Here is a 113,163-nt window from a genome sequence, read left to right as displayed (position 1 = left end):
ACCTGCGGGTGCCACTGGTGCTGGCCTACTACGAGGGCCTGACGTACGAGGAGGTCGCCCGCGCCCTGAGCAAGCCGACCGGGACCGTGAAGACGCGGATGCGGACCGGGCTGCACCGGCTGCGGGAGTGTCTGGAGGCCGGCGAATGAACTCGGGACCCGGCGACCACGACGCTGTCGGCGCCTATGTACTCGATGCCCTGCCCCCCGGTGAGCGGGCGGCCTTCGAGAACCACCTCGCGGCTTGCGCGGCCTGCCGGGAGGAGGCCGCGCAGCTCATGGACGCGGTCGTCGGGCTCGCCGAGGCCACCGCGCTGCCCCCGGACGACGCGGCCCGCGCGCGCGTGCTGGCAGGCATCCGGAACACCCGGCAGGAGACCCCGCCCGCCCGGCCAGGCCACGGCCGACGGCTGCTCCCCTGGGCGCTCGCCGCCTGTCTCGCGGCAGCCGTCGCGGGCGGCTCGGTCGCCTGGTGGCAGCACGAGGAGGCGCGGGACGCCCGGCGCACGGCGCAGGAGCAGGAGCGGCGCACCGCCTCGCTCGCCGACGTGGTCACCGCCCCGGACGCCACCGTGCGCACCGGCGAGCTGAGCAACGGCGCCCGGGCGAGCGTGATCATGTCGCGACAGCAGCGCAAGGCGGCCTTCGTCGCCGCCGGGCTGCCCGCGCTCGGCGGGGGGAAGGTGTACCAGCTCTGGTACGCCGACAACGGCACCTTCCGCTCCGGTGGCCTGCTCTCCGGCGCGGGCGGCCGGCAGGGCCGGGTACTGCTGGGCCCCCTCGGCCGGGCGACGGCCGTCGGGATCACGGTGGAGCCCGCGGGAGGGTCGAAGCAGCCGACGGCCGCGCCGCTGGGGGTGGTTCAGTTCTGAGGCGCGCCGTCGCACCGAGCCGTACGGAGCCCGGAGATCCTGCCGAACAGGCGCCGCCTCAGGCCGACTTGGCGTGTGACGGCGATCCGGCGCAGGACGTCGTCACGCGAGGCCGGGTGGGGCGCCGACGGCGCGGCGCGGGGGCCCGTCGGGTCGTTCTCGTCGTTCGTGGTCATACGGTCCCCCTGTCGGTCCGTCGGTCTGTCGGTCCCGGTGAAGCGAACCCCGCCCAGGCCGTCGGCAGCCTGGGCGGGAGCATGTCCGTCCAGGTCAGCTCTTCGGCATCAGGACGGTGTCGACGATGTACACGTTGGCGTTGGCGGTCTTCACATTGCCGCAGACGACCTTCGAGGAGCCGTTCACGGTGTACGACTCGCCCATGCCGGAGGTCATGACCTTCGACTTCTCCAGCGTGTCGAAGGAGCCCTTCTCCAGGTCCTTCGGCGCGAGCTTCTGGCCGACGACGTGGTAGGTCAGGATCTTCGTCAGCTGGGCCTTGTCGGCCAGGACCTTGTCCAGGGTGGCCTTCGGGATCTTGTTGAAGGCGTCGTTGGTCGGCGCGAACACCGTGATGTTCTGGGCGTTGTTCAGGGTGTCGACCAGACCGGCCTTCTTCACCGCCGTGACCAGGGTGGACAGCGCCGGGTTGTTGGAGGCGGCGGTGGCGACCGGGTCCTTGGCCATGCCGTCGAAGGAACCGGCACCGTCCTTCGGCACCGAGGAACAGGCCGGGCCGAAGGGCTGGTCCATGGAGGTCATGCCCTCGCTGGCCGCCGGGGCCGACGCGGATGCCGACGGCTTGGAGTCGGACTTCGCGGAGTCGCTGTCGCTGTCGCTGCCGGAGCAGGCGCTGAGCGCGAGGGGCAGCATGACGGCGGCCGAGACGAGACCGGCGGTGCGACGAATGCGAGTGTTCATTGGTTTTTCTCCTGTTATGGAAGGCAGCAACGGGCTGCGTCTTGTGGGGTGTTGGTCAGGGGGCGGGGAGCCGGTCCGGGCTCACTCCGCGGTCACCACGACGGAGTGCCAGCCGCTGGCGCCGTCGGGGATGGTCCGGGCGCGCTTCTCCGTCTGCATGCTTCCGGTGCGGTCGGTGGCGCGCACGGTGAGGGTGTGGGACCCCTTGGTCGCCTGCCAGGGGAACGACCACTGGCGCCAGGTGTCACGGGTGTCCTCGGCGGCGAGGTGGGCCTCCTGCCAGGGGCCGTCGTCCACCCGGATCTCGACCTTGTCGATGCCCCGATGCTGGGCCCACGCGACACCCGCCACCATCACGGTCCCGGTCTTCGGCCGGGCGAACGGCTTGGGCGTGTCGATCCGGGACTGGGTCTTGATCGGCGCCTTCCTCGCCCAGCCGCGCTTGACCCAGTAGGGGTCGTAGGAGTCGAACGTGGTGAGTTCGATGTCCTTGATCCACTTGCAGGCGGAGACGTAGCCGTACAGGCCGGGGACGAGCATGCGCACCGGGAAGCCGTGCTCGAAGGGCAGCGGTTCGCCGTTCATGCCGACGGCGAGCATCGCGTCGCGGCCATCCATGATGTCCTCGACGGGGGTGCCGATGGTCATGCCGTCCACCGAGCGGGCGACCAACTGGTCGGCCGGTCCGCCGCGCGAGGGAGGCTTGACCCCGCATTCGGCGAGCAGGTCGGCCAGACGGACGCCTGTCCAGCGGGCGTTGCCGACGTACGGGCCGCCGACCTCGTTGGAGACGCACGTCAGGGTGATGTCGCGTTCGATCAGCCGTCGGCGCAGCAGGTCGTCGAAGGTGAACGTGGTCGGCCGGGTCACGCCCTTGCCGTGGACACGGAGTTGCCAGGTGGTGGCGTTCACCTTGGGTACCACCAGGGCGGTGTCGACGCGGTAGAAGTTCGTGTTGGGCGTGACGTAGGGGCTGATTCCGTCGATCCGCAGGGCGGTTCGCGCCGGTACCGGCCGCGCGGGCGAGCCCGGGCTGGGCAGGACGACCTGTTTGCGGGAGGCCACGGCGTCCCCCGCCCGGTTGCCGCTCAGCGTCCGGCCGACCCCGCCCACGACGGCGGACGCGGCGGCCGCGGAGGTGGCCGCGATGACGAAGCCACGCCGGTCCCAGGTGCCGGGTCCGCTGTCGGGGACCGGTACGGGGGTGATGAGGCGTCCGGCGAGGAAGTACAGGAGCAGCGCCCCGGCGATGGCCCCGACCAGGGACGGCAACGCGTCGGTGAAGCCACGGAAGTCCGGGCGGGTGAAGGCGGCCACCGCTCCGATGACCCCGAACAGCAGGACCCCGGCCGCTCCCACGACCCGGCGGCGTACCGCCAGCGCGCCCAGGCCCAGCGCGAGGAGCGCGAGGACCAGGAGGATGCCGAGCTGGAGCACCAGCTTGTCGTTGGTGCCGAAGTGACGGATCGCCCAGTCCTTGACGGCCGCCGGGGTCTGGTCGATGGAGGCTCCGCCGACCACGACCACCGGACTGGCCTGCGGACGGACGCCCGCCGCCACCAGCTCGGCCACCGCCAGGGCGGCGAACCCGGCCAGCGCGCCGCTCAGGGCCCCCAGCGCCGTCCGCACCGGGCCCGGTGATGTCCTGGGGTCCCTCTGTTCCTCGCTCACGGGGGGAATCCGGGGCCGGGAGGGGGGCCGGATTGGTGACTTCCTCAGATGGGATGAAGACGCATCTCACACCAATCCGGGGGCTGTTCGGCAACGGATCACCTGGTTAAGCGGTGCTCGCCCCTCCCCCCACGACCTGCCCGAACATCTCCTCCATCGACGCCTGCGCCGGGCGGTACCGCACACCCAGCTCCCGACGGCTCTTCGTGGTGTCCACGCGGAGGTCGTAGCCGATGTTCCGCCGCAGGAACCCGCGTTCGAGTCCCGCCGCCGGGGCGAGGGCCACCGCCACGGGCTTGGGGAGCTCACCGCGCGGCAGTGGGTACGTGCCGTAGACCGGCAGCAGGCGCCGGGCGAGGTCGACGATGTCGGTCGACTCCGCCACGAGGAGGTGGCGTCCCTCCGCCTCGGGCCGGAACGCGGCGGCCAGGTGGGCGTAGGCGACTTCGCGTACGTCCACGACGGTCAGCGCGACGCGCGGTGCGCCCAGCCGCATCCGGCCGCTCGCCATCTGCCGGGCGATGCTGAAACTCTCGCTGGTCGGCGCGGAGTTGAGGGCGGGGCCGATGACCAGACCCGGATTGACGGTGACCAGGCGCCAGCGGTCCTGCTCCTGCGCGATCCGCCATGCCTCCAGCTCCGCCAGGGTCTTGGAGTAGCTGTAGGGCTCGCGGGTCAGCGAGGAGGTCGTGTTCCAGCACTCCTCGGTCACGGTCCGGCCGGGGAGCGTGAGGATGTCCTTCGCGTCCCCGATCATCGCGGCGACCGAACTGGTCAGCACCACCCGCTCGACCCCGCCCACCTCGCCCGCGGTGCGGAGCACGTTCCGGGTGCCCTGGACGGCCGGGTCGACCAGGTCCCGCTGGGGGTCCCGTACGGACCGGACGAACGGGGAGGCGGTGTGCAGCACGGTCCGGCATCCGCGCATGGCCTCCGCGTACGAGCCCTCGCGCAGCAGGTCGGAGGCGAACAGGCGCAGCGTTCCGGGTGAGGCGTCGGCGGCGGCCAGCAGGTGGCCGACCTTCTTCGCGCTGCCCGGATCGCGGACGGCGGCGTGCACGGTGACCCCGGCGTCGAGCAGGGCCCGTACGATCCAGCCCGCGACGTAGCCCGTGGCACCGGTGACCAGGACCGGGGTGCTCGTGTCGACGGGCAGGTCACCTAGATCGACGTGGGTGTCCATGGGGTGCTCCCTCGCGCTGTTCGTTCACTGCTCGTCGGCTCTCGCTGACTACTCGTTGACCAGGAGGATCTTGCCGACGTGGCCGCCCGCCTCCATCAGCCGGTGGGCCTCGGCGGCCTCGGACATGGGCAGGCGCTGGTCGATCACGAGCCGCACGGCGCCGTTCTCGATCATCGGCCAGACCGCGTCCCGCACCTGGGCGATGATCTCGGCCTTCTGCTCCTTGGACCGCGTGCGCAGGGTCGTGCCGTGCACGGACAGGCGCTTGAAGACCAGCTCCGCCAGGTTGAGATTGGCCTCCAGGCCGTCCTGGAGGCCGATGAGCACCAGGCGTCCGTCGGGGGCGAGGGAGTGCACGTTGCGTTCGAGGTAGCTGCCGCCGACGACGTCCAGGATCACGTCGTAGGGGCCGTGTGCGGCGAAGTCCTCGGTGCGGTAGTCGATCGTGACGTCGGCGCCCAGCTCCCGTGCGCGGGCGGCCTTCTCGGGGCCGCCCGCCGTGGTGACGACGCGGGCTCCCAGCGCCTTGGCGATCTGGATGGCGAAGGTGCCGACGCCGCCCGCGCCACCGTGCACGAGGAGGGTCTCGCCCTTCTCGAGGTGGGCGGTCATGACGATGTTGGACCAGACGGTGGCCACCGCTTCGGGCAGACCCGCCGCCTCGACCAGGCCGATGCCCGCGGGCACGGGGAGCAGCTGCCCCTCCGGGACGGCGACCTTCTGCGCGTAGCCGCCTCCGGTGAGCAGCGCGCAGACCTCGTCGCCCACCTGCCAGCCGGTCACGCCCTCGCCGAGGGCACTGATCCGGCCCGAGACCTCGAGACCGGGGTACGGCGAGGTGCCCGGCTGGAGGGGGTACAGGCCGTAACGCTGCATGACGTCCGCGCGGTTGAGGGCGCTGGCGACGACGTCGACGACGACCTCACCGGGGGCGGGGGTCGGGTCCTCGACGTCCACCCACTCCAGGACCTCGGGACCGCCGGGCTCCTTGATCGACACTGCCTTCATGACGCTCCGTTCAGAGAAGTGCGGGCTGCCACACCCGTATGTTTACAGCACATACATTAGGCAGTAGGTGTGTGCACTGTCAACATGGCCCGGCGTGCGGCGGCTCCTACCGCGCCGCCGACGCGCTGAACAGCGCCTGCACCGACGCGCGGACCTGGGCGTCCACCACTTCCGGCGTCGCGGAGTCGAGCTTGCCGTCCAGGTGCAGGAAGGCCAGGCCGTGGACGAGTGCCCACACCGTGGTCGACAACGCGTCCGGGTCGACGCCGGGGAAGACGGCGCGCACGATGCCCCGGACGTACTCGGAGATGGCGGCGGTCGCCGCGACCCGCTCCTCGCTGTTCGGATCGCACGGCTCGGCGAACATCACCCGGAACATCGCGGGCCGGTCCAGCGCGAACCGCACGTACGCGACGGCGACGGAGGCCAGTTCGTCCGGGGTCCGGGGCTCGGAGTGGGCGGCGGCCAGGTGTTCGGCGAGTTCGCGGTACCCCTCGGCGGCCACGGCGGAGACCAGGGCGTCGCGGTCCGCGTAGTGGCGGTAGGGGGCCGTGGCCGAGACGCCCGCCCGGCGCGCCACCGCGCGCAGCGACAGCCCGGCGCTGCCGTCCTCCTCCAGCAGCTCCCGCGCGGCACGCAGGCAGGCCGCGCGCAGATCGCCGTGGTGATACGAGCTGCTCGCTTGCGGCATAGGTCACACTCCTTGAAGTTTACGGCGCTTACATAACTGCCCTAATGTGAACGCTGCACACATTGTAAGCGATGGAGATCGAGAGGGGAAAGCAGGATGACCAGCGAACTGTTCTCGCCGTTGTCCCTGCGCTCCGGGCAGGTACTGCGCAACCGGATCGCCAAGGCGGCCATGGAGGAGAACATGGCGGCCGACGGCCAGTTGCCCGGAGCCGAGTTGTACGGGCTGTACCGGCGCTGGGCCGAGGGCGGTGCCGGACTGCTCATCACGGGCAACGTCATGGTCCACGCCGAGGCGCTGACCGGTCCGGCCGGTGTCGTCCTCGACGAGGCCGCGCCGCTGGAGCCGTTCAGCGCGTGGGCGAAGGCCGGAAAGGCGGGCGGCGGGGCGATCTGGATGCAGATCAACCACCCCGGCCGCCAGATCGGCTCCGACATGCCCGGCGTCGTATGGGGCCCGTCCGCGGTCGGCGTCGACCTGGGCAAGCACAGCAGCCGCTTCGGCCGCCCGGTCGCCATGACCGCCCGGCAGATCGAGGAGACGGTCACCCGGTACGCGGTGACCGCCCAGCGCGCCGAGCGGGCGGGCTTCGACGGGGTCGAGGTGCACGCGGCGCACGGCTACCTGCTCTCGCAGTTCCTCTCCCCCCTGGTCAACAAGCGCACCGACCGGTGGGGCGGCTCGCTGGAGAACCGGGCCCGGATGCTGCTGGACGTGGTCCGCGCCGTACGGGCCGCCGTGTCGCCCTCCTTCGCGGTCGCGGTCAAGCTCAACTCCGCCGACTTCCAGCGTGGCGGCTTCGACGCGAACGACGCCCGCCAGGTGATCGAGATGCTCGCGCCGCTCGGGGTCGACCTGGTCGAGCTGTCCGGCGGCAGCTACGAGAGCCCCGCGATGTCCGGCCGCGCCGCCGACGCGCGTACGCAGGCCCGCGAGGCGTACTTCCTCGACCTGGCGAAGGACCTCGTCGGGTCCAGCCCGGTGCCGCTGATGCTGACCGGTGGCATCACCCGGCGCGAGACCGCCGAGCGCGTCCTCGACAGCGGGGTGGCGGTCATCGGCATGGGCACCGCCCTCGCCGTCACCCCGGACCTGCCGGAGCGCTGGCGCACCGGGGGTGAGGCCGAGCGGCAGCTCCGGCCGGTGACCTGGTCGGACAAGGCGCTCGCCTCGGCGGCGAGCATGGCGCAGGTCCGCCACCAGATGCGCCGGATAGCGCGCGGCAGCCGCCCGACGCCCGGCACCCATCCCGCCGTCGCCCTCCTCGCCGAACGCGGCAAGCAGCGTAAGGCGCTGCGCCGTTATCGCGCGTGGCTGGGCACGACGCGGGGCGCCGCGTAGCGCACACGGACAAGGCGGGGCGGCTCCGGTCGGAGCCGCCCCGCCTTGTCGTCGGTTCAGCGGGAACCGAACGCCTTCAGCACCTTCAGCGCGCCGGTCAGCAGGGCCGCCCAGGTCTCGGGCGGGATGCTCTTCGGCGGGGTGAACCCCTGGACGCGCTGGTGGGCGACGTTCTGGGCCTCGGTGTACTTGAGGATGCCCTCGGCGCCGTGGCGTCGGCCGAGGCCGGAGTCGCCCATGCCGCCCATCGGCGCGTCGACACTGCCCCACGCGGCGGCGAACGCCTCGTTGACGTTGACGGTGCCCGAGTGCAGCCGGGCCGCCACGGCCCGGCCCCGCGACGAACTCCGGGACCAGACGCTGGCGTTGAGGCCGTACGGCGTGGCGTTGGCCCGCGCGACCGCCTCGTCGTCGTCGCGTACGGGGTAGACCGCGACCACGGGACCGAACGTCTCGTGCTCGCACAGCGTCATGTCCGGGGTGACGTCGGCGAGGATCGTCGGCTCGTAGAACAGCGGCCCGAGATCCGGACGCGCCTTTCCGCCCGCGAGGACGCGCGCCCCCTTGGCCACGGCGTCGTCGACGTGCTCGGTGACGGTCTTGAGCTGGGCCTCGGTGGTGAGGCTGCCGACGTCCACGCTGAAGTCGTACGCGGCGCCCATCTCGAGGTTCCTGGTCCGTGCGACGAACGCGGCCACGAACTCGTCGTGGACCGACTCGGCCACGTACAGCCGCTCGATGGAGACGCAGAGCTGGCCCGCCGAGGGGAAGCACGCGGCGACGGCGCCGTCCGCGGCCTTCTCGATGTCGGCGTCGTCCAGGACCAGCATGGCGTTCTTGCCGCCGAGTTCGAGGGAGGCGCCGATGAGCCGCTCCCCCGCGTCCCGCGCGATCTTCCGGCCACTGGCGGTGGAGCCGGTGAACATCATGTAGTCGGCATTGTCCATCAGCGCGCCGCCGATGGAGCTGCCCCGCCCGACCACCATCTGCCAGACACCGGACGGCAGTCCGGCCTCCCGCATCAGCTCCAGCGACCACAGCGCGGTGAGCGCGGTCTGGGTGTCGGGCTTCTGGACGACGGCGTTGCCCGCCATCAGCGCCGCGATCGCGTCGCTGGCGGCCATGCTCAGCGGGTAGTTCCAGGGCGAGATGATCGACACCACGCCCTTGGGGTGGCGCAGTTCGGTGGTGTGGGTGAGCAACGGGATCGCACCCCGGCGGCGCTTGGGCGCGAGGTACCGGGCGCCGTTGCGGGCGTAGTAGCGGGACACGATGGCGATGTCCACGACTTCGAGGAAGGCGTCCCGGCGGGTCTTGCCGTTCTCGGCCTGCATCAGGTCCAGCGCCTCGTCCTGGCGGGCGAGGACCAGGTCGTGGAAGCGCAGCAGGATCTTCTTCCGCTCGCTCAGCGGCGTGGCGGCCCAGCCCCGCTGGGCGATACGGGCCCGTGCGAAGGCGTCCTCGACGTCGGCGGGCGTGGAGACCGGGAGGTCGGCCAGGGGTACGCCGGTGTAGGGGGCGTGGGTGGTCACGCGCGCCGCGTCGGGCGACGCGCTGACCAGGGTGGCGAGCCGTTCGGTCCGGGCGGGCGTCAGGGACGCGGGCAGTCCGGAGGAGCGGTTGGCGACGGCGGGGGTGGCGTGGTCGACGGTCATGGCGGTGCTCCTCTCCTACCGGCTGCGGACCGAGGTCGGGACCGGCATGTGCAGGGCGAGCTGGCCCTCGGTCACGACGTCGAACTGGAGGGGCCGGATCGGCTTGAGGGAGCGCAGATCGTCGGCCATCCGGCCCTGCCCCACCTCGAGTTCGACATCACGCGGCACGAGCGCGGTGCCGGACGCCAGCACGTTGGTCTGGCTCAGGGTGGAGTGCCACGCGTCGCCGATCGTGGTGTACGAGGTGAGGGACGCGACGCGCTTGCCGCTCGGGTAGTTCGTCTGGGCCGGGGTGAGCGCCGAGAGCGCGAGGTCCGTGCCGCCGGAGTCGTTGGCCACGCGCGCGGTGGTGCGGCGCGCGTCGATGTCGACCTCCAGCCCGGTCACCCACTTGGGGAAGCCGTAGCCGTCGTGGCCGCGCACCTGGGCGATCTCGGTGCTGACCGGCAGGGAGAGCACGTAGGTGTCGAGGTGCTCGTTCTTGAGGGCGGCGACGAGGTCGAAGAAGCCGAGCCTGCCGTGCCGAGCGGGCTTCACCGCGATGCCGATGGCGGCCTCGGTGTAGAAGTCGATGTCGCACACGTCGTACCGGAAGAACATCGCGGAGACCAGGCCGAGTCCGGGCGCGACCTCCAGCGGGGCCAGCTCGCGGGGCAGCCGGGAGCGGATGGCACGGGTGGGCGCGAGCATCGTGAGCCGGGCGGTGGAGACGCGGTAGTAGAAGTTCGGGGTCAGCGTGGGGCCGATCGGGGAGTCGACCTTGCTCTTCGGCAGCTTCCGGAAGAAGTCCACGCCGCTGACGCGGGGGTCGCGGGCGACCTCGTCAAGGTCGGTCTCCATCCGGTAGCGGTCGTACAGACCCCCCTTGGGGACCGTGACCGAGCGGCCGCCGAGGTCGACCTCGACGGTGTCGTGCTGGGGCTGGGACGCGGGCATGACGCGGCTCCTGAGTCGCATGTTGACGGTGATTACATCAGCGTAGCCACCGATGTAAGCACCGTCAACACATAGCCGCGCGGGCTGCCTCAGTCGTCCTGGTGCAGCGCCGATCCGAGGAAGTCGATGGCGATCTTGCGGGCGATGTTGGCCGCCCTGGTGTCGCGGAGGCTGTCCAGGAGCAGGAAGTCGTGGACCATGCCCGCGACCCGGACCGAGGTGACGTCGTTGCCCGCCTCGCGGAGCTTGTTGGCGTACTCCTCGCCCTCGTCGCGCAGCACGTCCGCCTCGTCGGTGATGACCAGCGTCGGCGGCAGGCCCTTCAGCTCCTCCAGCGACGCCTGGAGCGGGGCGGCGTACTTCTCGGAGCGCTGGGACGGGTCGGAGGTGTAGGCGTCCCAGAACCACTTCATGCCGTCGCGGGTGAGGTAGTAGCCCTCGGCGAACTGCTCGTAGGACGGCGTGTCGAAGCCCGCGTCGGCCACCGGGTACAGCAGGCACTGGGCCTTGAGGTCGATCCCGCCGCGGTCCTTGTTCATCAGCGCGAACACCGCCGACATGCAGCCGCCGACGGACTCGCCGGTCACCGCGATGTTCGAGGTGTCGAGGCCGTGCTCCGCGCCGTGCTCGAGGACCCACTGGCCCACGGCGTAGTTCTGCTCCACCTGGGTGGGGTACTTCGCCTCCGGCGCGCGGTCGTAGACCGGGAAGACGCCCGCCGCGCCCGCGCCGACGGTGAGTTCGCGGAAGAGGCGGTCGTGGGTCTTGTCGTCGCCGAAGACCCAGCCCGCGCCGTGGATGTAGATCAGCACCGGCAGCGGGCCCTCGACGCCCTTCGGGCGGATGACGCGGGTGCGGACCGTGCCCCACTCACCGGCGTCCACGTCGACCCACTCCTCGTCGACCTCGGGACGCGGCACGCTGGTGTCGCTCTGCAGGTCGGCGAGGATCGCCCGGCCCTGCTCCGGCGGCACCTCGTAGATCCGGGGGTGCGGATCGGTAGCCTCGGTCAGCTCCTTGGCGGCGGGTTCGAGGTACGGGGTGACGGGCGGCGGGATTTCGGTCATGGCCACTCCTTGGGCTGTTCCGTGGGCCGGGCACGCGAGTGCCCGTCGCGCGGCCGGTCCGGCCGCTGATGGTGACGGCTACCCCGAGTAGAGGATCACCCACGCACGCGTCCGCGCCGCAGGTCCCCTCGTCCATGTTTGGGCGCCCGGCCGAGGAGCGCAACCGGCCACCACGGGCCCCGCCCGCCTCAGGCGTGCGGGATGCGCACGAAGCCGAACACCTCTCCGACGAGGGTGGCGAGCGACCGGCCCTCGTCGTCCTCGGCCCAGTTCTCCAAGGCCACGTCGAAGCAGGCGAGGGCGGCGTTGACCATGGTCTGCGCCTTCAGCCGGGCGACCGCGCCGCCGGGCTCCGTCCGGGCGGCGATCTCCGGCACGAGCACCCCGGTCCACGCGAGGTGCTTCTCCAGGTACCGGGCCCGCAGGGCCGGGGTGTGGCAGATGACGCGGGTCGCCCGCTTCCAGCGCCCCGCCTCGCCGTCCATCACCTCGGCCGCGACGACGAAGGTGTCACGCAGCGCGTCCCAGGGCGTGTTCCCGTCGAGATGGCGGCACAGCTCGTCGCGGACCTCCTCGGCGGTGGGGACGCGGTCGCCGAAGACCACGTCCTCCTTGTTGCCGAAGTAGCGGAAGAAGCTGCGCGGGGAGATGCCGGCCGTCCGCGCGATGTCGGCGACGGTCACCTGGTCGAAGCCGGACGCGTCGAACAGCTCCAGGGCCGTGTCGGCCAGCGCCTCCGTGACGAGCCGACGGGTCCTCAGTCGCAGCCCCGGCGTGGTGGTCTCCTTCATACCGAGAGGCTAGCAGTGCCACAGCTGTCACACTGTGCCAGAAATGGCGTACGGTGTTACGCGTGGGCGAGAAAGGTTGGCGATGAAGGGAGCAACAGCCATGACCAAGGTCCTCTTCGTCGTGTCGGCGGCCGATCACTGGACGCTGAACGACGGAACCGAGCACCCCTCGGGCTACTGGGGTGAGGAGCTGGCGATGCCGCACAAGATCTTCAGCGAGGCGGGCTGGGAGATCACGATCGCCACTCCGGGCGGCAAGCCCCCGACGCTGGACCGGCTGAGCATGTCCCGCACGGCGGGCCTGCCCGGCAAGCTCCGCGAGGTCGGCCGCTACCTGGACTCGATCCAGCCCGAGCTGGACAGCCCACGGCCGCTGGACGGCGTCGACCCGGCCGACCACGACCTGGTCTTCTACCCCGGCGGGCACGGCCCGATGGAGGACCTGGCCCACGACGAGGTCTCGGGCGCGCTGCTCACCCGCGTGCTCCACTCCGGCAGGCCGCTGGCCCTGCTGTGCCACGCCCCGGCCGCGACGCTGGCCGCCCGGAACGCGGACGGCTCGTGGCCGTTCACCGGATACCGGATGACGGGCCTGTCCAACACCGAGGAGAAGCTCAACAGCTTCGGCCGCAAGGCACCTTGGCTGCTGGAGGACCGGCTGCGCGAGCTGGGCGCGGACTACGGCAAGGCCCGGCTGCCGCTGCTGCCGTACGTGGTCGTCGACCGCAATCTGTACACCGGCCAGAACCCCGTCTCCTCCGAACGGCTGGCCAAGCGGCTGGTGTCCGACCTGAGCGGGAGCTGAGCCATGGCTCCTGAGCGGAACAGCCGCATCCTCCTTCTGGGTGCCACCGGCTACACGGGCGGTCTCGTCCTCGCCGCCCTCCTGCGCCGAGGCGCCCGTCCGGTCCTGGCCGGCCGCAACGCGGCCGCGTTGACCGCCCTCGCCGAGCGGCACGGCGGCCTCGACCACGTGGTGGTGGACGCCACCCAACCCACTTCACTCCAGAAGCACTTGGAGCGCGGCGACGTGCTCGTCACCACCGTCGGCCCCTTCGAGCGCCTCGGGTACCCCGTGGCCGAGGCCGCCGCCGAGGTGGGCGCCCACTACATCGACTCCACCGGCGAGGTCGGCTTCGTCCGCACCGTGCGCGACCGGTACGACGAGCGCGCCCGCAAGACGGGCGCCGTCATGCTCCCGGCCTTCGGCTACGACTACGTCCCCGGCATCCTCGCCGGCACCCTCGCAGCCCGCCGCGCCGGTGACGCCGTACGCGCCCTGGACATCGGCTACTTCGCCACCGGCCCGCTCTGGCGCGGCATCAGCCACGGCACCCGTACGACCATGCGGGACGGCCTCACCCTGCCGTCCCCCACCTGGCGCGGGCACCGCCTGGTGGACGAACGCACCGCGTCCCGCGTGCGCGGCTTCGACCTGCGCGGCCACCGGAAGTCCGCCTTCCTGGTCTCCGGCACCGAAGCCCTCTTCCTCCCCTCGGACTTCCCGTCCCTGACCGAACTCACCGTGTACAACGGCTGGTTCCCCGCCCTGAGCCGACCCCTCTCCCTGATCTCGGCGGTGGCGAACACCCTGGTACGCCTCCCCGGCGGCCGCCCCCTGACCGACGCCCTCACCCTCCCCCTGACCTGGGGCCCGCCGGGCGGCCCGGACACCACGGAACGGTCCCGCACCCGCTCCTACGTCGTGGCCGTGGCGTCGACCGGCACTCCGGGCCACCCGCCCCTGGCCGAGGTCCACTTGGAGGGACCCAGCGCGTACACCCTGACCGGGGAGCTGATGGCCTGGGCCGCGGAGTCGCTCGTCGGGCGGTCCGGTGGGGCGGCGGGGGTGGTGGGGCCGGTGGAGGCTTTCGGACTGGAGAGGCTCGAAGAGGCTTGCGCGGGGATGGGGTTGACGGCTGTGTGACGCGCCATCGCGGTTCCATGACGTCTCGTGGCGCGACTTGGCAGGGCTGTTGGTGACGCACAGGGCCTCCTAGTGGGCCCAGGCCGGACCGTTCGCCTCTGTTTGCAGAACCGCCGCCTCGTCGTACCGCCGCAGCACCAGTTCCGCGACCGACGGATGCGTCCCCAGAGGGGCCGAGGTCCAGCGGGCGGGGGTTTGGGTCAGGGTGTGGGCGAAGTGGCCGGGGGCCAGGAGGTGGGTGGCGAGGGAGACGTTCGGGTGGCCCGACCTGTGCCAGGCGGCAATCGCTTCGGCGGGGGTCGGGCCTTCGCCGGAGGCGAAGGACACCGTGACCGGGGCGTTCAGGTGGGCGGACAGGAGGCGGGCGGACTCCGCCGTGTCCGCTCGCGCGCGGGGGTCGGAGGAGCCGGTGGCGGCGAGGACGACGGGGGACGCGCCCGGTGGGCGGCCCGCTTCCGCCAGGCGGGCCGCCAGGGCGTCGGCGAGCAGGGGGGACGGGCCGAGGGCCGGGGTCACCCGTACCGTGCCGGGGTCCGCGTCCGCGAGCAGGGCCGGGAGGTCGGACCGTACGTGGTAGCCGCTGGCCAGGAGGAGCGGGACGGCCACGACCGGGCCGGACAGCGACGCCAGTAGCTGTGGCACCGAGGGTTCCACCAGGCCCAGCCAGGCGAGCCGCACCCGTAGGCCGGGGCGCAGGCGGCGGACCTCGTCCAGCAGGGCGCGTACCGTGCGGACGCCCTCCGGGTCGCGGGTGCCGTGGGCGACGGCGAGCAGCGTGGCGGTCATCGGGTGCCTCCGTCCGGTTCCGTGGCCAGGCGGTAGCCGCGTTTGGGGACCGTGCGGACCAGGTTCGCGTAGGGGCCGAGGGCCGCCCGCAGGCGGGTCACCGCCGCCTCCACCGCGTGTTCGTCCGCGCCCCGGCCCGGCCATACCCGGCGCAGCAGTTCGGGTCGGCCGACCACCCAGCCGGGGCGTTCGGCGAGGGCCCGGAGCACGCGTGCCGAGCCCGGCGTGAGCCAGACCGCCTCCGCCCGGGGGTCGTCGCCCAGGAGCAGCGCGTTGCCCTGGAGGATCAGCGTGCGGTCGCCTGCCGGGACCGGGTGCCGGTCGCGGCCGGGGAGCGTGGCGGTGAGCAGGTGGACCATCGCTCCCAGTCTGCCTCGCCCGGGCCAGACCGGCTCCGCGCCCACCTCCAGCAGCGGCCGGGCGCACACCGGGCCGACGCACAGGGCCAGCACGTCCGTCCGCAGCCGCTCCAGGACGGTGTCGTACCGGCCCGCGGCCTCCGCGTGCTCCAGGAAGGAGGTGATGGCGGGCGCCGAGGTGAACAGCAGGGCGTGCACGTCGCCGCGCGCGGTGGCCTCCGCGAGCCGTCGTACCGGCTCGGGGTCCTGGGGCGGCGCCCAGCGGTACACCGGGACCTCCACCACCTCCGCGCCCCGCTCCCGCAGCGCCGCCGCGAGCCCCGGCAGCGGCGCCCCGTGTTCCTGGACCGCGACCCGCCGCCCCCGGAGATCCCGGGCGAGCAGCCAGGTGCGCAGTTCGTCCACCGCCTCCGAGGCGGGCGAGTACGTCTCGGTCGTGCCGCAGGCCCGTACCGCGCCCGTGGCCTTCGGGCCCCGCGAGAGCACCTCGGCGTCGCGGCAGGCGGCGGTGAGGGCGGCGCCGTACCCCCAGCCCTCGGCGGCGCTCATCCAGCCCCGCCAGCCGACGCCGGTGGTCGCCACCACGTAGTCCAGCGGGGCGGCGAGGCACCGTTCGGTGGCCGCGCGTAGTGCCGCGTCGTCCTCCAGCGGCACGATGCGCAGCGCGGGCGCCTCCATCACCCGTGCTCCGCGTCGGCGCAGCAGCGCCGTCAGTTCCTCACGCCTGCGTGCCGCCGTGACGCCCACCGTGAAACCGGTGAGTTCGGCGGCCGTCTCCCTGGTACCGGCCTTCATGCACCGAGGCTCCGGGGGCGCGATGTCGCGGCCGTTGCCCGCCGGTCACGTCGTGGTTACCTCAATGGGCCTGCGTGTTACGGAAGATGTCCTCTCCCGCACACCGCTCCGGCGGGGCTGTGCGCGTCCCGTTCCGCATGGGCAACGCGGCGGTGCGCGGACGGAAACGGGGGCGGGCCAGCCTCGTCGCCATGACCGACACTCACTGCCCGTACTGCTCCCTCCAGTGCGGCATGCGGCTCCGTCCGACCCCCGCCGGAGGGGTGCCCGAGGTCTCCGGGCGCGACGACTTCCCGGTGAACCGGGGCGCGTTGTGCGGGAAGGGGCAGACCTCGGCCGCGCTGCTGGCGCCCGGTGTCCGGCTGACCGCGCCGCTGGTGCGCGACGCGGACGGACTGCGGGAGGCGTCGTGGGCGGAGGCGCTGGACCGGGTCGCCACGGCGCTGCTCGCCACCGCCGACGCCCACGGGCCGGACGCGAACGGGGTGTTCGGCGGGGGTGGGCTCACCAACGAAAAGGCTTACCTGCTCGGCAAGTTCGCCCGGGTGGCGCTGCGTACCCGGTCGATCGACTACAACGGCCGTTTCTGCATGTCGTCCGCGGCAGCCGCCTCGCGCGCCGCGTTCGGTCTCGACCGGGGTCTGCCCTTCCCGCTCGGTGACGTGGCCCGCACCGGCTGCGTGATCCTGGTCGGCGCCAACCCGGCCGAGACGATGCCGCCCGCCGTGCGATACCTACGCGAACTGCGGGAGAACGGCGGCTCCTTGGTGGTCGTCGACCCGCGCCGGACCCGGACCGCCGAACTGGCCGACCTCCACCTCCAGCCCCTCCCCGGCACCGACCTGGCCCTGGCGCTCGGGCTGCTCCATCTCGCCCTCGCCGAAGGCCATGTGGACGAGGAGTTCATCGCGGCCCGCACCACCGGCTGGGCCGACGCCCGTGCCGCCGCCATGGCCCACTGGCCGGAGCGGGTGGAGGCGCTGACCGGCGTTCCCGTGCCCCAACTGCGGCAAGCCGTGGCCCTGTTCACGCGCACCCCGCACTCCATGGTGCTCACCGCGCGCGGTCCTGAGCAACAGAGCAAGGGCACGGCGACCGTCGGCGCCTGGATCGACCTGTGTCTGGCCACCGGCCGGGCGGGGCGGCCGCTGAGCGGCTACGGCTGCCTCACCGGGCAGGGCAACGGGCAGGGCGGCCGCGAACACGGGCAGAAGGCTGACCAACTCCCCGGCTACCGCTCGCTGGAGGACCCTGAGGCGCGGGCGCGGGTCGCCGCCGTCTGGGGCGTCGACCCGGACTCCCTGCCGCGCTCGGGGCCGTCGGCGTACGAACTGCTGGACTCCCTCGGCCGCCCCGGCGGGGTCCGCTCGCTGCTCGTCATGGGGTCCAACCCGGTCGTCTCCGCCCCGGACGCCGCCCGCGTCACCCGGCGGCTGGCCGCGCTGGACCACCTCGCGGTGTGTGACGTGGTGCTGTCCGAGACGGCGCTGCTGGCGGATGTCGTGCTGCCGGTGACCCAGTGGGCCGAGGAGACCGGCACCCTCACCAACCTGGAGGGCCGGGTCCTGCTGCGCCGGGCAGCCGTCACCCCGCCGCCCGGCGTCCGCGGCGACCTGGCCGTGCTGCACGGTCTCGCCCGACGCCTCGGTCACACGACGGGGTTCCCCGACGCCCCCGAGGAGGTCTTCGCCGAACTGCGCCGGGCCACCGCCGGGGCGCCCGCCGACTACTCCGGCATCACCTACGACCGCATCACGGCCGAGGACGGCGTCTTCTGGCCGTGTCCGGCTCCGGGCCACCCCGGCACCCCGCGTCTCTTCCTCGACCGCTTCGCCCACCCCGACGGCCGGGCCCGCTTCGCCGCGCCCTCGCACCGGCCCGCCGCCGAGGAACCCGACGACGCGTATCCGCTGTACCTGACCACCGGGCGCACCGTCACCCACTACCAGAGCGGCGCCCAGACCCGCCGGGTACCGGAACTCGCGGCCGCCGCGCCGGGACCGTACGTCGAGCTGCACCCCGATCTCGCCACCGGTCTGGGCGCGCGGGACGGGGACCTGCTCACCGTCACCAGCCGCCGGGGCACCGTCACCGCTCCGGCCCGGCTCACCCCGGCCATCCGGTCCGACACGGTCTTCATGCCGTTCCACTGGCCCGGCGAGGGACGCGCCAACCTGCTGACCAACCCGGCGCTCGATCCCGTGTCGCGGATGCCGGAGTTCAAGGTGTGCGCGGTGCGGGTCGAGAAGGCCGTCCTCCCCCGGGTCGGCGGACCCGTCACGCCGGTGGCGGTCAGCGCGTGACGTCCCGCCGGATCGCCGTGGTCGGCGCCGGGATGGCCGCCGCGCGCCTCGCCCAGCAGCTCGGTGCCCACGCCGGGCCCACGGAGACGACCCTCTACGGCGCCGAACCCCACGCCCCTTACAACCGCGCCCTGTTGGCCGATGCCCTCGCCGGGCGCTTCCGGGCCGACGCCCTCGCCCTGCCCACCGGGGACGCGCAGGTCCGCACCGGGACCGAGGTGGTCGCCGTCGACATCCGGGGCCGCGCCCTCACCCTCGCCGACGGCAGCCGCGAGACGTACGACGACCTGGTCCTCGCCACGGGCGCCGAGCCGGTGCTGCCGCCGCTGCCCGGCCTGGCGAACGGGAAGCACGCGGAGGGCGATAGGGGCGTGCACACGCTGCGCTCCCTCGCCGACTGCACCAGCCTGTCGCGCCACGCGGACACCGCCACCCGTGCCGTGGTGATCGGCGGCGGCGTGCTCGGCGTCGGCACCGCCTGGGCCCTCGCCGCGCGGGGTCTGCCGGTGGACCTCGTCCACCGGGGCCCGCACCTGGTGGAACGGCAGCTCGACAGCCTGGCCGGTGCCGCCCTGCGCACCACGCTGGCCGGTCTCGGCGTCACGGTCCACCTCGGCGAGCACGCCCCGACCCTGGACGGCGGCTCCGCCGTCACCCTGACGAGCGGACACCGCCTCGACGCCGACCTCGTGGTCCTCACCTGCGGGGTGCGCCCCCGCACCGGCCTCGCCCGCGCCGCCGGACTGCCCGTACGGCGTGGCGTCCTCGTCGACGACACTCTGGCCTGCGCCCCGCACACCTACGCCCTCGGGGACTGCGCCGAACACCGCGCCGCGCCGTACGCCCTCGCCACGACCGCCTGGGAGCAGGCCGACGTGCTCGCGGCCCGCCTCTCCGGCGCCGACCCCGAGGCCCGCTACACCGGTTCCCGGCCGATGACCCGGCTCACCGCCGGCCCGGTGGGGTACGCCGCGTTCGGCGCGTGCGGCGATGCCGCCGAGGAGGGCGCCGACGTGCTGCGCATCGGGGACGCCACGCGCGGCGCGTACAAAAAGCTCGTGCTGCGCCGCGACCGGATCGTCGGCGCCGTCCTCGTCGGCGACCTCGCCACCGCGGGCACCCTCACCCGCGCCTGTCTCTCCGGCCGGCCCGTCGGCCCGGACCCCCTGTCCCTGCTCACCGTCCCGCCGTCCGCCCGAGTCCGCGAGGAGTCACGCCCATGACCGACCCCACCCCCCGGCCCCCGAGGGAGCTGGTGCTCATCGGCCACGGCATGGTCGGCCAGCGCTTCCTGGAGGCGCTGTACGAGCAGCCCGGCGCCGCCGCCTGGCACGTCACCGTCCTCGCCGAGGAGCCCCGGCCCGCCTACGACCGCGTCCATCTGACCAGCTGGTTCTCCGGCACCACCGCCGAGGAACTGAGCCTGGTGCCCGACGGGTTCATGGACCGGCACGGCATCACCCTGCACCTGGGGGACCCCGCGACCGCCGTCGACCGGGCCGCCCGCACCGTCACCAGCGCCTCCGGCCGCGTCCTGCGCTACGACGCGCTGGTGCTGGCCACCGGCTCGTACCCGTTCGTGCCGCCCGTGCCCGGCCACGACACCCCCGGCTGCCATGTGTACCGCACCCTCGACGACGTCGGCGCGATCCGCGAGGACGCCGGGCGGGCCCGTACCGGGGTCGTCGTCGGCGGCGGGCTGCTCGGGCTGGAGGCGGCCGGTGCCCTGCGCGCCCTCGGGCTGGAGACACACGTGGTGGAGTTCGCCCCGAGGCTGATGGCGCTCCAGGTCGACGAGGGCGGCGGCGCGGTGCTGCGCCGCAAGATCGAGGAGCTGGGTGTGCACGTGCACACCGGCGCCGGTACCTCCGCCGTCGACGCGGGCGCCGACGGCCGGGTCCGCGCGGCCCGGCTGTCCGACGGCACCGAACTCCCTGCCGAACTGGTGGTGTTCTCGGCCGGTGTCCGGGCCCGCGACCAGCTGGCCCGTGACTGCGGCCTGCCGGTGGGCGAGCGCGGCGGCATCACCGTCGACGCCTCCTGCCGCACCGCCGACCCGCGTGTCTGGGCGATCGGCGAGTGCGCCCAGGCGGCCGACGGCCGGGTGTACGGCCTGGTCGCGCCCGGCTACGCGATGGCCGAGACGGCCGCCCGCCGACTGTGTGGCGGGCACGGCGAGTTCATCGGCGCCGACCTCTCCACCAAGCTGAAGCTGCTGGGCGTGGACGTGGCCAGTTTCGGTGACCCGCACGGCACCGCCGACGGCTCCCTGGACGTCACCTTCACCGACAGCCGCTCCGGCGTCTACAAGAAGCTCGTCATCGGCGCCGACGACACCCTGCTCGGCGGCGTCCTGGTGGGCGACACCGAGGCGTACGGCCTGCTGCGGCCCCTCGCGCTCGCCGGGAAACCGCTCACCGTGCCACCGGAACAGCTGGTGCTGCCCGCCACCCAAGGTGGCTCCGTCACACCGGAGTTGCCGGACGACGCGGTGCTCTGCTCCTGCCACCACGTCACCGGGGGCGCCGTCCGGACCGCCGTGCGGGAGCAGGGGCTCACCGATGTCGCCGAGGTCAAGAAGTGCACCCGGGCCGGTACCGGCTGCGGCAGCTGCCTGAAGGCGCTCACCACCGTGGTACGGGATGAACTCGCTTCCTCTGGCGCTGAGTTGTCCCGCGATCTGTGCGAGCACTTCACGCATACCCGCGCCGAGCTGTACGAGATCGTCCGGGTCAGGGGAATCACCGACTTCAGCACGCTCCTGGACCACCACGGCACCGGCGAGGGCTGCGAGGTCTGCAAGCCGGTGGTCGCCTCGATCCTGGCGAGCCTGGGCAACGGCCATGTCCTGGACGGCGAACAGGCCGCCCTCCAGGACACCAACGACCACCATCTCGCCAACATCCAGCGCAACGGCTCCTATTCGGTCGTGCCGCGGGTGCCGGGCGGCGAGATCACCCCGGAGAAGCTCATCGTCATCGGTGAGGTGGCCCGCGACTTCGGCCTTTACACCAAGATCACGGGCGGCCAGCGGATCGATCTGTTCGGCGCCCGCGTCGACCAGCTCCCGGCCGTCTGGCGCCGCCTGGTCGACGCCGGTTTCGAGTCCGGCCACGCCTACGGCAAGTCGCTGCGCACCGTGAAGTCCTGTGTCGGGCAGACCTGGTGCCGCTACGGCGTGCAGGACTCCACCTCGCTCGCCATCGAACTGGAGCTGCGATACCGGGGGTTGCGTGCTCCGCACAAGCTGAAGTCCGCCGTCTCCGGCTGTGCCCGCGAGTGCGCGGAGGCCCAGTCCAAGGACTTCGGGATCATCGCCACCTCCACCGGCTGGAACCTCTACGTCGGCGGCAACGGCGGCACCGCCCCGCGCCACGCGGACCTGCTCGCCACCGACCTGGACAAGGCGACACTCGTCCGCACCATCGACCGGTTCCTCATGTTCTACATCCGCACCGCCGACCGCCTGGAACGCACCGCGCCCTGGCTGGAACGGCTGGAGGGCGGCCTGGACCATCTGCGGGCCGTGGTGCTGGACGACTCGCTGGGCATCGCGGCCGACCTGGACGCCCAGATGGCCCGCCACGTCTCCGGCTACACGGACGAGTGGGCCGCCGTCCTGGACGACCCCGACCGGCTACGCCGCTTCACCTCCTTCGCCAACGCCCCGGACGTGCCCGACCCCACGGTCACCTTCGTCGCCGAACGCGACCAGATACGCCCCGCCCGGCCCGGCGAACCGGGGCGCCCGCTGCGGGACCTCGTCCTCGTCTCCGCCCAGGAGGCCGGCCGATGACGGACGTCCTGGTCGAGGTCTGGCACGGTGCCCGCTGGGTCCCCGTCCTGCGGTACGCCGATCTCGTCCCCGGCCGGGGCGTGGCCGTCCTCCTCGGCGACGATCAGGTCGCCCTCTTCCGCGGCCGGGACGGACACCTCCACGCGGTGGGCAACCGCGATCCGTTCAGCGGCGCCCACGTCATGTCCCGTGGTCTGCTCGGCAGTCGCGGGGCCACGCGGATCGTCTCGTCCCCCATGTACAAGCAGGTCTTCGACCTCGGCACCGGCACCTGTCTCGACGAGCCCACCGCGCCCGACGGCACGCCCGCCCGGCTGCCCGTGTGGCAGGTGCGCACCACTGACCCCGAAGGCGGCCCCGCATGCCCGTGACCCACCCCACCAGCTCCCCCGACCTCCGGGAGACCGCGCCCGCCCTGCGCAGGCTGCTCCCCGGCCGACGCCGCGAACTCACCGACTGGCGCCCCGAGGACCCCGCGTTCTGGCAGGCGGGCGGCGCCAAAATCGCCCGCCGCAACCTGCTGTGGTCCGTCGTCGCCGAACACGTCGGCTTCTCGGTCTGGAGCCTTTGGTCCGTCCTCGTCCTCTTCCTCGGCCCCGAGTACGGCGTCGACCCGGCGGGCAAGTTCCTCCTCACCGCCCTGCCGACCGCGCTCGGCGCGCTGCTGCGCGTGCCGTATGCCCGCGCCGTGGGCGTCTTCGGCGGGCGCACCTGGACGGTGGTCAGCGCGCTGCTCCTGCTCGTCCCCACGGTGGCGACCGCCGTCGTACTGCAACCCGGCGCCTCGTACGGCACCCTGCTGCTCACGGCCTGCCTCGCGGGGGTAGGCGGCGGCAACTTCGCCTCCTCCATGGCGAACATCAACGCGTACTACCCGCAGGCCCTCAAGGGCTGGGCCCTCGGCGTCAACGCCGGTGGGGGCAACCTCGGTGTCCCGGCGGTGCAGTTGGCCGGGCTCGCGGTCCTCGCCACGGTCGGCGCCGGTCATCCCCGACTGCTGGTGCTTCTCTACGTGCCCCTCGTCGTCGCCGCCGCGGTGTGCGCGTTCCTCCGCATGGACGACCTGCGCCTGCCCCGGCCGCCCGGCCGGCTGGGCGTCCTGCTTAGGTGGCGGCACACCTGGCTGATCTCGCTCCTGTACGTGGGCAGCTTCGGCTCGTTCATCGGCTTCTCGTTCGCCTTCGGGCAGGTGCTCCAGGTGCAGTTCGCGGACCGGTTCGCCACTCCGGTCAGCGCCGCGTACCTGACCTTCCTCGGCCCGCTGCTCGGTTCCCTGGTGCGTCCGGTGGGCGGCCGCCTCGCCGACCGTTTCGGCGGGGCACGGGTGAGTCTGGCGGCCTTCGTGGCGATGGCGGGCGGCGCCCTGCTGGCGCTGGCCGCCTCCCGGGCCCACTCGCTCCCCCTGTTCGTGACGGCGTTCACCGCCCTGTTCGTCCTCAGCGGCCTGGGCAACGGCTCGACGTACAAGATGATCCCGACCCTGTGCCGCACCACCCCGGACGCCGAGTCCCGCACCTCGGCGCTCATCGGCTTCGCGGGCGCGGTCGGCGCCTTCGGCGGGGTGCTGGTCAACATCGCCTTCCGCGAGTCGTTCCTCGCGGTGGGGAACGGCGACGGGGCGTACGTCGCGTTCGTCGCCGCGTACGTGGTGTGCGCGGGCGTGACCTGGACGGCGTACGTCCGCCGGGCGGCCTGACGGTGCCCGTGGTTCAGGGGAGTTCCTCCACCTCCGCCACGTCGAACGCCTCGGGGGCGGCCTCCGCGCCCAGTTGCTGCTCGGACCAGATCGTCTTGTCCTGGTGGCTGTGCCGGACGCCCCAATGGGTGCTGAGGCGCATGACGATGTACAGGCCGCGCCCGCCCTCGTCGCTCTCGCGGGCGTGGCGCAGGTGGGGGCTGGTGCTGTTGTCGTCGGTGACCTCGGTCAGGAGCCGTCCGCTGTCGTGGATGAGGCGCAGCTGGATGGGCCCGGTGCCGTAGCGGATGGCGTTGGTGACGAGTTCGCTGACGATGAGCCCGGTGGTGTACGCCGCCCGCTCCAGGTGCCAGACGGCGAGCTGCTGGTCCACGAGCCGCCGTGCCGTGCTCACCACGGACGGCTCGGCGGGCAGCGTCCAGTCGGCGACGTTCTCCTTGGCCAGGATGTGGGTGCGGGCGAGCAGCAGTACGGCGTCGTCGTCGCGGGAGGGCGCCATGCGGTACACGGCGTCGTCGCACAGTTCCCGCAGTGGCCGCGCGGGCGAGCCGAGGGTCTGTGCGAGCCTGCGCCGGGCGGCGGCCGGGTCGTGGCCGTGGGTGCCGAGGAGGCCGTTGGTGTAGTGGGCGAGCAGGGTCCCGGCGGGCAGGTCGATCAGGGCCGGGGTGAAGACCCGCCCGCCTCCGGCGCCCAGCGGCGGTCCGAGCGGTACGTCCACGGGGACGGGCGAGCCGTTGGGGTCGACGATCACCGGCGCCGGATGTCCCGCCCGCACCATGGCGCAGCGCCGGGAGACGGGGTTGTAGACGGTGACCGCGCAGGTCGCCACATAGGCGTCCGAGGGTTCGGCGAGCTGGGCGGCGACCTCGTCCAGGTGGGTCAGCAGCTCGTCGGTCTCCAGGTCCTGGAGGGCGAGGGTGCGCAGGGCGATACGGAGCTGTCCCATGGTGGCCGCCGCCTCTATGCCGTGCCCGGCGACATCGCCGACGACGAGTGCGACACGCGTCCCGGACAGGGGGATGACGTCGTACCAGTCGCCGCCCGCGCTCTCCGGCAGATACATGTGGGCGGTCTCCACCGCCGAGAGGCGCGGAGTGGTGCTGGGCTGGAGCTTGCGCTGCAGGGTGGAGGCCACGGTGTGCTCACGGCGGTAGCTGCGCGCGTTGTCCAGGTGGGCGGCGGTGGTGGCGGCCGCCTGCCGGGCCACGTCGAGGTCGGCCTCCTCGAAGGGGTCGGTGCGGTGCCGGTACAGGGTGAGCAGGCCGAGCACGGTGTTCCGCACGGTGAGCGGTACGACGATCATGGAGTGCACGTTCGCCCTGAGCAGCGGCTCGAACATGTCCGGGTCGGTGGCCAGCCACGGCGCGTCCGGCGTCACCGGGACGATCCGGGCCTCGGTGTCGTTGAGCACCTGGGTGTACGGGGTGGGGAAGGGGAAGGGACGGCTGTCCCCCTCCTTCCTGACGGTCACGGTGTCCGACGGGACGAAGGAGATCCGGCGCAGCGGAACCCCCGACGTCAGGGGGCCGGAAGCGGGGCCGTCGTCCAGCAGGTCGACGCTCGCCCCGTCGGCGAATGTGGGAACCAGGGCCCGCACCAGTTCGTCGGCCGTGGTCCGCACGTCCAGTGTGGAACCGACGGTCCTGTGCACCTTGCTGAGGACGGCGAGCCGGTCCGCCGCGGCCTGCCGGTCGGTCACGTCCTCGACCACGCCCACCAGGCCGGGAGACCCGTTGCCCGTGTCGGGCAACGGGAAGAGGGACACCTCCACCGCCATTGTCCGGTCCGGGTCCGACGGGGACCGGCCCCGGATCAGCATCCCCCGCACCGGCTTGCCACTGGCCAGCACCTCGTCCATCAGGGACCTCAGCTCGGCCGACTCCAGACCGGGCGCGAACTCCTCGATGTCGTGCCCGACGACATCCTCGGCGGCCAGCTTCCGCACCCCTCGGCCGGACGGGTTGTAGCGGGTGACCTTCCGCTCGGAGTCGAAGACGAACAGCCCTTGGGGAGAGTTGCCGAACAGCGCGTTCAGCACCGCGGAATCGTCGATGGGATCGCTCGCCACCCCACGCTCCCTTCCCGGACGTTCCTCCTCACTTTCTCGCATCGACGGGGGCCAGCAACTCGACCCGGGTGGCGGACGGGCCCGGAGCCGCGGCGACCCGTCTCGCTTCTCAGCCGACTCGTTCCGCCACGGTGGGCCCCCGGCCACCGCGCCCGCGCCCGCTCCGCTCCGGTGTGCCGGACGCGGGCCGCGCCGACCGGCTCTGGGCGGCACAGGCGAGTGCGCCGCAGGTGAGGCCGACGGCCGTGGTCAGGTCGAGCGGCGCGCCCTGCAGACCCCAGGCAGCGACCACGGCGGCCGCCGGGATGAGGGCGAACAGGATCGACGCCCCGCGCGCTCCCCTGCTCCGTACGCAGGCCGCGTAGCAGACCATGCCCACCGCGCTGGCCAGGACGAGCAGCAGGAGCAGGGCGACGGCGGGCAGGGGGTCGGTGAGGTGCTGCGGGGTGGTCAGGGCGAGCGCGGCGGCCGGGAGTATGGAGACGGTGACGCCGATCGCGGTGAACACGAAGGGGTCGACCGTCCGCAGCTTCCGCTCCTGGAGGAGGGAACCACCGGACAGTCCGCCGAGCGCGATGAGGACGGTGATCAGTCCCGGTCCGACGGACGGGTCGGCCAGTAGCCGTGGGAGGCAGGCCGCGATGACGCCCACCGTGCCGAGGGCGAGCGCGACGAGTCCCCAGAAGTTCTCTCGCCGCCCGAGTACCAGCCGGGCGAGGACCGCGGTGGTGACGGGGTTCATCGCGATCACCAGCGCCGCGACGCCCGGCCCCACCCCGTGCGCCATGCCCCAGTAGAGACCGAGGAACTGCACCCCCTGCACCAGCAGCCCGCCGGTGACCGTCCAGGCGAGCAGACGTCCGCGCGGCAGCGGAGTCCGCCGCACGGCCACGACGGTCCACATCAGCACGGCACTGAGCAGGAAGCGCAGCAGGATGAGGAGGAACGGCGTGACATGGCCGAGGGTGAGCGCACCCAGGGGATAGCCGAAGGCGTACAGCAGGACGGTCAGGGCTGGGAGAAGTCGCTGGAACATGCTTCGACCTCAGCACCGGCACCGGCCGGGGTGCGTGACCGATCGTGATTCGTGAACGATCCTCCCTTCGTACGTCGTCCACCGGTGACAATGAGGCATGGCGACCCTCGACATCACCTGTCTGCGCAGCCTGGTCAGCGTGGCTTCCTTCGGCGGGGTCCGCAGGGCCGCCGAGGTCCTGCATCTGTCACAGGCGGGGGTCAGCGGTCATCTGCGCCGCCTGGAGGCGGAACTGGGCTTCCCCGTCGTGACCCGGCAGGGCCGGAACATCGCCTTCACCTCCCGGGGCGAGGACGTGCTGCGGGAGGCGTACCGGCTGCTCGGTGAGCACGACGACGCGCTGCACCGGCTGCTGGGCCGCACGAGCGGGGAGTTGCTGGTCGTGTCCACCGAGCACGCGACCGAGGCGCTGCTGCGCGCGGTCGCGCGTGTCCTCTCGCGCGACCACCCGGACCGGCCCGTGCGTTTCCGGTTCCACCGCAGTGCTCGCGTGCGCGAGTTCGTGCACGACCACTCGGCGGACGTGGCGCTGGGCATCGGGGACCTCGGTCACGGCACCCGGCACATCACCGACCTGCCCCTCACCTGGGTCGGCCCGTCGGACCGCGCTCCGGACACGGGCGCGCTGGTCACCTTCACCGCCCCCTGCACCGTCCGGGACCACATCCTGGCGTCCGAAGCGGCGGCGGGCGGATCGGTGGTCCGGGAATGCGCCGACTTGGTCAGTCTCCTTTCCGCCGTGAAGGCCACCGGGGGTATCACGGCTCTGCCGCACGCCCGGTTGAGCGAGCCCGGTCTGCTGACGATCGACTCCCTGCCGCCTCTCCCCTCCATCCCTCTCACGCTGGTCACCAGCAACCGTCTGGCCTCGCGGACCAGGGACGGCATCATCGCCGCGCTTCTCTCGACCACCTGAGAGCCGACCGGTCAGCCCGGCAGCGTGCTGAGTTCCCCTCCGTCCGCGTACAGGATCGCCCCGTTCATGTAACTGCTCGCCGGGCTCACCAGGAAGCCGACTATCGCGGCGATCTCGCTCGGCTCGCCCGCCCGGCCGCGGGCGTTGACCTGGTCCAGGACGGCGGTGCGGTCGCCGAACATCGCGGTGACGCCCTCGGTGCGGACGGGTCCTGGGGAGACGGTGTTGACGCGGACTCCATGGGGGCCGTATTCGGTGGCCCAGTAGCGGGTGAGGATCTCGACGCCGGCCTTGGAGGCGCCGTAGGCGGCGCCGACGGGGGCGGGCAGGCGGGCGGCGCTGGAGCCGATCGTGACGATCGAGCCGTGGCCGCGCTGGGCCATCGCGGGAGCGAGCGCGCCGACCAGGAGGAAGGGGGCACGGGTGTTCACCGCGACATGGCGGTCGAACGCGGCGGCGTCGGTCGCCGCGGTGGGCGCGAAGTCGTAGACCCCCGCGCTGTTGACGAGGATGTCCACCTCGCCCGCCTCGGCCGCCAGGCGGAGGACCTCCTCGGCGTCGGTGAGGTCCGCCGCGATGAAGCGCGCGGCTCCTATGTCCCGCGCCAGCGCTTCGCCTCGGGCGCGGTTCCGGCCGTGCAGGATCACCTTCGCACCACGGGCCGCAAGGCTCTCCGCCACGGCGCGGCCGATGCCGGAGGTGGCGCCGGTGACCAGTGCGGTGCTGCCGTGCAGGTCGTTGCTGTCGTGCAGGTCGTTGGTGTCGTTCATCATGGCGCGCTTCTCATTCCTGCTCTGCGCATGCGGGCATCGGTCGGTCGGTCTCGGGTCCCGTCGCCGGGGCCTCACAAAAACTATGCACCACAGATGTTCTGTCCGCAAGACTATCTGTGCATCCGCAGGAATCTGCGCTACATTGGTCCGGTGACCGCTTCAGACATCGCCGCCACCGACGACTCGAGCCTCGAGACCGACCTGGGCTGGGCCATCCGCCAGGTCTCCTCGGCGTTCCGTCGGATCGCCACCAGCTCGGTCGCCGACCTGCCCGGAGGCCCGCGCGGCTACCTGGTGCTGGTCGCCCTGGCGACGGGCGAGCCGCCGTCCCAGCTCGCCCTGGCCCAGCAGGTCAGCCTGGACCGCACGGTGATGACCTATCTGCTGGACGATCTGGAGAAGCGCGGGCTGATCACCCGTCGCCCCGACCCCCGTGACCGGCGCGCCCGGCAGGTCCTCATAACCGAGGAGGGCCGGGCGGAGCTGGAGCGCAGCCGCCGCGAGCTCTCCACCGCCGAGGCCCGCCTCCTGGCCGACCTCGACGAGCACGACGCGGGCCAGCTCCGCCGCCTCCTGACCCGCGTCGCCCAGACCACCCAGCGCGACGACTCCCTCGGCACCACCCCCGACTGCTGACGCACCCCCGCGGGCAGCCCCACCGGGGTGGGACGCCGGGAGAGGACCGGGCCGCCACTCCTCACCCCCGCACACCCCGTACCGCAGGAGCCACCGTGTCCCCGACCTCCCCCGCATCCGGCGACCCCGACGCCCTCTTCGGGCTGACCGAACTGCTGGGCGCCGAGGACCCCACCGAGGAACCGGAGCCGGACGACGACACCTCCGACCAGGTGTCCCGGCTGCTGGACGTGCGGGAGATCTACGCCGAGCCCGCAGCCGCCCTCTCCCCGCGCGGCCGCCAGGTCATCGCCCGCTTCCCCAAAGCGCGCGTACGGGAGGTCGGCTCGCACTGGAACATCCCCCACCTGCACGGCAACGAGGGCAACGCCGACCGCTGGGTGCGGGTCAAGCGGCAGACGCTCGTCCTCGGCGTGCGCAAGTCACTGACCGTACGGCCCAACGGACGCTCGGCGGACTGGATCGCCCCCGGCGCCTCCAACGGCTGCGCCATGTCCTGCGCGTACTGCTACGTCCCGCGCCGCAAGGGGTACGCCAACCCGATCACCGTCTTCACCAACATCGGGGACGTCATCGGCGCCCTGGAGAAGCACATCACCTCCCTCGGCCCCAAGCAGGAGCCCACCCAGTGCGACGAGGAGCGCTGGGTGTACGACACCGGGGAGAACGGGGACTGCTCGGTGGACGCGCTGATCAGCGACAACACCGCCGACCTCATCGCGGCCTTCCGGCGCTGGCCCACCGCGATGGCCTCCTTCGCCACCAAGTACGTCAACCGGGACCTGCTCGCCCTGGACCCACGCGGCTCGACCCGCATCCGCTTCTCGCTGATGCCGCCCGGCGACTCCCGGCTGCTGGACGTGCGGACCAGCCCGGTGGCCGAGCGGATCGCCGCCGCCGGGGACTTCCTGGACGCGGGCTACGAGGTGCACTTCAACCTCTCCCCCGTCGTGCTGCGCCCCGGCTGGGAGGAGGACTGGGCGGAGCTGCTGCGCCACCTCGACGACGTACTGCCCGCGCGAGTGAAGGCGCAGGCGGCGGCCGAGGTCATCATGCTGACGCACAACCGCCAGCTCCACGACGTCAACCTGCGCTGGCACCCGCGCGCCGAGGACGTGCTGTGGCGCCCGGAGATCCAGCAGGCCAAGCGCTCGGAGAACGGCGCGCTGAACGTGCGGTACCGCAACGACGTCAAACGGGAGGGCGTACAGCGGGTGACGGAGCTGGTCGCGGCGCACGCGCCCTGGCTGCGGGTGCGGTACGCGTTCTGAGCGTTAGGCGTCCTGAGCGGCGCGTGTCCCGAGCGGCGCGCGTTCCCGCGCATCGGCGGACCGAGGGAAGCAGCACCAGGGAATCCATGGCCCCTGCATGTTGTTATCCGGGTCGGTCCGCCGCCGCCACGGTGGGCCGCCATGCCGACCCACGACCCCCGGGAGCCCCGCGTGAGCGTCCTGTTCGAACCGCTGTCCCTCCGCTCGCTGACCGTGCGGAACCGCCTGTGGATGGCGCCGATGTGCCAGTACTCCGCCGCGCCCGAGGGCCCGGAGACCGGCGCGCCGAACGACTGGCACTTCCAGCACCTCGCGGCACGCGCGGCGGGTGGCACCGGCCTGATCCTCACCGAGGCCACCGCCGTCAGCCCGGAGGGCCGGATCAGCCCGTACGACCTGGGTCTGTGGAACGACACCCAGCAGGCCGCGTTCGCGCGCATCACCCGCTTCCTCAAGTCCCAGGGCACCGTCCCCGGCATCCAGATCGCGCACGCCGGACGCAAGGCGTCCACCGAGCGGACCTGGGTGGACCGGGGCGCCCCGATCGCCCCCGGTGACGGCCACGGCTGGCAGCCCGTCTCGGCCAGCGCGCTCCCCTTCGACGACGGGTTCTCCACCCCCGCCGAGCTGACCACCGCCGAGATCGACGCGATCGTCGAGGAGTTCGCCGCCACCGCCCGGCGCGCGCTCGCCGCGGGCTTCGAGGTCGCCGAGATCCACGGGGCCCACGGCTACCTCGTCCACCAGTTCCTCTCCCCGTACTCCAACCACCGCACCGACGCCTACGGCGGCTCCTACGAGGGGCGTGCCCGGTTCGCGCTGCGGGTCGCGGAGGCGGTCCGCGCGGTGTGGCCCGATGAACTCCCCCTGTTCTTCCGGGTCTCGGCCACCGACTGGCTCACCGAGGACGAGAGCGACGACCGTACGGGCTGGACCGCGGACGACACGGTCCGGCTCGCGGCCGACCTCGGCCGCCGGGGCGTCGACCTGATCGACGTCTCCACGGGCGGCATCGCGCCCCGCGCCCGCATCGAGACCGGCCCCGGTTACCAGGTGCCCTTCGCCGAGCGGGTACGCCGGGAGACCGGGCTGCCGGTCGCCGCGGTGGGGCTCATCACGGAGGCGCGCCAGGCCGAGAAGATCGTCGCCGACGGTCAGGCCGACGCCGTCCTGCTCGGCCGTGAGCTGCTCCGCGACCCCTACTTCGCGCTCCACGCCGCCCGCGAACTCGACGCCGAGCCGTACGTCCCGCAGCCGTACCACCGGGCGTTCTGATCGGGGGCCAAAGTCACTTCAACTCCAGTCGTACGGGCGCCTGTTCCGGCCGGGCGGGCAACCTGAGTCCGTCGCGGCCGGGGGTGAGCGAACCGAGGACGCTCGGATGGCGGGCGCCCGTGCTGGCGGGGTCCGTCCCGGCGAGGCCGTGCAGGGTGAGGAAGCCCAGGACGGCGAAGGCGTACGCCTCCTTGGCGGCCGAGGGGAGGCCCAGCTCGTCGGAGACGCGGACCGGGATGCCGGGGAGTGCGGCGCCCAGGGCACGCATCAGCGCGGGGTTCCGGGTGCCGCCGCCGGAGGCGATGACCTCCGTGGCGGCGACCGACCGTACGGCGTCCGCGATCGTGCGGGCGGTCAGCTCGGTGAGGGTGGCGAGGATGTCCTCGGCGGAGACACCGGCCAGCAGGTCGGCAGCCGTCGCCCGCAGATAACCGGGGTGGAACAGCTCCTTGCCGGTCGTCTTGGGCGCGGGACGGGCGTAATACGGGTCTCCCAACAGCCTGTCCAGCAGCGGGCAATGAACCTGGCCGCGAGCGGCCAGCGCGCCGTCGGCGTCGTACGCCAGCAGGCCCCCGCTGGACTCCCGCGCCGCCGCGTCCGTCAGCGCGCACCCCGGACCGGTGTCGAAGGCCGTGCCGTCCGGCGCGGTGAGGTTGGCGATGCCGCCGATGTTCAGCGCGACGGGCGTGCCCGGCCTGCCCCGCAGCCACAGCAGGTCGACGAGGCTGACCAGCGGCGCGCCCTGGCCGCCCGCGGCCACGTCACGGGGCCGGAAGTCGGCGACGACGGGCAGCCCCGTCGCCTCGGCGATCCAGGCGGGCTGCCCGAGCTGCAGGGTGCCGTGGACGCGGTCGCCGTCCACCCAGTGGTACACCGTCTGGCCGTGCGAGGCGATCAACTGGGCCGACCCGCCGCACAGTTCGGAGTCGGCCCGAGCGGCGGCCGCCGCGAACGCCTGCCCGATCCGGGTGTCGAGACGGCATACGTCGGCCAGCGGTACGGCCGCCGGGGGCAGCGCTCCGGCGAGCAGCTCCAGCAGCCCGTCGTCGTACGGCTCGCTCACCATCCCGAGCGGCCTCAGGAGGAGCGTGTCCCCGGCGAGGCGCAGCTCGGCCGCCGCCGCGTCAATCCCGTCGTACGACGTTCCCGACATCAGGCCGATCACCAGCATCCACCCCACCCGCCTTTCCCGAAGTACCCGTAAAAGAAGTGCCCTTGACGGAAGTGCCGTTGAACGCGGTGCTCTTGAAGAGGGCGAGCATGCTCACCGCGCAGGCCGCCGCCGCGTAGTAGGCGGGTACGTCCACGTTCCCGGTCCGCTTCACGGCCTCCGTGATGATGAGCCCCGCGCAGCCCGAGAACACGGCATTGGACAGGGCGTAGGCGAGTCCGAGGCCCGTGCAGCGCACCCGGGTCGGGAACATCTCGGCCAGCAGCGCGGGGCCCGGCCCGGCCATCAGCCCGACGATCGCGCCCGCGATCAGTACGGCCAGTCCCTTGAGCGGTGTCGAAGTGCCGTCGCTCTGCAAGAGGTTGAGGAGAGGAACCGCCAGGACCACGACCAGGCCGGCCCCTGTCAGCATCACGGGCCGCCGCCCGATCCGGTCACTCAGCAGGCCCGCCGGGATGATGGTGGCGGCGAAGCCGAGGTTGGCCAGCACGGTCGCGGTCAGCGCTTCCCGGAAGGTGGCGTGCAGGGCCGTCTGGAGGTACGAGGGCAGCACGACCAGGAAGGCGTACCCAGCGGCAGCCCAGCCCATCACCCGTCCGGCGCCCAGCGCGACCGCCCACACCACGTGCCGCGCGGGGAGGGACTCGGTGGGCTCCCGCTCCTGCTCCCGGAAGGACGGTGTCTCGTCCAGCCGCAGCCGGAGCCACAGCGCCCCCAGCCCCATCGGCAGCGCCAGCAGGAACGGCAACCGCCACCCCCACGAACTCAGTTGGGCCTCGGTCAGCGCGCTCGCCAGCACCGCCGCGACCCCGGCCCCGCCCAGCAGCCCGAGCGCCACGGTGAACGACTGCCACGCGCCGTACAGTCCCCGCCTGCCCGGCGGCGCGAACTCGGTCATCACCGCGACGGCGCCCCCGAACTCCCCTCCCGCGGACAGCCCTTGGAACACGCGGAGCAAGGTCAGCAGCCACGGTGCCAGGACGCCCACCGTGGCGTACGTCGGCAGCGCGCCGATCAGCGCCGTCGTCACCGTCATCAGCGAGATCACCAGGATCAGCACCGGGCGCCGCCCCATCCGGTCCCCGAGCCGACCGAACAGGGCCGCGCCGACCGGGCGGAAGAAGAACGCGAGCGCGAAGGCGGCGTACGTCTTGACCAGGCCCTCGACCGTGCCGCCCCCGGTCGGGGTGAAGAAGCGCTCCGCGATCACCGTGGCGAAGTAGCCGTAGACACCGAACTCGTACCACTCGATGAAATTGCCCACCGACCCGGCGGCGAGCGCCCGCACCGACGGCCCGCGGCCCGCGGTCGCCCGGTTCTCGTCATTCAGCTCCATGGCAGCAATGCGTGCCCAGCCGGGCCCTCGCTTACCCGGGCGCAGGACGCCCACGCTTACCCGGCGCAGGGCAGGGCCTATCGCGCGGGCCCCTCCCCCGGCTGCTCCTGGTGCGAGTAGCGCTGTTCCCGCCAGGGGTCGCCGATGTTGTGGTAGCCGCGTTCATCCCAGAAGCCTCGGCGGTCCTCGGTGAGGTACTCGACGGCACGCAGCCATTTGGGGCTCTTGTAGCCGTAGAGGTGGGGCACGACCAGGCGGAGCGGGAAGCCGTGTTCGGCGGTGAGGGGTTCACTGTTGTGGTGGGTGGCGAGGATGGTGCCGGGGGCGTCGAAGTCGGCCAGGCGCATGTTGGTCGCGTAGCCGTACTCCGCCCAGGCCATCACGTGGGTGACGCCGGGGGCCGGGGGGACCAGGTCGAGCAGGGCGCGGGCGGGGATGCCGTACCACTCGTGGTCGGTGGAGGTGGTGCCCGTCGCGCAGTGCAGGTCGGCGACGACCGTGCCGTGCGGGAGTGCCGTCAGCTCGTCGAACAGCCATATTCGCTCCTCGCCGTCGGCGGTGGCGCCGATGACGCGGAGGTTCCAGCGGGCGGGGCGGAAGCGGGGCACGGAGCCGTAGTGCGAGACGGGCCAGCCGTTGACGCGGCGCTGGCCGGGCGGGAGGCGTCCGGGCAGGTCGGCGATGGCGCCGGTGGTGCCCTGTCGGTTGCCGGCCACGTGGGAGCCCCTCTCCGCCGGTCCACGGCGCGGATGTCTTCCCTTGCAGCGTATGTGCCCCCGCGCGGACGGGCGCGGCCCGGGATCGGCGCGCGCCCGCCGCGAGAGCCGGTCGCCCGGCTCCGCGCGGCCGTCGGGCCCTACACGGTCGCCAGCGACACCTCGGTCGACTTGATCAGGACGACGACCGGTGAGCCCGCCGCCAGGCCGAGGTCGGTCACCGCGTCCCGGGTGACGGCCGCCGTGAGCGCGCCGCCGTCGACGGTGACGGTCACCGTCGCCATGGCGCCGCCGAGGGCGACGGAGCTGACCGTGCCGGGCAGCTGGTTGCGGATGGACAGCCCCCGCACCCGCTCGGTGGCGAGCGCCACCTCGGTGGCCTTCATCAGGGCACGGACGGCGGAGCCCTCGGCCAGTCCCAGCTCCTTGACGGACTCCAGGGTGATCGCGGCGGTGAGGTCGTGGCCGCCGTCGAGGCGCACCTTCACGGTCGCCATCACCTCGCCGTGGGCGATGTCGGTGACGGTGCCGGCGATCTGGTTGCGGATGCTCAGGCTCATGGCGCTCCTCGCGGGACGAGACGTCGGTGGGCTGTGCGCGTTCAAAGCTGTGCGTGTTCAAAGCCGTGTGCGTTCAAAGCTGTGCGTGTTCGGCTGTACGCGTTCCGCTGTGCGCGTTCAACGTAGCCGCGGCGACCGCGCCCGCCGCGACCCCCGTCGCATCCGCCACCCTCCGTCCCGTACCGGGCTGGCAAACCAGAGGATCACCCGCGATACGGAACGGGTGCCTCCGTGCAACGCGTGCCGAGTAAAAGTTAGGTTAGCCTTCCTTCATGTTCAATCGTTCGATTTTTCCGGCGCGGTCGGCCTCCGGCGTCTCGCCGTCGCACGGTCGCCGTCTCGCGGCGGGTGTCCTGGCCGTCACCGCCTCTCTTGTGATCGCGGGCTGCTCGTCCGGCTCCGGCGGCACGGGCGGTGACGACACCGGCGCGGTCGCCAAGGGGAACTTCCCCGCCAAGGTCGCGACCAAGTTCGGTGAGGTCACCGTCGAGAAGCAGCCGAAGCGCGTGGTGGCGCTCGGCTGGGGTGACGCGGAGACCGCGCTCGCCCTCGGCGTCGAGCCCATCGGTGCCAGCGACTGGCTCGCCTTCGGCGGCGACGGCGTCGGTCCCTGGGCCAAGGGCAAGTACACGAAGAGCCCGACGAAGATCGGCACGATGGAGCCCGCCTATGAGAAGATCGCGGCTCTCCAGCCCGACCTGATCCTCGACACCAAGTCGAGCGGCGACCAGAAGCGCTACGACACCCTCAGCAAGATCGCCCCGACGGTCGGCGTGCCCAAGGGCGGCGACCAGTACCTGACCGACTGGCAGGACCAGACCGAGATGGTCGCGGACGCGCTCGGCCTGCACGACAAGGGGCAGCAGCTCATCGCCCGTACGAAGGCGAAGTTCGCCGCGGCGGCCAAGGCCCACCCCGAGTTCAAGGGCCGCACGGTGACCTCCGGGTCCCGTACCTCCGAGGGCTTCGGCGCCTACGTCCAGAGCAGCGGCCGGGTGGACTTCCTCCAGCGGCTCGGCTTCAAGAACAACCCGTGGGTCGACAAGCAGGGCGGCAGCAGCTTCTTCATCAGCGTCTCCCACGAGAACGTGAACAAGCTCGACGCCGACCTGGTCGTCATGGAGCCCATCGGCGTGGCCGCCTCGGACATCTCCGGCGACCCGCTGTTCAAGAAGCTGCCGGCCGTCCGCGCGGGTCATGACGTGGTCTTCGAGACCGACTCCGCGCTCGACAAGGCGTTCGCCACCGACTCGGTGCTCTCGGTGAACTACGCCTTGGACAAGGTCGTACCCGAGTTCGCCAAGGCGATGAAGTAGATCCAACTCGCGCACATCGCTGTGCCATCGGCCCGGCACGTCCCTATGCTCGGCTCCCGTCCGCAGACGTCTGCGAAGCGAAGGAGCCGCACGTGCCCACTGTCGAGGTCAATGGCGCAGCGATCGCGTACACGGACACCGGTGCGCCTCCCGGAAAGCCTGACGCGCCCGCCGTCGTCTTCGGTCACGGGCTGCTCTTCAGCGGCTGGATGTTCCATCCGCAGATCGAGGTGCTCCGGGAGCACTACCGTTGTGTGACCGTGGACTGGCGGGGCCAGGGCGACACGCCCGCCACACCCTCCGGGTACGACATGGACACCCTCACCGCCGACGCCGTCGCCCTGATCGGCCACCTCGGCCTCGGGCCCGTGCACTACGTCGGTCTCTCCATGGGCGGCTTCGTCGGCCAGCGCATCGCGGCCCGTCACGGCGAACTGCTGCGCTCGCTGACGCTGTTGGACACGAGCGCGGACGGCGAGCACGCGGACAAGGCGGGCGAGTACCGGCTGCTGGCGCGCGTCTACCGCTTCACGGGCGTCGGGCCGGTCCTCGGAAAGGTGAAGACCGCGATGTTCGGCCCCGGCTTCCTCGCCGACCCCGCGAGTCAGCCCGTCATCGACGAGTGGGTACGACGCCTGCGGCGCTGCGAGCGGGCAGGCATACGCAAGGCGGTGCTCGGCGTCATCGACCGGGCCTCCGTGCACGCCGAGTTGGGGCGTGTCTCGGTACCCACGCTGGTCGCCGTCGGCGCCGACGACGTGGCCACTCCGCTCGCGGACGCGGAGCGGGTCGCGGCCGCCATCGAGGGGGCCCGGCTGGAAGTGGTGCCGGGGTCGGGCCACAGCAGCACGCTCGAACAGCCCGCGGCTCTCACGGCGTTGATCGGCGACTTCCTGGCCTCGGTCGATGTCCGCCACTGAGCGGGGCCGGGCGGCGGCCGGACTGAGGCGGCTGAGTGACGAACTGGCCCCGGCGGTGCTGGCGTTCGAGCTGTCCAACCGGGACTACTTCGCCGCCGCCGTGTCCGACCGTGGCGACGAGTACTTCGCCCGCTTCACCGACCGGTTCGACGCCCTGCTCGCCGAACAGGCCACCAGTGCCTGCGCGTTCTATGCGCTCGTCACCGAGGACGGCACGGTCCTGGGCCGCTTCAACCTCTACGACCTCCTGGACGGCACCGCCGAACTCGGCTACAGGGTCGCGGAGCACGCCACCGGGCGGGGTGTGGCGACGGCTGCCGTGCGGGAGTTGTGCGATCTGGCGGTCACGCGGCATGCCCTGCACACCCTTCGGGCGGCCACCGCGCAGGAGAACATCGCGTCCCAACGGGTCCTGCTCAAGACCGGGTTCGTCCGGACCGGTCCGGCGGGTCCGGCCGACCTCGGGGGCAGGTCGGGCAGCTGGTACCAGCTCGACCTGGCGTGGCGGGGCGGGACGTCCGGGTGACTCACCACCCGGTCAGCAGAAGGCTGTTGATCAGCACGGCGAGGATCGCCTGGGCGGCCAGCCAGGCCCGGGGGCGTGGGAGCAGGGCGCAGGCGGGCAGGAGCCACACCGCGAAGGGCAGCCAGATGCGTTCCGTCTCCGCCTTGCTCATGCCGGACAGGTCCGCGATCAGCAGCGCGGCAAGGGCTGCCGCGACGATCAGGGCCAGGCGGGTTGCGGGGCGGTCGGTCCGGTGGACGAGGGAGTCGGCGGTGCGCGGGAGGGCCGCTGCCGTCGCCGGGCCGGTGATGATCGCCGCGCAGGCGAGGTTGGCCCAGATCCAGTAGCCGTAGGGGCGGGTGCCGCCGACGCCCTGGTAGTAGCGGGTCACGAGGAGGTGGTAGGCCGTCCACCAGTTGAATCCGAGCAGCCCGAACACGACGGGGGTGACGGCCAGTCCGGCGAGGAAGGGCAGCACGAGCAGCGGGCGGGCCCGCAAGTCCGCGCGGGCGAGGACGAGCACCGCGAGTCCGATGAGGGCGATCAGGGTGAGGCCGTAGGAGAGGTAGCAGGTCAGCCCGGCCAGCAGGCCGGAGGCGGTCGCCCAGGGCAGGGACCGCCGGGTGAGCGCGAGCGCGAGGCAGGCCAGGGTCCAGGCGGCGACCGCCGCGAAGTAGGCGTCGGCGGAGGCGCCCATCCAGACCGCGGCCGGGGCGAGGACCAGGAAGGGTGTCGCCCGCCGGGCGAGGCGTTCGTCCGTCAGCGCGCGCAGGGCGACCAGGACCGCGGCGGAGGCGGACGCGCCGAGCACCACGCACCATGTCCCGGCCCAGCCGCCTCCGCCCAGCCCGATCCGGTCCAGCAGGACGAAGGTCACCGTGGCGGCGGGGGGATGGCCGGCCACATGGGCGGGCCAGTTGCCGGGGGCCCCGGCGAGGATGTGGTCCTCGAAGCCGCGCAGGGTGGCCGGGATGTCGTGGAAGCGGTCGATGACCTGGAGGTACTCGTTCGCGGTGGTGAGCCGGGTGGCGATGCCGTCGTGCCAGCCGTCGATCAGGGCGAGGGAGAAGATCCAGGCGGCCGACGCGGCCCAGGTCACCCAGGGCAGCGCGCGCCAGGGCAGCCGGGCGGCGAGCGCGGGCCCGTACGCCACCCCGGCCGCCGCGAGGACCAGGGCGGCCGGGGTGCCGGGGCCGACGTGGGGGTCCCAGTCGGCGAAGAGGGGCGGCCAGTGCACGAACAGGGTGTGGTGGGCGTCCTGGATGTGACGGCCGACCAGGACGGCGGCGGTCACCAGGAGTACGGCTGCCGCCGCGGCGTACAGGTCACGGCGTGAGGTGTGGGGCCGGTGGTGGATCACACCGGAACGCTAGGCCGTAGGGGCGGCTCCGGTCCGCCTTCCGGGCCGGACGTCAGCGTTTCGTCATGGGTCGCAGGGCCGTTCCGGGGTGCCGCCGGGCCTACGGTCGGCTCATGCGCGACGATCCCCGGCTTCCCACCTCTCCCCGCTTCTGGCGCAGCCCCTTGCGCGGTACCTGGTTCACGGCGGTGCTCGGGCTGGTGCTGCTCGGCGGTGTCAGCGTCCTGTTCGTGACCGGGCTGGTGTCGTACGCCGCCTACAACCCGGACCTCTCACCGGTGAACGACACCACCCCGGACAAGGGGGTGCTCGGCTTCTACCTGTTCGACTGGCCCGCCGGGCCGTCCTGGCTGTACCGGCTCACCCAGGGCGTCCATGTCACGCTGGGCATCGTGCTGGTGCCGGTGCTGCTGGCCAAGCTGTGGTCCGTGGTGCCGAAGCTGTTCACGCTGCCGCCCGCCCGATCGCTGGCGCACGCGCTGGAGCGGGTCTCACTGCTGCTCCTGGTCGGGGGCGCCCTGTTCCAGTTCGTCACCGGGCTGCTCAACGTCCAGCTCGAGTACGTGTTCCCCGGCTCGTTCTACCCCCTGCACTTCTACGGCGCCTGGGTGTTCATCGCCGCCTTCGCCGTGCACGCGGCGCTGCGGACACCGATGGCGCTGCGGACCGTTCGTGCGTGGCGGCGTGGGGAGCGGGGTGACGAGGCCGGGCTCAAAGCGCCGGAGCCCGTGCCCGCCACCGTGTCCCGGCGGGGCGCGCTGTGGCTGGTCGGCGGTGGTTCGCTGCTGCTGTTCGTGACGACCGTGGGGCAGAGCCTCGGCGGCCCGCTGCGGCGTACCGCGCTGCTGGCGCCGCACGGCGGGTCCGATCCCGGTGGCGGCCCGAACGGCTTCCAGATCAACAAGACGGCCCACTACGCCGGGATCACCGACGCGGACACCCATCCGGACGCCTGGCGGCTGGTGGTCACCGGACCGGCGGGCACGGTACGGCTCAGCCGCGCCGACCTGCTGCGCCTGCCGCAGCACAGCTCGTCGTTGCCGATCGCCTGCGTGGAGGGCTGGTCCACGGCGGACCAGTGGTGGCGCGGGGTGCGACTGCGCGACCTCGCCGCGCTCGCCGGATACGGCGGTGGTCCGCCCGATGTGCTCGTGGAGTCCGTCCAGCGCCACGGTGCGTTCCGGCGGGCCGCGCTCCGCGCCAACCAGGTGTCCGACCCGCGTTCCCTGCTCGCCCTGTCCGTCAACGGCGAGGCGCTGTCCCTCGACCACGGCTATCCGGCGCGGATCATCGTGCCCGCCGCACCCGGCGTCCACAACACCAAGTGGGTGGGCCGCCTGACCTTCGGAGACCTGTGATGCGCCGTCCGACGCTTCGTGCCCTGATCGGCAGTCCGCTGCAACTGCTCTTGCTGGTCTGCTCGTTCGCGCTCGCCGCCTACGCGGGTGTGCGGCTGCTCGCCGACGACTGGCTCGCCGTGGCTCTCTGGTTCGTGTGCGCGGCCCTGCTGCACGACCTGGTGCTGGTGCCGCTGTACTCCGCGCTCGACCGTGCGCTGAGGGCGGGGACCGCCGCGAGGTGGACGCTGTACGTACGTGTGCCCGCCGTGCTGTCCGGGCTGGCGTTGCTGGTGTGGTCCCCACTGATCCTGGGGCTGTCCGCCGACCGCTACCGGTCGGCGACGGGGCTCGACCCGGACGTGTACCTCTCCCGCTGGCTGCTGATCACGGCCGCGCTGTTCGGGGGCTCCGCGCTCCTGCTCGTCCTGCGGGTGCGCAGAGCCACGAAACATCGCTCGCCCGCCGTCCACTGAACGGTCTCCGGCCATCCCCCGTGCCGCGCGCGTCGCAGCAGCGCGGGGGTGCCGACGCGGGCCCAGGGGAACGGCTCGCCCACCGCTCCCCCGCCGTGGGCCATGTCCACCACCCGTACGCGGGCCCGCTCGTCGACGTCACCGGGCACCGTCTCGACGATCAACAGACCTTCGGGACTGAGGAGTTCGCGCATCCGGTGCAGCAGGGCGGGCACGTCTCCGCCGATGCCCACGTTGCCGTCCATGAGCAGCACGGTGCCCCAGCGGCCCTCGCCGGGCAGCGGGTCGAACACCGAGCGGTGCAGCGCTCGTCCGCCCGCCGTGTGGGTACGGGCCACCGCGGCCTCGCTCACGTCGACACCGAGGGCGTGGCGGCCGCGTACGGCGAGTTCCGCCACGAGTCGGCCGGGTCCGCAGCCCACGTCGAGCACGGCGCCCTCGCAGCGGTCCAGTACCGCCCGGTCCACGGCGTCGGCGGCCGCGCACCAGCGCTCCACGTCCAGCGGCAGCAGCCAGCCGTCGCCGCGGCGCAGGAACAGCGGGCCCCGGCCGGTGCGCAGCGCGGTGGCGTAGGGGTCGGAGGCGGCCCAAGCGGGGGGTGCGGTCACGGTGCTCATGACGCTCCGGGGTGGGTGAGGGCCGCCAGTCGTGCGGCGAAGGCGGTGTCCGGGGCGAGGGCGGCGACGGCGTGGGCGTCGGCGGCGGTGTCGACGTCCCGCAGCCGGGGCAGCTCGCGTACCCGAAGCCCGGCGGCGGCCAGCCGCTCGCGCTGCATGGTGCCCGTCTCGGGCACGGACATCGGGACGCCCCGCAGCAGCCCGGGTTCGGGGCGCGCGAGACCGAGCGCCCAGAAGCCGCCGTCCTCGGCCGGGCCGAAGCGGGCGTCGCAGTCCGTGAAGTCCATGGTCAGCAGGTCGGGGGTGATCTGCGGGGTGTCCATGCCGACCAGCAGGGCGGGGCCGGTGCAGTGGGCGAACGCGTCCGCGAGCCGTTCGTCGAGGCCGCCCGCGCACTGCGGTACGACCTCGAAGCCGTCCGGCACCCAGGGCCCCGGCCGCCCCTCCAGCACCAGCAACCGGCGCCGGGCCGGGGCGGCGGCCACCGCGCGCAGCGTGTCCGCGAGCGCGGCCTCGGCGAGCGCGGCGGCCTGCACGGGCGAGAACGGCGGGGTGAGGCGGGTCTTGACCTTGCCCGGCCGGGGTTCCTTGGCGATCACGAGGAGAGTGGTCATGGGCTGTCTCCTGGGGCCGGGGCGGGGAGGGCGCGGTCGGATGCGGTTCGCTCGCCGTCGGCGCCGGTGGCAGGCCCTGCGGTCACCGGGTACCCCCCGGCGCCGTCCGCTCCCCATCCGCCGGGGGTGTCTCGCGCAGGACCCGGCTCATGTCGCGTACCGCGTGCCAGGTGCCACGCCAGGTGCCGGTCACCTTGGAGGCGCCGGAGCGCGGCAGATACGGCACGTCGTGCTCGGTGACCCGCCAGCCCGCGTCGGCCGCGCGGACCACCATCTCCAGGGGGTAGCCGCTGCGCCGGTCGGTGAGACCGAGGGTGAGCAGCGGTTCGCGACGGGCGGCGCGCAGCGGACCGAGGTCCCGCAGGGCGAGGCCCGTACGGCGGCGCAGCAGCAGGGAGAGCGCGAGGTTGCCCGCACGGGCGTGCGCGGGCCAGCTCCCCCGCCCCTGCGGCCGACGGCGCCCGAGCACCAGGTCGGCCCCGCCCGCGCGCACCTCCTCGACGAAGGGCACCAGCAGGCGGGGGTCGAGGGAGGCGTCGCAGTCGCAGAAGCAGACCGTGTCGGCGGTGGCGGCGAGCAGCCCGGCGTGGCAGGCGGCGCCGAATCCTCGCCGTTCCTCGCGTACGACGGTCGCGCCCAGGGCGCGGGCGACCTCGGCGGAGCCGTCGGTGGAACCGTTGTCCACGACGAGCGCGCGCCAGCCCGCCGGGATACGGGCCAGCACCCAGGGCAGGGCCTCGGCCTCGTCGAGGCAGGGCAGCACGATGTCCACGGCGGGACCGGTGGGTGGGGGTGAGGTGGTCACGGCTTTCACCCTACGAAGCCGAACCGGGACGAACCGGACTTCCGCTCCTTACGAAACGCGGACGTCCGGCCGCGGTGGAGGTCCGGGTCCCGCCGGGCTGCCAGGCTGGAGAGCATGCAGCAGCCGTACCCCACACCGCCCTCGGGCCGTGTCCTGGTCGTGGACGACGATCCGACCGTGGCGGAGGTCGTCGCCGGATACCTGTCCCGTGCCGGACATGCGGTGGACCGCGCCGCCGACGGTCCGTCCGCCCTCGCGTCCGCCGCCGGGCAGTGGCCCGACCTGGTGGTGCTCGACCTGATGCTGCCCGGCATGGACGGCCTGGAGGTGTGCGCGCGGCTGCGCGAGCGCGGCCCGGTGCCGGTCATCATGCTCACCGCGCGCGGCGACGAGGAGGACCGGGTACTCGGCCTGGAGGTCGGCGCGGACGACTATGTGACGAAGCCGTTCAGCCCGCGCGAGCTGGTGCTGCGCGTGGAGTCGGTGCTGCGCCGCACCCGGCCCGCCGACCGGCCGACCACCTCCGGACCGCTCGCTGCGGCGGGCCTGACCCTCGACCCGGCCGCCCGCCGGGCCACCAAGGACGGTGTCGAACTCGCCCTGACTCTCCGCGAGTTCGATCTGCTGGCGTTCCTCCTGCGGCATCCGGGGCGGGCCTTCGGGCGGGAGGAGCTGATGCGGGAGGTGTGGGGCTGGGACTTCGGTGATCTGTCCACGGTGACCGTGCACGTCCGCAGGCTGCGCGGCAAGATCGAGGACGATCCGGCCCGGCCGAGGCTGATCCGTACCGTCTGGGGTGTCGGCTACCGGTTCGAACCGGATGCCTCCGCCGGACCGGAGGAGTGCTGACATGGCCGCCAACCTCCTCATCGCCCTTTACGCCTTCCTCGGCGCCGCCGCCTCCGGCCTCCTCGGCGCCGCCGCGCTGCGGCTGGTCCGGCGCCGCTCGCTGACCGCGTCGCTGGCCGTGGTGGCGGGCGTCGGCGTGTTCGCCATGCTGGCGGGCACCATGGCGGTGGCGTGGGCGATGTTCCTGTCCCCGCACGACCTGCGCGTGGTGACCACGGTCGTCGCCATGGCCGCGGTCGTCTCGCTGCCCACCGCCCTGCTGCTGGGCCGCCGGGTGGTCGCCCGCAGCCGCGAACTGACCGACGCGGCACGGAACTTCGGGGACGCGGGCGCCTTCTCCGCGCTCGCCGCACCGGCCACCGCCGAACTCGACGCCCTGAGACGGGAGTTGGCGACGACCAGCGCCCGTCTCGCCGCCTCCAGTGAACGCGAACGTGCCCTGGAGGCGTCCCGGCGGGAACTCGTCGCCTGGATCTCGCACGATCTGCGGACCCCGCTGGCCGGTCTGCGCGCCATGTCGGAGGCGCTGGAGGACGGGGTGGCCACCGATCCGGCCCGCTATCTCCGGCAGATCCGCACCGAGGTGGAACGCCTCGACGGCATGGTCGGCGACCTCTTCGAACTCTCCCGCATCCACGCCGGGACGCTCCCGCTCAGCCCCGCCCGGATCTCGCTGTACGACCTGGTGGGGGACGCCCTCGCCGGGGTCGGTCCGCTCGCCCGTGAGCACGGCGTACGGCTGGTGGGCGACGGGGTGCGGCCGGTGCCGGTCGAGGTGGACGGCAAGGAGATGAGCCGGGTCATCGCCAACCTGCTGGTCAACGCCATCCGCCGGACCCCGGCCGACGGCACGGTGGCCGTCGCGGCCAGGCGGGCGCCGGAGGGTGTGGTGCTGTCGGTGACGGACGGCTGCGGAGGCATCCCCGAGGAGGATCTGCCGCGCGTCTTCGACACCGGCTGGCGGGGCACGGACGCGCGGACGCCACCGGCGGGGGCGGGGCTCGGGCTGGCCATCGTGCGGGGGATCGTGGAGGCGCATCAGGGGCGGGCAAGCGTGCGGAACATCCCCGGCGGCTGCCGCTTCGAGGTGACGCTGCCCGTCCCGGCCTCCTGAACTCAAGCGGACCCCGCGAACTCCGCCATCCCCTCGGCGAAGCCGATCCGGGGCCGCCAGTCCAGTTCGGCGCGCAGCCGGGCGGAGTCGGCGGTGATGTGCCGTACGTCGCCGAGCCGGTACTCGCCGGTGACCACCGGCTCCGGGCCGCCGTGCGCGGCGGCCAGCGCGTACGCCAGTTCGCCGACCGTACGGGGCTCGCCGCTGCCGGTGTTGTACGCGGTGAGGGTGCCGGGGCGGTCCGGTGCCCCGAGCGCGGCCAGGTTCGCCGCCGCCACGTCCCGCACGTGGACGAAGTCGCGGCGCTGACCGCCGTCCTCGAACACCCGTGGCGCCTCGCCCCGTTCCAGCGCCGAGCGGAAGAACGCGGCGACCCCGGCGTACGGGGTGTCGCGGGGCATCCGGGGGCCGTACACGTTGTGGTAGCGCAGGGAGAGGGCCGTGCCGTCGGTGGCGCGGGCCCAGGCGGCGGCCAGGTGTTCCTGGGCCAGCTTGGTGGCGGCGTAGACGTTGCGCGGGTCGGCCGGGGCGTCCTCGCCCACCAGGCCGGGGACGAGCGCGGTGCCGCAGACGGGGCAGGGCGGTTCGAAGCGGCCCGCCCTCAGGTCGGCCTCGGCGCGTGGGCCGGGCCGTACGACGCCGTGGGCCGGGCAGGCGTAGCGGCCCTCGCCGTACACCACCATCGACCCGGCCAGCACCAGCCGCCGCACGCCCGTCTCGGCCATCGCGGCGAGCAGGACGGCGGTGCCGAGGTCGTTGCGGGAGACGTACTCGGCCGCGTCGGTGACGCCGTCGCCGAGGCCGACCATGGCCGCCTGGTGGCAGACGGCGTCCACGTCGGCGACGGCGCGGGCCACGGCCGCGTGGTCGCGGACGTCGGCGGCGGGATCGTCCCGGACGTCGAAGACCGCGGCCTCGTGCCCGGACGCCCGCAGCGCGTCGACGACATGCGACCCGATGAACCCGGCACCGCCGGTGACCAATACACGCATGGCCCCAACGTAGGCCCGCCCTCGGCCGTTTCCCTGGCACACCGCCCCGACGTCACCACTCGGTAAGGTCGTCCTACAGCACCCTGAGCGAGTCGTCGCGGCGCAGTACGAAGAAGTACGGGGTGCGCAGGCCGCGCATGTCCATCACGCCGATGACCGCGTCGTCGGAGAGGCGGCGGAAGACGTCGTTGACGGGGACCTGGTCGTAGACCATCGTCGCGGTGTCCTGGCCGCGGTACCGGGTGGTGCGCAGCCGGGCCTTGGGCGACCGGGTGCGCAGGGCGGGCCGGAGGTTGCTGATCGGGGCGGCCATCGAGCGGTTCCGCAACACCGGGAGCCGCCGGGTGAGTCCGAGCCCGAGGAACGCCTTGGCCGGGTCGAACGCCCACAGCGACCTGCCGTCCGCCGACGGGAAGAGCAGCGGGTGCACGGTCTCGGCGTCGACGAACTGCTTGCCCCACCATCCGCTGGCGCCGAGCAGCCCGTCCATCGGGTGTCCGGTGGGGAGTTCGTCGCCGTGCCAGGTCCCGAGCATGAAGTCCGGCTCGACCGCCCCGGCCGCGTCGAAGACGTCCAGCGCATCGACGGCCGTACGCGGCACTTCTTCGAACAAGTCCTGCAGCATGCGTGCTCTCCTTCGTCCGGTGCCGTCGATCCGGTCAGTATGCCGGGCGTCCCCACGCCCGGCGTTTCGGGAGGGGTTTGGCGTAGCTGCCCGCGCGGCTCGTGGTGAGGGTCAGCGCGACGAGGGACTCGGCGAGTTTGACCGCCGCCGCCACTCCGTCGACGACCGGGAGGCCGAGTTGCTCGGAGAGGGTTCGCTGGAGGCCGGTCATGCCCGCGCAGCCGAGGACGAGGACCTCGGCTCCGGCCGCGTGGGCTCGTTCGGCGGCGGACAGGAAGGCGGACTCGGTGCGGGCGGGGTCGGCGGCCAGGTCGAGGACGCCGAGGCCGGTGCCGACGACGGCGGCGCAGTTGCGGGCGACTCCGGCGGTCTCCAGGCTGTCCTCGATCTGGCCGCGCGAGCGGTCGAGGGTGGTGACGACGCCGTAGCGGCGGCCGATGAGGCAGGCGAGGTGGGCGGCGGCCTCGGTGATGTCGACCACGGGTACGTCGACCAACTCCCGTACGCCTTCGCGTCCGTGCTCGCCGAACCCGGCCATGACGACGGCGTCGTACGGCGGTCCGTCGTAGGTGCGCAGGGTGTCGAGGACGGCGGCGGCCGAGAGGTGGCTGTCGAGCCAGCCCTCGGCGGACTCGGGGCCCCAGGCCGGGGTCAGGCCGGTCACGGTGGTGCCGGGGGCTGCGGCGGCCCGGGCACCCTGGACGATCTCCTCGGTCATCCCGGGTGTGGTGTTGCAGTTGGTGACGACGATCCGCACGGCCCTCACGCCTCCGCTCCGGTCCGGCCCCGGTTCAGCAGCCAGTACAGGCCCGCTCCGAGGGCCGTACCGATGAACCAGGAGTACGGCGCGACCTCGCCGAAGTCCTTCACCAGCGCCAGCACGGCGGCGACGGCGGCCGAGGGGAGGAACGCGCCGAGGGCCTTCGGGTTGACGCCCCGGCGGTAGTGGTAGCGGGAGCCGGGGGTGGCGTCGAAGAGTTCGTCCACGTCCACCCGGCCGCGCTTGACCGCGTAGTAGTCGACCATGATCACGCCGAACAGGGGTCCGAGGAAGGCGCCGAGGCCGCCGAGGAAGTAGTTGACGACGGTCGGGTTGGAGAAGAGGTTCCAGGGGGTGACCACGAGGGCGGCGACCGTGCTGATCATGCCGCCGACCTTGAACGTGATCTTCTGCGGCCAGACGTTGGCGAGGTCGTACGCCGGGGAGACGAAGTTGGCGACAATGTTGACGCCCATGGTGGCGATGGCGAAGGTCAGCGCGGCGATGGCCAGGACCCAGGTGTTGCCGACCCGCGCGACCAGTTCCGCCGGGTCGGTGACGGCCTCGCCGAACACCTCCAGCGAACCGGCGGTGACGATGACCGAGAGGACGACGAACGCGGTCGAATTGACGGGCAGACCCCAGAAGTTGCCCCGCCGCACGGTCCGGTAGTCGGGCGCGAAGCGGGAGAAGTCGCAGAAGTTGAGCATCAGCGTGCCGTAGGTCGCGAGGATCAGCCCGATCGCGCCGAACCACTGCCGCCACTGCTCCCCCGTGGAGACCGGATGCGGGGTCGCGGTGAGCGAGATGGTCCAGTGGGCCTTGGCCAGCACCCACACGGCGAGCGCGATCATCACCAGCCAGATCGCGGGCCCGCAGAAGTCCTGGAACCGGCGTACGGACTCCATGCCCCGGCTGATGATCAGCGCCTGGACCAGCCACAGGGTCAGGAAGGAGATCCAGCCGAGGGCGTCCAGGCCGAGGAAGGAGTGCTCGGTCAGCGACTTCAGGTCCGGCCAGGCGGCCAGCAGCATCACGTTGACGGCGACGGAGGCCAGGTAGGTCTGGATGCCGTACCACATGATCGCGATCAACGCCCGGATCAGGGCGGGGATGTTGGCGCCCCAGACGCCGAAGGCGATGCGGCTGACCACGGGGAACGGCACGCCGTGGCGCTGGCCGATGCGGCCCATCCAGTTCATCCCGACGAAGATCAGCACGAAGCCGGTGAGGAGGGAGGTGAACACCTGCCAGACGTTCATGCCGAGCACCAACAGGCCAGCGGCGAAGGTGTAGTTGCCCAGGTTGTGGACGTCCGACATCCACAGCGCGAACAGGTCGAAGACCTTCCAGTTGCGCTGGGCGGCGGGGGCGAGGTCCTCGTTGGTCAGGCGTGGGTCGGGGGTGAACGCGGGTGCGCCCGCTGCTTCGGCGCGGTCGGCGATGGACACGGGACCTCCAGGGGCGGGGGGGGCGGAGGGCGGCGGTCGTTTGGTATACCAAACTGCCGTCATGGTTCCGCCGTCAACCGTTCCGACCGATGTCGTCGCCGTTACGGCTCCGTAAAAGCACCGCCCGGCAGCGAGGATGAGCCCATGAGCCCTCTTACGGCGAAGCCCGAACCGCTCGGCTCGGTGCGCGAACGCGTCCTGGCGGCGCTGCGGCAGGACATCATCGCGGGCCGCCTCGGCCCCGGAGACCGGCTGGTCGAACGGGAATTGGCCGAGCGGTACGGCGTCTCCCGCGTGCCGGTCCGCGAGGCGATCCGTGCGCTGGTCGGCGAGGGCTTCGTCCTGTTCGAGTCGGCCCGCCGCACGGTGGTGCGCCGCCTGACCCCCGACGACGTACGCGAACTCTTCGAGCTGCGCGAGGCGTTGGAGGTGTACGCGGCCGGACTGGCGGCGGCTCGGGCGACCCCGGAGGCGCTGGAGCGGCTGCGGGAAACGCTGGCGGAGGCGGCGACGGCCACGGCGGCGGGCGAGGCGGAGGCGATCACGGACGTCAACACCCGCTTCCACGACCGCATCCTGGCCATGGCGGGCAACGGCCTGCTCGTCTCGGTCCTGGAGCCGGTCGACGGCCGCCTGCGCTGGCTCACCCGGCGCAACGCCGAGTGGCCCCAGCTCCTCGCCGAGCACCACGAGCTGTACGAGGCCATCGCCTCCGGCGACCCGGACCGCGCCCGCGCCCACGCGCTGGACCATGTCCGCGCCAACTACCGCTCGACGGTGCGCCATCTGTTCGGCGAGGCCGACGCGGAAGGCCAGGCAGGCGAGGCGGACGACGGGAGGGCAGGACCGGCGGGCTGAACCCGGTGCTGAGCCACCCGTCCGCACCGGTTCACCCGTGCGGACCAATCCGCCCCGCCCTACCGTTACCGGGCCCCGCGCCGGGGCACAGCGGGACCATGGGTAACTACGACAACTCGATCACCGTGGCCGTCCCCGCGGACCGCCTCTTCGACTACCTCTCGGACGTGGAGAACCTCCCGTCCTACCTCCCCCGGCTGACCTCGGTCGAGCCGGAGGGCGGCGACCGGGTCACCGTCACCGCGCACATCGACCCGCCCGGCGAGCCCGAGCAGGACGTCACCAGCGAGGCGTGGGTCCATGTGCTGGAGGCGGGCAAGAGCCTGGAGTGGGGCGCGCCCGGCCCCGACGACTACCACGGCCGGCTGCACGTGGCCGCGGGTGACGAGGCGGGCAGCTCGCGGCTGACCGTCGAGCTGCACACCGACAACGTCGAGGGCGAGCACGTCAGCCGCGGCCTGGAGGAGGCCCTGCACGGCATCAAGCGCGCCGCCGAGCAGTCCGCCCGCTAGCGCGTAGATCCTCCCTTCCCCGGCTCGGGCAGGAAGCCCGTGCTCTGGAACCAGGTGAGGTAGCGGGCGAGGACCTCGTCGGTCAGCTCGGGCTGGTGGACGCCGAGGACGCCCACCGCCTTGGCCGTCTGGTGGGAGTCGAAGCGCCGCCGGTCCATCGCCTCGTGCGCGGTCTGCGGCTCGTCGCCGAGGAAGAGCTGGGCCGCGTTGCCGGGGTCGGCGGCGACGCGGGCCTGCCATTCCTCGACCGGGACGGTGCTCAGCTCGTGGCCGAGCCGGGCGGCGGCCTCGAAGACGCTTCCCAGGTTCGGGGCGTCCGGGTTGGTGAAGTGGTACACCTCGCCGCCCGGCTGCACCGACTCGGTGAGCGCCACGACCGCCCGGCTGACGTGGTCCACCGGCACCCAGTCGGTGGAGCCGTACGGCAGGTCGGGCACCGCCCCGGCCTGCAGGCAGCCCTTGATGAGCTGCCAGAGCAGGTCCCGGTCCTGGCAGGCGCCGGTGGCGGTGTCGCCGCTGATCCGGCCGGGTCGGTGCACGGTGACCGGCAGACCGCGTTCGGCGGCGAGTCCGACCAGGCCCTCCGCGACCCACTTGCTGCGGGCGTACCCGTCGGGCAGGTCGGCCGACGGCCCGGTCGGGGTGGACTCGGTGATGACGACCGGGTCGGGTCCGGTCGCCGGGGCGAACACGCTGGTCGTCGAGATGTAGTGCAGGCCGGGTGACGCCGAGTCGGCGAGCAGCCGCAGCAGCTCCTCGGTGCCCGCGACGTTCGGGGCGCGCAGATCCCCGTATCCGGCGGCGAAGTTGACGCGTGCGCCGTTGTGCAGGACCGGGCCAAGGCGGCGGACCAGCGCGGCCCGGTCCTCCGGGGTGAGGCCGAGGCCGGGGGCGGCGAGGTCGCCCGGCACCGCGTTGATCAGGGTCTCGTAGCGCGGCTGCCAGAGGCCGTAGTGCTCCAGGTTGGCGCGCAGTCGCTGGGCGGCCCGGCGGGGGTCCTCGGCGCGGACCAGGCAGTCGACCGGACCGTCGGTGCTCTCGATGAGGTCCCGCAGGAGGAACGCGCCCAGGAACCCGGAGGCGCCGGTGAGCAGCGGGCGGGTGCCGGGGCGGGCGCTCCTGCGGGCGGTGGCCGTGATGTCCGGTGCGAGGCGGACCTCGGCAGCGAGGTCGAGCCCACCGCCGTACCCCTGCTCCCCCGGTGTGCGGTCCAGCAGGCGGGCGACGCCCTCCACCGTCGGCGCGGAGAAGAGGTCCCGCAGGGAGAGACGGCGGCCGCAGCGCTCCTCGATCCGCTGGGCGAGGGTGACGGCGAGCAGGGAGTGGCCGCCGAGGGCGAAGAAGTCGTCCCGGACGCCGACTTGGGGGACACCGAGGGTCTCGGCGAACGCCGTGCACAGCTCACGTTCGAGGTCGGTGCGCGGGGCGATGCTCTCGCCGGGTGCCGTCTGCTCGGGTGCGGGCAGGGCCTGCCGGTCGGTCTTGCCGTTGGGGGTGAGGGGCAGGGCGTCGAGCGTGACGTAGGCGGCCGGGACCATGTGGTCGGGCAGGGTCTCGGCGAGGCGGGCGCGCAACTCGGCCGCGTCCGGGACCTCTTGGGCCTCCTCGGGGACGGTGTACGCCACCAGGCGCCGGTCGCCGGGGCGGTCCTCGCGGACCATCGCGCAGGCGGAGCCGATGCCGGGCAGCGCGGTGAGGGCGGCCTCGATCTCGCCCAACTCGATGCGGAAACCGCGCAGTTTGACCTGGTCGTCCACGCGGGAGACGTAGAGGAGTTCACCGTCGGCGGTCCAGCGGGCCAGGTCGCCGGTGCGGTACATCCGGCTGCCCGGGCGGTCGAAGGGGTCGGCCACGAACCGGGTCGCGGTCAGGGCGGCCCGCTCGTGGTAGCCGCGGGCGAGGCTCGCGCCGGAGACGTACAGCTCGCCGACCACGCCGGGCGGTACGGGGGCCAGCCGGTCGTCCAGGACGTGCACGCGGGTGCCGTCGACGGGGACGCCGATGGGCACGGTGCGGTCGGGGGCGAGCGGGCCGTCTGCGTGCTGGAAGGCGCTCATGGTGGCGCAGACGGTGGTCTCGGTGGGCCCGTACGCGTTGACGAGGTGCCGGTCGCGTGCCCAGGTGTGCACCAGGTGCGGCGGGCACGCCTCACCGGCGAGGACGATGGTGGTGCCCTCGGGCAGCGAGCCGGCCGGCATCACGGCGAGCGCGGCGGGCGGCAGGGTGAGGTGGGTGACGCCGCGTTCCTCGACGGTGCCCGCGAGGGCGGGGCCGGGCAGCAGGGCGTCGCGCTCGTCGATCTCCAGGCAGGCCCCGGAGAGCAGGCCCATGCACATCTCCCAGAACGCGGCGTCGAAGCTGACGGACGCCAGGTGCAGCACCCGGTCGCCGGGGCCGACCCGCAGCCGCTCGGCGTGCGTCCGGGCCAGCGCGCCGACCCCCCGGTGGGTGACCACGACGCCCTTGGGCAGGCCGGTGGAGCCGGAGGTGTAGATGACGTACGCCGGGTGCGCGGGGTCGGGGTCACCGGGGGCGGGCGCCGTGCCCTGCGTGAGGTCCCGCACGTGGACGTACGGCACCGGCAGCTCGGGCAGCCGCTCGCGCACCTCGGGGGTGGTCAGCAGCAGCCGCGGCCGGGAGTCCCCGACCATGTGGGTGAGGCGGCGGGCCGGATACTCGGGGTCGAGCGGAACGTACGCGGCTCCGGCCTTGAGGACCCCGAGCAGGGTGATCAGGAGTTCGCGGGTCCGGGGCAGCGCGACGGCGACCCGGTCCTCGGGGCCGATCCCGCGTGCCGCGAGGCCGGCGGCGACCGAGTCCGCGAGGGCGTCCAGTTCGCGGTAGGTGAGCGTGGTGGTGGCGTCGCGGACCGCGGGCGCGTCCGGGGTGTCCCGGACCCGGCGCCGGAAGAGTGCCGGGACGCTCTCGGGCCGGTCGGCCGCGGGGCCGGTGCCCCAGGCGGTGACGGCGGCGCGGTCGGCGTCGGTGAGCACGTCGTAGGCGCGCAGCGGCAGGTCGGGGTCGGCGGTGACGGCGGTGAGCAGCCCGGTGAGGCGCGCGCCGAGGGCGTGCACGGTGGCCGCGTCGAAGAGTTCCGTCGCGTAGTCCACGGCGGCCCGCATCGCGCCCGGTGCGCCCCGGTCGTCGTGGGTCTCGGTGAAGGTGAAGGACAGGTCGAACTTGCTGACGTCCAGCTCGATGGGCACCGGGCTCACCGTGAGGCCGGGCAGCTCGACCGGGGCGGCCGGGCTGTGGTTCTGGAGCACCAGCATGGTCTGGAACAGCGGGTGGTGGCTCTGCGAGCGGGCGGGGTTGAGGAGTTCGACCAGCCGCTCGAAGGGGAGGTCCTGGTGGGTGTAGGCGGAGAGGTCGAACTCCTTCACCCGGTGCAGCAGTTCGCGGAAGGTGGGGTCGCCGGACAGGTCGGTGCGCAGGACGAGGGTGTTGACGAAGAAGCCGACCAGATCGGTGGCGGCCTCATCGGTGCGTCCGGCGACGGCGGTGCCGAGCGGGATGTCCTCGCCCGCGCCGTGCCGGGACAGCAGCAGGGACAGGGCGGCCTGGAGCACCATGAAGACACTGCAGCCGCTGGTCCGGGCGAGGTCCGTGATCCGGCGGGCGGTGTCGGCGTCCAGGGTGAAGTCGTGCGTGGCGCCGATGTGCTGCGGCACGGCGGGGCGCGGCCGGTCCCACGGCAGGTCGATCAGTTCGGGCAGCCCGCCCAACGCCCCCTTCCAGTGCTCCAGTTGCCCGGAGAGCACGCTGTCCGGGTCGTTCTCGTCACCGAGGAGGGTCCGCTGCCAGAGGGCGTGGTCGACATGGTCGACCGGGGGCGCGGTCCACGCCGGGGCCCGACCGCCGACGCGGGCCCGGTAGGCGGTGCCGAGGTCGCGGGTGAGGGGCGCGAGGGAGGAGCCGTCGGCGGCGATGTGGTGGACGACGAGAACCAGCACATGGGAGTCGTCGGCGAGCCGCAACAGGGTCGCCCGGATCGGGAGTTCGGTCTCGATGTCGATGGACTCGGCGGCGATCCCCGCCACGGCCCCGTCCAGCTGGTGCTCGTCGGCGTCCCGGACGGTGAACGGCACGTTCGCCGCGCCGGGTTCGGTGATCTGCTGGTGCGGGCCCTCCCCGTCGGCCGGGAAGAGGGTGCGCAGCGCGGAGTGCCGGGCCACCACGTCGTCGAGCGCGGCGCGCAGGGCCTCCTGGTCCAGCGGGCCGTCGAGGCGTACGGCGAAGGGGATGTTGTAGGTGGCCGAGGGGCCGTCGAGCCGGTGCAGGAACCACAGGCGCCGCTGGGCGTAGGACAGCGGCAGCACCTCGGGGCGCGGCTGCGGGACCAGGGCGGGGCGGGCCGGGCGGTCGCCGTCGGCGAGGACGGCGGCGAAGGACGCGACCGTCGGGTGCTCGAAGAGGGTGCGGATCTCGGTCTCGGTGCCGAGCGCGGTACGGACGCGGCCCACCAGCCGGGTGGCGAGCAGGGAGTGGCCGCCCAGGGCGAAGAAGTCGTCGTCGACGCCCACTTGGGCCACACCGAGCACGTCGGCGAAGAGTCCGGCGACGATCTCCTCGTGCGCTCCGCGCGGTGCCCGTCCCGCGGCTCCCGGTCCCGCACCCGTGGGCGCGGGCAGGGCGGCCCGGTCGATCTTGCCGTTGACGGTCAGTGGGAGGGCGTCGAGCGGCTGGATGGCGGACGGCACCATGTAGGAGGGGAGGTGGCGGCCGATGTGCGTGGCCAGTCGGCCGGGGTCGGCGGTGTGGCCGGGGGCGGGGACGACGTACGCGGTGAGGGTGCGGTCGCCGGGGAGGTCCTCGCGGACCAGGACGCAGGCGGCGCGCACGGACGGGTCGGTGCGGAGGACGGCCTCGATCTCGGCGGGCTCGATGCGGTGACCGCGCAGCTTGATCTGCTGGTCGGCGCGGCTGACGTAGTGGATCAGCCCCTCGGTGTCCCGGCGGACCACGTCACCGGTGCGGTACATGCGGGTGCCGTCGCCCTCGAAGGGGTCGGCGACGAACCGGGTGGCGGTGAGGTCGGGCCGCCCGAGATAGCCGCGCGCGACTCCGGGACCCGCGATGTACAGCTCGCCCTCGGCGCCGGGCGGTACCGGGCGCAGGGCCGCGTCCAGGACGTGGGCCCGCATGCCGTCCAGGGGGCGGCCGATCGGGGGCATGCCGGGCGGGGCGTCGGCCGGGACGTGGTGGAGGGTGGCGAAGGTGGTGGTCTCGGTGGGGCCGTAGGCGTTGAGGACGGTCGTGTCCGGGTGGGCGGTGGCCAGGTGCTGGAGCACGCCCGGGGTGGCGGCCTCGCCTCCGGCGGCGGCCAGCCGGAGCAGGCCGAGGGCGCCGGGGTCGGTCTCGGCGATGACGTTGAACAGGGCGGTGGTCAGGAAGGCCGCGGTCACCCCGTGCCGGGCGACGAGGTCGCGGAGCGTCTCCGGCTGGAGGGTGCCCTGGGGGGCCACGACGACCCGGCCGCCGCTCAGCAGCGGCGCCCAGATCTCGAAGGTGGCCGCGTCGAAGACGTACGCCGAGTGCATGAGTACGGCGTCGGCCACCCCGTCGGCCCAGGTGCGGTCGGCGGCGAGGGCGGTGATGTCGGCGTGGGTGACGCCGACGGCCTTGGGCAGGCCGGTGGAGCCGGAGGTGAACATGACGTACGCGAGCCGGTCGCCACCGGACACGGCGGGCAGCGCGCCGGGGGCGAAGGGGCCGCCGCTGAGGACGCGTCCGGCGGGGTCCACGGTCAGCACGGGGATGTCGAGCCCCCGCACCCAGGGGTCGTCCCGCGTGGACTCGTCCACGATCAGGGCGCGCAGCGGGGCGGACTCGGTGACCCGGTCGAGGCGTTCGGTGGGCCAGCGCGGGTCGAGCGGGACGTAGGCGGCGCCCGCGCGGAGGACCGCGAGAGCGGCGGTGACCTGGGCGGCGGAGCGGCCGAGCAGGATGCCGACCCCGTCCTCCGCACCGACCCCGGAGCCGGTGAGGGCCTGGGCGAGGCCGGTGGACAGCTCCTGGAGCAGCCCGTAGGTCAGCTCCTCGCCCGCGCCGGTGACGGCGACCGTACCGGGGTGGGCCTCGGCCTGCCGGTCCACGGCCTCCGGGACGCTCAAGCTCCGTACGTTGAGCCGGAGTTCCTCGCCGCGCCCGAGCGCCAGCAGTCGTTCCCGCTCCCCCTCCAGCAGCAGCGGCACGCTGTCGGCCGGTACGTCGAGGCCCTCCGACATTCGGGTGAGCAGGCGGTGCATGCGGGCCACGGTCTGCTCGATCTCGGTGCGGTCGAGCAGGGCGGAACGGTAGCCGAAGGTGATGCGGAGGCTGTCCTCGCCGGGGGCGATGGTGAGGGTGAGCGGGTAGTGGGCGGCGTCGGTGCCGTCGATCCCGGCGACGGTGAGGCCGGCCATGCCCCGCTGGGCGGTGCGCAGGGCCTCGGCGTCGAGCGGGTAGTTCTCGAAGACGGCGAGGGTGTCGAAGAGCCGGTCGAGTCCGGCGGTCTCGCAGATCTCGGTGAGGCCCACGTACTGGTGGCCCAGCAGCCGCGCCTGCTCCTCCTGGAGCCGGGTGAGCAGCGCGGCCAGACTCTCGCCGGGCTCGGGGCGCAGCCGCACCGGGACGGTGTTGATGAACAGGCCGACCATCGTCTCGATGCCGGGTATCTCCGGCGGCCGCCCGGAGACGGTGGTGCCGAACACCACGTCGGAGCGTCCGGTGAGGTGGGCCAGCACCAGGCCCCAGGCGCCCTGGACCAGGGTGTTCAGGGTGAGCCGGGAGGCGCGGGCCGTCTCGCGCAGCCGGTGCGTGGTGTCCCGGTCCAGCTCCAGCACGAGGCTCTCGGGCAGCTCGGCGGAGTCCGGTCCCTCGGGCGCGTTCCGCCCGGCGAGCAGGGTGGGCGTCTCCAGCCCGTCCAGCGCGTCCCGCCAGGTGGCCAGCGTGGCGTTCCGGTCCTGCGCGGCCAGCCAGGCGAGGTAGGTGCGGTACGGGGTGACACGGGGCAGCGTGAGGTCGTCGCCCTGGTGGGCGTACAGCTCGAACAGCTCGCGCACCAGCAGCGGGACGGACCAGCCGTCGAAGAGGAGGTGGTGGCTGGTCATCACCAAACGGTGCCGGCCGGGCCCGGTGTGCACGAGGGTGAACCGCATCAGGGGCGGGGTGGTGAGGTCGAACCGGCGGGTGCGGTCCTCGGCGAGGAACGCGTCCAGCGCCTCGGGGCCACCGGCCGTGAGGTCCAGCTCCTCCAGCGGTACGGGCACTTCGGCGGCGACCGCCTGGACGGGCTGGTCCAGGTCCTCGTGGAGGAAGCCGACCCGGAGGTTGGCGTGGCGGCGCAGCAGGGTGCCGATGGCGGAGCGCAGCCCGTAGACCCGGACGGTGCCTTCGAGGTCGAACACGAACTGGGTGGTGTAGACGTCCACGGCCTGGGAGTCGTAGAGCGAGTGGAAGAGCATGCCCGCCTGCAACGGCGTCAAGGGCAGTACGTCCTCCAGTTGGAACCCGGTCACTTGCGTCCACCCCACTTGTTCTGAAGTCGGTCGATCTGGGCCTGGTCGAGGGAGACCAGGGGAAGGTCGGAAGGCGTGTAGCCGCCCGCGTCGGGCTGTTCGGCGTGTTCGGCGACGGCGCGCAGGGCGCGGGCGAAGGCGTCGGCCAGGTCGGCCACGTCCTCCTCCTTCAGGAGGTCGCCGGGCCAGGCCCAGCGGGTGACGAGGACGGGCCCGTCGGGGCGGTCCTCGGTGTGCGCGTTGATGTCGATGACGTGGTGGACCGGCATGTCCGGGTCCTGGCTGCGCGGCTGGCCGCCGTCGAGCAGGACCTCCCAGTCGCCCGCGCTCTCGGCCGAACCGGCGTACCGGCCCAGGTAGTTGAAGCCGATCTGCGGGTCCGGGGCGGTGAGCCGGTCGCGGGTGGCGGGGTTGAGATGCCGCAGCATGCCGTAGCCGACGCCGTGGTCGGGTATCGCCCGCAGCTGTTCCTTGATCTGCTTCACGGCGCGGTCGATCAGGGTCGCGTCGAAGCGTGCGGGTTCGACGACCCGGCCGGGGCCGGGGTCGAGCCGGACGGGGTAGAGGCTGGTGAACCAGCCGACGGTGCGGGAGAGGTCGATGTGGTCGGCGAGCTGTTCCCGGCCGTGGCCCTCCAGGTCGATCAGGACGGAGGTGTCGTCCGTGCGGCCGGTGCCCCGGTCCTCGCGCCAGGCGCGGATCGCCAGGGCGAGCGCGGTGAGCAGGACGTCGTCGACCCCGGCGTGGAAGGCGGCGGGCGCGGTGGTGAGCAGCGGGTCGGTCCAGCGGGCGTCCAGGTGGGTCGTGAGGGTGCGGGTGTGCTCGGCGGTGTCGCGCTCCGCGTCGAGCGGCCGGTGTCCGATGCGCGGGTCGGGAGTGTCCAACACGCTTTCCCACAGCGGGAGTTCACGTTCCCGCTCGGGGCTGCGGGCCTGGGTGGCGAGGAGGCGGGCCCAGCTCCGGTACGGCGTGGCGACGGACGGGAGTGCCGAGGGCGTGCCGGTGGCCGTTCGCCAGGCGGTGGCCAGGTCGGCGCCGAGCACCCGCCAGGAAACCGCGTCGACGGCCAGGTGGTGGACGACGATCAGCAGTCGGCCGGGGGTGCGCGGTCCCGCGTCGCCCCATACGGCCTCGATGACGTGGCCGTCGGCGGGTCGCAGCCGGGCGCGGGCCTGTTCGCCCGCCTCGGTGAGCGCGGCGGTCGCGGCGGCGGCGTCGAGCCCGGTGATGTCGAGCCGGGTGAGGCGCTTGCGGGCCAGGACCGAGCCGGGCGGCTGTGCGTACAGGACCGGCTCCTCCTCGGTGGAGCGGGCGACCCGCATGCGGAGCATGTCGTGGTGGTCGATGAGGAGTTGCAGGGTTTCGACGAGGGTTTCCTCGTCGGCGTCGGCCGGGGTGCGCAGGACCGCGGACTGGTTGTAGCCGTCCGTGGCACCGGGCCGCTCCAGGAACCAGGCCGCGATGGGTGTCGGCGGCATCTCGCCGGTGCCCGCCTCGGCGGGTTCGGCGGAGTCCGCGGTCAGCACGGTGGCGACGGCCGCGATGGCCTCCGGTGTGCGGTGCACGAAGACGTCGCGCGGGGTGACGGCCAGCCCGGCCTGCCGGACCCGGCTGACGAGCTGGATGGACAGGATGCTGTCGCCGCCGAGCGCGAAGAAGTCGTCGTCGGTGCGTACGGCGTCCGCCCGCAGCACGGAGGCGAACACCTCGCACAGCACGCGTTCGCGCTCGGTGCGCGGCTCCCCGCCCGGCCGGGTGCCGGTGGCGCGGGCCGGGGCGGGCAGGGCGCGCCGGTCGGTCTTGCCGTTGGTCATCAGCGGCAGCGCGTCCAGGTGTACGAAGACGGCGGGCGTCATGTACGGCGGGAGCGCGTCGGCCAGCCCCCGGCGCAGCGCGTCGTCGGCCACGTCCGCGGCCGCTCCCCCGCCGGGCACGACGTAGGCCACCAGGCGGCGTTCGCCCGGCTGGTCCTCGCGGACGAGGACGCAGGCGGCGGTGATGCCGGGCAGGGCGGTGAGCGCGGTCTCGATCTCGCCCAGCTCGATGCGGAAGCCGTTCAGCTTGACCTGGTCGTCGGCGCGCGAGACATAGCTGAGCAGGCCGTTCGGGTCGCGCCGGACGAGGTCGCCGGTGCGGTACATCCGGCTCCCGGCGGGCCCGTACGGGTCGGCGACGAAGCGGGTCGCGGTGAGCCCGGCCCGGCCCAGGTAGCCGCGCGCCAGGCCGTCGCCCGCGATGTACAGCTCCCCGGTGACGCCGGGCGGCACGGGCTGGAGGCGGGCGTCGAGGACATGGGCGCGGGCGTTGTCGATGGGGCGCCCGAGCGGCACGCTCCCCTCGGCGGTGTCGGTGTCGTCGTCGGTGTGGTGGTGGGCGGTGGCGTCGATGGTGGTCTCGGTGGGCCCGTACAGGTTGTGCGGCTCGGCCCGCCAGGTGTCCCGGATACGCCGGGCCAGGGTGCGCGGCAGGGATTCGCCGCCGCACAGCACGGCCCGCAGGGTCGTGGGCGCTTCCTCGCCCGCTGTCTCGGTGAGGACCAGCGAGAGGTGGGAGGGCACGAACTGGGCGATGGTCACGCCCAGTTCACGCGCCCGGCCGAGCAGTCCGGCGGGGTCGTGGTTGAGGGCGGCCGGTACCGGGCAGGTGGAGCCGCCGTGCAGCAGCGGCAGCCAGGTCTCCCACACCGAGGCGTCGAAGCTGGGCGAGGTCCGGGCGAGGACCCGGTCGTCGTCGGTGAGGGCCAGGTGGTCGGCCATCCACGCCATGTGGTTGGTGAGCGAGGCGTGGGTGACGACGACACCCTTGGGACGCCCGGTGGAGCCCGAGGTGTAGATGACGTACGCGGCGTCGCGCGGGTCGGGCGCGGTGGCGGGCGGGGCGATGTGGCCGGTGGACCAGGTGGCCCGGTCGTCCAGCGCGAGGAAGGGCAGGGGCAGTCGGCGCTGTTCGACGCGGTGGGCGTGGGTGAGCAGGAGGACGGGGCGGGCGTCGGACAGGGTGTACGCGATGCGCGCCTCGGGGTGGTCCAGGTCGATCGGCAGATAGGCGGCCCCGGCCTTGGTGACGGCGAGCATCGCCACCACCTGGTCCGGGGTGCCCTCCAGGGCGAGGGCGACGAGGTCGCCCCGGCCGATGCCCCGGCCGCGCAGATGGTGCGCGAGGTCGTTGGAGAGCTGGTCGAGTTCGGTGAAGGTCAGACCGTGGTCGGCACCGCGGACCGCGACGGCGCCGGGGGTCCGGGCACACTGGGCGCGGAACGCCTCGGGTGCCGTGCGGGCGGACACCGGCCGGACCGGCCCGAGGGCCGCCTCGGCCAGCCGCTGCCGTTCGTCCGCGCTCAGCACCTCGGTCTCGTGGACGAGCTGGCCGGGGTCGGCGGCGAGGGAGGCGAGGAGGCGGGTCAGCCGGTCGGCGAGGGTGTACGCGGTCGCGTGGGTGAACAGTTCGGTGGAGAACTCCAGCACCCCGTCGAGTCCCGTGGGCCGCCCGGCGGTGTCCTCGGTCTCGGTGAAGGTGAAGGTGAGGTCGAACTTGCTGATCCCGGTGCGCACCGGCTGCTCCGAGACGGTGAGGCCGGGCAGTTCGATGTCGGCGCCGGCCTGGTTCTGGAGCACCAGCATGGTCTGGAACAGCGGGTGGTGGTTCTGCGCCCGGTCCGGGCTGAGGGCGTCCACCAGCCGCTCGAAGGGCACGTCCTGGTGGTCGTAGGCGGCGAGGTCGAACTCCCGCACGCGGTCCAGTACTTCGTCGAAGGTGGGGTCGCCGGTGAGGTCGGTGCGCAGCACCAGGGTGTTGACGAAGAAGCCGACCAGGTCGTCCAGGGCCTCGTCGGTGCGTCCGGCGACGGCGGTACCGAGCGTGATGTCCTGCCCGGCGCCGTGCCGGGACAGCAGCACCGACAGGGCGGCCTGGAGCACCATGAAGAGGCTGCACCCGCGGGCGCGGGCCAGCGCCGCGAGGGCCTGGTGGGTGGCGGCGTCCACGGGGAAGGGGAACGCGTCCCCGCGGTGCTCGGTGACGGCGGGGCGCGGCCGGTCGGCGGGCAGCTCCAGCAGCTCGGGCGCTCCTGCCAACGCCTCACGCCAGAAGGCGAGTTGCCCGGCGGCCCGGCTTTCCGGGTCCTCCTCGTCACCGAGCAGGGCGTGCTGCCACAGCGTGTAGTCGGCGTACTGGACGGCGAGATCCGTCCAGCCGGGTTCCTCGTGCGCGAGGCGCGCCCGGTAGGCCTCGCCGAGGTCGCGGGCGAGCGGCGCGAGCGAGGAGCCGTCGCCCGCGATGTGGTGCAGGACCAGCACGAGGACATGGGCTTCGGCGCCGAGCCGCACCAGCCGGGCCCGCACCGGTGCTTCGGCGCTCACGTCGAAGGTGTGGGCGACCTCGGCGGCGAGCACCTCGTCCAGGCGGCCGGGGTCGGTGTCGCGGGGCGTGAGGTCGAGGTCGGCCGCCCCGGCGTCGAGGATCAGCTGCCGCGGCACGCCGTCGGTGTCGGGGAAGACGGTACGCAGGCTCTCGTGGCGTGCGACCACGTCGGCCAGGGCGCTCTCCAGGGCCTCGGCGTCCAGCGGGCCGTCCAGCCGCAGCACGAGCGGCACGTTGTAGGTGTCGCTGGGGCCCTCGAACCGGTTGAGGAACCACAGCCTGCGCTGGGCGAAGGACAGCGGCAGCGGGTCCGCCCGGTGCGCGGCCCGCTCCAGCGGGAGCCGTGCCTCCTCGGCGCCGTCGAGCACGGCGGCGAGCGCGGCCGGTGCCGGGTGCTCGAACAGGGTCTTGACGGGGACCTCCACGCCGAGCGCGGCCCGGACACGGGCGGTGAGCCGGGTGGCGAGCAGGGAGTGGCCGCCGAGGGCGAAGAAGTCGTCGTCGGGGCCGACCCCTTCGAGACCGAGGACGTCGGCGAAGAGTCCGCAGAGGATCTCCTCGCGGGCGCCACGGGCGGGGCGTCCGCTCACCGGCGCGTGCTCGGGGACGGGCAGCGCGCGCCGGTCCACCTTGCCGTTGGGGGTGAGCGGGAGCGCGTCGAGCAGGACGAAGGCGCTGGGCACCATGTAGGCGGGCAGCGATCGGCCCACGGCCCGGGCGAGGTCGGCGGGGTCGGGGCTCGCGCCGCTCGCGGGGACCACGTAGGCCACGAGGCGCCGGTCGCCCGGGGTGTCCTCGCGGACCACGGCGAAGGCGTCCGCGACCCCCTGGCAGGAGGCGAGGGTGTTCTCGATCTCGCCCAGCTCGATCCGGTAGCCGCGCAGCTTCACCTGGCCGTCGGATCGGCCGACGTAGGCGATCTGCCCGTCCGGGGTCCAGCGGACCAGGTCGCCGGTGCGGTACATCCGGCCGCCGGACGCGTCGAACGGGTCGGCGACGAAGCGGGTGGCGGTCAGGCCGGGGCGGCCCGTGTAGCCGCGCGCCACCCCGTGTCCGGCGAGGTACAACTCCCCCACCACGCCCGGCGGTACGGGCCGCAGCGAGTCGTCCAGGACGTGCAGCCGCATGCCGTCCAGCGGGCGGCCGATGGGCGGCGGTCCGGCGGGCAGGTCGGCGGCCACCGGGTAGCGGGTGGCGAAGGTGGTGGTCTCGGTGGGGCCGTACACGTGCAGGACGCGGGTGTCGGGCGCGAGCGCCGCGATCCGCTGCATGGCGTCCGGGGAGGCCAGTTCACCACCGGCGCACACCAGCCGCAGCCCGGTGAAGGCGCCGGGGTCGGTCTCGGCGATCACGTTGAACAGGGCGGTCGTCATGAAGACGGCCGTCGCCCCGTGCGTGTGCACCGCGTCGTCGAGCGCGCGGGCGTCCAGGACGCCCTCGGGTGCGACGACGATCCGGCCGCCGTGCAGCAACGGGGCCCAGATCTCGAAGGTGGAGGCGTCGAAGACGTACGCCGAGTGCATCAGCACGGCGTCGGCGGCGCCCTCCCGCCAGGCCGAGTCGGCGGCGAGCGCGACCACGTCGGCGTGGGTGACCCCGACACCCTTGGGCAGACCGGTCGAGCCGGAGGTGAACATCACGTAGGCCAGCGCGGCGGGGTCCGGTACGGGCACCGGGCGGCCGGGCCGCTCGGGGCCGCCGCGCAGGACGCGGCCGAGCCGGTCCAGCACGACCACCGGTATCCGTGCGGCGGCCGCGCCCACCCAGGGTGAGCCGTGGGCGTCCTCGTCGACCAGCAGGACCCGTACCCCGGCCGCCCCGGCGACCTGGTCGAGGCGCTCCTCGGGCCAGCGCGCGTCCAGCGGGACGTAGGCCCCGGCGGCGCGGACCGTGCCGAGCGAGGCGGTCACGACGGCCGGGGACCGGCCGAGCAGTACGCCGACGCCGGTCTCCGGGCCGACGCCGAGGCCCGCGAGGGTGGCGGCGAGTTCGGCGGAGAGGGTGTCGAGTTCGGCGTAGGTCAGGGTGGCGTCGGCGGCGGTGACGGCCGTCGCGTCCGGGGTGCGGGCCGCCTGGGCCGCGAACAGCGCGGGCAGCACGGCGGGCTCGTCGGTCGCGGGCAGGGCACGGCCGGCACCCCAGCGGGCGACGCGGGTGTGCTCGTCCGGGGTCATCAGGTCGTGTTCGGCGACCGGGCGTCCGGGTTCGGCCACGACCCGCTCCAGCAGGCGCAGCAGCCGGGCCGTGAGGTGCTCGACGGTGCTCCGGTCGAACAGCGCGGTGGCGTACTCGACCCCGGCGCCGAGCCCGCCGTCGCGGTCCTCGGTGAAGGCGAAGGTGAGGTCGAACTTGCTCAGCCCGTTGTGCACGAGCCGGTCCTCGACGGTGAGGCCGGGCAGTTCGGGGCGGACGCTGTCCTGGTTCTGGAGCACCACCATGGTCTGGAACAGCGGGTGGTGGTCGCGGGCCCGGACCGGGTTGAGGTGCTCCACCAGCCGCTCGAAGGGCACGTCCTGGTGCGCGTAGGCGGCGAGGTCGAACTCCCTTACACGTACGAGCAGTTCGCGGAAGGTGGGGCGGCCGGAGAGGTCGGTGCGCAGAACGAGGGTGTTGACGAAGAACCCGACCAGGTCCTCCAGCGCCTCGTCCGTACGGCCCGCGACCGGCGAGCCGAGCGGGATGTCGTCGCCCGCGCCGTGCCGGTGCAGCAGGGTGGCCACGGCGGCCTGGAGCACCATGAACAGGCTGCTGCCCGACTCCCGTGCCAGCTGCTTGAGACGGGTGTGCAGTTCGGCGGGCACCTCGAAGGTGTGCGTCCCGCCCCGGGGGTCGACGGCGGCCGGGCGCGGCCGGTCCAGCGGGAGGTCGATGAGGCCGGGCATCCCGGCGAGCGCGGTGTGCCAGTGGTCGAGCTGGCCGCGCAGCACGCCGTCGTCCTCGGCGTCCCCCTCGGAGGAGCCCTCGCCGAGGAGGGCGCGCTGCCAGAGGGTGTAGTCGGCGTACTGGAGCGGGGTGCCGACGGTCAGCCCCGGCTCGGCGCCTTCGAGCCGGGCCCGGTAGGCGGTGCCGAGGTGGCGGGCGAGCGGGGCGAGGGACCAGCCGTCACCGGCGATGTGGTGGACGACGAGGACCAGCACATGGTGTTCGGGCGCGGAGCGCAGCAGCAGGGCGCGCAGCGGCAGGTCGGTGGTGACGTCGAACGTCTCCCGCACGGCGGCCAGCACGGTGGCGTCCATGTCGGCCGGTGCCGTGCTCACCACGGGCAGCGCGGGCGTGGCCGCCTCGGCGGGCAGCACCGTCTGGTGCGGTACGCCGTCCCGCTCGGGGAACAGCGTGCGCAGCGCCTCGTGCCGCTCGATGACATCGCCGAGCGCGGCCCGCAGGGCGTCCGGGTCCAGGGCGCCGTCGAGTTCGAGGACGAGCGGGATGTTGTAGGTGGAGCTGGGCCCTTCCAGCCGGTTGAGGAACCACAGCCGCTGCTGGGCGTAGGACAGCGGCAGCGGCTCGGGGCGGTGCGCGGCGGGCAGGACGGCGGGGCGGGTCCGGCCGGGGGTGTCGAGGGCGCGGGCCAGCCCGGCGACGGTCGGGTGCTCGAAGAGGGTGCGCACCGCGACCTCGGCGCCGAGGACGGCGCGGACGCGGCTGACGACGCGCATGGCGAGAAGGGAGTGGCCGCCGAGATCGAAGAAGCTGTCGTGCGGGCCGACGGCCGGGCGGTGCAGGACGTCGGCGAAGATCCCGGCGAGCAGCTCCTCCTGCGGGGTGCCCCGGCCGGGCGCCACCGAGGTCTCGGCCTCCGGCTCGGGCTCGGGTGCGGGCAGGGCGCGCCGGTTCACCTTGCCGTTGGGCAGCAGCGGCAGTTCGTCGAGGACGACGACGGCGCCGGGCACCATGTAGTGCGGCAGCGCCTCGGCGAGGTCGTCGCGCAGGGTGAGGGCGCGCGGCGCCCCTTCGGCGGTGACGGCGTAGGCCACCAACCGGCGGGTGCCGGGGGTGTCCTCGCGGATGACGGCGCAGGCGGCACCGACGCCGGGGCGGGCGAGGAGCGCGGCCTCGACCTCGCCCAGCTCGATGCGGAAGCCGCGCAGTTTGACCTGGTCGTCGGCGCGGGCCACGTACTCGATGAGCCCGTGCCGGTTCCACCGTACGAGGTCGCCAGTGCGGTACATGCGGGCACCGTCGGGGTCGAACGGGTCGGCGACGAAGCGTTCGGCGGTCAGGCCGGGACGGCCCAGGTAGCCGCGCGCGAGGTTGGGTCCGGTGAGGTACAGCTCCCCGGTGACCCCGGCCGGGACGGGGCGCAGCCGGGTGTCGAGGACGTAGGCGCGCATGGTGTCGACGGGACGGCCGATCGGCACGGTCTCGGGCACCGGGCCCTCGCCGGTCCCGGGGACGCGGTGGGCGGTGGCGTCGATGGTGGCCTCGGTCGGGCCGTACAGGTTGTGCGCCTCGGCGTGCCAGGTGCGGGTGATGTCGTCGGCGAGGGCGCGGGGCAGCGGTTCGCCGCCGCACAGCACGGCGCGCAGCGCGGGCAGCGGTGCCGCGTCGGCGGCCTCGGCGAGGACGAGCGCGAGGTGGGAGGGCACGAACTGGGCGACGGTGACGGCGAACCGGTCCATCCAGCCGACCAGGGCGCGCGGGTCCTGGTTGGCGCCGTCGGGCAGGACGCACACCTCGGCGCCGTTCATCAGCGGCAGCCACAGCTCCCACACGGAGGCGTCGAAGCTGGTGGAGGTGCGGGCCAGGACGCGGTCGCCCCGGGTGAGGGACAGGTGTCGGGCCATCCAGGCCATGTGGTTGGCGAGCGCGCCGTGCGGCACGGTCACGCCCTTGGGGCGGCCGGTGGAGCCGGAGGTGTAGATGACGTAGGCCGGGTCGGCGGGGTGGAGCCTGTGCTCCGGCTCGTTTCCGCCGTCGCCCGGCAGATCGGGGTCGAGCCACGGCACGTCGGTGTGCGGCAGCGTCTCGTGGACGTCGCTCGTGGTGAGCAGGAGGACCGGGCGGGCGTCGGCGAACATGTGCCGGATGCGGGTGGCCGGGTAGCGCGGGTCCACGGGCAGGTAGGCGGCACCGGCGCGCAGGACGGCCAGCATGGCGACGACCGAGGTGACGGACGGGGGCAGGGCGAGCGCGACGAGCGTCTCGCGTCCGGCGCCGCGTTCGCGCAGCACCTGGGCCAACGCGTCGGCTCGGGCGTCGAGTTCGGCGTAGGTGAGGTGGGTGTCCGCGTCCCGTACGGCGATCGCGTCGGGGGTGCGGACGGCCCACTCGCGGACCGCTTCCGGGGCGCTCGTGGTGGGGAGCGGGCGGGCGGTGCCGTGGCCCTGGGCGAGCAGCCGGTCGCGTTCGCCGGGGCCGAGCGGGTCGAGGTCGCCGACGCGGCGGTCGGGGTGCTCGACGGCCTCGGTGAGGACGCGGGCGAACCGGTCGCACAGGGCGCGGGCGGTGGCCTCGTCGAAGAGGTCGGTGGCGTATTCGAGGTAGCCGCCGATGCCGCGGGCGGGCTCGGACCGGTCGGCGGAGGGCGCGTGCTCGGTGAGCGAGAAGGTCAGGTCGAACTTGCTGATCCCGGTGTGCCCGGAGCGGTCGCGGCTGGTGATGCCGGGCAGGTCGATCCCGGCCCGCTCCTGGTTCTGGAGGACCAGCATGGTCTGGAAGAGCGGGTGGTGGTCGCCGGAGCGCTCGGGGTTCACGGCCTCCACGAGCCGCTCGAACGGGATGTCCCCGTGGCTGAACGCGGCGAGGTCGAACTCCTTGACCCGGCCCAGCAGTTCCCGGAAGGTCGGGTCGCCGGACAGATCGGTGCGCAGCACGAGGGTGTTGACGAAGAAGCCGACCAGGTCGTCCAGCACCTCGTCCGCGCGTCCGGCGACGGCGGTGCCGAGCGGGATGTCCTCCCCCGCGCCGTGGGCGCGCAGGGTCACGGCGAGGGCGGCCTGGAGCACCATGAACGGGGTGCAGCCTGCCGCGCGGGCCAGCTGCACCAGCGCGGTGTGCGCGTCGGCGGGCAGGTCGAAGGGCACCGCCCCGCCGCGGTGGCTCGGGACGGCCGGGCGGGGCCGGTCCAGCGGCAGTTCGAGCAGGTCAGGGGCGCCGTGCAGCGCCTCGCGCCAGTAGGCGAGCTGCCGCCCGGCGAGGCTGTCCGGGTCGTCGTCCTCCCCGAGCAACTCCCGCTGCCACAGGGCGTAGTCGGCGTACTGCACCCGCAGCGCGGGCCAGTCGGGGGTGTCCTCCCCCGCCAGCCGGGCCCGGTAGGCGGCGCCGACGTCCCGGCTGAGCGGGGCGAGGGACCAGCCGTCGGCGACGACGTGGTGCGGGACCAGGACGAGGATGTGCCGGTCGGCGGCGAGCCGCAGCAGCCCGGCGCGGAAGGCGACGCCCCCGGCCAGGTCGAAGGGGGCACCGGCCAGCCCGGCCACCGCCTCCTCGGCCCACACCTCGGCGTCCGCCCCGGCCGGGGGCTCCGCCACGGCGAGCGGGACCAGGTCGGCGGCGTGCGCGGCGTCCAGGACGACCTGGCGGGCCACCCCGTCCTCCTCGGCGAACACGGTGCGCAGGCTCTCGTGCCGGACGACGACGTCGGCGAGGGCGCCGCGCAGGGCGTCGGTGTCCAGCGGGCCTTCGAGGTCGAGGACGAGGGGCACGTTGTAGGTGTCGCCGGAGTCCTCGGCCTGGTTGAGGAACCACAGCCGCCGCTGGGCGAAGGACAGCGGCACCGTGTCGGGCCGGTCCTGCGGGACGAGCGCGGGACGGGCCTCGCCGGAGGTGTCGAGCACGGCGGCGAGCGACGCGACCGTGGGGTGCGCGAAGAGGGTCCGCAGGTCGAGTTCGGCGCCGAGCGCGGTGCGTACCCGCCCGGTGAGCCGGGTGGCGAGCAGGGAGTGGCCGCCGAGGGCGAAGAAGTCGTCGTCCACGCCGACCGAGGTCACGCCGAGCACGTCGGCGAACAGGCCCGCCAGCACCTCCTCGTGGGCGGTGCGCGGGGCGCGCCCGGCGGCCGTGGTGGCGCGGGGTGCGGGCAGCGCCCGGTGGTCGAGCTTGCCGTTGGCGTTCAGCGGCAGCGCGTCGAGCAGCACGAACGCGGACGGCACCATGTAGGCGGGCAGCGTCCGGCCCACGGCACGGGCGAGCGCGGCGGCGTCCGGGGCGGTACCGGGCTCCGGCACGACGTAGCCGACCAGGCGCGGGTCGCCGGGCACGTCCTCGCGGACCAGGACGCGGGCGGAGCGTACGGCGGGGTCGGCGAGCAGGGTGTTCTCGATCTCGGCGGGCTCGATACGGAACCCGCGCAGCTTGACCTGCCCGTCGACGCGCCCGGCGTACTCGATGTCGCCGTCGGCGGTCCAGCGGGCGAGGTCGCCGGTGCGGTACATCCGGGCGCCGCTCGTCCCGTACGGGTCGGCGACGAACCGGTTGGCGGTGAGCGCGGGACGCCCCTGGTAGCCGCGGGCCACGCCCCGGCCGCTCACGTACAGCTCGCCCACCACGCCGGGCGGCACCGGGCGCAGCCGGTCGTCGAGGACGTACGCGTTCATGCCGTCCAGGGGTCGGCCGATGGGGGGCACGCCGGGGGTGTGCGCGGCGACCGGGTGGCGGGTGGCGAAGGTGGTGGTCTCGGTGGGCCCGTACGCGTTCAGCACGCGGGTGTCGGGCGCCGCGTCCGCGACGCGCTGGGTCAGGCCGGGGGCGGCGGCCTCACCGCCGGTGGCGATCAGCCGGAGCCCGGCGAAGGCGGCGGGGTCGGTCTCGGCCACGATGTTGAACAGGGAGGTCGTCAGGAACAGCGAGGTGACGCCGTACCGTTCGGTCATCTCCCGCAGGACGTGCGGCTCCAGGCCGCCGGGCGGCGCGACGACCACCCGGCCGCCGTTCAGCAGCGGCACCCAGATCTCGAAGGTGGAGGCGTCGAAGACGTACGCGGAGTGCATCAGCACCGCGTCCGAGACCCCGTCCCGCCAGGCCGAGTCGGCGGCCAGCGCGAGCACGTCGGCGTGGGTGACACCGACGCCCTTGGGCAGGCCGGTGGAGCCGGAGGTGAACATCACGTAGGCAAGCCGGTCGGCCCGCGCCACCTCGGCCGGGGTGCCGGGCCGCTCCGGGGCCCCGCGCAGCAGGCCGCCGCGCTCGTCCACGACGAGGACGGGGAGCGTCCCGGCCGCCCGCGCGACCCAGTCCGCGTCGGCGTTGGCGGCGTCCACCACCAGGGCGCGGACGCGGGCGGTCCCGGCGACCCGGTCCAGCCGTTCGGCGGGCCACGCGGCGTCCAGCGGTACGTACGCGGCACCCGCGCCCACCGCGCCGAGCGTGGCCGTCACCACGGCCGCCGAGCGGTTGACCAGTACGCCGACGCCGTCCTCGGCGCCGACGCCCCAGCCGCTCAGCGCGCCGGACAGCTCCGCCGCGGTCCCGGCCAGCTCGCGGTAACTGAGGGTGTGCGCCCCGCTCACCACGGCCGGGGCGTCGGGCGTACGGCGGACCTGCGCGGCGAACGCCCGCGGGAGCGCGGTGTCCACGGCGGGCAGTTCGGTGCCGCGCCCCTGCGCGAGCATGGCGGCGGTGGCGGTGTCGTCGAGCAACGGCAGCTCGGAGAGCGGGGTTTCGGCGTCCGCACCGGCCAGGGCCGTCAGGAACGAGACGACGGCGTGCTGGTGCAGCCGGACGTCGTCCGGGTGGTACAGCTCCGGGTTGGTGTCGAAGCCGATCAACGGCCCCTGACCCTCGGAGCGTTCGGAGACGAAGAGGGACACGTCGTCCACCGGGCCGATGGACAGCAGCCGTGAGGTGGCGGGGCTGCCGCCGAAGTCGAGGCCGTACTCGAAGCCCATGATGTTGACGACGACGTCGGTGAGGCGGGCCCCGTCGTCGGCCATGTTCAGCTCACGGGCGAGCTGTTCACGGGAGAAGCGGCGGTGGCGCAGCGCGCCGCGCATCTCGGCGGCGACGGCGCGCACCAGGGCGCCGACGGTCATGTCCGGGGTGACGGACAGGCGCAGCGGCAGGATGTTGGAGGTCATGCCGACGATGTGGCGCAGTCCGGCATGCCGGCCGTGGGAGGCGAGTCCGACCCGGACGTCGCGCGTAGCGGTGACGCGGGCGACGTAGGCGGCGACGGCGCTGACGAGGACGGCGGTCCAGGTGGTGCGGCTGTCGCCCCCGAGGCGGCTCAGCTCGTCCAGCACGGTGACGGGGAGGGTCTCGCCGGTGTGCAGCTGCACCGGCGCGTCGGAGGCGGCCGCGAGGGCCGGGGTGTCGGTGCGGCGGCGGATGAGCGGGGCGGCGGCGCGGGTGTCCGCGTCGGCCTGTGGGCCGTCCCCGGCCGGGGTGGTGAACCGGCCGGTCCAGTAGGCGCGGTCGGCCTCGGTGCGGCCGGAGGCGCGGTGGGCGGCCTCCTCCTCCACCAGGTCACGCAGGGGTGCGGCGGTGATCTCGGCCGGGTCCCCGCCCTGTACCGCGCGGGTGTAGAGGTCGGCGACGGTGCGGGCGAAGAGGGCGCCGCTGAGGCCGTCGACGGCGATGTGGTGGTAGCGGATGTACCAGTGGTGCAGCGTGGGGCTGAGTCGCAGCAGCGCGAAATGGTGCTGCGGGGCGTCCAGTCGGTCGACGGTGGCCATGTCGTCGGCCATGTACCGTTCGGCCGCGGCGGTCGGGTCTTCCTCGCCGCTCAGATCGACCCGGTGCAGTCGGCTCGGGGCGTCCGGTCCGGGGCGGACCACCCGCTGGCGAATCGTTTCACCGTCAGTGACGAACTCCAGGTGAAAGCTGTCGTGGAGGTGGACCGCACGGTCCACCGCGGCGGCGAATAATCCCTCGTCGAGGCCGCCGCGGATCTCCAGGCATTCCCCGATGTTGTATTTGGGGCTGTCCGGATCGACCAGTTGCCCATACCACACACCCTGCTGGGCGATGGTGAGTTCGAACGGTTCTTCGGGCGTCACAGCGAACGCGTCCGAGCGGTTTTCACGCATGCGGGATCAACCTTTGGGGAGAGGTTCCGGGGACGGTAAGGAAAGCCCGGGCAGAACGCATGCGCGTGCAGCGATTCGCCCCATGGCGTTTCCGTGACGGTGAAAGGAAGAATGTGCGTCTGTGAGATGTCGAAACGGCCGCGCCCATCCGCACTTCCGCTTACCGGCGCACGAGTGCCCGTCGTATCCACGCGCGTCGACCCCGCGGCCGGGGTGGGCCGCCAGGACCTCGGCGAGCGGGAACGGGAACCGGCGCGAGCGTCTCGCCGGCGGTGACGGTCGTCCGGCACGCCGACCCGGTGGCCCCCAGGGCGAGAGCGGCGCCCAGGGGATCACTTGGCGGCGAAATGCCGTGCGACCAGGCATGACACCCCGGACGGGCCGGGGTCGAGAGTCGACCTAGCCGTCGGCCGCCATGGACCGCACCAGGCTGGCGGGCCGCATGTCGGTCCAGTTGGCCTCGATCGCGTCCAGGCACTCCTGGCGCGACCCCTCCGGGCCCTCGGCCCGCCAGCCGCCCGGCACGGCGAGCGTCGCCGGCCAGAGCGAGTACTGACCCTCTTCGTTCACGAGCACCAGGAACTTGCCCGACTCATCGTCGAAAGGATTGACCACGACGCCCCCCTTGGCAGCACGTACATCAGCTTGTTTCTCCGAGCGGCCGCGCATTCCGTTTCCGCGGCTCCCGGACTGCTTGTCCGATCCGAACAGAGCGTCAGATCGAACGAAGGAGCGAATCGCCCCATCCCCGAGATGACAGTTCCCGTGCGGCCGGTCGGAACCAGACTGCCCGGACCCTGTTCATTCACACTCATCACACTAAGGGAAAGTCCACGATCGGAGGTACTCGTTCGATTGATTACCGGTGGGTAATAGAGCGCGCAATAATCGTTCATGCTGCCCCAGGCATATGCCTCATGGCATTCACCGTTCACCATTCGGCCAACAGACGGCCGGAGTGCGGCAGTTCACCCGCATATGACCCACGCGAATCCGGCCGATCCGGCGCATGTGCCGCCGCGCTCTCACTTGAGCGCACATGGCTCCGCGGCACGCTCCCGTGCGCCGACCGTGCGCCCCGTTTTCGCCTCCGACACCCCTGCGGACCGTCCAGATCAAGACAACGGGACCGAAGAACCGACCGCGCACCCCGCTTTCGGCCGACCGGTATCCGGCCAAGGCGGACACCGTGCTCCAGTCGAAGCCTTCAGGGGGTGTCATGGCTGACGAATGATCAATAACCTTACGGAACACGCCATTCCCGGTCCCGACGGAGCATCATGACCACTGCGGCACAGATACCCGACATCCTCTCGCCCGAGTTCGCGGCGGACCCCTACCCCGTGTACCGCCTCATGCGGGACACCTCGCCCCTCATCTGGCACGAGGCCACGCAGAGCTACATCATCTCGCGGTACGAGGACGTCGAGCGCGTCTTCAAGGACAAGGACGGCGAGTTCACCACCGACAACTACGACTGGCAGATCGAGCCGGTGCACGGCAAGACGATCCTCCAGCTCAGCGGCCGTGAGCACGCCGTGCGCCGGGCCCTGGTCGCCCCCGCCTTCCGGGGCCGGGACCTCCAGGAGAAGTTCCTGCCCGTCATCGAGCGCAACTCGCGCGAACTGATCGACGCCTTCCGGCACTCCGGTTCCGCCGACATCGTCACCGACTACGCGACCCGCTTCCCGGTCAACGTGATCGCGGACATGCTGGGCCTGGACAAGTCCGACCACGCCCGCTTCCACCGCTGGTACACCACCGTCATCGCCTTCCTCGGCAACCTGTCCGGCGACCAGGAGGTGGCCGCCGCGGGCGAGCGCACCCGGGTGGAGTTCGCCGAGTACATGCTGCCGATCATCAAGGAGCGTCGCGAGAACCTGGGCGACGACCTGCTGTCCGTGCTGTGCGCCGCCGAGGTCGACGGGGTACGGATGAGCGACGAGGACATCAAGGCGTTCTGCAGCCTGCTGCTCGCGGCGGGCGGTGAGACCACCGACAAGGCGATCGCCAGCATCTTCGCCAACCTGCTGGCCCACCCCGACCAGCTCGCCGCCGTCCAGGCCGACCACAGCCTGATCCCGCGGGCGTTCGCCGAGACCCTGCGCTTCACCCCGCCGGTGCACATGATCATGCGGCAGTCCGCGACCGAGGTGAAGCTCAGCGGCGGCACCATCCCGGCCGGGGTCACCGTCACCTGCCTGATCGGCTCGGCCAACCGCGACGAGAACCGCTACCGCGAGCCCGACCGCTTCGACATCTTCCGCGAGGACCTCACCGCCACCAACGCCTTCTCGGCCGCCGCCGACCACCTGGCGTTCGCGCTCGGCCGGCACTTCTGCGTGGGCGCGCTGCTCGCCAAGGCCGAGGTCGAGATCGGAGTGGCCCAACTGCTGGACGCGATGCCGGACTTGCGGGTCGCGGACGGCTTCGACCTGGTCGAGCAGGGCGTGTTCACCCGCGGACCCCAGGCGCTGCCGGTCCGCTTCACCCCGGTGAACGCGTGACCGCCTGACCCCCGGACGCCCGACCGGCGCCGTACCGCTGGGCCCCTCCCCCGGGGGCCCAGCCGGACACGGCTATCCGTCGACCGGGGTGAACCGCACCGGCAGGGTCGTCAGGCCCCGCATCCAGATCGACGACCGCCAGGTCAGCAGCTCCGGGTCCACCGTCAGCACCAGGTCGGGCAGCCGCTCCAGCAGCGTCTCCACGGCGGTCCGCGCCATGACGTCCGCGAGCAGCGGGGCCGGGTAGGGGCACCGGTGCTCGCCGTTGCTGAACGACAGGTGCGCGGCGTTCTCCGCGCCCACATGGCCCTCCGGCCAGAGTCCCGGGTCGGTGTTGGCGGCCGCCAGCCCGAGGACCAGGCAGTCCCCGGCCTTGATCCGACGGCCGCCGAGCTGGGTGTCCCGTACGGCCCAGCGGCCGATGAAGTTCTGGGTGGGGGTGTCGAGCCAGAGCACCTCGTTCAGCGCCTCGCCGACACTCACCCGGCCGCCGGACACACTGAGTTCGAACCGCTCGTCCGTCAGCAGCAGCCGCAGCGCGTTGCAGATCCAGTTCGCGGTCGGCTGCTGCGCGGCGGCGATGATCGAGATCAGGTCCTGGACGATCTCCTCGTCGGTGAGTCCCGCCGGGTGCAGCACCATCCGCGAGGTGACGTCCTTGCCGGGGTCGGCCCGCTTGTCCTGGACCAGCCGCACCAGCCGCTCGCCCACCCGCCCGTAGGCCGCCACCGGGTCGTCGCCCTCGGCGGCGTCCAGGGAGATCCGCAGGTCGTCCACGAGCTGCTGGGTGTCCGCGCCCGAGAGCGGCATGCCGCACACCTGCACCACGGCCCGCATCGGCAGCGCGTGCGCGTACGACGACATCAGCTCGGCCTGGCCGCTGCCCGCGAACCGGGCGATCAGCTCGTCGGCGATCAGCTCGCAGTCGCGGGACAGCTCGAACTGGTCCACCCCGGAGAGCGCCTCGGTGATCACCCCGGCCCGGCGCCGGTGCTCCTCCCCCTCGGTGAACAGCACCGAGGGCTGGTAGCCGACGAAGGGCATCAGCGGCCAGTCGGGCGGGATGTTGTCCCACTGGTTCCAGCGCCGCGAGTCCCGCGCGAACAGCTCGTCGTGGCTGGTGACCTGAGCGACCTCGTGGTAGCCGAGCACCAGCCAGGCGGGGATGTCGCCGTCCAGCAGCACCGGCGCGACCGCACCGTGCTCGCGGCGCAGCGCCCGGTACATCTGCGACGGCGTCTGCTGGTACTCCAGGCCCGAGAGGCGCACCGCGTCGGTGTGGGCGGGGCAGCCGGGCGGCGGGGCCGGGTGCGCGGAGAAGGGGCCGGGGTCGGTCACGGGGTCGCCTCCTGGGCGGTGGCCAGTGTGTAGACATGGTCCACGAGAGTGATCAGCACGTCCTTGCCCGACTCCCGGAGCCGTGCGTCGCAGTCGAGCATCGGCACGTGATCGGGCAGGGCGAGCGCCTGCCGGATCTCGTCCAGGGAGTGGTGGGCCGCGTCGTCGTCGAACCGGTTGACGGCCACCACGAAGGGCGTGCCGTGGTGTTCCAGCCGGTCTATCGCGTACCAGGAGTCGTCCATCCGGCGGGTGTCCACCAGGACGACGGCGCCGAGGGTGCCGGAGAAGAGCCGGTCCCACAGGAACCAGAAGCGCTTCTGGCCGGGCGCGCCGAACAGGTACAGCACCATGGTGTCGTTGAGGCTGATCCGGCCGAAGTCGAAGGCGACGGTGGTGGTCGACTTCGCGGCGACGCCGCTGGTCTCGTCGATGCCGACACCGGCCTCCGTCATCACCTCCTCGGTGTTCAGCGGCCGGATCTCGCTCACGGAGCGGACGAGGGTGGTCTTGCCCACGCCGAATCCGCCCACGACGACGATCTTCAGACCGGTTTCCGCCGCGTCGGCCAGTGGCGTGCGGTGGGCGGGCAGCTCAGAGATTGCGGAGCCCATGGAGCACTTCCTTGAGAAGGGCGGGATCGGGGAGCGAGTGGTTCACGGGTGGGTGCCGTGCGGTGATGCGGCCGGTGTCGAGCAGGTCGGCCAGCAGGATGCGGCAGACCGTGATCGGCAGTTCCAGTTCGGCGGAGATCTCGACGACAGAGGTCGGGTGCTCGCAGAGGGTCAGGATGCGGGAGTGCTCCGACTGCATGCCCGTGGTCGGCTGACACTCCGCGACGATCAGGGTGACCAGGTCCAGGGTGTCGTCGACGCTGCTGCGCCCGTTCGTGACCGTGTAGAGCCGGTCGGGGGCGCCGGTGTCCACCGGCTTCCGGGTCACGAGGTGGTACTCCCCTGGAACGGCTGCCGGGGCGCGGCCCGCAGATGCTCACCGATCTTGTCGACCAGACCGCTCATCTCCTCGCCGAGGAGGCCGGGGTCGGCGTCCTCGGCGGCGACGACCGCGAGGTGCGCGCCCTCACCGGCTCCCACGATGCACAGGAGGCCGCCGTGGAAGGCGGTCATGGAGTGGAGCACGCCGCCGGAGCCGTCCCCGAACTCCACGGACGCGCCGTGGGACAGGGCCTGCAGGCCGGAGCAGATCGCGGCGAGCTGGTCGGCCTGATCCGCGGCCAGGTCGGGGGTCCAGCACAGCTTGAGGCCGTCGCGTGACAGGACCAGGGCGTGCCGGGCACCGGGGGTCTGCTCCAGCAGGTTCTGCAGCAGCCAGACGAGGCTGTTGTCGGTGGTCTGCATGATGGGTGATGGGACGGTGGTGTCCGGCTGATCGGTCACCGGCCCGTTCCTCCAATCTCATGGGCACGAGGGGGGCTTGGCTGCCGGGCGCGGGCCCGGCGGGGCTTGGTGGGGGCTAACCGGCGGTCGGCGGCTCGGGGTCGGGGCGGCCGCCGCCCAGGGTGTCGTCCGAGGGCTTGCGCGAGCGGTGGAAGGCGCCGAAGCGGGAGCCCACGTCGTGCACCGGCCGCTTCCGGGGCGGGGTGGCCTCCGGGGCGGGCCGTCGGCCGCGCTCGGCGTCGCTCATGGTGCGGCCGGGCCTCCGGACGGGAAGTCCGTTCGGGGTGGCGGGGGCGGGCGGCTCCTGCCGGGTCTGCCCGGGTACTTCCGGCGCGGTCGTCGGCGGTTCGGACCGGACGGGTGCCTCGGCGACGGGGGCCGGGGTGGGCGTGGGCATCTCGGGCGCGGGGGCCTCGAAGACGGGGATCTCGGGCGCGGGCGCCGGTTCGGGGGCCGGGACCGGGCGGGCGGTGGCCGGGCGGGCCGCTTCCCGCTGCGCGGGCCACGGGTCGCGCTGCTGCGCGATGAGGTGCCGGGGCAGCAGGACGACGACGCCGGTGCCGCCTCGCGAGGAGGGCCGGTAGCTGACGTTGATGCGGTACTTGAGCGCGAGCAGTCCGACCACGGCGAGGCCCAGGCGGGTGCCCTGGAGGGAGGCGAGGTCGGCCATGCTTCCGGCGACGGCGCCCTCGGCGTGCCTCATCGCCGCCTCGGACATGGTCAGTCCGCTGTCCTCGACGGTGACGACGATCCCGGCCCGGTGCTCCTCCACGTAGACGTGGACCTCGTCGGTGGGCGGGGAGAAGTTCGCCGCGTTGTCGACCAGTTCGGCGAGGAGGTGCATCACGCCCTCGGCGGCGAATCCGGAGATCGCGGCCTGGGAGGTGAAGTGCAGCCGGACCCGCTGGTAGGCGGCGATGCGGCCGATGGCGCCCCGGAGGATGCTCTCCATCCGGATCGGCTTGTTCCAGGTACGGCTGGTCTTGCCGCCCATGAGCAGCGCGAGCCGGTCGGCGATCAGCACCAGCTGGGAGGTCTTGTGGTCCAGCCGCATCAGGTCGCCGAGCATCTTGCCGTCGTGCTCGTCCTGCATCGCCCGCAGGTCGGCGAGCATGCTGACGGCCTTGGCCTGCACCCGGCTGAGTGCCTTGGTGGAGGCGATCCGGGTACCGCCCTGACGCCGCTCGCTGCGGGCCAGTTCGCTGACGAACCGCTCGCTCAGGTCCTGCAGCAACGGCACCTGAGGGAGCTTGAGTTCGCCCAGCACCGTGTCGGCGGAGCGGCCCTCGGCGAGGCGGGCCACGGCGGCGGGCAGCGTCTCCCGTGCGAGCCGGTCCACCTCGGACAGCACCTCGTCGAGCGCGTCCTGGGTCTGTCGGCACTCCTCGTCGGCGGCGGCCGCGCGGCCCACCGCCTCTTCCAGGGCACCGGCGGAGAGCTGGGCGACCCGCCGCAGGTTCTGGTCGTTGGGCATCGACACGCCCGCGAGCGCGTCGGCGGCGCCGCTGCCGGACAGCACCAGGTTGTGCAGGGACGGCAGCGTGACATTGACCAAGTGGCCGTTCTGCGCGGCCGTTTGCTGCGCCTGCGCGCGGAGCCGGTCGTTCTCGGCGGCCTGGGTCGCGGCGGCGTGCCTGGCCCGGCGGACGAGGAGGTGTCCGAAGAGCACCGCCACGGCGACGCACGCCCAGCCCGCGCCCGCCACGACGAGCGTCCATCTGCGGGTGCCGGACGGTGCCGCTCCGACCGCGACGGCGACCGCGACGGCGGTCACCGCCACCACGGCCGCGGGCACCGCCCACGAGCTGCGCCGGACGGCCGTCGAGCGGTGTTGAACGGACGGTGCAGGAACTGACATTCCGCGGTCCCTCGGTCTGCGAGCAGAAGAATCGGCGACCGAACGCTCGATCGCGGGTCCGGAAGCGGCACCCTCGGAGGAAGGCGATCTTCCGGCCGGTTACGCCCACATGCTAGTCACACCGGAGTGTGCCGAGTTCCGAATGGCCCCTCCTGGGGCCCCGGACCTGAAGTCGTCGTGAAGCAACCATTGCGACGGCGGGGCGTGGTAGAGGGCCGGGCGGGCTCCACCCCTGGTGCCGGGCCCGGAAACACCCCATGCGCCCCCGATGCCCCACCGCCCGGATAGCTGCCGCAAACCCCGCACGGGGCGTCAACCCCCTCGGGAAGGAACCCTTTCCAGCCAACCGGACGCGGTCAGCGGAAGAGGGCGATGACACCGATCACCCAGATCGCCAGGAATCCGAGGGCCAGTACCAGACACCCGAGGGCCGCCAGGGTGCCCTTGGCGTCCGCGTGCCCGGAGCTTTCGACGCTCTCCGGGGGTACGGCGGCCAGCTCGGCCAGTTGCTCCCTGGCGAAGTCCGTCGGGGCGAGCGAGTCGGGGCCGTCCCAGCCGAGCGCCGCCCTGCGTCGCGCGGTGGTGGGATAACGCGCCTCGAAGGCCGCGGTCTCGGCCGGGTCGCGGTCCTGCTCCAGGTACATCCACCGGCCCGCCTGGGCGGGTTCCCCGTACAGCCGGTACACCTCGGCGAGGCGGCGGCGGAGCGCGGGATCGTGGGGGAACGACGACACCAGTCCGCGCAGACGCTGGCGCGCGACGGGGACGCGGCCCGCGGCCAGGTCCTCGTCGACTCGGGCAAGGGTGTCTCTCAGTGGCATGAGCAGATGATCGACCGTGCGGTGGGCGGAGTCGAACGGGTTTCCACTCCGACGGGCGAACGTCGTCGCCAGGGGGGCGTGGGTACCGAGAGGTAGTGTCCGCAGCATTGCCCAATTCCGGGACATTCAAGAGAATTTCCGATAAGGGGCGAAGAAATGAGTAGTACGGACGACCGCTTCAAGGTGACGACCGGGATCGCCCGGCTGTGCGCGGTGCCCGGGCTCGCCGGGCCCGGTCGGCTCGGGCTGGTGACCAACCACACCTGCGTCCTCCCCGATCTGCGCCCGACGGCACCCGCGTTGCTGGAGGCGGGCGTGAACCTGGCCGCGCTGTTCGGCCCCGAGCACGGGCTGTACGGCACCGCCCAGGCGGGCGCGAGCGAGTCCCACGAGGTCGACGCGGCCACCGGGCTGCCGATCTACGACACCTACCGCCGCGACGGCGAGCGACTCGACAAGGTGCTGATCAACAGTGGCGTGGACGCGCTGGTGTACGACCTCCAGGACGTCGGGGCGCGCTTCTACACCTATGTCTGGACGATGTTCGACCTGATGGTCTCCGCCGCGCGTACCGGCGTGCGGTTCGTGGTGGCCGACCGGCCCAATCCGCTCGGCGGGCTCGTCAGCGAGGGCCCGGTGCTCGATCCGGCGTTCGCGAGCTTCGTCGGGCGGGCGCCGGTGCCGATCCGGCACGGGCTGACCTGCGGTGAGCTGGCCTGGTGCGTCAACAGGTCGGCCGTGGCCGAAGTCGCCGGGAGACAGGCCGACTTGACGGTGATCAAGGCGGCCGGGTGGCGCCGGGAGATGGACGCGGAGGCCACCGGTCTCCCCTGGATCGCGCCGTCGCCCAACATGCCGACGTACGCCACGGCCGTCGTCTATCCCGGCACCTGCCTGTTCGAGGGCACCAATGTCTCCGAGGGCCGGGGCACCACCCAGCCCTTCGAGACCGTCGGCGCACCGTACGTCGACGCCCGCTTCGCCCCCGCGCTCGCCGAACTCGGTCTGCCTGGTGTGCACTTCAGGGAGGTGCGGTACGTGCCGACCTTCGACAAGCACGCCGGACTGCCCGTGCGCGGGGTCCAGCTCCACGTCACGGACCGCGAGGCGTTCGCCCCGGTACGCACCGCCGTCGCCATGCTCGGCACGCTGCGGCGGCTGTACCCGGACGACTTCGCCTGGTCCGGCGACTTCATCGACCGCCTCTGGGGCTCCGACGAACTGCGGCGGACGGTCGACGCGGGCGGGGACCCGCTGGCGCTGTGCGAGCCGCCCGCACCGCCCGGCCGGTGGGCCGGTGACGACGTACTGCTCTATCGCTGAAGGCCGAGGGCTCTGTCCCTGAAGGCCGAGGGCCCGCGCATGGAAGGACGACCCGTCGATGACCGATCGCACGACGAGAGCCCGGACCGAGTTCCGCGGGTTCCGGGCGGGTGACGGTCCGCCGCTGGTGGCGGCGTGGTGCCGGAGCGCGCCCGCCGACCCCATCACCGCGGACCGCTTCCGCAACCTGGTGCTGCTCGACGCCAACTTCGACCCGGCCGGGCTCCGGATCGCCGTGGAGGACGGCCGCCTGGTCGGCGCGGCCTACGCGGTGCGTCGGCTGACGCCGCTGCACGGCACCGACCTGGAGCCGGAGCAGGGCTGGCTCCCGTTCTTCTTCGTCGACCCGGAGGCCCGCGGCCGTGGGGTGGGCCGGGGGCTGCTGACCGATGCCCTCGACTGGCTGCTCGCCCACGGCCGCACCCGGGTCGACTTCGCCCCGTACACCCCGAACTACGTCCTCCCCGGTCTGGACGCCGAGACCTACCCGGAGGCGGCCGGGCTGCTGGAGTCGCTGGGCTTTCGCACCGTGGACGAGGCGGTGGCGATGGACCGCTCGCTGGCCGACTACGCCTTCCCGGCGGAGGCCGGACGTCGGGCCGCCGAACTGACCGCGCTCGGCTACCGGTTCGGCACCCCGGCCGACGACGACCTGCCCGGACTCCTCGCCCTCGCCGCCGTCCACTTCAGCCCGGACTGGGCGCGCGCGATCCGGGAGTGCCTGCTGAACGGCGCCCCGCCGGACCGGATCGTGGTCGCCCGCGACCCCTCGGGCCGTCTGGTGGGCTGGGCGATGCACGGCGCGTACGAGTCGGCGGTCGAGCGGTTCGGCCCGTTCGGGGTGCTGGACGAGATGCGCGGTACGGGGCTCGGCGGGGTGCTGCTGCACCTGGTCCTGGAGCGGATGCGGGCGCGGGGCGCGGGCTCGGCGTGGTTCCTGTGGACCGACCGGGAGTCGGCGGCGGCCCGGCTGTACCGCCGGGCCGGGTTCGGCACGACGCGGGTGTTCCGGGTGCTGCGCCGGGAGGCCGGCCGATGACCGGCCCGGCGCGCGGCCTGAGCCGCCGCCGCTTCGCGCTCGCGCTCCCCGCGACCCTGCTCGCCGCGGGCTGCGCGGCCCCGCACCAGGGCACCGGACGGCCCGGCGACCCCGTCGTCCTCACGGTGCTCTCGCACTACGCGAGCGGTGAGCTGAAGGCGGCCCTGCAGGGTCCGGTCGACGAGTGGAACGCCACGCACGACCGGGTGAAGGTGCGCACCAAGGCGGTCGAGTTCAACGACCTGCTGACCACCTTCATGGTCCGGCAGGCCGCGGGCCAGGGCGCCGACATCCTCCAGCCGTACTGCCTGTGGAACGGCCAGCTCGTCCGCGCCGGTGTCCTGCGGCCCGCCCCGCCCGAGGACGCGGCGGAGATCACCCGCGGCTACGGCGCGGCGGCGGTCGGCTCCGCGTCGGTGGGTGGCCGGATCTACGGCTATCCCACCGAGGCGCAGACCTACGCCCTCTACTACAACAGGCGCCTGCTGCGCGAGGCCGGTATCACCCATCCCCCGCGCACCTGGCGGGAGTTGGAGGACACCGCGTACCGCACCACCCGACGCGACCGGTACGGCAACACCCTGGTCCAGGGCTTCGGCCTCTCCACCTACGACGACTCCACCACCGTCGGCCAGACCCTCGCCCTGCTCAACGCGTCCGGGGGCACGTTCATGTCCACGGACGGCAGGAGCACCGCCATCGACTCGGCGTCCGGCCGGGCGGTGCTCGACCTGGAGCACCGTCTCGTCAGCCGGGGGGCGAGCGCGCCCGGCGTCAACGTCTACAAGGCGTTCCAGTCCGGGCAGGTGGCCATGGTGATCAGCGCCGGATGGTGGACCGGCAGCCTGAAGTCCCAGATGGGCGACGCCTATCGGGATGTGGCCGTGGCTCCGGTGCCCGTCCCGAGGCTGGGCGACGAGCCTGCCACGCTCGCCACCGGGTTCATGCTGGGCGTCAACACCGCCAGCCGACACCCGCGTGAGGCATGGGAGTTCCTGCGCTGGCTCAACACCGAGAAGGTGAGCCTCCGCGAGGGGGCGGCCGCGACCCGGATGAGCGCTCTCCAGGTGTCGGTGGGCTCGCTGACCGGCCGCGCCGACGACATGCGAACCCTGCTCGGCAAGGGCGGCGATCCCAACCTGCGCCCGTTCCTGGACGCGTTGGGGTACGCGGTGCCGGAGCCGAACGTGCCCGGCGCGCAGCAGGCCAAGTCGCTGCTGCGCAAGAACATCGAGGCGTTGTGGACGGGGCAGCAGTCGGTCGAGCAGTCGCTGCGCACCATCCGCCGCCAGGTCGACCAGGAGGTGTCGCGCTCATGGTGAACGCCCTGACCCCGGAGACGACCGCCCGGCCGCCGCGCCCGCGCTCCGCCGACCCGGCCCGGACGGCCGTGGACCCTCGCGGCCGGGCCCGGCGTCATCAGGCGGTCGTCGCCTATCTGTTCCTGGCGCCGGTACTGCTGTTCTTCGCGGTCTTCCTGGTCCTGCCGCTCGGCTTCGCGCTGCTGCTGTCGATGTCCCGCTGGGCGGGGTTCGACCTCGCTGACATCCGGCCGGTCGGCCTGGACAACTTCACGGCCCTCTTCGCGGACGGCTCGACGTTCCTGACGCCGATCCTCACCAACACCCTGCTGTTCGCGCTCGGCACCGTGGCCCTCGCGCTGGCGGGCTCGGTGCTGGTCGCCACCTGCATCGACAACCTGCGCTTCCAGGGACTGTGGCGCACCCTCTACCTGCTGCCGATCGTCACCACGGTGGTCGCCGTCGGCAATGTGTGGAAGTACATGTACGAGCCGGGCGGCCTGGTCAACGGCGCGCTGAACGCCGTCGGGCTGGACTCGGTGGCGTTCCTCCAGGACCCGGACACCGCGCTGCCCGCGGTGGTGGTGGTCCAGGCGTGGGCGTCGGTCGGGTCGGCGATCCTCATCCTGACCGCCGGGCTGAAGTCCATTCCGGGGTCGTACTACGAGGCGGCCGCGCTGGACGGGGCCGGTCCGGTGACCGTCTTCTGGCGGATCACGCTGCCGCTGCTGCGGCCGTCGCTGCTGTTCGTGTGCGTCACCCAGTTCATCACCGGGCTGCAGTCGTTCGCGCTGATCATCGTGATGACCAAGGGCGGTCCTGGCGACGCGACCAATGTGGCCGCGCTGGAGATGTACCGGCAGGCGTTCTCCTACGGCGACTGGGGCACCGCGAGCGCCGCCGCCTTCGTGCTGTTCGTGGTGATCCTGCTGGTCACCCTGGTGCAGTTGTGGATCTTCCGACGCAAGGGGGAGGACGCGTGATCCGCCGCCGTTTCCCGTGGCTGTCGTACCTGCTGGTGGTGACCGGCGCCGTGCTCACGGTGGTGCCGTTCCTCGACATGGTGATGACGTCGTTCAAGGGGCCGGGTGAGTCCGGCACGCTGCCCTACCGGTTCCTGCCCGAGGCGTTCGACCTCTCCAACTACCGGGCGGCGGTCGACCAGCTCGATCTGCCGGTGCTGTTCCGCAACAGCGTGATCGCCACGACCGTGATCAACGTGTCGGTGCTGCTGACGTCGTCGCTGGCGGGCTACGCGCTCGCCAAACTCCGCTTCCCGGGACGGGACTTCATCTTCCGGCTGGTGCTGTCGACGATGATGTTCCCGCCGTTCCTCTTCTTCATCCCGCACTTCCTGATCCTGGTGCACTGGCCGCTGGCGGGCGGCAACGACCTGCTGGGGCGGGGCGGTGCCGGGCTGACCGTGAGCATCGTGGCGCTGGCGATGCCGTTCCTGGTCAACGGCTTCGGGATCTTCCTGATGCGCCAGTTCATGGTCTCGATCCCGGACGAGGTGCTGGAGGCCGCGCGGATCGACGGGGCCGGGGAGTTCGCGGTGTGGTGGCGGATCGTCGTACCGCAGACCAAGCCGGTCATGGTGACGCTGGGGCTGCTGACGTTCGTGGACGCCTGGAACGAGTACATCTGGGCGCTGCTGGTGTCGACGGCGAACCCGGCCGTGATGACGCTGCCGGTCGGCATCCAGCTGCTCCAGGACTATGTGGACCCGACGCGCACGATGCCGATCGTGATGGCGGGTCTGGTCCTGAGCATCCTTCCGGTGCTGGTCCTGTTCCTGCTGCTCCAGCGGCACTACATCCGGGGGATCATGCTCAGCGGCCTGAAGTGAGCGCCGCTCACAGGTCGATCATCCGGACCAGGAAGAACGCGGCGATGAGCGCGCAGCCGAGGAGGATGAGGAACAGCCAGACCCGGGGGTGTTCGAAGGGGCCGCCGTCCGGCCGCTCGGGGTGGGCCTCGGCGGTCGAACCCTCGACGGGCGGGGTCTCACCGGGCGGGGGCAACGAGTCGGGCATGATTCACCTCCTGGCAACGGACGGCGCATGGAGTACTTCGGTCCCGGGACGCCGCCCGGATGCGGGTCTCCACTCTCAGGATGCCCCGGTCCCGAGCCCGTCGCCGCTCAGCAGCAGTGCCACGTCCAGCACCGCCACGGCGACCGCCGCCGCGAACGCGGCCCGCGCGCGGCGGCGGCCCAGCACCGTCCCGGCCACCGCGATCACCCCGGCGCCCGCCAGCGCGGCCAGCTGCCGTGCGCCGGGCCGTCCGGCGGGTCCGAGCGCCAGCAGGGCGGAGGCGGCGACCAGGGGCACCGGCAGCAGCAGCCGTACCCTCTCCTGGCCGAGCCGCTGCGGCCAGCCCCGTACGCCGGTCGCCAGATCGTCCCGGATGTCCGGCAGCACATTGCCGAGGTGGGCCCCGACGCCCAGCAGTGCCCCGGCGGCCACGACCCACCACGCGGGCCAGGGCCGCCCCGGCAGTCCCAGGGTGACGAAGGCCGGGAGCGCGGCGAACGCCACCGCGTAGGGCGCCCAGGACCAGCGGGTGGCCTTGAGCCGCAGGTCGTACGCCCAGGCCGCCGCGACGGCGGTGAGGTGCACGGCGCCCGCCGACCGTCCGCAGGCGAAGGAGAGGGGGACGCACAGGGCGAGGGCGGCGCAGGCGGCCGTCCCCACCTGCCGGGCGGCGATCGCGCCGTCGGCGACGGGTTTGCCCCGGCGGCCCACCGCGAGGTCCCGGCGCGCGTCGACGGCGTCGTTGCACCAGCCGATGGACAGCTGACCCGCCAGTACGGCGCCGGTGGTCAGCAGGCAGCGGCCCGGTTCCTGACCGGCGGTCACCGCCATCGCCGTCGTCAGCGCGGTGACCACCACCAGCGGGCCGGGATGGCAGGCCCCGGCCAGGGCGGAAACCGTGCGGACCGGGAACGTCGACTGCTCGGGGGTCACCACCCGGCGAGCCTAGGCGCTGTCTCGTCGCTTCCGGAACGGCCGGACGGGCGATCTCTGGTGCCGGGGTACCGGTCCTGGGAAGGTCTGCTGAGTCCACCCCCGGGCCGGTCGACGTACGGGAGCCTCATGACGCGGATCGCCGCCGTGCACGGTGCCCTCGCGCCGCATCGCTTCGCCCAGTCCGAGATCACCGACATGGTGGCCCGCGCCTGTCTGCCCGAGGGCGCCGACCGCGAGGTGCTGGACCGGCTGCACCGGAACGCCGGAGTCCGCTCCCGTCGCATGACCCTGCCGCTCGACCGGTACGAGACGCTGGACGGCTTCGGCGCCGCCAACGAGATCTTCGTCGCCACCGCCACCGACCTGGGCGCCAGGGTGGTCCGGGAGGCGCTGCGGGAGGCCGGGCTGACGGCGGCCGACGTGGATCTGCTGGTCTTCACCTCGGTCACCGGTGTCGCCGTCCCGTCCGTCGACGCGCGGGTGGCGGGCCGGCTGGGGCTGCGGCCGGACGTGCGGCGGGTCCCGCTGTTCGGGCTCGGCTGTGCCGGGGGCGCGGCGGGGCTGGCCCGCGTGCACGACTTCCTGCTGGGGCGGCCGGACCAGGTGGCGGTGCTGCTGTCGGTCGAGCTGTGCTCGCTCACCTTCCAGCGCGGGGACGCCTCGACGGCCAACCTGGTCGCCACCGGCCTCTTCGGCGACGGCGCGACTGCCGTGGTGGTCGGCGGGGCGGAGCGCGCGGGCGCGTTCACGGGTCCGGCGATCCTGGACTCCCGCAGTCTTCTGTACCCGGACACGGGCGGTGTGCTGGGCTGGGACATCGGCGACTCGGGGTTCAAGGTCGTCCTCGATCCGGAGATCCCCCAGGTGCTCCGGCACCATCTGGGCGACGACGTACGGGAGTTCCTCGCCGATCACGGGCTGAAGCCGCAGGACGTGACGGCCTGGGTCTGCCACCCCGGCGGCCCCCGCGTCCTGGACGCCGTCACCGAGGCGCTCGACCTCCCCGCCGAGGAACTCACCCTCAGCCGGCGCCACTTGGCCGAGGTGGGCAACCTCTCCTCGTCCTCCGTGCTCCACATCCTGCGCGACACCCTCACCGAACACCGTCCACCCGCCGGCACTCCGGGCCTGCTCCTGGCCATCGGGCCGGGGCTGGCCTGCGAGTTGGTGCTGCTGAGCTGGTGAGCCCGACAGGCTGAGCTGGTGAGCCCGACAGGAGGACACATGACCTGGTACGCACTGCTGGTGGCCGCCGTCGCGGTCGAGCGGGTCGCCGAGCTCGTCGTGGCGCGCCGGAACGAGCGGTGGAGCAGGGCCCGCCGCGCGATCGTGGCGGGGGACGGGCACTACCCGGCGATGGTGGCGCTGCACGTGGGGCTGCTGGTCGGGTGCCCGCTGGAGGTGTGGCTCGGCGGGCGGCCGTTCGTGCCCGCCCTCGCCTGGCCGATGCTGGCGGTGCTGGTGGGGGCCCAGGCGCTGCGCTGGTGGTGCATCGGGACGCTCGGGCCACGCTGGAACACCCGGGTGATCGTCGTACCGGGTCTGCCGCTGGTGGCGCGGGGCCCGTACCGGCTGCTGCGGCATCCGAACTACGTGGCCGTGGTGGCCGAGGGACTGGCGCTGCCGCTGGTGCACACGGCCTGGGTGACCGCCGCCGCGTTCACGGTGCTGAACGCCGCCGTGCTGACCGTGCGTGTCCGGTGCGAGAACCAGGCGCTGACCGCGGCCGAGGCGCCGGTTCCGGCGTGATCGACGTCCTGGTGGCCGGGGGCGGTCCGGCGGGGCTGGCCGCGGCCGTGCACGCCAGGCTCGCCGGGCTGACCGCCGTGGTGGTCGAGCCGCGCACGGCGCCCGTGGACAAGGCGTGCGGGGAGGGCGTGATGCCCGGCGGGGTCGCCGCGCTGCGGGCGCTCGGGGTCGAGGCGGCGGGCCGGGACCTGCGCGGCATCCGCTACGTGGACGGCGTCCGCCGGGCCGAGGCGCCCTTCCGCGGCCGTCCGGGGCTGGGCATCCGCCGTACGACCCTCCACCAGGCGCTGTACGAGCGCGCGCTCGCCCTGGGCGTGCGGATCGAGCACGGCAAGGTCGGCGAGGTGGTTCAACGCCCCGATGCCGTCACCGCCGCCGGGCTCACCGCCCGCTGGCTGATCGCCGCCGACGGTCTGCACTCCCCCGTGCGCCGCCGCCTCGGGCTGGAGCTGCCCGGCGGGGCGCGGGGCCGGTACGGACTGCGTCGGCACTACCGGGTCGCCCCGTGGACGGACTTCGTCGAGGTGCACTGGTCCGGCCGGGGCGAGGCGTACGTGACCCCGGTCGCCGACGATCTGGTGGGGGTCGCGGTCCTCAGCCGCGTCCGGCGCGGGTACGACGAGCATCTGGCCGGTTTCCCGGCCCTCACCGCCGCGCTGCGCGGGGCTCCCGCCACCGAGGTGCGCGGGGCCGGACCGCTGCTGCAACGGGTGCGGCGCAGGGTCACGGGCCGGGTGCTGCTCGTCGGGGACGCGGCGGGCTATGTGGACGCCCTCACCGGGGAGGGCATCGCGCTCGCCCTGGCGACGGCCGAGGCCGCCGTGCGCGCCGTCGCGGCCGGGCGGCCGGAGCGCTACGAGCGGGACTGGACGCTGCTGACGCGGCGCCACCGCCTGCTGACCAGGGCGTTGCTGGCCGCGAGCAGCCGTCCGGGCACCGCCCGGCTGATCGTGCCCGTGGCGTCCCGGGTGCCCGCGGTGTTCGCGGCGGCGGTGCACGCGCTCCGGTAGCCGGGGCGGCTACTCGTCGTCCTCCGGCAGCCGCTCGCCCTCGGCCTGCGAGGGTGTCGTGCGCGGCACGTCGGGGTGGATGGTCCGGCCGGGCCTGCCGTCGGTCTCGGGGTCCGGTTCCCGTTCGCCCTCTGCCTGGGACGGGGTCCATTCGCTCATGACCGGCCTCCTTGTCGGGTGTTCGGTGGGGTCGGGGATCGCAGGGGCCGGGTCGCGCCCACCCATGCGCGGCTGACGCGCGCGGAGAACCGCGCCACGGGCTCGCCGCGCGGTGCGGGCAGTCCCGCCGCGCGGGTCACCGCCTCCTCCAGCACCTCGACGCGGGCCCCGGCCAGCGACCACGGCTCGTGCCCCACGGGTGTCTCCCAGAGCACGCCCAGCCGCCTGCTGTACGCCCGCCACCGCGAGGTCAGCCACCCGTCCAGCCGCGTCGGCTCGACTGGCGCGCCGGGCCGTACGGTCAGGCGGTACGCGGCCTCCCCGGTCCGGCGTGCCCCGGTGTACGTGACGGTGTCCCCGGTGTCGGAGACGCGCAGGTCGGACCGGTGGTAAGGCACGCCGAGGGCCCGGCCCACCAGCAGCAGCGGGCAGGTCACGTCGAGGGAGAAGAACCACACGGCGTCCGGACCGCGCACATAGGTCCGCAGGTTGGTCTCCGCGAAGGTGGGCAGTGCGGGCAGGCCGAGGAGGCGGACGTCGGCCATGAGGTGCGGCGTGAGGGTGACCCACGCGGCGCCGTCGTACTCGTCCACGACCAGCCCCTCGGGCAGCAGCGCCTGGACCGTCCGTGGTTCGTAGGGCCAGCTGACGAAGGTCTGCGTCAGCCAGCGGGCCCGCAGGACCGGTACCCGGCTCGCCACCATGGACGACGGGTTTCCCCGCGGGAGGCCGCGGAAACGCCCTCGCGGGGGGAGGGCGTCGCGTCCCGGCCGTTCAGGAACGGCCGATCTGGGAACTGCGGGAGGTACGCGGAGCGCACCCCGCCCGCGCCGACCTCGTCCAGGGAGAGATCCGGCCATGAACCATGTCAAGCCTCTCGCCCTGGTCACGGGCGCGTCCAGCGGTATCGGCTTCGAGCTGGCCAAGCAGCTCGCCGAGCGCGGTTACGACCTGATCATCAACGCCGAGAACGACACCCGGCTGCGGCAGGCGGCCCAGGAGATCCGGGCGGTGGCCGATGTCTCCGTGGAGCCGGTCCGGGCCGACCTGCGCCACTACGACCAGGCCGAGGAGCTGTGGACGGCGGTCACCGCGACGGACCGCCCCCTCGATGTCGCGGTGCTCAACGCGGGGGTGGGGCAGGGCGGTGCCTTCACGGACACCGATCTCGAGGACGAGCTGGAGATCGTCGACCTGAATGTGCGCGCGACCGTGCATCTGGCCAAGCGGGTCGTACGCGCGATGGTCTCGCGCGGCCAGGGCCGCATCCTCGTCACCTCGTCCATCGGCTCCACCATGCCCGGCACCTTCCAGGCCGTGTACAACGCGTCGAAGTCGTTCACGCAGTCCTTCACCCTGGCGCTGCAGAGCGAGCTGAAGGACACCGGCGTCACCCTGACCGCGCTCATGCCCGGCCCGACCGAGACCGAGTTCTTCCACCGGGCGGAGATGGACGACACCCAGGTCGGCCAACAGGAGAAGGACGATCCGGCCGAGGTCGCGCGGGAGGGCTTGGACGCCCTTTTCGAGGGCAAGGACAAGGTAGTCGCGGGGTCCGCCCGGACCAAGGCGCAGGGAATGGCCGACAAGGTGCTCCCCGACAGGCTCAAGTCCGAGGCGCACGGCAGGATGGCCGAACCCGGCTCGGGCGAGCGGCACTGACCGACGGGACACAGTGAAGGGACCGGTCCCCGGACCGGCCAGGGAGGACGGCCGGGTGCGCAGCGTGGGAGTGGAGGAGGAACTCCTCCTGGTGGACGCGGAGAGCGGTGAACCGCGCGCCGTCGCGGCGGCCGTGCTGGCGCAGGCCGACGGCTCGGTCAGGTCGGACGGGGAGCAGGTCTTCGAGTCGGAGCTGCAACGCCAGCAGGTGGAGTTCGCCACCGCCCCGCAGACGCGGGCGGACGAGCTCGCGGCCGAGATCCGTCGGTGCCGTGCCGAGGCGGGGCGGCTCGCCGGGCGGACGGGGGCCGCCGTGGCCGCCCTCGGCACCTCTCCCCTGCCGGTCAGTCCCACGCTGACAGCGGACAGCCGGTACCGGTGGATGGCCGAGCGCTTCGGGCTGACCCTGTCGGACCAGCTCACCTGCGGGTGTCATGTGCACGTCTCCGTGGAGTCCGACGAGGAGGGCGTGGCCGTGCTGGACCGCATGCGCCCCTGGCTCCCCGTACTGCTCGCCCTGAGCGCGAACTCCCCGTTCTGGCAAGGCCAGGACAGCTCCTACAGCAGCTACCGCAGCGAGATGTGGGGGCGCTGGCCGTCGGCCGGGCCGACCGATGTCTTCGGCTCCGCCGACCGGTACCACGAGCGGGTACGGGACATGGTCGGGACCGGCGTGCTCCGGGACCAGGGGATGATCTACTTCGACGCCCGGCTCGCCGTGCGGTATCCCACGGTCGAGATCAGGGTCGCGGACGTCTGTCTGGACCCGGACACCACGGTCCTGCTGGCCCTGTTGTGCCGCGCGCTCGTCGAGACGGCCGCCCGTGAGTGGCGGGCGGGGGAACCTCCGGCCCGGCTCGAGACCTCCCTGGTGCGGCTCGCCGCCTGGCAGGCCGCCCGCTTCGGCTTGGAGGAGCATCTGCTGCACCCCCTGACCATGCGCCCCGCCCCGGCGGAGAGGGTGGTCCGGGCGCTGTTCGACCATGTGCGCGCCGCCCTGGACGACCACGGTGACACCAAGGGCGCCCAGGACACCCTGTCCGGCCTGCTGAAACACGGCAACGGCGCGATGACCCAGCGCGCGATCCTGCGCCGCACGGACAGTCTCCGCGCCGTCGTCACCGAGTGCGTGCGCCTGACCGGCGAGGAATGAGCACGAGCCCGTATCCGAGCGGCGACCGAGCGAGTACGCCCTGATCCGGCGTCCTTGTCCGGCCGGACTGTGAGTACACGCGACCGTGGCGGCGGCGAGTCGGTACGGGCCCTGATCGGCTGGAGCGGGGGCCCTACTCCTCTGATCCTCTACTCCTCGATGACGGCCACCACGTCGAGCCCCGCGTCACGCAGGGTTCGCTGGACGGCGCGGCGGGGGCCGCGGATGGTGAGGTCGGCGGGTTCCGGGCGCAGGGTGGCTCCGCGCAGGAGGGCGTAGGCGCAGGCCAGGTCGATGCGGGTCACCTGGCTCATGTCGACGGTCCAGGCGGATGCCGTGTGGAGTGGCGGGGCCCCGAGGACCTCCTCCAGCTCACGCAGGGCTTCGGCGCCGATGTCCCCGGCCAGGATCAGCTCGGGCAGCCGGATGTCGGCGGCCGAGACCGTCAGGACAGGCCCGATCGGCGGCACGAAAGGCGGTTCGGCTGCCATGGTGACCTCCTTCGCAGCCGGAGGCGGCACACTGCTCTGCCTCCATGGTCTCTCAGGTCACCGGTTCGGTGCCCGGCGAACGGTCCGGGGAGGCGGTCCCGGACAGGGGGAGCGGATCGCACAGGACCGCCACATGATCCACCGCACCCCTTCACCCGCGCCACGTGTCCCCGTCACGGGGGTGTGAGAACCGTCGCCCGCACAAGGCTGAACTTGCGTCCGACCTGCGGTGACGTGTTTGGGTGGCGTGATGCGCTCCTCCACTCGCCCAGCGTCGCACCGCTCGATGAACGATCAGGAACACGCCGTGTCCGATGGGCAGTCGGGAGACCGGCGGCCCCCTGGGTCCCGCAAGGCCGGGCGGAGGCGCCCTCGCAGGTTCAGGAATCTGCGGCGTGCGGTGAAGGCGAGCATCGCGATCGCCGTCACCCTGGCGTTCCTGGTGCTGGGCGACCGGTTCGCGGTGCTCTTCGCGGAGCGGAAGACCGAGGACCAGCTGCAGAAGTCGCTGCGTCTGGAGGCCGCGCCGCAGGTGGAGATCGACGGTTTCCCCTTCCTCACCCAGGTGCTGGACAAGCGGATCGACACCGCGCATGTCACCGTCCCCGACCTCGCCGCCGACCGGGTGTCCCTGGCGAGGGTCCACGCCACGGCGCACGACGTACGGCTCGACGGTGAACTCCCCTCCCACCTCAAGGGCGGCACCGTCCACTCCCTCGACGGGGACGTACTGCTCTCCTTCGAGGACCTCGACCGCGAACTGGGCGCCTCACAGGTGGAGTTCAGCCGTCTGGGTCCCGGCGCGATCAAGGCCGACGGGCAGCTGCCGATCGCCGGGCAGCGCCTCGGGGTGCACGCGGAGGCGCGGATCGGGCGGTCCGGTGACCGCGGGGTGTCGACCGAGATCAGCCGTATGCGTCTCGACATCGGGGACGTCGCCGTCTTCCGCCCCGGCCGCGACGCGGGGCTCCAGCTCACCCCCGAGGCGGCGCGTGCCGTCGCCGAGCAGCGGGACAAGGTGCGGGCCTTGCTGGCCGTACCGGTGATCGCGGAGCGCGCCGGGATCGACCGGTCGCAGATCCGCGACGCGATGCGCAGCGAGTCGGCCATGGAGCGGCTCACCGGTACGCCCGGGTTCGTCGGCAAGCTGATGAAGGTCAACCTGTTCGACGTGGTCGCCGAGCAGCCCGACCTGCCCGCCAAGCTCGGCATCGACCCCAAGCTGCTCGGCGCGGTGCGGGGCGTCACCAAGCCCCAGCTCGCGGACCAGCTCAACCTGTCCTTCCAGCTGCCGAAGACGCCGGGCGACATCCGCGTCCAGCGGATCACGGTGGAACGGGACGGCATCCGGGCCCACCTCAGCGGGGGTGAGTTGCCCTTCGGCGACACGAGGAAGGCGCGGGCGGCGGCTGGGCGCTGAGCGGGGCGGGTCGGGAGTCCCCCGTCAGGCGTCCGGTGCCGCCTCGGCCGCGTTGCCCTCGGCCGCCCTGTCCGGCAGATAACTCGCCAGCCCCCGCAGGATGATCTCCAGGCCGATGTCGAACCGCTCGTCGGAGGAGTCGGTCACCATCACGTCGGCCAGTGCGCGCAGGTGGGGGAAGTCCCCGGGCGGCAGAGACGCGAAGTAGTCCTGCATCTCCCCCGCCATCTCGCGCCAGTCGGGGCGGGCCAGTGAGGAGTCTCCGTCGTCGGGCCGGGCGGCGGCCCGGTCCTGCCACACGCCCTCCTCCAGGACGAAGCCGTCGATGTAGGTGGAGATGAGGTCACCGGCCTCCGCCGCGATCCGGTCGGGCAGCCCGGCCGTGCGGAATATGGCGAGCAGTCCCTCGACGTGCGGCAGCAGTTCGGCCGTGAACGGCACGTGCGCCATGGAGATCCGGGCCACGTCCCGGTGGGACAGCAGACGCTCGCGCCCGGCGCGCGCGTAGTCCCGGACCTGCTCGCGCCACCGCTCGGGGTCGGGCTCGGGCATCCGGAAGCCGTCGAAGAGCCGGGTGTACATCAGCTCCAGCAGGTCGTCCTTGGAGCTGACGTACGCGTACAGGGCGGAGACGGTGACGCCCAGTTCGGCTGCCACCTGGCGCATCGAGAGCCCGTCGAGCCCCTGGCGGTCCAGGACCGTGAAGGCGGCCTCGACGATGCGCTCACGGGACAGCGGGGTGCGCTGCGGTGCCGTCTGCGGGCGGGCGGGACGCTCACGCTCCCAGGGGGACGGCGGAGGGGGTGCGGGGTTGCCGGCGGCCGCGTCGCTCATGGGGACAGTCTAGGGCCGTCGGAGAACAGTGTTCACGACTGGTGAGCGGCTTTTGTCGAGCGCTGGAGCGGTACTTGTCCACAGGCAACGCGATATATCTTGTCCTCGCGACGCGCTTACGCTATATCTTAATGAACAGCGTTCTCCGAGTGAGCACCGTTCCGCTAAGGTGAACAGTGTTCTCCAGGACTGTCCGTCCGTCCCACCGCGCCGATGGCTCATCACCGGGGGCCGCGGCCCCTTTCCGCGAGGAGTACCGATGTCCACCACTGGTGTCGCGTCCGCCGAGACGCCCACTGACGCACCAGCGCCCTATCGATGGCGCTGGGCCGCGCTCTTCGTGATCCTCGCGGCCGAGGTGATGGACCTCCTGGACGCCGTCGTCACGAACATCGCCGGTCCCTCCATGCGCGCCGACCTGGGCGGCGGCGCCTCCACCCTCCAGTGGCTCGCCGCCGCCTACACGCTCTCGATGGCCGTCGGCCTGGTCACCGGCGGCCGCCTCGGCGACATCCACGGCCGCCGCAACATGTTCCTGGTCGGCGCCGCCGGGTTCACCGTGGGCTCCCTGCTGTGCGCGGTGTCGGTGTCCCCCGAGATGCTGATCGGCGCCCGCGTCATACAGGGGCTGTTCGGCGCGGTGATGCTGCCGCAGGGCCTCGGCATGATCAAGGAGATGTTCCCGCCGAAGGAGTCGCAGAAGGCGTTCGGCATGTTCGGCCCGGTCATGGGGCTGTCCGCGGTCTCCGGACCGATCCTGGCGGGCTGGCTCGTGGACGCCGACTACTTCGGCACCGGCTGGCGCATGATCTTCCTGCTGAACCTGCCGCTGGGCGCCGCCGCCCTGCTGGGTGCCGTGCGCTATCTGCCGAAGACCCGCTCCGACAGCAAGCCGCGTCTCGACATCCCCGGCATGCTCCTGGTCTCGCTGGCCGCGCTGCTCCTGATCTTCCCGCTGGTCCAGGGCCGTGAGTACGACTGGCCCCTGTGGACCTTCGCGATGATGGCCGCCTCGGTCGTCGTCTTCGCCGTCTTCGCGATGTACGAGGCGCGGCGCAGCCGGGCCGGCCGGGACCCGCTGGTCGTCATCAGCCTGTTCCGCAAGCGCGGCTTCAGCGGCGGCATGATCCTCGGGCTGGTCTTCTTCTCCGCCATGCAGGGCTTCATGCTGGTCTTCAACCTCTACACCCAGATCGGGCTGGGCTATTCGCCGCTGAAGGCGGGCCTGGTAATGGTGCCCTGGTCCGGCGGCATGATCGTCGGCTTCGGGCTCGCTCAGGCGGTCACCCGGTTCGGCCGCATGGTGCTCCAGGGAGGCGCGCTGGTCATGGCCGCCGGTGTGTTCGGTGTGTGGCTGACCCTGGACCTCGCGGGCAGCGGTGTCGGTCCCTGGCAGCTCCTGCCCTCGCTGCTGGTCACGGGCATCGGGATGGGCCTGCTGATGGCGCCGTTCTTCGACACCGTGCTCGCCAGTGTCGAGCAGCACGAGACGGGTTCCGCGTCGGGCACCATGACCGCGGTCCAGCAGCTCGGCGGCGCCTTCGGCGTGGCCATCCTCGGCACCGTGTTCTTCGGCCTGCTGGGCGGCGGTATCGCCACCGCCGTCGACCAGCAGTCGGGCGGCCTGCGCGAGCAGCTGACCGCCGCGCATGTCGCGCCTGTCGCCCAGGACCGCGTCGTGGCGGATCTGCGTACCTGCGCCTCGGACCGCGCGGTCGCCAAGGACCCGGCCGCGACCCCGGCCTCCTGCGTGACGCTGGAGGAGGACACCCGGTCGGTCATCACCTCGCCGCGGGACGGCGCCCGGATACCGGCCGCGCTCCGGACCACCGCGACATCGGCCTTCAAGGGCGGTTTCGGCTCCGTCATGAAGACGGTCCTGTGGATCGTGGACGGGATGCTCGTCCTGACGTTCCTGCTCGCCTTCCTCCTGCCGCGTCACGCGCGTCCCGAGGAAGCCGCCGGTCACTGACCGCCGGGGCACTGAACGGACGGACGGGCCGGGCATCCCCATGGCGGGGTGCCCGGCCCGTCCCGCACCGGAGAGGATGAGCCCCGTGCTCACTTCGTACGCAGCTCACTTCGACACGCCTGCCGGGTATCTCGACTTCGCCCGGTTCGGCCCGCCCTCGCGGGACGCCGTGGACGCCACCGCGCGTGCGCTGGCGGAGTCCGCCCGCGCGGACCACACCACCGTGGACGGTCTGATGCGCGCGGAGGAGACCGCGCGGGACACGGCCGCTCGCCTCGCGGGCACCGACGCCCGGCACACCGTGCTGCTGCCGAACGCGTCCACCGGCCTCTTCCACGCCGCGCTCGGCATCCGGGAAGGCGCGGTCCTCGTGCCCCGCACCGACTTCCCGGCCAACCACTATCCGTGGCGCCGTACCGCGGACCTGGGCCGGGTCGCGCCCCGCTGGCTCGACCCGGAGCCCGGCGGCGGGGTGACTCCGGCACTGGTCCGGGCCGCGCTGACCGAGGATGTCGTCGCGCTGTCGGTGAGCGCCGTGGACTTCCGTACCGGCTTCCGGGCGGATCTGGCGGGGCTGCGCGAGGCGATCGGGCCGGACCGGCTGCTGATCGTGGACGCCATCCAGGCGTTCGGCGCGGCCGAGTTGCCGTGGGAGGCGGCCGACGTGGTGGTGGCGGGCGGCCAGAAGTGGCTGCGGGCCGGATGGGCCACGGGCTTCGCCACGCTGTCCGACCGCGCGCTGGAATCCCTGGAGCCGGTCCTCACCGGCTGGACGGGAGTGGAGGAGGTCGGCCTGTTCGACGGCGCGGAGCACCCGCCCGCCCCGGAAGCGCGCCGGTGGTCGATCACCAACCTGAGCCCGGTGACGGCAGCCGCGTTCGCGGCCGCGCTGGACCTCGTCGAGCGGCACACCGTAGGAGCGATCGAGGCCGCGATCGCCGAGCGGATCGATGAACTCACCGAGGTGGTCCGGGAGTTCGGGGGCCGGGTCCTCTCCCCCACCGACCCGGCGCGGCGCACGGGCATCCTCTCCTTCACGGTGCCGGGCCGCGACCCGGCCCTCGTGGCGAAGGCGCTGCACGCCGAGGGCGTCACCCCCACGGTGCGCGCCGACTCGCTCAGGCTCTCCCCGCACGCGTCGACGCCGCGAGAGGTGGGTGACCGGGTCGCGGCCGCTCTGTCGGCGCTGGCGAACCGACCGGGTGGAACGGGCCGTGCCATGATTCCTACTCGACAGTAGCTTCAGGTTCGCGGTAGGAGGCAGCGCAATGGCCCGTGTGTTGAGTGTGAGCGACAGCATCGTCATCGACGTCACGCCGGAGGTCGCCTACCGGGCGGTGAGCGACCCCGGCGACATGGGCCGCTGGAGCCCGGAGAACCTGGGCACCACATCCGGCTCGGCTGACGGCCCGGTCGAGGTGGGCACCAGCTTCGTCGGACGGAACAAGCGCGGGCGCTTCCGCTGGGTGACCCGGTGCACGGTCACGGCGGCCGAACCGGGCCGTCACTTCGCCTTCCGGGTCCATGCGATCGGTGTCGGCCGCCCCCGGCTGCGCGGCCCCATCGCCACCTGGGAGTACCGCTTCGAGCCGGCGGGCGACGGCACCCGCGTCACCGAGACCTGGACCGACGACCGCCGCACCTGGCCCGACCTCGCGGCCAACACCTTCGACCGGATCGTCACCTCGGGCCGCACCTTCGCCGACTTCCAGACCCGCAACATCCGCACCACGCTGCGCAATCTCAAGCGGGAGCTGGAGCGGCAGCCCGCGCGGTAGCGGTCAGCGCCGGTGGGTGTGGTTCTCCGGGTTGTCCTCCGGGGTCTGCCAGCCGACGCCCGGCTGCTCCTGGGGGCCGCGGCGGGCCCGGGCGCCGGGGGGCGGGGTGGAGAGGCGGCGCGAGCGCGCGCGTCGGCTGCCCAGCAGGAACCCGCCGAGCAGGAGCACGGCGACGACCACGCCCACGATCAGGAGCCAGAGCGCGCCCTTGCCGGACGCGGCGAGGAATTCAGCAGCGATGTTCATGCAGGGCGGTTACCCCCGCGCACGCGGAGAATCCCTCTTCACCGGCCCTGTCAGCCCTCGTGGCGCCCGCACTGCACCGAACGGAGCACCGCACCACCGGGGACCCGCACCGCAACACGTCCTCATGCCCTTCAAGTCGTGTGGATAACTTGGCAGTTGTGTGCGTGCATTCGCCGGTCGGGGGCAATCGGTGGTCAGGAGGTTATGACAATGGTTCCCTTGATTCTGGTTCTTCTGCTGGCTCTGATCCTCTTCGGCGCGGGCTTCGCCCTGAAGGCGCTGTGGTGGATAGCCGTGATCGTCCTGGTGGTGTGGCTGGTCGGGTTCTTCGTGCGGCCCGCGGGCAGCGGTGGCCGTCGAGGCCGCTGGTACCGCTGGTAGGCGAAGAGCGCACGGACGCTGGATGACATGACGAGGGGCCCGGCCTTGTACAGGCCGGGCCCCTCGTCGTGTGCGGAAGGTTCGCGGAAGGTTCAGCGGGGGACGACGGCCGTCTCGGAGTCCTCGTTGCGCAGCCAGATGGTGCGCTGCGGGAACGGGATGTCGATACCGGCGGTGTCCAGCGCGTCCTTCACCCGGCGGCGCAGCTCACGGGTGACGGACCACTGCTGCAGGGGCACGGTCTTCACCGCGAGGCGCACGACGACCCCGTCCGCGTCCAGCGACTGCACACCCCACACGCTGGGGTCCTCCAGCAGCACGCCGGAGAAGGCCGGGTCCTGGCGCAGGGTGCGGCCGGCGTCCTCCAGCACCTGGTAGACGGTGTCGAGGTTGGCGTCGTAGGCGACGGCGACGTCCAGCACGGCGCGGGCCCAGTCCTGGCTGTCGTTGCGGACGCGGAGGACCTCGCCGTTGCGGATGTGCCACAGGCCGCCGTTGAGGTCGCGGACGTGGGTCAGGCGCAGACCGACGTGCTCGACCTCGCCGATGGCCTCGCCGAGGTCGACGGTGTCACCGACGCCGTACTGGTCCTCGACCATGATGAGCAGGCCGGAGAGGTAGTCGGCGACCAGGCTCTGGGCGCCGAACCCGATGGCGAGGCCGACCACGCCCGCACTGGCCAGCAGCGGGCCGAGCGCGATGCCGACCTGGTCCAGGATCATGGCCAGACCGAGCAGGGCCAGCACGATCGTGACGCCGCTGCTGAGCACCGAGCCGATGGTGCGGGCGCGCTGTTCGCGGCGCTGGGAGGAGCGGGAGCGGTCCCGCATCAGGACGGCGGCTCCGCGTCCGGCGCGGCGCGGCGGGCGGGCCTCGCCGTCGTCGCCGGAGGGCTGCAGGATGTGCTGGACGACGCGGGTGATGGCCCGCTTGGCGATCCAGCGGATGACCCCCAGGACGACGACGATGAGGGCGATGCGCAGCGGCACCTCGACCAGCGCCGTGGTGTGCTCCTCCAGCCAGTTCGGCCAGGACGCGGCCAGCTGTACTGCTCCGGACGCGCCGGGCTGTGGGGAAAGGTGCGGTGTCGGCACAACAACTCCGTGTTCGGTGACTTTCTGACTCGTCGGCCGCGTCTACCCTCGAATCCGCGATACATGATCGTCTAAGCTGTGCGGTTGGTTCGGGTCCCCGGGCGCGCGTTGTCGGTACCGCCCCTTAAGGTGACGTGTGCCCGTTCCTGGCCGGGCGTTCCTCGGGGCCGCCGTCTTTCGGCCCGCTGATGGTCCGGCCACGGCAGGTGTCCGTCACCCGTCCCGTCGCGCCCCCCACCACCCGGCGACCCACTGGAAAAGAGCAGACTCGAGTCATGTTCACCGACACCCCCATCTTCAGCCGTCTCGTCGCCGAGCGCGGTGACGTCCCCGCCGAGGTGCGGGGCGAGGCCGACCGCATACACCGCGACCTGGCCCGGGTGATGCCTCCCGGGACCGGTCTGCCCACCGCCGCCTCGCACGCGCCCGGCCCGATGGGTCCGCCCCCCGGCCGCTGACCGGCCTATGCCACCCTGCGCAGGCGCACCAGGGCGCTCGCGCAGTCGCCGTCCGGCAGGCCGGGGACGGCCAGGCCGAAGCCCGCGAGGGTCGCCCCCGACCACTGCGCGCCGGTGTCCTCGTCGCGGTAGCGGGCGCCGGGGTCCAGGCCGCGCAGGCGGAGCGGCGGGTGCGCCGGACCGAAGGCGGCGCTGGGCCGCCACACCAGCACCACCGTCCGGTCGGCGTCGGGATCGACGTACTGGACGGCGGTCAGGGCGCCGTCGCCCGGTGCGAGCAGCCGGTACTGGTGTCCGTGCTGCACCAGCGGCCGGATGTCCTTATAGACCTCGATCAGCCGGGCCGCCTCGGTGAGTTCGGCCGGTGTCCAGCGGTCCAGGTCTCCGCCGAGGCCCAGGACGCCCGCCATGGCCGAGTGGAAGCGGAAGCTCAGCGGGACCGTGCGTCCGGTCAGCGGGTTGGTGCTGTCGGTGACCCAGGCCGACATGACGCCCGCCGGGTGGACCTGGCTGAAGCCGTGCTGGATGGCGAGGCGTTGGACGGCGTCGGTGTTGTCGGAGGCCCACACCTGGTCGGTGCGGGCGAGCATGCCCAGGTCGGTCCGGCCACCGCCGCCCGCGCAGGACTCGATCCGCAGCCGGGGGAACGAGGCGCGCAGCCGGTCGAGCACCCGGTGCACCCCGCGCGCGTGCTCGATGTGGACCCGCCGCCCGTCCGGCCCGCCGCCCCAGGAGCCCGCCTCGGTGAAGGACCGGTTGAAGTCCCACTTGAGGAAGTCCACCACGTTCCCGGCGACGAGCCGGTGCAGCCAGTCGTACGCCCAGTCGGTGACCTCCGGGCGGGAGAAGTCCAGGACGAGCTGGTGGCGCAGCTCGGTGGCGCGGCGGTCGGGCAGGTGCAGCACCCACTCGGGGTGCGCGCGGTACAAGTCGCTGTCGGGGTTGGTCATCTCGGGTTCCACCCACAGCCCGAACGCCATGCCCAGCCGGTGCACCTCGTCGGCCAGGGGGCGCAGTCCGCGCGGGAAGCGCCGGGGGTGCGGGGTCCAGTCGCCGAGGCCGGAGCGGTCGTCGTCGCGGGTGCCGAACCAGCCGTCGTCCACGACGAACAGCTCGACACCGAGGTCGGCGGCGCGCCGGGCCAGCCTGAGCTGGCCCTCCTCGGAGGTCTCGAACCCGGTCGCCTCCCACGAGTTGTAGAGGACGGGCCGGAGTTCGTCGGGGTGGGGCAGCACATGCCGGCGGATGTGACCGTGGAGGGCGCGGCTGACGGCGCCGAAGCCGCCCGTGGTGTACAGGGCCACGCTGACCGGCGTGACATGCCGCTGACCGGGGGCCAGGGCGATCTCGGCGCCCTCGTGCCCCTCCCCCGCGACGACGCCCACCGCCCCGGCCGCCGTGCGCTGCACGGTGAGCCGCCAACTTCCGCTGGTGGCGAGCACGGTGGCCCAGACCTCGCCGTGCTCCTCGTCGGCGGTACCGGTGTCCAGCGCGAGCCAGGGGGCCGCCTGATGGCTGGTGTGGCCGCGCCTGCTGGTCAGGGTGGTCTCGCCCACGGCCACCTCGGTGCGGGCGAGCCGGTTCTCGTCGGACCAGCCGCCGTGCACGGCCGACATCCGCCAGCCGTGCCGCCGGGGCAGCGGCCAGTGGGCGGCGGCGTGGCGTACGAGGAGCAGCGGGCCGGTGTCGCCGGTGTGCTCGAACTCCGTCCAGCGCTCGATGACGTCACCGCCGGGCGGCACCCGGTAGTGCGTCTCCCACGCCAGCGGCCGCGCCCGGTCCCGCAGCGCGACCACCATATGCCGCGCCCCCGCGATCCGGACGCCGGTCACCTCGGGCTCGACCGGACCGTGTCCGTCGGCGAAGCGGACCTCCAGCGCGGGCACGCCGAACCGGGCGCCGCCATCGACGGGATACTCCTCCACCCCGTCGAAACGCCCGGCGAAGCTGTTGTCGTGCTCGCCGTGCACGGGAAGCCCGACCGCGTCCTCCAGGGGCAGCCGCGCACCCCAGTGCACATGCGGTACGGCACCCCGCGCCCGGTCCACCCGCAGGACGTAGCAGGTGTGCTCGGTGCTCAGGACGACGGTGCCGCTGGCCTCGTCGTACTCCACGGGCAGCGTCATGGACACTCCGTCACTCGGGTTCGCGGACGACGACGACTCCCCCGGCCGGGACCAGGGCGCCGGTGTCGGTGACCTTGGCGTCCAGCAGGCCGGTGCCCCGGACCGGGACGGTCACGTCGTCGGCGGTGTGGTTCATCAGGAAGAGGTAGCTGCCCTGTGGGCCGGTGCGGCGCACCGCCTCCACTCCCTCGGGAGCGACGGGCTGGACGCCCGCTTCGTCGGCCAGGGTCCGCATCAGCTCGCGCAGGGTGTGCGCGGAGGGACGCGTGGCGACGTACCGGGCGCTGCCCCGGCCGTGCGCGTGGCGGGTGACGGCGGGGCCTCCGGCGGCCGGACCGCCCTCGGGCGGGTCCGCGAAGCGCAGTACGGCGGAGCAGCCGCGCGGTTCGACGCGTTCGGCCCAGTCGTGCGCGAGGGTGCCGTCGTCGAGGAGGGCGTTCTCACCGGGCCGCAGCGGCAGGTACTCGTCGACGCGGAGCCCGAGGACGTCGCGCAGGGCGCCGGGGTAGCCGCCGGGGCGTACCCGGTCCTGGGTGTCGGCCACCCCGCTGAAGCAGCCGACCGCGAGGTGGCCGCCCCGGCGGACGTACCCGTCCAGGTCGGCGGCGTCCTGGTCGGCGAGGAGGTACAGGTTCGGGGCGACGACGGCGTGGTAGGGCGTCAGGTCGGCGCCGGGTGGGACCACGTCGCAGGTCAGGTTGAGTGCCCACAGGGCCGCGTACCAGTCGCGGACCACGTCGAGGTAGCGCAGCCGGTCGGAGGGGCGGGCCTGGAGTTCCAGGGCCCACCAGTTGGGCCAGTCGAAGAGGAGCGCCACGTCGCCCTGGACGCGGGTGCCCGCCACCTCGGAGAGGGCGGACAGCTCGGCGCCCAGGGCGCTGACCTCGCGCCAGATCCGGCTGTCGGTGCCCGCGTGCGGGAGCATCGCGGAGTGCCACTTCTCGGCGCCGGCCGTGGACTGCCGCCACTGGAAGAACATGATGCCGTCGGCGCCCCGGGCCAGGTGGGTGAGGCTGTTGCGGCGCAGTTCGCCCGGCCGTTTGGCCACGTTGACGGGCTGCCAGTTGACGGCGGAGGTGGAGTGCTCCATGAGCAGCCAGGGCGCGCCCCCGGCCATGCCGCGGGCCAGGTCGGCGTTGAGGGCGAGGTCGATGTGGCCCTCGGGGTCGGCCGCGGTGAGGTAGTGGTCGACGGAGACGAGGTCGCAGGCGGGGGCGAAGGCGAACCCGTCGGCCTTCTTCTCCAGGGTGCCCATCAGGTTGGTGGTGACGGGGATGCCGGGGGCGAGGCGCCTGAGCAGGGCCGTCTCCGCGTGGTGCCGGGCGAGGAGGGCGTCGGAGGAGAAGCGGCGGTAGTCGAGTTCTTGGCCGGGGTTACGGAAGGCGGTGGTGTCGCGGGGCGGGTCGATCTCGTCCCAGTCGCCGTAGCGCTGGCTCCAGAAGTCGGTGCCCCAGGCCGAGTTGAGGGCCTCCAGGGTGGTGTAGCGGTCCCGCAGCCAGGTGCGGAAGGCGGCCGCGCTGGTGTCGCAGTAGCAGAGGGCGTTGTGGTTGCCCCACTCGTTGTGGACGTGCCACAACACGACGGCGGGATGGTCGGCGTAGCGGGTCGCCAGCGCGGTGACGACGGCGTCGGCCGCCTCGGCGTAGGCGGGGTGGCTCGGGCAGAAGACCTGCCTGCTGCCGGGGGCGAGCCGGGTGCCGGACGCGGTGACCGGCAGGGCGTCGGGGTGCAGCTTGGCGAACCAGGGCGGCGGGGCCGCGGTCGGGGTGGCGAGGTCGACGGCGATGCCGTGGGCGTGCAGCAGGTCGAGCACCTCGTCCAGCAGCTCCCAGTCGTACACGCCGGGGCGCGGCTGGATACGGGACCAGGAGAACACCCCCACGGTCACCAGGTTGACGCCCGCCTCCCGCATGAGGCGGACGTCCTCCCGCCACACCTCGCGGGGCCACTGTTCGGGGTTGTAGTCGCCGCCGTGCGCGATGCCGCCGAGCCGGTGGCCGAGCGCGGTGAGGGGGTGGGTCATGACTTCACCGCCCCGGCGGAGAGTCCGGCGCGCCAGTAGCGCTGGAGGAGGACGAAGGTGAGCACGATGGGCACGACGGAGACCAGGGCTCCCACGATGGTGAGGGTCTGCAGCACGGGCAGGCGGCTGGTCTGCGTCTGCCAGGTGTACAGGCCGAGGGTGACGGGATAGAGGTCGTCGTCCTGGAGCATGACCAGGGGCAGCAGGAAGTTGTTCCAGATGACGACGAACTGGAACAGGAACACGGTCACCAGCGCCGGTGACATCATGCGCAGCCCGATGCCGGTGAAGATGCGCAGCTCCCCCGCGCCGTCCATGCGCGCGGCCTCGATCACCTCGTCCGGTACGGACGCGGCGGCGAAGATGCGGGACAGGTAGACGCCGAAGGGGCTGACGACGCTCGGCAGGAACACCGACCAGAAGGTGTTGGTGGCGTCCACCTCGGCGAACATCAGGAACAGTGGCAGCGCGAGGGCGGTGGCCGGTACGAGGACGCCGCCGAGGATCACCGAGAACAGCAGCTCGCGGCCCTTGAACTGGTACTTGGCCAGGGCGTACCCGGCGGCCGCGGCCAGCGCGGTGGCGACGGCGGAGCCCGCACCGGCGTACAGCAGGCTGTTGAGGAGCCAGCGCGCGAAGACGCCGTCCTGCTGCTGGAAGAGCGCGGTCAGGTTGTCGCCGAAGTGCCAGTGCGCGGGCCGCAGTCCGGGCGTGGTGACCAGGTCGCCCTGGCTCTTGGTCGAGGAGACCAGGAGCCAGTACACCGGGAGCAGCATGTAGCAGGCGGCCAGGGTCATGAAGAGGACGGCGGCCGTGGTGGACGCGCGGCCGGTGCGGACCCCGTGGGTCGCGTGGGCGCCGTCGGTACGGGTGAGCAGGCTCATCCCTGCCTCCTGTTGGTGAGGCGGAGGAACGCGAAGGACAGCGCGAACGTGACCGTGGCGAGCAGCACGGACAGCGCGGCGGCCCCGCCGTAGTCGTCCCCGGCGGTGAGCGAGTAGGCGGCGAGGTTGGGGGTGTAGGTGCTGGTCACGCTGGTGGCGATGGACCGGAACACCTGTGGCTCGGTGAAGAGTTGGAGGGTGCCGATGATGGAGAACACCCCGGTGAGGACGAGCGCCGGGCGGATCAGCGGGACCTTGACGCGCAGCGCGATGGTCCAGCCCCCGGCCCCGTCGACGCGGGCCGCCTCCTCGATGTCGGCGGGGAGTGCCTGGAGGGCGGAGTACAGGATGAGCATGTTGTAGCCGGTGTAGGTCCAGGTCACGACGTTGCCGATGGACCAGAGCACGAGGTCGGGCCCCAGCAGGTCGACCCGGATGCCGGCCGACCCCAGCAGGTCGGTGATCGGCGACAGTCTCGGGTCGTACAGGGAGGCCCACATCAGCGCGGCGACGACGCCCGGGATGCCGTACGGCACGAAGTACACCAGCCGGAAGAAGCGCTTCAGCCGGGCCACGGCCGAGTCCAGCAGGAGGGCGAGGACCAGGGCGAACAGCAGCATCACCGGGATCTGCACGAGGGCGAACAGGCCGACCCTGAGGACGCTGTCGGCGAAGTACGGCTCCCGGACGACGTCGGCGTACTGCTCGAAGCCGGAGAACACCGAGTGGGTGCGGCCGAAGGTGCCGCCGGTGCGTGCCGTCTTGTGCAGGCTCTGCCAGAAGGCGTAGCCGACCGGCAGCAGGGTGAAGAGGACGAACGGCACGAAGAAGGGGATGAGGAAGGCGTACGGGGCGAGGGTCCGGCGCTTCAGCCGGTCAGCACGTGACTCAGCGCGTGACATCGAGCGACTGCTTGCGCAGGGAGTCCGTGCTGTCGGCCGCGGTCCGCTTCAGTACGTCGCCGAGGGTGCCCTTGCCCGCGGTGACGTCCGAGGTGCCGTCGCTGAGGAAGCGGTAGGTGTCGGTCATCGTGGGACCCCAGGTGAAGTCCGTGTCCACCTCGGCGGACGCCTGCTTGAAGACGTCGAAGACCTTCTGGTCGCCGTAGAAGCCGACGGGCTTCTGCAGGGCGGGCAGGGTCAGTCCGGCCTTGGCCGCCGGGTAGAGGCCGCCGGCCCGGTTGAGGATCTCCAGGGCCTTCGGGTCGGTGTTGAGCCAGAGCGCGAACTCGGCCGCCTCGGCGGGGTGCTTGCTGCCGGAGAGGACGGCGGTGGTGGAGCCGCCCCAGTTACCGGCCTGCTTGTCGCCCTGCTTCCACTGGGGCATGGGGGCCACCGCCCACTTGCCCGCCGTGGAGGCGGCGTTGTCGCGGATGGTGCTGTACCCCCAGGCGGCGCTGATCCAGGTGACCACCTCGCCGGAGTTCCACGACTTGTACAGCGCGGGCGAGAAGCCCTGGAGGTCGGTGGCGACCAGCTTGTCGTCGATGAGCCGCTGCCAGTAGTCGGCCACCTGACGGCTCTCGGGCCGGTCGACGGTGACCTTCCAGGCGTCGCCCTTCCGCTCGAACATGGTGGCCTTGTTCTGCCACAGCAGGCCGGTGAACCAGTTCGGGTCGGTCTGGGAGAAGTGGGTGATGTACTTGCCCGCCTTCTTCAGGACGCGCGCGTCGGCCTCGTACTCCGCCCAGGTGGTGGGGGCCTTCAGGTGGAGCTTGTCGAAGATGTCCTTGCGGTAGTACAGGGCCATCGGGCCGGTGTCCTGGGGTATCGCCCAGACGCCGTCCTTGCCGCCCGCGCCGAAGTCGACCTGGGACCAGGTCCAGTCGACGAACTTGTTCTGCGCCTGCGCGACCTGGGGGCAGGATTCGATGTTCTTCAGGCCGCCCTTGAGCCGGAAACTGGCGAGCGAGTCGTACTCGATCTGCCCGAGGTCGGGGGCCTTCTTCGCCTTCAGCGCGTTGGACATGTTCTGGTAGGTGCCCGCGTTCCCGGCCGGGGTCGTACGCAACTTCACCTGCACGTTCGGGTGTTCGGCGTTCCAGGCGCGCACCGCCTGGTCCATGCCGGGCACCCAGGACCAGTACTGGAGGGTGACCTTGCCGGAGGACGGCTTGCAGGAGGAGTCGGCCGCACCGTCGTCCTCACCGCCCCCGCCTCCACAGCCGGCCACCGCCGTGAGTGCCAGGACCGCCGCACCGGCCAGGCATCGTCTTGCGGTTGACATGCGAACGGGCATCGCCATGAGGGTGCTCCTTGCGCCGAGGGTCGCGCTCCGGGGACGTGGTGGGCGCAACCTTCACAACAGGAATCCACAAAAGTCAACAGGCTTGCGGGAATTGGGCGACATCGAGATCAGTCCGTGAGCACGCGATTTTCCGGTGAAACGGCGACTGACCTGCAAGTTCCTTGCACCGGAGGGCAACTGGCGCTGCCGGGCGGAATCGATTACGCGCCACCCCGCGACCGGTCGGGTCGGAGGGGGAGAATCAGACCGAGGCGCGGGCGACGAACTCCGCCCCGACCCGCACTGTGCGGTGGGCGGTACGGCCGTCCAGCCGCTCGCGGAGCAGCCGGGCGGCGGCCCGGCCGACCTCTTCGGCGGGGTAGCGGATCGTGGTCAGCCGGGGCCGGACCAGGGAGGCGAAGGAGGCGTCGTCGTGGCCGACGAGCGCGACCTCGCCGGGGATGTCGATGTCCAGTTCGCGGGCCTTGTCCAGGGCGCCGACCGCGATCACGTCGTTGGCGCAGAACACCGCGTCGGGCCGGTAGCGGCGGTTCATCAGCTCGGCGAAGCCCTCGGCCCCCGCCTCCCGGGTGTGCTCCCCGCGCACCACGAGCTCGCGCGGCAGGGCGGTGCCGAACTGGCGGGCCAGCGCCCTGAGCAGTTCCAGCCGGGGGTCGCCGCCGGTGGCGTCCCGAGGACCCGCGATCATCGCTATCCGGCGGCGCCGCGCGGCGGTCACCAGCTCCAGCGCCTGCCGGGTCGCGGCCCGTGCGTCCGGGGCCACCTGGTCGACGGCGCCGAAGGGCACGTCCGCGCTGACCACGACGGGTATACCCGCGTCGGCCAGCACCCCCAGGTCCTTCGGCAGCAGCCGGAACGGCGTGATGACCACCCCGGCGAACCGCTGCTGCACCGCCTCGGCCAGCAGCGCCCGCTCCTCCTCGCGGCGGGCTCGGGTGTCGCAGACGACGACATGCAGCCCGAGTCCGCGCAGTTCCTCCTGGAGGGTGGCCGCGAGCTGGGCGAAGAACGGGTTGGCGATGTCCGGCACGATCAGCGCGACCAGACTGGAACGCCCCGTACGCAGGCTGCGCGCGGCCGTGTTCACGACGAACCCCAGCTCGGCGATGGCCGATTCGACGGCCGTACGGGTCTCGGGGGCGACGGCGCGTTTGCCCGACAGGACGTACGACACCGTGGCGGAGGAGACTCCGGCCGCACGGGCGACGTCCGCCATGGTGACCCGCTCCCGCACCGCTCACACTCCTTCCGCGCGGTCACCCTACTTCACCCTTCACCGCGCCCACGTCAGTCGTTGGCGTCCATGAACTTCAGCATCCGTCGGTTGATCTCGGCCGCGTGGTCGATCTGGGGCCCGTGTCCGGTGCCGGAGATGACCTCGGCGCGGGCGCTCGGGATCAGGCGCGGGACGCGTTCGACCTGCCTCCGCGGGTGCACGAGGAGGCTTCGCTCGCCGAGCACCAGGTAGAGCGGGGTACGGATGGTGGACAGTTCACCCTCGGACAGCGGCAGTGGGGCGGGACGGCGTACGCGGAAGGCGCGCACGCCCAGCCGGATCATGGTGCGCAGCTCCGGCACGACGAGGACGGGCTGCTCCAGCCACGCCGCCAGTCGCGGACGCAGCGCCTTGGGCGCGAACGTCGCGAACAGGCTGACGAAGATCCACGCGAAGAAGCGCAGCCCCACCTTCTCGAGGCCGCCGGGGTCGAGGAGCGTGACCGAGGCGAGGCGGTCGGGCCCGCGGTGCGCCTGGTTCAGGGCAAGCCATCCGCCGTAGGAGGAGCCGACCAGATGCACGCGGTCGAGCCCCAGTCCGGCGAGCGTCTCGTCCAGCCACTGCGCGGCGTGCTGGGGCTGGTGAACGGGTGCGCGCTGGAGGCTGCGGCCGGGATCGCCCGGGGTGTCGATCGCGTAGACCGGCCGGTCGGCGCTGAGCGCCGGGGTGTTCGGGTACCACATGGCGGAGCAGGCACCCGCGCCGTGCACGAGGACCACGGGGGTGCGCGACGTGGCGGCCGGGTCGGTGGGGCCGTACCGGTAGACGTGCGTGGTGCCGAAGGAGGTCTCGACGTCCGTCTCCGCGCGAGCGGGGGCTCCCAGCGCGTAGACCGCGTCGCAGGCCGCGAAGTAGCGGTCGCGCCAGGAGTCGCTGACATAGCGGCCGACGTCGGCCTGGGCGCGGGTCGCCGTCTGGGACATGCCTACCTCCGGGGTTCGATCTTTCGTGGTACGACCGTACCATCATTGGTACGGTCGTACCATAAAGCTGACCGGGCGGACCGGCCCGGCGGACACAAGGCGACAGGAGGGGCGGTCGATGCCCAAGCGCGTGGATCACACGGAACGGCGCACCGAGATCGCGGAAGCGCTCCTTCGGGTGGCGGCGCGCCGCGGGCTGCATGCCGTGGGCATGCGCGATGTGGCGGCCGAGGCGGGCGTCTCGCTGCGGCTGGTGCAGTACTACTTCGAGACCAAGGAGAAGCTGCTGCTCCACGGGCTGCAACGGCTGACCGAGCGGTTCGGGGAGCGCGTCGCCGCCCGGGTCCAGGCCGTCGGCCCCCGTCCGGGACCCCGCGCGATGATCGAGGCGATGCTGACGGCGGCCCTGCCGACCGACGAGGAGAGCCGCGTCTTCCACCTCGTCTACACCTCGTACGCCGTACTGTCCGTCACCGACGAGGTGCTGGCCGCCCAGCCGTTCATCGCGAACCCCGACGCGGCCGAGGACGCCGTGGCGGCTCTCCTGTGCCAGGCGGAGGAGGGCGGTCTGCTTCGGCCCGGCGTGGACGCGCGCCTGGACGCCGCCGCCCTGCTCGCCCTGTCCGCGGGACTCGGCACCAGCATCCTGGTCGGCCAGCGCACCCCGGAATCGGCCGCCGCGATCCTGGACCACCAGCTGGACCGGATCTTCCGGACCGACCTCGCCGACGGCGGGAGCACGCGGGACTGACACCGCTCCCGCGACGGCGGCGACACCCGAAAGGTCAGCGCTCCGCGGCGAGTTCGTGGTTGAGGGTCTGGAGGAACTCGGCGACGGTGTCGAGCTGTTCGGGGGTGAAGCGGCGGCGCGCCGCCTCCGTGCCGCGGGCGAGGGGGCCGAAGTAGTCGCGAGCGAGGGCGCGCGCGCCGGGGTTGTAGTGCAGGTGCACCACTCTGCGGTCGGCGCTGTCGCGGGCGCGGTTTATGTGACCGGCGCGCTCCAGCCGGTCCAGGCAGGCCGTGACGGCGCCCGAGGTGAGGTCGAGGCGTTCGCGCAGGCGGGACGGGGTCATGGGCTCGCCGTCCAGGGCCGAGGCGTCCATGATCGCGGCGAGCGCGTGGATGTCCGTGGCGTGGAGACCGTGCGCCTGGGCAAACGCGTGGGCGATGCGGTTGATCTCGCTGTTCAGGGTCCGCAGGAGGACGGCGTACCCCTGGAGGTCGCTGGGAGGACGCTCCTGTGGGCGTTCGGGCTGCATACCCGCAAGGATATGATCTCCAAGTACCTCGATCATTGAGATACTTTGTGATTGAGTTACTTTTCCTCGGCATCCGCCCACTCCTCCTGGGGAGCGAATGAACTCCGTACGCCGACCGGTCCGCTGGCTGGTCCCTCTCGTCCTCGTGCTCGTCTGGCTCGGTCTGGGCGGAGCCTTCGGCTCCTACGCGGGCAAGCTCGGCGAGGTGTCGACCAACGACCAGACCGCGTTCCTGCCGCGCAGCGCCGAGTCGACGAAGGCCGTCGCCCTCCAGAAGAAGTTCGAGCGGCAGGAGACCCTGCCCGCCGTGGTGGTCTGGACCGGGAAGGACGGCGGCCGGATCACCCCGGCCCAGCGCGAGGCGGCCACCCGCGCGCTGGCCTCGCTCACCGGCACCGACGGTGTCGTGGGCCGCCCGTCCCCCGCGCTTCCTTCCAAGGACGGGGCCGCGCTGGAGGGTGTCGTCCCGCTCAGCCCCGAGCTGGGCAAGAAGGTCACCGACGTGGTGGACCGGGTCGAGCGGGCGGCGGCGGGTGTCGAGGGCACGCGCGCCCAGGTCGCCGGGCCCGCCGCCACCCAGGCCGACCTCACCGATGCCTTCGGCGGCATCGACGGCATCCTGCTGGGCGTGGCGCTGGCGGCGGTGCTGGTCATCCTGCTGCTGGTGTACCGCAGTGTGCTGCTGCCGTTCGTCGTCATCCTCAGCTCGGTGTTCGCGCTCGGCATCGCCTGCGCGATCGTCTACGTCCTCGCCGACCACGGTGTCGTCCGGGTGGACGGCCAGGTGCAGGGCATCCTGTCGATCCTGGTGATCGGCGCGGCCACCGACTACGCCCTGCTGCTCACCGCCCGCTTCCGCGAGGAACTGGCGCGGGGTGCCCAGCGGGCGGAGGCGGCCTGGGGCGCGCTGCGCGGCTCGTTCGGCGCGATCACCGCCAGTGCCGCCACCGTGGCGCTCGGCCTGCTCGCGCTGCTG

General features: G+C 72.9%; 93 protein-coding genes (2 of these 93 cut by a window edge). 41 read left to right on the top strand and 52 right to left on the bottom strand.

Translation table 11 applies throughout. The features are described from left to right. Positions 1–149 carry the final stretch of a sigma-70 family RNA polymerase sigma factor gene (locus ACIPPM_RS05665; protein ID WP_401443372.1) on the top strand. 421 nt of this gene lie to the left of the window's left edge, so the window shows 149 of its 570 coding nt (coding positions 422–570); its start codon lies beyond the left edge, outside the window; the stop codon is at positions 147–149. Continuing rightward, the gene (locus tag ACIPPM_RS05660) at positions 146–871 is read left to right on the top strand and encodes an anti-sigma factor domain-containing protein (protein ID WP_401443369.1); all 726 of its coding nucleotides are present in this window, start codon (positions 146–148) and stop codon (positions 869–871) included. The genes ACIPPM_RS05665 and ACIPPM_RS05660 overlap by 4 nt, the downstream gene beginning before the upstream one ends. On the opposite strand, the gene ACIPPM_RS05655 is transcribed toward ACIPPM_RS05660, so the two are convergent. The 6 genes from ACIPPM_RS05655 to ACIPPM_RS05630 form a co-directional block, all read right to left on the bottom strand. Then, positions 862–1,047, bottom strand: a complete 186-nt coding sequence (locus ACIPPM_RS05655) for a hypothetical protein (protein ID WP_401443366.1) — start codon at positions 1,045–1,047, stop codon at positions 862–864. The genes ACIPPM_RS05660 and ACIPPM_RS05655 overlap by 10 nt on opposite strands. 94 nt (positions 1,048–1,141) lie before the next feature. Further along, positions 1,142–1,789, bottom strand: coding sequence for a fasciclin domain-containing protein (locus ACIPPM_RS05650; protein ID WP_401443363.1), 648 nt, complete (start codon positions 1,787–1,789; stop codon positions 1,142–1,144). 81 nt (positions 1,790–1,870) lie between these two features. Continuing rightward, positions 1,871–3,460 carry a molybdopterin-dependent oxidoreductase gene (locus ACIPPM_RS05645; protein WP_401443360.1) on the bottom strand — a complete coding sequence of 530 codons (1,590 nt, stop codon included), beginning with the start codon at positions 3,458–3,460 and terminating at the stop codon, positions 1,871–1,873. Positions 3,461–3,566: 106 nt separating this feature from the next. Further along, complete coding sequence (locus ACIPPM_RS05640; protein WP_401443357.1) at positions 3,567–4,643, bottom strand: NAD-dependent epimerase/dehydratase family protein; 1,077 nt, start codon at positions 4,641–4,643, stop codon at positions 3,567–3,569. Between the two features lie 48 nt (positions 4,644–4,691). Beyond that, on the bottom strand, positions 4,692–5,651 hold the full coding sequence (locus ACIPPM_RS05635; protein WP_401443354.1) for an NAD(P)H-quinone oxidoreductase: 960 nt from the start codon (positions 5,649–5,651) through the stop codon (positions 4,692–4,694). A 106-nt stretch (positions 5,652–5,757) separates the two neighbouring features. Then, complete coding sequence (locus ACIPPM_RS05630) at positions 5,758–6,342, bottom strand: TetR/AcrR family transcriptional regulator (RefSeq protein WP_401443352.1); 585 nt, start codon at positions 6,340–6,342, stop codon at positions 5,758–5,760. Positions 6,343–6,438: 96 nt separating this feature from the next. Between ACIPPM_RS05630 and ACIPPM_RS05625 the strand changes: the two genes are divergently transcribed. Further along, a complete protein-coding gene (locus ACIPPM_RS05625) occupies positions 6,439–7,683 on the top strand; it encodes an NADH:flavin oxidoreductase/NADH oxidase family protein (RefSeq protein WP_401443349.1) in 1,245 nt (414 codons plus the stop codon). A 56-nt stretch (positions 7,684–7,739) separates the two neighbouring features. Here ACIPPM_RS05625 and ACIPPM_RS05620 read toward each other — a convergent pair whose 3' ends face one another. The 4 genes from ACIPPM_RS05620 to ACIPPM_RS05605 form a co-directional block, all read right to left on the bottom strand. Further along, positions 7,740–9,338 (bottom strand): succinic semialdehyde dehydrogenase, encoded by a 1,599-nt coding sequence (locus ACIPPM_RS05620; protein ID WP_401443346.1) that lies wholly within the window; start codon positions 9,336–9,338, stop codon positions 7,740–7,742. Positions 9,339–9,353: 15 nt separating this feature from the next. Further along, the gene (locus ACIPPM_RS05615) at positions 9,354–10,274 is read right to left on the bottom strand and encodes an acetoacetate decarboxylase family protein (RefSeq protein ID WP_401443343.1); all 921 of its coding nucleotides are present in this window, start codon (positions 10,272–10,274) and stop codon (positions 9,354–9,356) included. Positions 10,275–10,363: 89 nt separating this feature from the next. Further along, positions 10,364–11,341 carry an alpha/beta hydrolase gene (locus ACIPPM_RS05610; protein ID WP_401443341.1) on the bottom strand — a complete coding sequence of 326 codons (978 nt, stop codon included), beginning with the start codon at positions 11,339–11,341 and terminating at the stop codon, positions 10,364–10,366. A gap of 188 nt (positions 11,342–11,529) precedes the next feature. Beyond that, complete coding sequence (locus ACIPPM_RS05605) at positions 11,530–12,132, bottom strand: TetR family transcriptional regulator (protein WP_401443339.1); 603 nt, start codon at positions 12,130–12,132, stop codon at positions 11,530–11,532. 100 nt (positions 12,133–12,232) lie between these two features. Between ACIPPM_RS05605 and ACIPPM_RS05600 the strand changes: the two genes are divergently transcribed. Continuing rightward, entirely contained in the window at positions 12,233–12,937 is a 705-nt protein-coding gene (locus ACIPPM_RS05600; protein WP_401443336.1) for a type 1 glutamine amidotransferase domain-containing protein, read from the top strand. A 3-nt stretch (positions 12,938–12,940) separates the two neighbouring features. Then, on the top strand, positions 12,941–14,059 hold the full coding sequence (locus ACIPPM_RS05595) for a saccharopine dehydrogenase family protein (protein ID WP_401443334.1): 1,119 nt from the start codon (positions 12,941–12,943) through the stop codon (positions 14,057–14,059). 69 nt (positions 14,060–14,128) lie between these two features. Here ACIPPM_RS05595 and ACIPPM_RS05590 read toward each other — a convergent pair whose 3' ends face one another. Together ACIPPM_RS05590 and ACIPPM_RS05585 are read right to left on the bottom strand one after the other, a co-directional pair. Then, positions 14,129–14,845: a sirohydrochlorin chelatase gene (locus tag ACIPPM_RS05590; RefSeq protein ID WP_401443332.1), complete on the bottom strand. Its 717-nt coding sequence runs from the start codon at positions 14,843–14,845 to the stop codon at positions 14,129–14,131. Beyond that, entirely contained in the window at positions 14,842–15,999 is a 1,158-nt protein-coding gene (locus ACIPPM_RS05585) for a uroporphyrinogen-III synthase (RefSeq protein WP_401443330.1), read from the bottom strand. The genes ACIPPM_RS05590 and ACIPPM_RS05585 overlap by 4 nt, the downstream gene beginning before the upstream one ends. A 191-nt stretch (positions 16,000–16,190) precedes the next feature. Here ACIPPM_RS05585 and ACIPPM_RS05580 point away from each other — a divergent pair, with 191 nt between their 5' ends. From ACIPPM_RS05580 to ACIPPM_RS05560, 5 genes are read left to right on the top strand one after another with little or no spacing between them, the layout of a single operon-like run. Further along, complete coding sequence (locus ACIPPM_RS05580; RefSeq protein ID WP_401443327.1) at positions 16,191–18,302, top strand: molybdopterin oxidoreductase family protein; 2,112 nt, start codon at positions 16,191–16,193, stop codon at positions 18,300–18,302. Continuing rightward, positions 18,299–19,525, top strand: a complete 1,227-nt coding sequence (locus tag ACIPPM_RS05575; protein WP_401443325.1) for an NAD(P)/FAD-dependent oxidoreductase — start codon at positions 18,299–18,301, stop codon at positions 19,523–19,525. Before ACIPPM_RS05580 ends, ACIPPM_RS05575 begins: the two co-directional genes overlap by 4 nt. Further along, a complete protein-coding gene (nirB, locus tag ACIPPM_RS05570) occupies positions 19,522–22,098 on the top strand; it encodes a nitrite reductase large subunit NirB (RefSeq protein ID WP_401443322.1) in 2,577 nt (858 codons plus the stop codon). The genes ACIPPM_RS05575 and nirB overlap by 4 nt, the downstream gene beginning before the upstream one ends. Further along, the gene (locus ACIPPM_RS05565; protein ID WP_401443320.1) at positions 22,095–22,469 is read left to right on the top strand and encodes a nitrite reductase (NAD(P)H) small subunit; all 375 of its coding nucleotides are present in this window, start codon (positions 22,095–22,097) and stop codon (positions 22,467–22,469) included. The genes nirB and ACIPPM_RS05565 overlap by 4 nt, the downstream gene beginning before the upstream one ends. Further along, a complete protein-coding gene (locus ACIPPM_RS05560) occupies positions 22,460–23,794 on the top strand; it encodes an MFS transporter (RefSeq protein ID WP_401443318.1) in 1,335 nt (444 codons plus the stop codon). Before ACIPPM_RS05565 ends, ACIPPM_RS05560 begins: the two co-directional genes overlap by 10 nt. Before the next feature lie 13 nt (positions 23,795–23,807). Here the strand turns inward: ACIPPM_RS05560 and ACIPPM_RS05555 are convergent, their stop codons facing one another. Beyond that, the gene (locus tag ACIPPM_RS05555; protein ID WP_401443316.1) at positions 23,808–25,862 is read right to left on the bottom strand and encodes a SpoIIE family protein phosphatase; all 2,055 of its coding nucleotides are present in this window, start codon (positions 25,860–25,862) and stop codon (positions 23,808–23,810) included. A 109-nt stretch (positions 25,863–25,971) separates the two neighbouring features. Then, positions 25,972–26,898, bottom strand: coding sequence for a DMT family transporter (locus ACIPPM_RS05550; protein WP_401443314.1), 927 nt, complete (start codon positions 26,896–26,898; stop codon positions 25,972–25,974). A 97-nt stretch (positions 26,899–26,995) separates the two neighbouring features. Between ACIPPM_RS05550 and ACIPPM_RS05545 the strand changes: the two genes are divergently transcribed. After that, on the top strand, positions 26,996–27,814 hold the full coding sequence (locus tag ACIPPM_RS05545; RefSeq protein WP_401443311.1) for a LysR family transcriptional regulator: 819 nt from the start codon (positions 26,996–26,998) through the stop codon (positions 27,812–27,814). A gap of 11 nt (positions 27,815–27,825) precedes the next feature. Here ACIPPM_RS05545 and ACIPPM_RS05540 read toward each other — a convergent pair whose 3' ends face one another. Then, positions 27,826–28,587: an SDR family NAD(P)-dependent oxidoreductase gene (locus tag ACIPPM_RS05540; protein WP_401443308.1), complete on the bottom strand. Its 762-nt coding sequence runs from the start codon at positions 28,585–28,587 to the stop codon at positions 27,826–27,828. A gap of 150 nt (positions 28,588–28,737) precedes the next feature. Between ACIPPM_RS05540 and ACIPPM_RS05535 the strand changes: the two genes are divergently transcribed. The 3 genes from ACIPPM_RS05535 (at position 28,738) to ACIPPM_RS05525 (ending at position 31,769) form a co-directional block, all read left to right on the top strand. Further along, on the top strand, positions 28,738–29,223 hold the full coding sequence (locus tag ACIPPM_RS05535) for a MarR family winged helix-turn-helix transcriptional regulator (RefSeq protein WP_401443305.1): 486 nt from the start codon (positions 28,738–28,740) through the stop codon (positions 29,221–29,223). A gap of 95 nt (positions 29,224–29,318) precedes the next feature. Further along, a complete protein-coding gene (locus tag ACIPPM_RS05530; protein ID WP_401443302.1) occupies positions 29,319–30,494 on the top strand; it encodes a spore photoproduct lyase family protein in 1,176 nt (391 codons plus the stop codon). Positions 30,495–30,665: 171 nt separating this feature from the next. Beyond that, the gene (locus ACIPPM_RS05525) at positions 30,666–31,769 is read left to right on the top strand and encodes an NADH:flavin oxidoreductase/NADH oxidase (protein WP_401443300.1); all 1,104 of its coding nucleotides are present in this window, start codon (positions 30,666–30,668) and stop codon (positions 31,767–31,769) included. A 13-nt stretch (positions 31,770–31,782) separates the two neighbouring features. On the opposite strand, the gene ACIPPM_RS05520 is transcribed toward ACIPPM_RS05525, so the two are convergent. The 4 genes from ACIPPM_RS05520 to ACIPPM_RS05505 all read right to left on the bottom strand — a co-directional run bounded on the left by ACIPPM_RS05520 (position 31,783) and on the right by ACIPPM_RS05505 (position 35,552). Next, positions 31,783–32,940: an anhydro-N-acetylmuramic acid kinase gene (locus ACIPPM_RS05520; RefSeq protein ID WP_401443297.1), complete on the bottom strand. Its 1,158-nt coding sequence runs from the start codon at positions 32,938–32,940 to the stop codon at positions 31,783–31,785. Continuing rightward, a complete protein-coding gene (locus tag ACIPPM_RS05515; RefSeq protein WP_401443295.1) occupies positions 32,894–34,276 on the bottom strand; it encodes an MFS transporter in 1,383 nt (460 codons plus the stop codon). The genes ACIPPM_RS05520 and ACIPPM_RS05515 overlap by 47 nt, the downstream gene beginning before the upstream one ends. 77 nt (positions 34,277–34,353) lie before the next feature. Then, a complete protein-coding gene (locus ACIPPM_RS05510) occupies positions 34,354–34,992 on the bottom strand; it encodes a molybdopterin-dependent oxidoreductase (protein WP_401443293.1) in 639 nt (212 codons plus the stop codon). Between the two features lie 140 nt (positions 34,993–35,132). After that, complete coding sequence (locus ACIPPM_RS05505) at positions 35,133–35,552, bottom strand: molybdopterin-binding protein (RefSeq protein WP_401443291.1); 420 nt, start codon at positions 35,550–35,552, stop codon at positions 35,133–35,135. Between the two features lie 272 nt (positions 35,553–35,824). On the opposite strand from ACIPPM_RS05505, the gene ACIPPM_RS05500 reads away from it, so the two are divergent. The 3 genes from ACIPPM_RS05500 to ACIPPM_RS05490 all read left to right on the top strand — a co-directional run bounded on the left by ACIPPM_RS05500 (position 35,825) and on the right by ACIPPM_RS05490 (position 38,314). Continuing rightward, entirely contained in the window at positions 35,825–36,868 is a 1,044-nt protein-coding gene (locus ACIPPM_RS05500; protein WP_401443288.1) for an iron-siderophore ABC transporter substrate-binding protein, read from the top strand. Between the two features lie 92 nt (positions 36,869–36,960). Further along, positions 36,961–37,788: an alpha/beta fold hydrolase gene (locus ACIPPM_RS05495; protein WP_401443285.1), complete on the top strand. Its 828-nt coding sequence runs from the start codon at positions 36,961–36,963 to the stop codon at positions 37,786–37,788. Continuing rightward, positions 37,775–38,314 carry a GNAT family N-acetyltransferase gene (locus ACIPPM_RS05490; RefSeq protein ID WP_401443283.1) on the top strand — a complete coding sequence of 180 codons (540 nt, stop codon included), beginning with the start codon at positions 37,775–37,777 and terminating at the stop codon, positions 38,312–38,314. The genes ACIPPM_RS05495 and ACIPPM_RS05490 overlap by 14 nt, the downstream gene beginning before the upstream one ends. 1 nt (position 38,315) lies before the next feature. Here ACIPPM_RS05490 and ACIPPM_RS05485 read toward each other — a convergent pair whose 3' ends face one another. Beyond that, positions 38,316–39,653, bottom strand: coding sequence for a hypothetical protein (locus ACIPPM_RS05485; RefSeq protein WP_401443280.1), 1,338 nt, complete (start codon positions 39,651–39,653; stop codon positions 38,316–38,318). Positions 39,654–39,766: 113 nt separating this feature from the next. On the opposite strand from ACIPPM_RS05485, the gene ACIPPM_RS05480 reads away from it, so the two are divergent. Continuing rightward, positions 39,767–41,011, top strand: a complete 1,245-nt coding sequence (locus ACIPPM_RS05480) for a molybdopterin-dependent oxidoreductase (RefSeq protein ID WP_401443278.1) — start codon at positions 39,767–39,769, stop codon at positions 41,009–41,011. A 310-nt stretch (positions 41,012–41,321) separates the two neighbouring features. On the opposite strand, the gene ACIPPM_RS05475 is transcribed toward ACIPPM_RS05480, so the two are convergent. From ACIPPM_RS05475 to ACIPPM_RS05465, 3 genes are all read right to left on the bottom strand, one after another. Further along, positions 41,322–42,083, bottom strand: coding sequence for a class I SAM-dependent methyltransferase (locus ACIPPM_RS05475; RefSeq protein WP_401443276.1), 762 nt, complete (start codon positions 42,081–42,083; stop codon positions 41,322–41,324). Next, positions 42,080–42,697, bottom strand: coding sequence for a DUF2064 domain-containing protein (locus ACIPPM_RS05470; protein WP_401443274.1), 618 nt, complete (start codon positions 42,695–42,697; stop codon positions 42,080–42,082). The genes ACIPPM_RS05475 and ACIPPM_RS05470 overlap by 4 nt, the downstream gene beginning before the upstream one ends. An 82-nt stretch (positions 42,698–42,779) precedes the next feature. Then, entirely contained in the window at positions 42,780–43,511 is a 732-nt protein-coding gene (locus ACIPPM_RS05465; RefSeq protein WP_401443272.1) for a glycosyltransferase family 2 protein, read from the bottom strand. A gap of 105 nt (positions 43,512–43,616) precedes the next feature. On the opposite strand from ACIPPM_RS05465, the gene ACIPPM_RS05460 reads away from it, so the two are divergent. Together ACIPPM_RS05460 and ACIPPM_RS05455 are read left to right on the top strand one after the other, a co-directional pair. After that, complete coding sequence (locus ACIPPM_RS05460) at positions 43,617–44,351, top strand: response regulator transcription factor (protein ID WP_401443270.1); 735 nt, start codon at positions 43,617–43,619, stop codon at positions 44,349–44,351. Position 44,352: 1 nt separating this feature from the next. Beyond that, positions 44,353–45,465, top strand: a complete 1,113-nt coding sequence (locus tag ACIPPM_RS05455) for a sensor histidine kinase (RefSeq protein ID WP_401443268.1) — start codon at positions 44,353–44,355, stop codon at positions 45,463–45,465. Between the two features lie 2 nt (positions 45,466–45,467). Here the strand turns inward: ACIPPM_RS05455 and ACIPPM_RS05450 are convergent, their stop codons facing one another. From ACIPPM_RS05450 to ACIPPM_RS05435, 4 genes are all read right to left on the bottom strand, one after another. Next, positions 45,468–46,457 carry an NAD-dependent epimerase/dehydratase family protein gene (locus ACIPPM_RS05450; RefSeq protein ID WP_401443266.1) on the bottom strand — a complete coding sequence of 330 codons (990 nt, stop codon included), beginning with the start codon at positions 46,455–46,457 and terminating at the stop codon, positions 45,468–45,470. A 73-nt stretch (positions 46,458–46,530) separates the two neighbouring features. After that, positions 46,531–47,082 (bottom strand): DUF4334 domain-containing protein, encoded by a 552-nt coding sequence (locus ACIPPM_RS05445; protein WP_401443264.1) that lies wholly within the window; start codon positions 47,080–47,082, stop codon positions 46,531–46,533. Positions 47,083–47,116: 34 nt separating this feature from the next. Next, positions 47,117–47,839 (bottom strand): aspartate/glutamate racemase family protein, encoded by a 723-nt coding sequence (locus ACIPPM_RS05440; protein WP_401444201.1) that lies wholly within the window; start codon positions 47,837–47,839, stop codon positions 47,117–47,119. Between the two features lie 5 nt (positions 47,840–47,844). Further along, the gene (locus ACIPPM_RS05435) at positions 47,845–49,293 is read right to left on the bottom strand and encodes an NCS1 family nucleobase:cation symporter-1 (protein WP_401443262.1); all 1,449 of its coding nucleotides are present in this window, start codon (positions 49,291–49,293) and stop codon (positions 47,845–47,847) included. A 144-nt stretch (positions 49,294–49,437) separates the two neighbouring features. Here ACIPPM_RS05435 and ACIPPM_RS05430 point away from each other — a divergent pair, with 144 nt between their 5' ends. Together ACIPPM_RS05430 and ACIPPM_RS05425 are read left to right on the top strand one after the other, a co-directional pair. Next, positions 49,438–50,151: a GntR family transcriptional regulator gene (locus ACIPPM_RS05430; RefSeq protein WP_401443260.1), complete on the top strand. Its 714-nt coding sequence runs from the start codon at positions 49,438–49,440 to the stop codon at positions 50,149–50,151. A 98-nt stretch (positions 50,152–50,249) separates the two neighbouring features. Further along, positions 50,250–50,663 (top strand): SRPBCC family protein, encoded by a 414-nt coding sequence (locus tag ACIPPM_RS05425; RefSeq protein WP_389005467.1) that lies wholly within the window; start codon positions 50,250–50,252, stop codon positions 50,661–50,663. Here the strand turns inward: ACIPPM_RS05425 and ACIPPM_RS05420 are convergent. The 3 genes from ACIPPM_RS05420 to ACIPPM_RS05410 form a co-directional block, all read right to left on the bottom strand. Then, positions 50,660–58,162 (bottom strand): amino acid adenylation domain-containing protein, encoded by a 7,503-nt coding sequence (locus ACIPPM_RS05420; RefSeq protein ID WP_401443257.1) that lies wholly within the window; start codon positions 58,160–58,162, stop codon positions 50,660–50,662. The genes ACIPPM_RS05425 and ACIPPM_RS05420 overlap by 4 nt on opposite strands. After that, positions 58,159–72,486, bottom strand: a complete 14,328-nt coding sequence (locus ACIPPM_RS05415; RefSeq protein WP_401443254.1) for an amino acid adenylation domain-containing protein — start codon at positions 72,484–72,486, stop codon at positions 58,159–58,161. The genes ACIPPM_RS05420 and ACIPPM_RS05415 overlap by 4 nt, the downstream gene beginning before the upstream one ends. A 399-nt stretch (positions 72,487–72,885) precedes the next feature. Beyond that, positions 72,886–73,101, bottom strand: coding sequence for an MbtH family protein (locus ACIPPM_RS05410; protein ID WP_401443251.1), 216 nt, complete (start codon positions 73,099–73,101; stop codon positions 72,886–72,888). Between the two features lie 665 nt (positions 73,102–73,766). Here ACIPPM_RS05410 and ACIPPM_RS05405 point away from each other — a divergent pair. Beyond that, the gene (locus ACIPPM_RS05405) at positions 73,767–74,993 is read left to right on the top strand and encodes a cytochrome P450 (RefSeq protein ID WP_401443248.1); all 1,227 of its coding nucleotides are present in this window, start codon (positions 73,767–73,769) and stop codon (positions 74,991–74,993) included. A 72-nt stretch (positions 74,994–75,065) separates the two neighbouring features. Here the strand turns inward: ACIPPM_RS05405 and ACIPPM_RS05400 are convergent, their stop codons facing one another. From ACIPPM_RS05400 to ACIPPM_RS05375, 6 genes are all read right to left on the bottom strand, one after another. Then, entirely contained in the window at positions 75,066–76,331 is a 1,266-nt protein-coding gene (locus ACIPPM_RS05400) for a cytochrome P450 (protein WP_401443245.1), read from the bottom strand. Further along, on the bottom strand, positions 76,328–76,945 hold the full coding sequence (locus ACIPPM_RS05395) for a GTP-binding protein (protein ID WP_401443242.1): 618 nt from the start codon (positions 76,943–76,945) through the stop codon (positions 76,328–76,330). Before ACIPPM_RS05395 ends, ACIPPM_RS05400 begins: the two co-directional genes overlap by 4 nt. Continuing rightward, on the bottom strand, positions 76,926–77,273 hold the full coding sequence (locus tag ACIPPM_RS05390; RefSeq protein WP_401443239.1) for a DUF742 domain-containing protein: 348 nt from the start codon (positions 77,271–77,273) through the stop codon (positions 76,926–76,928). The genes ACIPPM_RS05395 and ACIPPM_RS05390 overlap by 20 nt, the downstream gene beginning before the upstream one ends. After that, positions 77,270–77,689, bottom strand: coding sequence for a roadblock/LC7 domain-containing protein (locus ACIPPM_RS05385; RefSeq protein WP_401444198.1), 420 nt, complete (start codon positions 77,687–77,689; stop codon positions 77,270–77,272). Before ACIPPM_RS05385 ends, ACIPPM_RS05390 begins: the two co-directional genes overlap by 4 nt. Positions 77,690–77,804: 115 nt before the next feature. Beyond that, complete coding sequence (locus tag ACIPPM_RS05380) at positions 77,805–79,586, bottom strand: ATP-binding protein (RefSeq protein WP_401443236.1); 1,782 nt, start codon at positions 79,584–79,586, stop codon at positions 77,805–77,807. A gap of 356 nt (positions 79,587–79,942) precedes the next feature. Then, a complete protein-coding gene (locus ACIPPM_RS05375; RefSeq protein ID WP_401443233.1) occupies positions 79,943–80,407 on the bottom strand; it encodes a DUF6584 family protein in 465 nt (154 codons plus the stop codon). 156 nt (positions 80,408–80,563) lie between these two features. On the opposite strand from ACIPPM_RS05375, the gene ACIPPM_RS05370 reads away from it, so the two are divergent. The 5 genes from ACIPPM_RS05370 to ACIPPM_RS05350 are packed head-to-tail and all read left to right on the top strand — an operon-like array spanning position 80,564 to position 85,919. Further along, complete coding sequence (locus ACIPPM_RS05370) at positions 80,564–81,730, top strand: exo-beta-N-acetylmuramidase NamZ domain-containing protein (protein WP_401443230.1); 1,167 nt, start codon at positions 80,564–80,566, stop codon at positions 81,728–81,730. 58 nt (positions 81,731–81,788) lie between these two features. Beyond that, positions 81,789–82,769 (top strand): GNAT family N-acetyltransferase, encoded by a 981-nt coding sequence (locus ACIPPM_RS05365; protein ID WP_401443227.1) that lies wholly within the window; start codon positions 81,789–81,791, stop codon positions 82,767–82,769. Then, positions 82,766–84,091 (top strand): ABC transporter substrate-binding protein, encoded by a 1,326-nt coding sequence (locus ACIPPM_RS05360; RefSeq protein WP_401443224.1) that lies wholly within the window; start codon positions 82,766–82,768, stop codon positions 84,089–84,091. Before ACIPPM_RS05365 ends, ACIPPM_RS05360 begins: the two co-directional genes overlap by 4 nt. Further along, entirely contained in the window at positions 84,085–85,053 is a 969-nt protein-coding gene (locus ACIPPM_RS05355) for a carbohydrate ABC transporter permease (protein WP_401443221.1), read from the top strand. The genes ACIPPM_RS05360 and ACIPPM_RS05355 overlap by 7 nt, the downstream gene beginning before the upstream one ends. Next, entirely contained in the window at positions 85,050–85,919 is an 870-nt protein-coding gene (locus ACIPPM_RS05350) for a carbohydrate ABC transporter permease (protein WP_401443218.1), read from the top strand. The genes ACIPPM_RS05355 and ACIPPM_RS05350 overlap by 4 nt, the downstream gene beginning before the upstream one ends. Before the next feature lie 7 nt (positions 85,920–85,926). On the opposite strand, the gene ACIPPM_RS05345 is transcribed toward ACIPPM_RS05350, so the two are convergent. Next, positions 85,927–86,106 carry a DUF6480 family protein gene (locus tag ACIPPM_RS05345; protein WP_401443215.1) on the bottom strand — a complete coding sequence of 60 codons (180 nt, stop codon included), beginning with the start codon at positions 86,104–86,106 and terminating at the stop codon, positions 85,927–85,929. Between the two features lie 75 nt (positions 86,107–86,181). Then, positions 86,182–87,042, bottom strand: a complete 861-nt coding sequence (locus ACIPPM_RS05340) for a UbiA family prenyltransferase (protein ID WP_401443212.1) — start codon at positions 87,040–87,042, stop codon at positions 86,182–86,184. A gap of 126 nt (positions 87,043–87,168) precedes the next feature. Between ACIPPM_RS05340 and ACIPPM_RS05335 the strand changes: the two genes are divergently transcribed. Genes ACIPPM_RS05335 through ACIPPM_RS05325 form a run of 3 tightly spaced genes read left to right on the top strand, consistent with a single transcriptional unit; the run spans position 87,169 to position 89,801 of the window. Continuing rightward, on the top strand, positions 87,169–88,227 hold the full coding sequence (locus ACIPPM_RS05335; RefSeq protein ID WP_401443209.1) for a type III polyketide synthase: 1,059 nt from the start codon (positions 87,169–87,171) through the stop codon (positions 88,225–88,227). Between the two features lie 39 nt (positions 88,228–88,266). Then, positions 88,267–88,791: an isoprenylcysteine carboxyl methyltransferase family protein gene (locus ACIPPM_RS05330; RefSeq protein ID WP_401443206.1), complete on the top strand. Its 525-nt coding sequence runs from the start codon at positions 88,267–88,269 to the stop codon at positions 88,789–88,791. Next, positions 88,788–89,801 carry an NAD(P)/FAD-dependent oxidoreductase gene (locus ACIPPM_RS05325; RefSeq protein ID WP_401443203.1) on the top strand — a complete coding sequence of 338 codons (1,014 nt, stop codon included), beginning with the start codon at positions 88,788–88,790 and terminating at the stop codon, positions 89,799–89,801. Before ACIPPM_RS05330 ends, ACIPPM_RS05325 begins: the two co-directional genes overlap by 4 nt. 9 nt (positions 89,802–89,810) lie before the next feature. Here ACIPPM_RS05325 and ACIPPM_RS05320 read toward each other — a convergent pair whose 3' ends face one another. Both ACIPPM_RS05320 and ACIPPM_RS05315 read right to left on the bottom strand, forming a co-directional pair. Continuing rightward, complete coding sequence (locus ACIPPM_RS05320; RefSeq protein ID WP_393598050.1) at positions 89,811–89,960, bottom strand: hypothetical protein; 150 nt, start codon at positions 89,958–89,960, stop codon at positions 89,811–89,813. Continuing rightward, positions 89,957–90,664 carry a YqjF family protein gene (locus tag ACIPPM_RS05315; RefSeq protein ID WP_401443200.1) on the bottom strand — a complete coding sequence of 236 codons (708 nt, stop codon included), beginning with the start codon at positions 90,662–90,664 and terminating at the stop codon, positions 89,957–89,959. The genes ACIPPM_RS05320 and ACIPPM_RS05315 overlap by 4 nt, the downstream gene beginning before the upstream one ends. Before the next feature lie 154 nt (positions 90,665–90,818). Here ACIPPM_RS05315 and ACIPPM_RS05310 point away from each other — a divergent pair, with 154 nt between their 5' ends. After that, a complete protein-coding gene (locus ACIPPM_RS05310; RefSeq protein ID WP_401443197.1) occupies positions 90,819–91,622 on the top strand; it encodes an SDR family NAD(P)-dependent oxidoreductase in 804 nt (267 codons plus the stop codon). A 55-nt stretch (positions 91,623–91,677) separates the two neighbouring features. Beyond that, positions 91,678–92,775 carry a glutamate--cysteine ligase gene (locus ACIPPM_RS05305; RefSeq protein ID WP_401443194.1) on the top strand — a complete coding sequence of 366 codons (1,098 nt, stop codon included), beginning with the start codon at positions 91,678–91,680 and terminating at the stop codon, positions 92,773–92,775. Between the two features lie 149 nt (positions 92,776–92,924). On the opposite strand, the gene ACIPPM_RS05300 is transcribed toward ACIPPM_RS05305, so the two are convergent. After that, positions 92,925–93,266, bottom strand: a complete 342-nt coding sequence (locus ACIPPM_RS05300) for an STAS domain-containing protein (protein WP_401443191.1) — start codon at positions 93,264–93,266, stop codon at positions 92,925–92,927. Positions 93,267–93,666: 400 nt separating this feature from the next. Between ACIPPM_RS05300 and ACIPPM_RS05295 the strand changes: the two genes are divergently transcribed. Next, positions 93,667–94,686 (top strand): DUF2993 domain-containing protein, encoded by a 1,020-nt coding sequence (locus ACIPPM_RS05295; protein ID WP_401443188.1) that lies wholly within the window; start codon positions 93,667–93,669, stop codon positions 94,684–94,686. A gap of 24 nt (positions 94,687–94,710) precedes the next feature. Here ACIPPM_RS05295 and ACIPPM_RS05290 read toward each other — a convergent pair whose 3' ends face one another. Beyond that, positions 94,711–95,520, bottom strand: a complete 810-nt coding sequence (locus tag ACIPPM_RS05290; RefSeq protein ID WP_401443185.1) for a TetR/AcrR family transcriptional regulator — start codon at positions 95,518–95,520, stop codon at positions 94,711–94,713. Positions 95,521–95,779: 259 nt separating this feature from the next. Between ACIPPM_RS05290 and ACIPPM_RS05285 the strand changes: the two genes are divergently transcribed. The 3 genes from ACIPPM_RS05285 to ACIPPM_RS05275 all read left to right on the top strand — a co-directional run bounded on the left by ACIPPM_RS05285 (position 95,780) and on the right by ACIPPM_RS05275 (position 99,270). After that, on the top strand, positions 95,780–97,492 hold the full coding sequence (locus ACIPPM_RS05285; protein ID WP_401443182.1) for an MFS transporter: 1,713 nt from the start codon (positions 95,780–95,782) through the stop codon (positions 97,490–97,492). A gap of 85 nt (positions 97,493–97,577) precedes the next feature. Further along, entirely contained in the window at positions 97,578–98,732 is a 1,155-nt protein-coding gene (locus ACIPPM_RS05280; RefSeq protein WP_401443179.1) for an aminotransferase class V-fold PLP-dependent enzyme, read from the top strand. 28 nt (positions 98,733–98,760) lie between these two features. Continuing rightward, on the top strand, positions 98,761–99,270 hold the full coding sequence (locus ACIPPM_RS05275; protein WP_401443176.1) for an SRPBCC family protein: 510 nt from the start codon (positions 98,761–98,763) through the stop codon (positions 99,268–99,270). 3 nt (positions 99,271–99,273) lie between these two features. Here ACIPPM_RS05275 and ACIPPM_RS05270 read toward each other — a convergent pair whose 3' ends face one another. Beyond that, entirely contained in the window at positions 99,274–99,516 is a 243-nt protein-coding gene (locus ACIPPM_RS05270; protein ID WP_401443173.1) for a DUF6479 family protein, read from the bottom strand. Between the two features lie 210 nt (positions 99,517–99,726). Here ACIPPM_RS05270 and ACIPPM_RS05265 point away from each other — a divergent pair, with 210 nt between their 5' ends. Then, positions 99,727–99,897 carry a DUF5670 family protein gene (locus ACIPPM_RS05265; RefSeq protein WP_329018044.1) on the top strand — a complete coding sequence of 57 codons (171 nt, stop codon included), beginning with the start codon at positions 99,727–99,729 and terminating at the stop codon, positions 99,895–99,897. Between the two features lie 92 nt (positions 99,898–99,989). Here ACIPPM_RS05265 and ACIPPM_RS05260 read toward each other — a convergent pair whose 3' ends face one another. Beyond that, a complete protein-coding gene (locus ACIPPM_RS05260) occupies positions 99,990–100,991 on the bottom strand; it encodes a mechanosensitive ion channel family protein (RefSeq protein ID WP_401443169.1) in 1,002 nt (333 codons plus the stop codon). A gap of 275 nt (positions 100,992–101,266) precedes the next feature. On the opposite strand from ACIPPM_RS05260, the gene ACIPPM_RS05255 reads away from it, so the two are divergent. Continuing rightward, complete coding sequence (locus tag ACIPPM_RS05255; RefSeq protein WP_389005534.1) at positions 101,267–101,449, top strand: hypothetical protein; 183 nt, start codon at positions 101,267–101,269, stop codon at positions 101,447–101,449. Positions 101,450–101,454: 5 nt separating this feature from the next. Here ACIPPM_RS05255 and ACIPPM_RS05250 read toward each other — a convergent pair whose 3' ends face one another. The 7 genes from ACIPPM_RS05250 to ACIPPM_RS05220 all read right to left on the bottom strand — a co-directional run bounded on the left by ACIPPM_RS05250 (position 101,455) and on the right by ACIPPM_RS05220 (position 110,928). Beyond that, positions 101,455–103,575, bottom strand: a complete 2,121-nt coding sequence (locus tag ACIPPM_RS05250; RefSeq protein ID WP_401443165.1) for an alpha-galactosidase — start codon at positions 103,573–103,575, stop codon at positions 101,455–101,457. A gap of 10 nt (positions 103,576–103,585) precedes the next feature. Next, complete coding sequence (locus tag ACIPPM_RS05245; protein WP_401443161.1) at positions 103,586–105,598, bottom strand: beta-galactosidase; 2,013 nt, start codon at positions 105,596–105,598, stop codon at positions 103,586–103,588. Further along, positions 105,595–106,482 carry a carbohydrate ABC transporter permease gene (locus ACIPPM_RS05240; protein ID WP_401443158.1) on the bottom strand — a complete coding sequence of 296 codons (888 nt, stop codon included), beginning with the start codon at positions 106,480–106,482 and terminating at the stop codon, positions 105,595–105,597. Before ACIPPM_RS05240 ends, ACIPPM_RS05245 begins: the two co-directional genes overlap by 4 nt. After that, a complete protein-coding gene (locus tag ACIPPM_RS05235) occupies positions 106,479–107,384 on the bottom strand; it encodes a carbohydrate ABC transporter permease (RefSeq protein ID WP_401443156.1) in 906 nt (301 codons plus the stop codon). Before ACIPPM_RS05235 ends, ACIPPM_RS05240 begins: the two co-directional genes overlap by 4 nt. Next, on the bottom strand, positions 107,371–108,726 hold the full coding sequence (locus ACIPPM_RS05230; RefSeq protein WP_401443153.1) for an ABC transporter substrate-binding protein: 1,356 nt from the start codon (positions 108,724–108,726) through the stop codon (positions 107,371–107,373). The genes ACIPPM_RS05235 and ACIPPM_RS05230 overlap by 14 nt, the downstream gene beginning before the upstream one ends. A gap of 244 nt (positions 108,727–108,970) precedes the next feature. Continuing rightward, positions 108,971–109,963: a LacI family DNA-binding transcriptional regulator gene (locus tag ACIPPM_RS05225; protein ID WP_401443150.1), complete on the bottom strand. Its 993-nt coding sequence runs from the start codon at positions 109,961–109,963 to the stop codon at positions 108,971–108,973. Between the two features lie 53 nt (positions 109,964–110,016). After that, positions 110,017–110,928, bottom strand: a complete 912-nt coding sequence (locus ACIPPM_RS05220; RefSeq protein ID WP_401443148.1) for an alpha/beta fold hydrolase — start codon at positions 110,926–110,928, stop codon at positions 110,017–110,019. A 118-nt stretch (positions 110,929–111,046) separates the two neighbouring features. Between ACIPPM_RS05220 and ACIPPM_RS05215 the strand changes: the two genes are divergently transcribed. Beyond that, complete coding sequence (locus ACIPPM_RS05215; RefSeq protein ID WP_401443146.1) at positions 111,047–111,679, top strand: TetR/AcrR family transcriptional regulator; 633 nt, start codon at positions 111,047–111,049, stop codon at positions 111,677–111,679. Positions 111,680–111,713: 34 nt separating this feature from the next. Here the strand turns inward: ACIPPM_RS05215 and ACIPPM_RS05210 are convergent, their stop codons facing one another. Next, on the bottom strand, positions 111,714–112,187 hold the full coding sequence (locus ACIPPM_RS05210) for a MarR family winged helix-turn-helix transcriptional regulator (protein WP_401443143.1): 474 nt from the start codon (positions 112,185–112,187) through the stop codon (positions 111,714–111,716). Between the two features lie 97 nt (positions 112,188–112,284). Here ACIPPM_RS05210 and ACIPPM_RS05205 point away from each other — a divergent pair, with 97 nt between their 5' ends. Then, a protein-coding gene (locus ACIPPM_RS05205; RefSeq protein ID WP_401443141.1) for an MMPL family transporter crosses the window boundary here: on the top strand, positions 112,285–113,163 show its 5' portion. It continues 1,251 nt past the right edge of the window; only the first 879 of its 2,130 coding nucleotides appear in the window; it begins with the start codon at positions 112,285–112,287; the stop codon falls past the right edge of the window.

The sequence above is a fragment of the Streptomyces sp. NPDC090119 genome (assembly GCF_044747085.1).
Taxonomy (GTDB): Bacteria; Actinomycetota; Actinomycetes; order Streptomycetales; family Streptomycetaceae; genus Streptomyces.
This window is presented reverse-complemented; position numbering and strand designations above follow the sequence as displayed.

Excerpts from the sequence above, each read along its gene's own strand:
- ACIPPM_RS05660 (WP_401443369.1), top strand. The coding sequence starts at position 146 with ATGAACTCGGGACCCGGCGACCACGACGCTGTCGGCGCCTATGTACTC.
- ACIPPM_RS05655 (WP_401443366.1), bottom strand. The coding sequence starts at position 1,047 with ATGACCACGAACGACGAGAACGACCCGACGGGCCCCCGCGCCGCGCCG.
- ACIPPM_RS05650 (WP_401443363.1), bottom strand. The coding sequence starts at position 1,789 with ATGAACACTCGCATTCGTCGCACCGCCGGTCTCGTCTCGGCCGCCGTC.
- ACIPPM_RS05640 (WP_401443357.1), bottom strand. The coding sequence starts at position 4,643 with ATGGACACCCACGTCGATCTAGGTGACCTGCCCGTCGACACGAGCACC.
- ACIPPM_RS05635 (WP_401443354.1), bottom strand. The coding sequence starts at position 5,651 with ATGAAGGCAGTGTCGATCAAGGAGCCCGGCGGTCCCGAGGTCCTGGAG.
- ACIPPM_RS05630 (WP_401443352.1), bottom strand. The coding sequence starts at position 6,342 with ATGCCGCAAGCGAGCAGCTCGTATCACCACGGCGATCTGCGCGCGGCC.
- ACIPPM_RS05625 (WP_401443349.1), top strand. The coding sequence starts at position 6,439 with ATGACCAGCGAACTGTTCTCGCCGTTGTCCCTGCGCTCCGGGCAGGTA.
- ACIPPM_RS05620 (WP_401443346.1), bottom strand. The coding sequence starts at position 9,338 with ATGACCGTCGACCACGCCACCCCCGCCGTCGCCAACCGCTCCTCCGGA.
- ACIPPM_RS05615 (WP_401443343.1), bottom strand. The coding sequence starts at position 10,274 with ATGCCCGCGTCCCAGCCCCAGCACGACACCGTCGAGGTCGACCTCGGC.
- ACIPPM_RS05610 (WP_401443341.1), bottom strand. The coding sequence starts at position 11,341 with ATGACCGAAATCCCGCCGCCCGTCACCCCGTACCTCGAACCCGCCGCC.
- ACIPPM_RS05605 (WP_401443339.1), bottom strand. The coding sequence starts at position 12,132 with ATGAAGGAGACCACCACGCCGGGGCTGCGACTGAGGACCCGTCGGCTC.
- ACIPPM_RS05600 (WP_401443336.1), top strand. The coding sequence starts at position 12,233 with ATGACCAAGGTCCTCTTCGTCGTGTCGGCGGCCGATCACTGGACGCTG.
- ACIPPM_RS05595 (WP_401443334.1), top strand. The coding sequence starts at position 12,941 with ATGGCTCCTGAGCGGAACAGCCGCATCCTCCTTCTGGGTGCCACCGGC.
- ACIPPM_RS05590 (WP_401443332.1), bottom strand. The coding sequence starts at position 14,845 with ATGACCGCCACGCTGCTCGCCGTCGCCCACGGCACCCGCGACCCGGAG.
- ACIPPM_RS05585 (WP_401443330.1), bottom strand. The coding sequence starts at position 15,999 with ATGAAGGCCGGTACCAGGGAGACGGCCGCCGAACTCACCGGTTTCACG.
- ACIPPM_RS05580 (WP_401443327.1), top strand. The coding sequence starts at position 16,191 with ATGACCGACACTCACTGCCCGTACTGCTCCCTCCAGTGCGGCATGCGG.
- nirB (WP_401443322.1), top strand. The coding sequence starts at position 19,522 with ATGACCGACCCCACCCCCCGGCCCCCGAGGGAGCTGGTGCTCATCGGC.
- ACIPPM_RS05565 (WP_401443320.1), top strand. The coding sequence starts at position 22,095 with ATGACGGACGTCCTGGTCGAGGTCTGGCACGGTGCCCGCTGGGTCCCC.
- ACIPPM_RS05560 (WP_401443318.1), top strand. The coding sequence starts at position 22,460 with ATGCCCGTGACCCACCCCACCAGCTCCCCCGACCTCCGGGAGACCGCG.
- ACIPPM_RS05550 (WP_401443314.1), bottom strand. The coding sequence starts at position 26,898 with ATGTTCCAGCGACTTCTCCCAGCCCTGACCGTCCTGCTGTACGCCTTC.
- ACIPPM_RS05545 (WP_401443311.1), top strand. The coding sequence starts at position 26,996 with ATGGCGACCCTCGACATCACCTGTCTGCGCAGCCTGGTCAGCGTGGCT.
- ACIPPM_RS05540 (WP_401443308.1), bottom strand. The coding sequence starts at position 28,587 with ATGATGAACGACACCAACGACCTGCACGACAGCAACGACCTGCACGGC.
- ACIPPM_RS05520 (WP_401443297.1), bottom strand. The coding sequence starts at position 32,940 with ATGCTGGTGATCGGCCTGATGTCGGGAACGTCGTACGACGGGATTGAC.
- ACIPPM_RS05515 (WP_401443295.1), bottom strand. The coding sequence starts at position 34,276 with ATGGAGCTGAATGACGAGAACCGGGCGACCGCGGGCCGCGGGCCGTCG.
- ACIPPM_RS05505 (WP_401443291.1), bottom strand. The coding sequence starts at position 35,552 with ATGAGCCTGAGCATCCGCAACCAGATCGCCGGCACCGTCACCGACATC.
- ACIPPM_RS05500 (WP_401443288.1), top strand. The coding sequence starts at position 35,825 with ATGTTCAATCGTTCGATTTTTCCGGCGCGGTCGGCCTCCGGCGTCTCG.
- ACIPPM_RS05490 (WP_401443283.1), top strand. The coding sequence starts at position 37,775 with ATGTCCGCCACTGAGCGGGGCCGGGCGGCGGCCGGACTGAGGCGGCTG.
- ACIPPM_RS05480 (WP_401443278.1), top strand. The coding sequence starts at position 39,767 with ATGCGCGACGATCCCCGGCTTCCCACCTCTCCCCGCTTCTGGCGCAGC.
- ACIPPM_RS05475 (WP_401443276.1), bottom strand. The coding sequence starts at position 42,083 with ATGAGCACCGTGACCGCACCCCCCGCTTGGGCCGCCTCCGACCCCTAC.
- ACIPPM_RS05470 (WP_401443274.1), bottom strand. The coding sequence starts at position 42,697 with ATGACCACTCTCCTCGTGATCGCCAAGGAACCCCGGCCGGGCAAGGTC.
- ACIPPM_RS05460 (WP_401443270.1), top strand. The coding sequence starts at position 43,617 with ATGCAGCAGCCGTACCCCACACCGCCCTCGGGCCGTGTCCTGGTCGTG.
- ACIPPM_RS05455 (WP_401443268.1), top strand. The coding sequence starts at position 44,353 with ATGGCCGCCAACCTCCTCATCGCCCTTTACGCCTTCCTCGGCGCCGCC.
- ACIPPM_RS05450 (WP_401443266.1), bottom strand. The coding sequence starts at position 46,457 with ATGCGTGTATTGGTCACCGGCGGTGCCGGGTTCATCGGGTCGCATGTC.
- ACIPPM_RS05445 (WP_401443264.1), bottom strand. The coding sequence starts at position 47,082 with ATGCTGCAGGACTTGTTCGAAGAAGTGCCGCGTACGGCCGTCGATGCG.
- ACIPPM_RS05430 (WP_401443260.1), top strand. The coding sequence starts at position 49,438 with ATGAGCCCTCTTACGGCGAAGCCCGAACCGCTCGGCTCGGTGCGCGAA.
- ACIPPM_RS05425 (WP_389005467.1), top strand. The coding sequence starts at position 50,250 with ATGGGTAACTACGACAACTCGATCACCGTGGCCGTCCCCGCGGACCGC.
- ACIPPM_RS05415 (WP_401443254.1), bottom strand. The coding sequence starts at position 72,486 with ATGCGTGAAAACCGCTCGGACGCGTTCGCTGTGACGCCCGAAGAACCG.
- ACIPPM_RS05405 (WP_401443248.1), top strand. The coding sequence starts at position 73,767 with ATGACCACTGCGGCACAGATACCCGACATCCTCTCGCCCGAGTTCGCG.
- ACIPPM_RS05395 (WP_401443242.1), bottom strand. The coding sequence starts at position 76,945 with ATGGGCTCCGCAATCTCTGAGCTGCCCGCCCACCGCACGCCACTGGCC.
- ACIPPM_RS05385 (WP_401444198.1), bottom strand. The coding sequence starts at position 77,689 with ATGCAGACCACCGACAACAGCCTCGTCTGGCTGCTGCAGAACCTGCTG.
- ACIPPM_RS05380 (WP_401443236.1), bottom strand. The coding sequence starts at position 79,586 with ATGTCAGTTCCTGCACCGTCCGTTCAACACCGCTCGACGGCCGTCCGG.
- ACIPPM_RS05375 (WP_401443233.1), bottom strand. The coding sequence starts at position 80,407 with ATGCCACTGAGAGACACCCTTGCCCGAGTCGACGAGGACCTGGCCGCG.
- ACIPPM_RS05370 (WP_401443230.1), top strand. The coding sequence starts at position 80,564 with ATGAGTAGTACGGACGACCGCTTCAAGGTGACGACCGGGATCGCCCGG.
- ACIPPM_RS05365 (WP_401443227.1), top strand. The coding sequence starts at position 81,789 with ATGACCGATCGCACGACGAGAGCCCGGACCGAGTTCCGCGGGTTCCGG.
- ACIPPM_RS05360 (WP_401443224.1), top strand. The coding sequence starts at position 82,766 with ATGACCGGCCCGGCGCGCGGCCTGAGCCGCCGCCGCTTCGCGCTCGCG.
- ACIPPM_RS05355 (WP_401443221.1), top strand. The coding sequence starts at position 84,085 with ATGGTGAACGCCCTGACCCCGGAGACGACCGCCCGGCCGCCGCGCCCG.
- ACIPPM_RS05345 (WP_401443215.1), bottom strand. The coding sequence starts at position 86,106 with ATGCCCGACTCGTTGCCCCCGCCCGGTGAGACCCCGCCCGTCGAGGGT.
- ACIPPM_RS05335 (WP_401443209.1), top strand. The coding sequence starts at position 87,169 with ATGACGCGGATCGCCGCCGTGCACGGTGCCCTCGCGCCGCATCGCTTC.
- ACIPPM_RS05330 (WP_401443206.1), top strand. The coding sequence starts at position 88,267 with ATGACCTGGTACGCACTGCTGGTGGCCGCCGTCGCGGTCGAGCGGGTC.
- ACIPPM_RS05320 (WP_393598050.1), bottom strand. The coding sequence starts at position 89,960 with ATGAGCGAATGGACCCCGTCCCAGGCAGAGGGCGAACGGGAACCGGAC.
- ACIPPM_RS05315 (WP_401443200.1), bottom strand. The coding sequence starts at position 90,664 with ATGGTGGCGAGCCGGGTACCGGTCCTGCGGGCCCGCTGGCTGACGCAG.
- ACIPPM_RS05310 (WP_401443197.1), top strand. The coding sequence starts at position 90,819 with ATGAACCATGTCAAGCCTCTCGCCCTGGTCACGGGCGCGTCCAGCGGT.
- ACIPPM_RS05300 (WP_401443191.1), bottom strand. The coding sequence starts at position 93,266 with ATGGCAGCCGAACCGCCTTTCGTGCCGCCGATCGGGCCTGTCCTGACG.
- ACIPPM_RS05290 (WP_401443185.1), bottom strand. The coding sequence starts at position 95,520 with ATGAGCGACGCGGCCGCCGGCAACCCCGCACCCCCTCCGCCGTCCCCC.
- ACIPPM_RS05285 (WP_401443182.1), top strand. The coding sequence starts at position 95,780 with ATGTCCACCACTGGTGTCGCGTCCGCCGAGACGCCCACTGACGCACCA.
- ACIPPM_RS05275 (WP_401443176.1), top strand. The coding sequence starts at position 98,761 with ATGGCCCGTGTGTTGAGTGTGAGCGACAGCATCGTCATCGACGTCACG.
- ACIPPM_RS05270 (WP_401443173.1), bottom strand. The coding sequence starts at position 99,516 with ATGAACATCGCTGCTGAATTCCTCGCCGCGTCCGGCAAGGGCGCGCTC.
- ACIPPM_RS05265 (WP_329018044.1), top strand. The coding sequence starts at position 99,727 with ATGGTTCCCTTGATTCTGGTTCTTCTGCTGGCTCTGATCCTCTTCGGC.
- ACIPPM_RS05255 (WP_389005534.1), top strand. The coding sequence starts at position 101,267 with ATGTTCACCGACACCCCCATCTTCAGCCGTCTCGTCGCCGAGCGCGGT.
- ACIPPM_RS05250 (WP_401443165.1), bottom strand. The coding sequence starts at position 103,575 with ATGACGCTGCCCGTGGAGTACGACGAGGCCAGCGGCACCGTCGTCCTG.
- ACIPPM_RS05245 (WP_401443161.1), bottom strand. The coding sequence starts at position 105,598 with ATGACCCACCCCCTCACCGCGCTCGGCCACCGGCTCGGCGGCATCGCG.
- ACIPPM_RS05240 (WP_401443158.1), bottom strand. The coding sequence starts at position 106,482 with ATGAGCCTGCTCACCCGTACCGACGGCGCCCACGCGACCCACGGGGTC.
- ACIPPM_RS05235 (WP_401443156.1), bottom strand. The coding sequence starts at position 107,384 with ATGTCACGCGCTGAGTCACGTGCTGACCGGCTGAAGCGCCGGACCCTC.
- ACIPPM_RS05230 (WP_401443153.1), bottom strand. The coding sequence starts at position 108,726 with ATGGCGATGCCCGTTCGCATGTCAACCGCAAGACGATGCCTGGCCGGT.
- ACIPPM_RS05220 (WP_401443148.1), bottom strand. The coding sequence starts at position 110,928 with ATGTCCCAGACGGCGACCCGCGCCCAGGCCGACGTCGGCCGCTATGTC.
- ACIPPM_RS05215 (WP_401443146.1), top strand. The coding sequence starts at position 111,047 with ATGCCCAAGCGCGTGGATCACACGGAACGGCGCACCGAGATCGCGGAA.
- ACIPPM_RS05210 (WP_401443143.1), bottom strand. The coding sequence starts at position 112,187 with ATGCAGCCCGAACGCCCACAGGAGCGTCCTCCCAGCGACCTCCAGGGG.